The sequence below is a fragment of the Collinsella tanakaei genome (genome assembly GCF_016902615.1).
Taxonomy (GTDB): domain Bacteria; phylum Actinomycetota; class Coriobacteriia; order Coriobacteriales; family Coriobacteriaceae; genus Collinsella; species Collinsella tanakaei_A.
The window spans coordinates 1-82820 of sequence record NZ_JACJMB010000009.1 but is presented as its reverse complement, the minus strand read 5'-3'; the positions used below and the strand labels follow the sequence as shown (position 1 = coordinate 82820).

The following is an 82820-nucleotide window of genomic DNA, read 5'->3' as shown; positions in this document are numbered from 1 at the left end:
GCGATGACCTCGATCTCCACGAGACCGCCCGCAGGCAGCGCGCCCACCTGGAAGGCGGAGCGGGCCGGATAGGGCTCGGTGAACTTGGAGGCGTAGATCTCGTTGACCTTCGCGAAATCGGCGATATCGGCCAGCAGGACCGTGGTCTTCACGACGTTGTCGAACGTCGCGCCCTCGGAGGCGAGCAGGGCCTCGATGTTGGCGAGGGACTGGGCGGCCTGGGCCTCGATGCCCTCGGGCATCTTGCCGGTGGCGGGGTCGATGCCGAGCTGACCGGAGAGGAACAGCATGTTGCCCGTCTTGATGCCGGCGGAATACGGGCCGAGGGCCGCCGGGGCCTTCTCGGAGGAGATGACGTTCTTGTCCATGGGAGCTCCTTTGCTGTTGGGATGAATGAGTCGAACACAACGGATGCCGGTGTCCGGAGGCTATTGTGGACCTCGGCATCCGTTGCGTATCTGGGGCCATATAAGGCACGAGAGGCCCCGAGCGCGCAGAGGCCCTCGGGTCTCCACCTCGCTTCCTCGATGGTATCCCCCTGCGTGACCGCGTGCAAGTAATTTATCGAATCTGAGAATTTTTTATCTGCCACCGGCGTCATATGCGCGCCCGACGGCGCCATGGCTTTTCGCTGACCCTGCGGATTCTTTCGGCGGGTGCAGGCGGCCACGCTATACTCATGAGCGATATCACCCTCCATACCTGCAGAAAGGCGCACATGTCGCGGTCCTTTGATCATCTTGTCGCACCCACCTACCCCGAGCTCCTCTCCCCTGCCGGAGGTCCGGAGCCCTTCGCCGCCGCGCTTGCCGCCGGCGCCGACGCCATCTACTGCGGCATGGGCTCGTTCAACGCGCGCCGCAAGGCCACGAACTTCACCGACGAGGCGTTCGCCGACGCCTGCCGGGCAGCGCATCTCGCGGGCGCGCGCGTCTACGTGACCGTGAACATCGTCATCAAGGACACCGAGATGGCCGATGCCCTCGAGCTCATCCGCCGCTGCGCCGAACTCGGCGCCGATGCGTTCATCATCCAGGACTGGGGCCTGTTCTTCGAGGTCAAGCGCCTCATGCCCGCCCTCGAGCTCCATGTGTCCACGCAGGCGAACATCCACGATGTGCGCGGCACCATCTGGTGTCGCGAGGCGGGAGCCGACCGCGTCACGCTCTCGCGCGAGCTTTCGGTCTCAGAGATCGCGGATATCGCGCAGGCGGGCATCGACCTCGAGGTCTTCGCCCACGGCTCCATCTGCTTCTCGTATTCCGGCGTCTGCCTGCTGTCGAGCTTCGCCTGCTCGGGGCGCTCGGCCAACCGCGGCATGTGCGCGCAGCCCTGCCGACTGCCCTACGAGCTGCTCGACGAGCACGGTGAGGTCATCCCCACCCCGGGTCGCGAGCGCGCCCTGTGCCCGCGCGACAACTGCACGGTCGACATGCTCGGTGAGCTCATCGACGCGGGCGCAGGCGCCCTCAAGCTCGAGGGCCGCATGAAGGCGCCCGATTACGTCTACTCGGTGACCCGCGCTTACCGCGAGGCTGTCGATGACGTGCTCGCGCACCGCGAGATGGATCCCTCCCGCGCACGCGACCGCGCACGCCGCCTCAAGCGCTGCTTCAACCGCGACTTCACGAGCGCCTACCAGCACGGCACCTCGGGCGACGAGATGATGAGCTACGAGCGCTCCAACAACCGTGGCCAGATCGTCGGCGAGGTCCTGGGAAGCCGCCGCGCGAACAACCCCGCCGGCCTCCATCCGGACGACCGCCGCGTGCGCGCCGCCATCGTGCGCATCCGCCTCGACGAGCCGGTCGGCAAAGGGGACCTGCTCGAGCTGCGCCACGACGATGAGTTCGACCAGTTCCTGACCGTGACCGCCGCCGCGGACGCCGCCGCGGGCGAGACGATCGAGTGCCGTGCCGCGCGCGCCATGCCCGCCGGCGCTCTCGTGCGCCTCATCCGCAGCCAGGCCGCCCTCGACGAGGCGGCCGCGGCCCTCCATCGCGATGTCGCCCGCAAGCGCGCCGTCGACGTCCATGTGCGCGCGAGGCTCGGTGAGCCCTTCTGCGTCGAGCTTTCCTGCGTCGACGATCCCTCGTTTTGCGCGCAGGCGACCGGTTTTACCGTCGAGCCGGCACGCACGAAGGCTGTCACGGCCGACGACCTGATCGAGCATGTCGGCCGCATGGGATCCTCCCCCTTCGAGGCCGCCTCGTTCGACATCGATCTCGACGAGGGCTGCGGGATGGGATTCTCCGCCGTACACAAGGTGCGCGCGCAGGCATGCGCCGCGCTCGAGAGCGCCATCTGCGCCGGCTACGGCGCGCGCTCCGACGCGCTCGCAGAGCTCTCCCCCTTCGCACAGAGCGCGACGACCGCCGAGACCGCGACCGTCGGGCAGGTAGAGCCCTTCGAGCCGGAGATCTGCGCTATCGCCACCTCCTTCGAGGCGGCACTCGCCGCCCGCGAGGCGGGGGCGGACCACATCTATCTCACGGTCGACGACCTCGACGCCGCGGGCCTCGATCCCGCCCGTGCCCGCGAGATGGGCATCACGCCGATTCTCGATGAGGTATGCCGCGCCGCGGACCATGAGCGCCTGGAGCCGTGGATCGCCAGCGGGGCGCCCGCCGCCGTCGGCAACATCTCTGAGCTCGCGCTCGCCCGTGAGCGCGGTGCAGCGCCCGAGATCCGCACGTGCATCCCTGTCCACAACGTCGCCTGCCTGCAAGCGCTCGAGGCGCACGGCGCCGCGGGCTTCTGGCTCTCCCCTGAGCTCACGCTTGCAGAGATCGAGCGCATCGCGCCGCACGCCACGGTCCCCGTCGGCCTTATCGTCTCCGGCGCGCCCCGCGTCATGACGAGCGAGCACTGCATCCTGCAGGTCGCGAACGCCTGCATCCACGACTGTGCACGCTGCCGCCTGCGCACGCGCGCGTGCTCGCTGCGCAACATCGACGGCAAGGTCCTGCCCGTTCGCACCGATATCCACGGGCGCAGCCGCCTATACGACGGGTATCCGCTCGACCTTACGCCTCAGATGGGCAAGCTGCTTGCCGCCGGCGTCTCGCGCTTCGCCGTCGACGGCACGCTGCTTGCCCCCGATGCGCTCTCCGAGCTCGTTGCCCGCGCGCGCCGGGCGCTCGAGGCCGCGCGCGCCGGGCGCCAGCCCGCACGGCGCCTGCCCAAGACGTCTGCCGGCTGCCTGTTCGTGGGTGTCGACTGATGGATGGCATCCTGCCCGCCATCCTCTTCGAGAGCGACACCCTCCTCGCCGTGGACAAGCCCGCGGGCATCATCGTCCACGGCGACGGCACCGGTGCGACCACGCTCACCGATCAGGTCCGCGCGCTGTTGCGCTCGCGCGCCGACATGGGGACGAACCCGGATGAGCTACAGGCGCTCCAGCGACTGGACCGCGAGACCAGCGGCATCGTGCTGTTTTCCCTACGCAAGTCCTCGCAGGCCACCTACGATCGCCTCATCGCCGAGCACGGCATCGACAAGCGCTATCTCGCCATCGTCAACGGTGCCCCCACCTGGCGCACGCGCACCTTCACCGACCCAATCGGTCGCGACCGCCACGATGCGCGCCGCATGCGCGCAAGCCGAACCGGCAAGGCGGCCATGACGCACGCCCGCGTCCTCGATACCCGCCGCATCGGACGCAAGACGCTCACCCTGCTCGAGGTGCGCATCGAGACGGGCCGCAAGCATCAGATTCGCGTACACCTCTCACACGCGGGACTTCCCATCCACGGCGACGACCTCTACGGCACTCCGGCTTCCGACGGGCTCATGCTCCACGCGCATCGGCTCTCCTTCATCGACCCGATCGACAGCGCACGCGTCTCCATCATCGCACCGGCGCCCGCGCGCATGCGACGCCTCTTCCCGCGCGCCCTTGATGACTCGCGCTGATGGGCACAGGCAGTCCATCGCATACCCGCCGGTACGTCACACGCGATGCGGGGGCGCAGCACCGGCTGCACCCCCGCATCTCATAGGCGGATGATCTTCCTTCATGGGCCCGCAGACGTGAGCCGTGAGCGTCGATATGAGGGACGCTGGCCCAGGCCGCCCTCGAGCGCGAGCGTCTCGCCCGTCATGTATTTGAAGTCCGGCCCGCACAGCTGCACCACCACGCGGCCGATCTCCTGCTCCACGTCGCCGTAATGGCCCATAGGGGGCATGTGCACGTTCGCCTCGTAAGCCTCCGGATAGGCATCCTTGAAGCCCTCGAGCGCCGCTGTCCAGGCCAGCGGCGCCACGATATTGACGTTGATGCCGTCGGGGCCCCATACGGTGGCGGCGACACGCGTGAGGCCGCGGATGCCCTCCTTGGCGGCGGCGTAGGCGCACTGCCCGTAGTTGCCGAACAGGCCGGCGCCCGAGGCGAAGTTCACGACGGACCCCTTCGTCTCCTTGAGGTGCGGATAGCACTTCTGCATGTAGAGGAACGCAGCGTAGAGGCCGGAATAGATGGCGAGGTTGAACTGGTCCATCGTGTGGTCGGCAAGCGTCACGCCCGACGCCGAGGCCTGCGCGTTGTTGACCAACGCGTCGATGCGGCCGAACACACGGATCGCCTCGTCCACCACATGCTGCACGACGGCCTCGTTGTCCTGGCCGGCCGCAACATCCGCCACGACGGGCAGCACGCGGATGCCGTAGATGCGCTCAAGCTCCTCCTTGGCGGCATCGAGCTTCGCGGGGTTACGCCCCGTGATCACGAGGTTCGCCCCCTCCTTCGCAAACGCGACGTCGATGCCGTAGCCGATAGATCCGGCCGAGCCATCCTTCAGCGTCGCCTTGCCGCCACCGGTGACGATAACGGTCTTGCCCTCGAAGTATCCCATGAGCCACTCCTTTCTTGTCGCCGACTCGCATCACGAGCGCCGTGATGCACAACTCTACGCAAGCGAACAGCCGGCACTATCGGCAAACGATGGCGTTCGGCATACGGTAGGCCGCGTATCCGGAAGCGGCGGGAACCGGCCGCAAGCGGTCGCATACCGAACCTGAACGGCAGGCGGGCCCATCAAAGCAGCTACACCAGGCGATCCACCTATGAAAAAAGCGCCCCCGACAAGCTGTCGGGAGCGCTCAAGCGATCACCTAGGTGGGTGGCTTAGAACTCAGCGCCGCACTTCTTGCAGACGCGCAGCTTGTTCTTGCCGTCCTTCTTGTGGCCGACACGGGTGGCCTGACCGCACTTGGGGCAGATGAGCATCACGTTGGAGGCGTCGATAGCGGCCTCCTGGGACACGATGCCGCCCTGCTGGTTCTGGGGCGTGGGCTTCATGGCCTTCTTGACCATGGCGACGCCCTCGACAACGACCTTGCCCTCAGCGGGAAGCGCGCGCAGGACGGTACCCGTCTTACCGCGATCCTTGCCGGAGAGCACCTTGACGTTATCGCCCTTCTTGATGGACATAGACATAACGGTCTCCCCTAACTACAGGGTCTCGGGTGCAAGCGAGACGATCTTCATGTACTTCTTGTCACGAAGCTCACGAGCGACGGGCCCGAAGATACGGGTGCCGACGGGCGAGCCGTCCTTGTTGATGACGACGGCGGCGTTGTCATCGAAGCGAATGTAGGAGCCGTCCTTGCGGCGGATCTCCTTCACGGTGCGGACGACGACGCAACGGACGACGTCCTTCTTCTTGACGTTGGCGCCCGGGGTGGCCTCCTGGACGGCAGCGATGATCACGTCACCGACGCCGGCATAACGACGCTTGGAGCCACCGAGCACCTTGATGCAGCGAACCTTGCGCGCACCGGAGTTGTCAGCAACCGTGAGCATGGTTTGCATTTGAATCATGGTAGTTCCTCCGAATGAGAAAACGATGAGAGGTGCGCCGCCCGAAGGGGCGTGCGTACGCCGTGGCGGCGCACGTCATCGGATGAAGCGTACGGTCGTGATTACTTGGCGCGCTCTATGATCTCGACGAGACGCCAACGCTTCATCTTGGACAGAGGACGGGTCTCCATGAGGCGAACGGTGTCGCCCACGCCTGCCGTGCACTCCTCGTCGTGCGCGTGAAGCTTCTTGGTGCTGGTCATCATCTTGCCGTACTTGGGGTGACGCTTGCGCTCCGTGATCTGGACAACGATGGTCTTGTTGCCAGAGATGGAGACGACGACACCCGTGCGGACCTTGCGCGAATTACGCTCAGTCGTTTCAGACATGCTTTACTCCTGAATCTACTCGGCGGCAGCGGTCTTCTCCGCTGCGATCTGACGGGCGCGCTGCTCCGTGAGGACACGAGCGATGTCCTTCTTCACGGTCTTGACGCGAGCGGTGTTATCCAGCTGGCTCGTGGCCATCTGGAAGCGAAGGTTAAAGAGCTCGGCGCGCATCTCCTTCAGCTTGTCAGCAAGCTGAGCGTCCGAAAGCTCACGAATCTCTGCGGGCTTCATTTACTTATCCTCCCCGTCCTGAGTAGCGCGGGTAATGATCTTGGTCTTGATCGGCAGCTTGTGCTGAGCCAGACGGAGCGCCTCGCGGGCGATCTCATCGCTCACGCCCGAGATCTCGAACATGACGCGACCCGGCTTGACAACGGCCACCCACTCCTCGGGGTTACCCTTACCGGAACCCATGCGGGTCTCAGCGGGCTTCTTGGTGATGGGTTTATCGGGGAAGATCGTGATGAACACGCGTCCGCCACGCTTCATATAACGGGTCATGGCGACACGAGCAGCCTCGATCTGACGGTTGGTGATCCAGTGGGCCTCGAGAGCCTGCAGGCCGATGGTACCGAAATGGAGCTCGGTATGGCCCTTAGCATGACCCTTCATGGAGCCACGCTGCACCTTGCGGTGAAGAATACGCTTAGGGGCGAGCACTACTGACCCCTCCTCTCGGAATTACGACGGCGAGGACGCGAAGGACCCTCGAGGGCCGGGTTGGGAACCGGCTGACCCGGGAGCTTCTCGCCCAGGTAGATCCACACCTTGACGCCGCAGGCGCCCATGGTGGTGTGAGCGACGGCCGTGCCGTAGTCGATCTTGGCGCGGAGGGTGTGCAGGGGCACGCGACCCTCACGGTACCACTCGCGACGGCCCATCTCGGCGCCGCCGAGACGACCGGAGCACTGGATACGGATACCCTTGGCACCGGACTTGCGGGCGGTCTGGACGGCCTTGCGCATGGCGCGACGGAAGGCCACGCGGCCCTCGAGCTGCTCGGCCACGGACTGGGCGACCAGCGCGGCGTCGAGCTCGGGACGCTTGATCTCGATGACGTCGACGGACAGGTGGCCCTTCTCGACGCCGACGACCTTCTCGAGGTCGTGACGAAGGGTCTCGATCTCGGAGCCCTTCTTGCCGATGACGATGCCCGGACGGGCGGTGAAGATGATGATCTTCACCTTGTCGCCGGCGCGCTCGATCTCCACGCGGGAGACGGCGGCGCGGGACAGACGCTTCTTGAGGTACTTGCGGATCTCAAGGTCGTTGCCGAGGGTCTCGGCATAGTTCTTGTCGGCGTACCAACGGGAACGCCAATTCTCGGTGATGCCGAGACGGAAGCCGGTGGGGTAGACTTTCTGACCCATGCTAGCTTACGCCTCCTTTCGAGGAGCGACGACAACGGTGATGTGGCTGGTGCGCTTGAGGATGCGGGAGGCGGAACCCTTGGCGCGAGGACGGATGCGCTTGAGCGACGGGCCCTCGTCGACGTAGGTGGCCTTCACGACCAGGTCGGAAGCGCGCAGGCCGTTGTTGTTCTCGGCGTTGGCCACAGCGGACTTGAGAACCTTCTCGACGTCCACGGCGACGGCGCGGTTGCAGAAATGAAGGATGTCGAACGCCTGGGCAACGGACTTGTTGCGGATCAGGTCGACGACGAGGCGAGCCTTGCCGGGGGAAACGCGAACGTACTTGGCCGTCGCGCGGACCTCGACGGTCGCGGTGTCGGTAGACTTAGTTGCCATTTACGAAGAACCCCCCTATTTGGCCTTGTGGCCACGGAACGTACGGGTCGGCGCGAACTCGCCGAGCTTGTGACCAACCATGGACTCGGTGACGTACACGGGCACGTGCTTGCGACCGTCGTGGACGGCGATGGTGTGACCGACCATCTCGGGGAAGATGGTGGACGCGCGGGACCAGGTCTTCACGACGTCCTTCTTGCCGGCCTCGTTCATCGCGACGATACGCGAGAGAAGGCGAGCTTCCACGAACGGGCCCTTTTTGAGACTTCTGCTCATAAGTGCTAACTCCTAAAACTCGGTATCGACTACTTGCGACGACGACGGATGATGAGGGCGTTGGAGACCTTCTTCTTGTTGCGGGTGCGATAGCCCTTCGTCGGCTTGCCCCACGGAGTAACAGAAGGACGACCAGAGGTGTGGTTCTTGCCCTCGCCGCCGCCGTGCGGGTGGTCAACCGGGTTCATGACCGTACCGCGGACGGTAGGACGGACGTTCATCTTGCGCTTACGGCCAGCCTTGCCGATGACGATGTTGGAGTGCTCGGCGTTGCCGACCTCACCGACGGTCGCGCGGCAGGTGAGCAGGATGCGGCGCATCTCGGAGGACGGCATGCGCACGATGGCGTACTTGCCCTCCTTACCCATGAGCTGGCAGGCGGTGCCGGCAGAACGGGCGATCGCGGCGCCCTTGCCGGGCATGAACTCGATCGCGTGGATGAGCGTACCGACGGGGATCTCGGACAGCGGCATCGCGTTGCCCGGCTTGATGTCGGCGCCGGCGCCGGAGACGACCATATCGCCGACCTTGAGGCCCTTCGGGCACAGGATGTAGCGCTTCTCGCCGTCCACGTAGTGGAGCAGGGCGATGCGGGCGGAGCGGTTCGGATCATACTCGATGGTAGCGACCTTGGCGGGCACGCCGTCCTTGTTGCGCTTGAAGTCGATGATGCGGTAGCGACGCTTCACGCCGCCGCCCTGATGACGGACCGTGATGCGGCCCTGGTTATTACGACCGGCCTTCTTGGGAAGCGGCGCCAGGAGCGACTTCTCAGGCTTGTTGGTCGTGATCTCGGCGAAGTCCGAGATCGTCTGCCAACGCCTACCGGCGCTGGTCGGTTTAAGGTGCTTTACAGCCATTACCTATCCCTTTCGAATCTATCCGCTCGCCATCGCAAGCAGGGATGCGGGTGCGATGACACCGGATTTACCACGGTACCGGGCGGCTCCATCTTTTAAGCCCGGTACTCTTTGCGCGCTCGCCTCTCGGCGAGCGAAAGTGCACGCGGACCGAGAACTTAGGCCTGGTTGCCGAAGATCTCGATGGACTGGCCCTCGGCCACCGTCACGATGGCCTTCTTCCACGAGCGGGTCTTGCCGGCGATGTAGCGAACGCGCTTGGTCTTGGGCTTGACGCTCATGGTGTTGACGCGGACGACCTTCACATTGAAGATCTCCTCGACGGCGTCCTTGATCTGGTACTTGTTAGCGTCCTTGTGGACCTCGAACGTGTACTTGTTCTCCTCCATCATGGAGTAGGAACGCTCGGACACGATCGGGCGGATGATGATCTCGTGTGCGGTCATTTAGGCGAGCACCTCCCCGAAGTGGGTCGCGACGTCCGCGGGCATCAGCAGAGCGCCGTTGTTCAGGAGGTCGTAGGTGTTGGCCTCGGACGGCGTGATGATGAACGTCTTGGGGATGTTACGGAACGACAGGTAAGCGTTGATGTCGTCCTCGCGGACGATGATGGTCAGGCGCTTGCCCTCGATGCCCAGGGCCTTGATGAGGGCGACAGCGGCCTTGGTGGACGGCTTCTCGAAGCCATAGTCGTCAACGAGGAAGAGCTCGTTGTCGCGCACCTTCGCGGAGAGCGCGGAGCGCATGGCGAGCTTGACCTCCTTGCTGTTCATACGCTTGACGTACGTACGGGGCTTCGGCCCGAAGATGACGCCGCCGTGACGCCACTGACCGGCGCGGGTGGAACCCTGGCGAGCGTGACCGGTGCCCTTCTGACGCCACGGCTTCTTGCCGCCACCGGAGACCTCGGAACGGCCCTTGGTGGACTGGGTACCCTGACGCCAAGAGGCCATCTGGCACTTGACGATGTGATGCATGACGTGGATGTTCGGCTCGATGCCGTACACCTCGGGAGCGAGCTCGACCTCGGCGGTCGCCTTGCCCTCGCTGTTCTTTACTTCAAACTTAGACATTCTGTTCTCCTTGGTATGACGTTAGGACCTGAGTGGTTCTAAAGGCCCTTTAGGCCATACGGATGGCGACCAGAGCGTTCTTGCCACCAGGGACGGCACCCTTGATGAGCATGAGGTTCTGCTCGGCATCGATGCGGACAACGGTGAGGTTCTTCACGGTCACGCGCTCATCGCCCATGTGACCGGCCATCTTGACGCCCTTGAGAACGCGGGCCGGATAGGCGCACTGGCCGATGGAGCCCGGATGACGCTTGAAGTGCGAACCATGGGTCATAGGACCACGGCGCTGACCCCAGCGCTTGATGCGGCCCTGGAAGCCCTTACCCTTGGAGGTACCGATGACGTCGACCTTGGCGACATCAGCGAAGTCAGCGACGGTGACGACCTCGCCGACCTTGTGATCCTCGCCGTTCTCGACGCGGACCTCACGGAGGTAACGGACGGGCTCGACGCCGGCCTTGGCGAAGTGACCAGCCATGGGCTTGTTCACGTTCTTGGCCTTGATGTCGCCGAAACCGATCTGGACGGCATCGTAGCCGTCGGTGGTCTTGGTTTTAACCTGCGAGACCGCGCAGGGGCCAGCCTGGATGACCGTGACGGGGACGACGTTGTCGTTCTCGTCCCACACCTGGGTCATACCAATCTTGCGGCCGAGAATCATGCTGATCATTCAATGATCCTAACTCTCGGTGGTCTTGGGACACTGCGCCCGCCCCTTGCGGACGCCCCTAGAGGACCACTATCGGACGTGCGTGCTCCGAAGCTTTGCATTCCGCTCGCATATCCGATGCGGCAACCCATTCGCGCATCGGTTCTGCGGCAGGCAGAATCCTCCCCTATCGAGGCACAGCTCGATTAGTATACACGGCCACGGGCGTGTCCATATTTTCTTCGCATTGAAATCCCAGCTCACACCACACGGCCGCCGTTTTGTCCAATCGACGGCACCAGGGGTGCTCCAAACCGAGGCCTTCACACCCGCAAACACCCGACATTGGCGTCTCAGGAGCCGATACTTCGATCGGCGTCTCCCCTCAGACCTCCTGGTTCACGATCGCAGTGTTCGTGAATGTGCGCTCGACAGCATCGAACGTGTACACGAGGATGCAGCAGTTGCCGAGCGGCACATCCTGCGGGCACGCCACCAGATGCTCCCACGCCTTCTTGAACTGCAGGGTCGCCGACCCATGGCTCACTGCGAGCAGGTTCTCGACGTGCGTGTCGCTCATGAGATCAGTCAGCGTCGCGACGATGCGCTGACGCAGCGCGCGGCTTCCCTCTCCCCCATATGGCACGAGGGCCTCGCCGGGGTCCCAGAGCTCGGTCGGAACATCGGCAGCAGGCCCCGCCTCGAAGATGCCGTAGCTGCGCTCCATGAGGCCATCGATGTCCTCTATCGCCGGAAGGTCACCGACGCCGGCATCAAGAAGATCGGCACGCACCGTCTCGAGCGTTGCGCGCGCACGGCCGAGTGGAGAGGTGCAGAGGCGATCGAAGTGCGCGCCCTCGCGCACGAACCAGGACGCCGCAGCATGCGCCTGGGCCATGCCGAGCTCAGTCAGGGGCGAATCGCTGCGCCCCTGCACGCGCTTTTCAAGATTGAATGCCGTCTGACCGTGACGGAGAAGATACAAGGTGGACATTTCGCTCCCAACAGCTTCGTGATTCGGCCCGCGTGTCTAGCGAGCGAGCGTCATACCGGCCTCGAGGATGCGCATCTGCGCGAGCGTCTCCTCAGGCTTGACGAGCTGCGGGGCACCATGGGCAACCGTCTCGAAGAGCGCCTCGTAGAACTGCGCATAACTCGTTCGCTCGCTCGGCACGCGCTCCTCGCGCATGGCGCCCGTCTCGTCGACGTACCTGAGCAGGCCGTACTGCTCGAGGCTATCCTGTCCGAAGTCGGGATGGCCCGCCGGCAGATAGAAATGCTTGAGGTCGCGCTCCTGCTGGTCCTTCTCCATCTTGAGGTAGGCGCCGCGGTCGCCATACACCGCAAAACTCGGGCGCAGAAAGGCGGACGCGTAGTTCGCATGCGCCGTCGCCTTCAGGTTGAGCTCGTCATAATACAGGTCATAGTCGAAATAATCGACCGCAGCCCCCGCGCCCTTCGTCTGGCGGACCTCCGCATGGAAGCGGTCGGGTACTCCGAACCACGCGATAAGCTGGTCGAGGCAGTGCGTGGCGTGCCCATAGGCCGCGTTATCGATGGGGTCGAGCCCCACGCCATCCATCATGTGGGGACGGAAATAGTCGTAGCTCGTGACGACCTCGAAGACGTGTCCAAGCTTACCGGAGTCGTACACCGTGCGCGCCGTCACGTAATCGGAATCGAAGCGGCGATTCTGGAAGCACTGGACCGTCACGCCTTGGGCGCGCGCAAGCTCGAACAGCTCGGCCGCCTCAGCCTCGCTTCCCGCAAACGGCTTATCGACCACGACGTGCTTGCCGGCGCGCAGGGCAGCCTTCGCGTGCTCGAAGTGGCAACGCGAGGGCGTGCAGATCTCCACGATGTCGATAGCGGGATCGCCGAGGACCGCGTCGAGATCATCGACATACGTTGCCCCGGGGACCGCATCCCACGCATCATTCCGAATGTGGCGCGCATAGATCGTCTTCACGCGAAACTTCTCGGGCAGCGTGAGCATAAACGGGATATGATAGCGGTTCGTCGCCTTCCCGTTGCCGATATAGCCGACATTCAGCACGCGATCCATAAGGACTCACCCTCCAACCCGATGCAACACGACTCCACGCATGATAGCGCAACGCCCATGGGCAGCGCGCGTGCACCGCACTTCGGAATAGATGGCCCCACACGCGAAAAGGCCCCGGAGGGTCTCCGCACCAGCCCGAACGCTTGCACACAGGCTGGCGGGAACCCTTCGGGGCCCAACGAAAACAGCTACCGGTTCGAAAACCTAGAGCTTGATCTCGATATCAACACCCGCGGGGAGGTCGAGACGCATGAGCGAGTCGACGGTGCCGCTGGTCGGATCGAGGATGTCGATGAGGCGCTTGTGGGTGCGCATCTCGAACTGCTCACGGGAGTCCTTGTCCTTGTGCGGGGAGCGGATAACCGTATAGAGGTTGCGCTCGGTGGGCAGGGGGATGGGGCCGGACACGCGGGCACCGGTCTTCTGAGCGGTGTCGACGATAAGCTTAGCGGACTGGTCCACAACCTCGTGATCATAGCCCTTGAGGCGAATCCTGATCTTCTGGCTAGACAACTTCTACCTCCAATAGAGATGCGAGGGCTTCCTCGCGATAGATACTTAGCTACGTGCGAGGGGCCTTACGCGTTGCCGCCGGCCTTGGCCACGACCTCGTCCGTGATGGACTTGGGCGCGGGCTCGTAGGAATCGAACTGCATGGTGTAGGACGCACGGCCCTGGGTCTGGGAGCGAAGGTCGGTCGCGTAACCGAACATCTCGCCCAGCGGCACCTTGGCGCGGATGACCTTGTTGCCGGAGCGGTCGTCCATACCCTCGATCTTGCCGCGACGGCCGGACAGGTTGCCCATGACATCGCCCATGTACTGCTCGGGGGTCTCGACCTCGACGGCCATGACCGGCTCGAGCAGGATCGGGTCGGACTTCTTCAGGGCGTCCTTGATGGCCATGGAACCGGCGATCTTGAAGGCGGCCTCGGAGGAGTCGACCTCGTGGTAGGAACCGTCGAACAGGGTCACCTTGACATCGACGACCGGGTAACCGGCGATAACACCGGTCTCCAGGGCCTCCTGGATACCCTTATCGATGGACGGGATGTAGTCCTTCGGCACGACACCGCCGACGATGGCGTTGACGAACTCGTAGCCGAAGCCCTCCTCCATCTTCTCCAGCTTGATGACCGCGTGGCCGTACTGGCCGCGGCCGCCGGACTGACGGACGAACTTGCCCTCGGCGCGGTCGACGTCGTGACCCGGGGCCTCACGGTAGGCAACCTGGGGCTTACCGACGTTGGCCTCGACCTTGAACTCGCGGAGCAGACGGTCGACGATGATCTCGAGGTGCAGCTCGCCCATGCCGGCGATGATGGTCTGGCCGGTCTCGTGATCGGTGTGCACCTGGAAGGTCGGGTCCTCCTCGGCGAGCTTGGCAAGCGCCATGGACATCTTGTCCTGCTCGGCCTTGGTCTTGGGCTCGACGGCGACGTCGATAACGGGGTCGGGGAACTCCATGGACTCGAGGATGATCTCGTGACCCTCCTCGCACAGGGTGTCGCCCGTGGTGGTGTTCTTCAGGCCCACGGCAGCGAGGATGTCGCCGGCGAAGGCGCCGTCGACGTCAACGCGGTCGTTGGCGTTCATCTCGAGGATGCGGCCGAAGCGCTCGCGCTGGCCGTTGGTGGCGTTCACCACGTAGGAGCCGGCGTCCACGTGACCGGAGTACACGCGGAAGAAGGTCAGCTTACCGACGTAGGGGTCGGTCATGATCTTGAACGCCAGGGCGCTGAAGGGCTCGTTATAGTCGGCCTTGCGGCTGTCCTCGGCGCCGGTGTCGGGGTTGGTGCCCTCCACGGGCGGGATGTCGAGCGGGCTCGGCAGGTAGTCGACGACGGCGTCGAGCAGCTCCTGGACGCCCTTGTTCTTGTAGGCGGAGCCCACGAGAACCGGGTTGAGCTCGTTGGCGAGGACACCCTTGCGGATGGCGGCCTTGAGCATGTCCACGGGGATCTCCTCGTCCTCGAGGACCATCATCATGAGCTCGTCGTCGTAGTTGGCGGCGGCGTCGAGCAGCTCGACGCGCTTCTCCTCGGCGATCTCGACGAACTCGGCCGGGATCTCGTCCATGGGCTCGGGGTAGGTCATGCCCTTGTCGTCAGCCTTGAAGTCCCAGGCGACCATGGTCACGAGGTCGATGATGCCCCAGAAGTTGTCCTCGGCGCCCATCGGGACCTGGATGGCCACGGCGTTGGCGTTGAGGCGCTCCTTCATGGTGTCGATCGCGTGCCAGAAGTCGGCACCGACGCGGTCGAACTTGTTGATGAAGGCGATGCGGGGGACGTTGTAGTTGCGGGCCTGGCGCCACACGGTCTCGGACTGCGGCTGGACACCGGCGACGGCGTCGAAGACGGCCACAGCACCGTCGAGAACACGCAGGGAACGCTCGACCTCAGAGGTGAAGTCGACGTGGCCCGGGGTGTCGATGATCTGAATACGGTAGGCAGGACCGTTGTTCACGTCGCCGCCCTTGTGCCAGAAGCAGGTGGTGGCGGCGGAGGTGATGGTCACGCCGCGCTCTTGCTCCTGGACCATCCAGTCCATGGTAGCGGCGCCGTCGTGAACCTCGCCGATCTTGTGGGTCTTGCCCGTGTAGTACAGGATGCGCTCGGTCGTGGTGGTCTTACCGGCATCGATATGAGCCATGATGCCGATGTTGCGGGTATCGGACAGTTTGTACTTAGCCTTGGCCATGTGAATCTATCCTTCCTCGGTTTACCAGCGGTAATGAGAGAACGCGCGGTTAGCCTCGGCCATCTTGAAGACATCCTCACGCTTCTTGACGGAAGCGCCCACGCCGTTGGAGGCGTCGAGGATCTCGTTGGCCAGACGCTCGGCCATGGTCTTCTCCTTGCGGGCGCGCGAGAAGTTCACGATCCAGCGGATGGCGAGCTGCGTGGCGCGACGGGAGTTGACCTCCATGGGGACCTGATAGGTAGCGCCGCCGACGCGCTTGGGCTTGACCTCGAGGGTCGGGCGGACGTTGTCCATGGCCTTCTTGAAGACGGACAGGGCATCCTGCTCGGACTTCTCGGCGACCATGTCGAACGCACCGTAGACGATGCGCTCGGCGGTGGCCTTCTTGCCGTCAAGCAGGATCTTGTTGATGAGCTGAGTCACCAGACGGTTGTTGTACACGGAATCCGGCTGGATCTCGCGATGCAGATTCTTAGTCTTGCGACGAGGCATAGTTCGATTCTCCTCTGATATAGGTGTGCGGCGCGCGGTGCCTGCAAGCTAGGTGCGCAGCCGCAGAAACGGTTCGTTACAGATCTGACTACTTCTGCTTCGGACGCTTGGCGCCGTAGCGAGAACGAGCCTTCATGCGGTTGTTCACCGGAGCGCAGTCGTAGGCGCCACGGATGATCTTGTAGCGAACACCAGGGAGGTCGCGAACACGGCCGCCGCGGACGAGCACGATGGAGTGCTCCTGGAGGTTGTGGCCCTCACCGGGGATGTACGCGGTGACCTCGATGCCGTTGACCAGGCGCACACGGGCGACCTTACGCAGAGCGGAGTTCGGCTTCTTGGGGGACGTGGTGAACACGCGGGTGCACACGCCACGCTTCTGAGAGTTGTGCTGCAGAGCGGCGTTCTTGGACTTGGCCGGCTTGGACTGGCGGCCCTGGCGGACTAGCTGGTTGATAGTAGGCAAAGCGTACTCCTTTTCGAAATGATTCCAGCTTTATACTTGGTGCAACGGCTTGAATCGAGGCGTCAGCATCCACCTTCGAAACACGCAGTTCGCAATTGTACGCGCGCACGCTGCGCTGTCAACAGACCACTCCGCCGGGCGTATCCTGATTTTGCGCTCTTTCCGCCAAATCTTCACACTAACCCCCGCCTGAAGTAACCTGCCGCCGATTGACAGAGGTGCGCATCCGCACGGGACGCCTCTCCCCCACTCGATACGGCATCAACAGGTGCGCGAGGAGCATGCGCCCTGATGCTGTCGCATCTGCGTCCGCACCGAACGGCCCGCTCGCAACCAACTTGCCAAACGTCTCTCTAAGAGGGCTTCTTAGAGAGACGTTTGGCAAGTTGGTTGCGGCCCTGGACATGGCTTCGCCCCCGAGCCATCGCACGTGGCAGCTCGGGGGCGAACGTGCTGCCGGCGTCGCGTCGGTACGCAACGCCGGCAAGATGATGTGCTCGGGTGCAGCCTAGTGGCGACACGCGGAAGCGGGGTCCATGGGCTCGACCTCGCCGGCGATGAACTTCTTCAGCACGTCGCCCGCGATCGGCGTCTCGCGCTCGGCGTAGACGGCCACGCCACCTGCCGTGAAGCGCGAGAAGGGCGGCATGCCCATGCCCGTCGCGATGATGGCGTCGATGTTCTGATCGAGCGCGTGCTGGATCACGCCGCCGCAGCCGCACTCGTCGTGGTCGACGTTCTTCACGGACTCGACGGCGACGACTGCGCCGTCCTCGACCGTAGCGATGGTGAAGTAGGCGCAGTGGCCGAAGTGGCCGGAGCGCGGCGCCTCGAGGCCCTGATCGGTCTCGACGGGAATGGCGATCCTCATATGTGCCTCCATGCGTCATGGGATGCGATATCGGTCCGCTCCATTATAGCCATGTGCACTCTAGCGGTCGCACGCATCCAAAGCCCGATCCGGCCGCGGGCACTGGAAGCGTGCCCCCATACGCAACGCGCCCGCCTTCCCGACAGGTGCGGAAAGGCGGGCGCGCGAGGCTATCGCATCAACCGATGGCGGGCGGACCTTAGTCCTCCTGCTCCTCCGGATGCTGCTCGTCGGAGTCGACGAGCTGATTCAGCAGCTCATCGAGAGACGCCATGTCCTCGTTGATGACACCGTTGGATGCAGCGTCCTTCTTCGAGGTATCGGCCGGCGCGCCAATCATCTCCTCGTCGGAGTCGAAGTGATGGCGCGGGGCGCTCGTGCCGAGCAGGATGTCGTCCGGACCGTCCGGGCTGAACACCATCTGCAGCAGCTGGGAAAGGTCCTCCTCGTCAGCAACGTCGTCGTTGTTGTCGAGGATGTAGAGAAGGTTGTGGGCCTCCAGGCCGTCGCGGAGCTCCTCGATGGCCTTGGCGCCGATGCCGTCGATGCGCAGCAGGTCCTCCTCGGACTTGCCCACGAGGTCACCGACGGTCTCGATGCCGACCTCGCTGAACTTGTTCGTCCAGCGCTGCGACACGCCCAGGTCGTCGAACAGGTACAGACGGGCGTCCTCGGCGGAGATGGTGCGGCCGTTGCGGGTGAACGAGCCGTCGCCGGCGCCGTATTCGTCGTAGCCGGTCCAGTCGAGCTGCTGCGGGAGCTGCTCGTCGAGCTCCTTGAGCTCGGCGGGCGCCCAGTCGGGCAGGCTCTTGGCCGCAGCGGAGGTCGGGCCGTCGATGTCGACGTAACCGTCCGCGGTGCGGTAGGTCATGGTGGCGTTGGCGTACGGCTTCAGGCCGGTGCCCGCCGGGATCTTCTTGCCCACGATGACGTTGGACTTGAGGTCGAGCAGGTGGTCGACCTTGCCCTCGATGGCGGCCTCGGTCAGAACGCCCGCGGTGCGGATGAACGACGCGGAGGACAGCCAGGAGTCGATGGAGGACGCGACCTTGAGCGTACCGAGGATGACGGGCTCGGCAGTCGGCGCGGTGCCGCCCAGGCGGGCGACGCGCTCGACCTCGTCGGCGAACTCGTAGCGGTCGACATACTGACCAAGCAGGTACTTGGAGTCACCGGGGTTCGTGATCTGAACGCGGCGCAGCATCTGACGGGCGATGACCTCGATGTGCTTGTCGTTCAGGTCGACGCCCTGGCTCGTGTAGACGTCCTTCACGCTCTCGACGAACGTGTGCATGGTGGACTCGATGTCGGTGAGCTTGCGCAGGTTGCGGAAGTTCACGAAGCCCTTGGTGATCTGATCGCCGGCGCGGACCTCGCAGCCGTCCTCGATGCCGGGCATGAAGCGCACCGATGCGGGCACGCGGCGCTCGTCGAGAATGCGGGTCGGGTCGTCGAGGTCGGTGAGCGTCAGCACGTACTCGGACTTCTCCGGCTTGATGGCCAGGTGACCGGAGTACGGAGCCAGATCGGCCTCGCGGCCGAGGATCTTCTCGTTGACGTTGCCGACGACATCGAACATACGGCCAACCGTCGGCAGACCCTGCGTAATGTCGTCGACGCCCGCGACGCCGCCGGAGTGAATGGTGCGCATCGTCAGCTGCGTACCGGGCTCGCCGATGGACTGGGCGGCGATGATGCCGACCGCGGTGCCGATGGCGACCGGGCGACGGGTGGAGAGGTCCCAGCCGTAGCACTTCTGGCACACGCCGTACTTGGAGCGGCAGGTGAGCAGAGCGCGCAGCTTGACCTTCTTCAGGCCAGCGTCGAGCATCTTCTTGAGGTCGTCGACGCTCTCGATGTAGCCATCCTTCTCGAACAGCACGGTGCCGTCGGGCGCCACGATGTCCTCGATGAAGCAGCGGCCCACAAGGTCGGCGTTGATGTCGTCGGTGCCGGGGATGATCAGGTTGTAGGTCACGCCCTCGGTCGTGCCGCAGTCCTCCTCGCGGACGATGACGTCCTGCGCCACGTCGACGAGACGACGGGTGAGGTAACCGGAGTCGGAGGTGTGCGAGGCGGTATCGACCAGACCCTTACGGGCGCCGTAGGTCGAGATGAAGTACTCGAGCGGCAGCAGGCCCTCGCGGAAGTTCGCCTTAATGGGAAGGTCGATCGTCTCACCGGACATGTCGGCCATGAGGCCGCGCATGCCGCCGAGCTGACGCAGCTGGGTCTTGGAACCACGGGCGCCGGAGTCGGCCATCATGAAGATCGGGTTCTCCTCATCGAACATGTCGAGCATCTCGGCGGCAACGTCGTCGGTGGCCTTCGTCCACTCGTTGACGACCTCGATGTGACGCTCCTGCTCGTTGATGAAGCCCTCCTCGAAATACTCGTTGATCTGGTCGACGCGCTTCTGGGCGGCGTCCAGGATCTGCGGCTTGTCATCGGGGATGAGGGCGTCCCACAGCGAGATGGTGAGGCCGGCGCGGGTCGCGAAGTGGAAGCCGGCGTACTTGATGGCGTCCAGGATCGGACCGACCTCGGCCTGCGGATAGCGGTCGCAGCAGGCAGCCACGAGCTTGGACACGTCGCTTTTGACCATCTTATAGTTGACGAACTCGTAGTCGGCCGGCAGGCACTGGCGGTTGAAGATGATGCGGCCGATGGAGGTCTCGAAACGAGCGGTCTTCGCGCCGGTGACGTCGAAGTCCACGATCTCGTTGCGGTCGTTCTTCACGCGGAACAGGCGGGTGCCGTCCTCGTTGATGACGTTGGCCTCCGCAGCGCTCACGCGCACGGTGATCTTCGCCTGCAGGTCGACCTCGGTGCGCGCGTCATAGGCGTTGAGCGCGTCGTCGAAGCTCGCGAAGACGTGGCCCTCGCCCGGCAGGCCCTCGCGGACCTGGGTGAGGTAGTACACACCGATGATCATGTCCTGCGACGGGACGTTCACGGGCTTGCCGGACGCCGGGGAGCGCAGGTTGTTGGCCGACAGCATGAGGACGCGGGCCTCGGCCTGCGCCTGCTGCGACAGCGGGACGTGCACGGACATCTGGTCGCCGTCGAAGTCGGCGTTGAAGGGCGCGCAGACCAGCGGGTGCAGGTGGATGGCCTTGCCCTCCACGAGCACGGGCTCGAAGGCCTGGATGGACAGGCGGTGCAGCGTCGGGGCGCGGTTCAGCAGCACGAGGCGGCCGTCGATGACCTCCTCGAGGATGTCCCACACGAAGCTGGCAGAGCGGTCGATCGCGCGCTTGGCGCCTTTGATGTTCTCGACCTTGCCGAGTTCGACCAGGCGCTTCATGACGAAGGGCTTGAAGAGCTCGAGCGCCATGGTCTTGGGCAGGCCGCACTGGTGCAGCTTCAGCTTCGGATCGGTAACGATGACGGAACGGCCGGAGTAGTCGACGCGCTTGCCGAGCAGGTTCTGGCGGAAGCGGCCCTGCTTGCCCTTCAGGGCCTCGGCGAGCGACTTCAGCGGGCGGCCGCCACGGCCAGACACCGGGCGCCCACGGCGACCGTTGTCGAACAGGGCGTCCACGGCCTCCTGCAGCATGCGCTTCTCGTTGTTCACGATGATCGCGGGCGCGTCGAGGTCGAGCAGGCGCTTCAGGCGGTTGTTGCGGTTGATGACGCGACGGTACAGGTCGTTCAGGTCGGACGCGGCGAAGCGGCCGCCGTCGAGCTGGACCATCGGGCGCAGATCGGGCGGAATGACCGGGATAACGTCGAGGATCATGTTCGCCGGGTCGTTGCCGCCCTTCAGGAAGGCGTCGACGACCTCAAGGCGCTTCACGGCCTTCTCGCGCTTCTGCTTCTGACCGTCCTCGTCGGCGATGATCGCCTTCAGGCGCTCGGCCTCGCGCGGCAGGTCGATGGCGGCGAGCAGGTCGCGGATGGCCTCGGCGCCCATGCCGCCCTCGAAATACATGGAGTAGTAGCGCTTCATCTCGCGGAACAGCGGCTCATCGGAGATGAGGTCGCGCTCGGTGAGCGTCATGAAGGCCTGGAAGGCGTCGGAGCGCAGCTGCTTCTCGTCCTTCGTCTCCTCCTCGATGTCAACGATGCCGGCGGCGATCTCCTCGGGCGTCAGCGGCTCCTCGTCGGAGAACTCGTCGAAGTTCTCCGGGTCGCCCTGGGCCTTCAGGCTCTCGATCTGGCGGGCGCACTCGGCGTCGATCTCCTCGAGGTCGGCAGCGAGCTCCTCGCGCAGGTCCTCGGCGTCAGCCTCGCGCGCCTCGTAATCGACGTGCGTGATGATGTAGCTCGCGAAGTAGAGCACCTTCTCGAGGTCCTTGGACTTGATGTCCAGAAGACGGCTCATCGGGAAGCTCGTCGGGCTCTTGAAGTACCAGATGTGGCTGACGGGGGCCGCCAGCTCGATATGGCCCATGCGCTCGCGGCGGACCTTCGAGGTGGTCACCTCGACGCCGCAGCGCTCGCAGACGATGCCCTTGAAGCGGATGCCCTTGTACTTGCCGCAGGAGCACTCCCAATCCTTGGCGGGACCGAAGATCTTCTCGCAGAACAGGCCGTCCTTCTCGGGCTTGAGGGTACGGTAGTTGATGGTCTCGGGCTTCTTGACCTCGCCGTGCGACCACGAGCGGATCTGATCGGCGGAAGCGAGCGAGATCTTTACCGCATCAAAATCAGTGGTTTCGAAATCTGCCACAGTCAGCTACTCCTTATCAGTCGTGGAAGCGGCGAATGCATCGAGCAGGGCGTCGACGGCGTCGGCGGAGGTGTCGGCCTCGTCGATCGAGGTGAGGTCGGCCGGAGCCGTATCCTCCTCGGAGGTCGTCTCGGTCGCGGCCTCGGGCTCGTACACGTTGTTGTGCATCGGCTCGATGTCGAGTGCGAGCGAGCGGATCTCCTTCACGAGAACCTTGAAGGACTCCGGGATGCCCGGGGTCGGGACGTTCTCGCCCTTGACGATGGACTCGTAGGTCTTGACGCGGCCCACGGTGTCGTCGGACTTGACGGTCAGGATCTCCTGCAGGACGTTGGCGGCGCCGTACGCGTAGAGCGCCCAGACCTCCATCTCGCCGAAGCGCTGGCCGCCGAACTGGGCCTTGCCGCCCAGCGGCTGCTGGGTCACGAGGCTGTAGGGGCCCGTCGAGCGCGCGTGGATCTTGTCGTCGACCATGTGGCCGAGCTTCAGGATGTAGGAGATGCCCACGGTGATCGGCTCGCGGAACTCCTCGCCGGAGCGGCCGTCGTACAGCGTCGTCTTGCCGCGCTCGTCGAGCTGCGTCACGAACTCGGGGCGCATGTGCTCGCCGTAGCGCTCCTTCGCGAGGTTGAGCATGTTCTTGTTCGCACGGCGGATGACGTCGGCGATCTCGTCCTCGGTCGCGCCGTCGAAGACCGGCGTGGCCGTGAAGAACGGACCGGGCACGTAGGTGTCGGAGTCGGCGGACTCGGGATCCCAGCCGCAGGCGGCGGCCCAGCCGAGGTGGCACTCGAGCAGCTGGCCGACGTTCATACGGGACGGGACGCCCAGCGGGTTCAGGATGACGTCGACCGGGGTGCCGTCAGCCATGTAGGGCATGTCCTCGACGGGCAGGACCTCGCAGATGACGCCCTTGTTGCCGTGGCGGCCGGCGATCTTGTCGCCCTGCTGGATCTTGCGGCGCTGCGCGACGTAGACGCGCACCTGCTCGTTGACGCCCGGGGCCAGATCGTCGCCGGCCTCGCGGCTGAAGCGCACGACGTCGATGACGCGGCCGTAGGAGCCGTGCGGCATCTTCAGGGAGGTGTCGCGGACGTCGTGAGCCTTCGCACCGAAGATGGCGCGCAGCAGGCGCTCCTCGGCGGTCAGGGCGCTCTCGCCCTTCGGGGTCACCTTGCCGACCAGGATGTCGCCCGGGCCGACCTCGGCGCCGATGCGGATGATGCCGTCCTCGTCGAGGTTCGCGAGCATGTCCTCGGACAGGTTCGGGATCTCGCGGGTGATCTCCTCGGGGCCGAGCTTCGTGTCGCGCGCGTCGATCTCGTGGCGGGAGATGTTGATGGAGGTCAGCAGGTCCTCGGACACCAGGCGCTCGGAGACGACGATGCCGTCCTCGTAGTTGAAGCCCTCCCACGGCATGTAGGCTACGACCAGGTTCTGGCCGAGCGCGAGCTCGCCGTGATCGGTCGAGGGGCCGTCAGCCAGCGGCTGGCCTTCGACGACCTCGTCGCCCACGCGCACGAGCGGACGGTGATTGATGCAGGTCGACTGGTTGGAGCGCTGGTACTTGGGCAGATGGTACTCCTCGAGGCCCTCGGCGCTCTTGACCGTGATCTTGGCGGCGTCGGCGAAGATGACCTCGCCAGCGTGCTTGGCCAGGGTGACCTCGCCGGAGTCGATAGCGGCACGGCGCTCCATGCCCGTACCGACGTAGGGGGCGATGGGGTGCAGCAGCGGCACGGCCTGACGCTGCATGTTCGCGCCCATGAGGGTACGCTTGGCGTCGTCGTGCTCGAGGAACGGGATCAGCGTGGCCGCGACGGAGAGCATCTGGCGCGGGGAGACGTCCATGTAGTCGATGTCGTCCACCGGCACGTCAGCGGGCGCGCCGAAGGAGCCGTCGAAGTCGCGGGTACGGGCGACGACGCTGTGCGGGCGCACGAGGTTGCCCTCGGCGTCGGTGGTCACGAACTCGCGGGTGACGGGGTCGATCGGGGTGTTGGCCGGCGCGATGATGTGGTTCTCCTCCTCATCGGCGGTCATCCAGTCGATCTCGTCGGTCACTTTGCCGTCGACCACGCGACGGTACGGGGCCTCGATGAAGCCGTACTCGTTCACGCGGGCATAGAGCGCCAGCGAGCCGATCAGGCCGATGTTCGGGCCTTCGGGGGTCTCGATCGGGCACATACGGGAGTAGTGCGAGTTGTGGACGTCGCGGACGGCGGTCGGCACGTTCGTGCGGCGGCTGGAGCCGGACTTGTGGCCGGCAAGGCCGCCGGGGCCGAGCGCGGACAGGCGGCGCTTGTGGGTCAGGCCGGTCAGCGGGTTCGCCTGGTCCATGAACTGGGAAAGCTGCGAGGAGCCGAAGAACTCCTTGATGGCCGCCACGATCGGGCGGATGTTGATGAGCGACTGCGGGGTGATCTCGTCGATGTCCTGGGAGCTCATGCGCTCGCGGACGACGCGCTCCATACGGCTCATGCCGATGCGGAACTGGTTGGCGACGAGCTCGCCGACGGTGCGGATGCGGCGGTTGCCGAAGTGGTCGATGTCGTCGGTCTTGAAGCCGGGCTCACCGGCGGCCAGCGCCAGCAGATAGCGCAGCGTCGCCACGATGTCCTCGTCGGTGAGGATGTTGACCTCCTCGGCGGTGGTGAGGCCGAGCTTCTTGTTCACCTTGTAGCGGCCCACGCGCGCCAGGTCGTAGCGCTGCGGGTTGAACAGCAGGCCCTCGAGCAGGCTGCGGGAGGCGTCGACCGTGGGCGGCTCGCCCGGGCGCAGGCGACGGTAGATCTCGATGAGGGCGTCCTCGCGCGTGAGCGCGGTGTCGCGCTCGATGGTGCGCTTCACGACGTCGGAGTCACCGAGCAGGTTGAAGATGTCGTCGTTGGTGACGGCGATGCCGAGCGCGCGCAAAAACATCGTCGCGGACTGCTTGCGCTTGCGGTCGATGGACACGACGAGCTGGTCGCGCTTGTCGACCTCGAACTCGAGCCACGCGCCGCGGGCGGGGATGATCTGCGCCTTGTAGACCTGCTTGCCGCCGTCCATCTCGGAGGAGTAGTACACACCGGGCGAGCGGACGAGCTGGGAGACGACGATGCGCTCCGTGCCGTTGATGATGAAGGTGCCCTGCTCGGTCATCATGGGGAAGTCGCCCATGAACACGAGCTGCTCCTTGATCTCGCCGGTCTCCTTGTTGACCAGGCGGACGTCGGTCAGCAGCGGGGCCTGATACGTCATGTCCTTCTCGCGGCACTCCTCGACGCTGTGCGCCGGATCGCCGAACTGATGCTCGCCGAACGTCACCTCCAGAACATGGTTCTGGCTCTGGATGGGGCTGGACTCGCGGAAGGCCTCGCGCAGGCCCTCGTCCATGAAGCGCTCAAAGCTCTGCTTCTGCACGGAGATGAGGTTGGGCAGCTCCATCGCCTCGGGAATCTTCCCGAAGTTGACGCGGGTGCGCTCTGTTGCCGTGACGGCCTGTGTAGACTTCTGCACCAGGTGTTTCCTCCTTCGCGGGAAAAACGGTTGGTCGGCAAGCGCGCGGAGGCTCTTGCCAGTTATCGCAACCTATAAGTTTAACAGGTGCCTTCCGTTCGGCAAGAAAAGTCTTGACTCGTGGACTCTTTTGGGGTAGCAAAATTCTTTTTGGTAGTTTCTGCAGGTAGAACGCTATAGAGCGAACATACGTTCATGATTTTTCAATGAATCGGTGCGGGGGGCCTCCGGGGGGACGGGGCAGTTTGGGGACATCGGGGCGCGAGTGCGCCCCGATGTCCCCAAACTGCCCCGTCCCTGCGGAGGACACCTGTGGGTATACTGCGCACAAGGTTCGAGAAAGGCGGTGCGCATGTTCAGCCCGATACACGACGACCAGGGACACCCGAAGGGTCTCGCGGACATCGCCTTCGCAGACCTTTCCCAGCTGCGCGACCTCGACGAGGGCTACGCGCTCGAGTTCAAGCGCAACTTCTCCCCCACCGTGCAGAAGAAGCTCCCGAAGATCATCGCGTCGTTCGCCAACTCGGCAGGCGGCTGGCTTGTCATCGGCATCGCCGACGACGACCACACCCTCTGCCCCGTCCCGCGCCTGGCGGCCGACTACAGCCAGATCATCGGCGAGCTCTGCCGTCGTCACATCACGCCCGCCCCGCGCTTCGACGCGCGCTTCATCGCGGATCCGGACAACCCTGACCTGGGCGTCGTCGTCATCCAGGTTCTCGAAGGCGACTTCCCGCCCTATATCGCCGACGGCGTCGTCGACGTGCGCGAGGGCTCGACCTCGGGGCCCGCTGCGAGCGCGGCGCTCGTCGAGCTCTATGGGAAAGCGACCCGGCGCAAGCTCGAGGTCGCGGATTTCTGCAGGCGCACGGTCTTCTATGCCGCGCCTCAGACGCCGCTGTTCAACCTCTACATGTTCCGCATGGGCCGCCGCGTGACCGAGGCCCCCTCGCGCGACGAGGTCATGCAGCACGCGCAGGCCATGGGCGAGGCGTTTCGCCGCCAGGGCCTCGCCTGCCGCACGCACCATGCGCATGACTCCCTCATCTTCAGCGTGCCAACGCGCGACGACCCCCGCATCCCCCACTCCGCCATCGAGCTGTTCGGCGACGAGTCCATCAAGCTGTCCGTGCCAGCCGTGCTCGTAGGACCGGGCGACTACGAGCGCGCCGTCGATGGACTTGGCCTCACGGCCGCACGGCCAGATAGTACCGAAGACACCTCGCGCGGGGGCCTGCGCATCATGAGCGCCGCCGACACGCTTGCCCGCGTCACGCAGATGGCGGCCATACTCGACCGCTACGTGCGCGAGCGCGGCCTCACCTGGCGCCAATACGCCGTCGCCTACGAGCTCGAGAACCTCGCCGGCGTGATCCTGTGGAGCGATGAGCCGCTCTACCTCTCATACGTCCGCGAACGCGGGCCGCTGTTCTGCGCCACGACCGACTGCCTGTCGCGCGTGCGCTATCTCGACGACGGCGCGCACGACTCCTTCCGTGCCCGTCAGTTCGCCGGCAGCCACTTCTTCGAAGCCTGCGGTCTGCCCCTGGGCTCCCCCGACCCGCGCGACAACGACCTCGTCGACACCCTGCTGCGCGGCGCGCACGGCGCATCGAGGTAGCGCCCTGCTGTGGCATCCACCCCAGAACAAAAATGCCCGCACCCCAGAAGGGGCGACGGGCCGGCATACGCGACGATCGCGCATCCGCAGGCGTCGCTTACGCCTGAGCGCTGTAGAAGCTCTTGTACGCGCGGAAGATGACCGCAGCGAGCGCGGCGCCCACGAGCGGTGCGCAGATGAAGACCCAGACCTGGTCGAGCGCAAGCGTGTTGCCCTCGAAGGCCATCACGAGCGCGGGACCGAAGCTGCGCGCGGGGTTCACCGACGTGCCCGTCAGGGGGATGCCCATGATGTGGACGAACGTCAGGGTAAGCCCGATCACGATACCGGCGAAGTGACCGGTCTTGCCGTCAGCGGTCACACCCAAGACAGCCAGCACGAACACGCAGGTGAGGATCACCTCGACGAGTACGGCGCCGAACATGCTGATGCCCGAGCTGGAGGCCTCGCCGAACCCGTTGCAGCCCAGGCCGGTCGCAGCCACCCCGCCGAGGTCGGCGCAGTTCTCGATCACGAGCATGAGCGCGAGCGCGGCGATGATGGCTCCCGCAAACTGACCGATCCGGTAGCCGATCAGGCCCCCAACCGACAGGCGCCCGTCGATGAACTGGCCGAGCGTCACAGCCGGGTTGATATGGCAGCCGGAGACGTTGCCGATGGCGAACGCCATGGCGACGATCGACAGGCCGAACGCGAACGCGATGCCGAGGTTGCCGAGCGCGGCACCTGCGACCGCGGCGCTACCGCAGCCGAAAAACATGAGCGTGAACGTACCGAACGCCTCCGCGACGTATTTCTTGACAGACACAGAATCCAAGGTGTTCCTCCTATCCCGAGCCGCGCCCATCGCGACTCAAACGCGCAGTATTACATCAGGGCGCCCAAAGGGGAGCAACACGGTCAACGGCTGGTTCATGCACGGCCCCGCCGCGCATGGGCCCCGTATGCAAAGGGCGGGGCCGCCGAAGCGACCCCGCCCTCGAAAACGTATGGCTATCTGCTAGCGACGAAGGCCGCCGCGCTCGTCGATGGCCTCCCAGAAGGCATCGCGGAACCGCGGGTCCTCGGCGGCCATGAGCGCGTTCGTGGCCATCCAGCCGGACGGCGTGCCGGTGTCGTAGCCGGACAGCGGGTCGATCACGACGGCGTACATGGCTTCGCGCTCGAGACTGCGCGCCATGGCGTCGGTGAGCTGGATCTCGCCGCCCTTGCCCGGCTGCTGGTCGCCCAGAAGCTCCATCACGAGCGGGCTCAACAGGTAGCGGCCGACGATGTAGAGGTTCGAGGGGGCGTCCTCGGGCGCAGGCTTCTCCACGAGGCCGGAAACGCGCCATACGGCACCCGGCTCGTCATCTGCCGGCGTGCCCGACTCGGGCACGGTACCCACGCGCTCGCCGGCGATGACACCGTAGCGGCTCACCTCATCGGGCGAGCAGGGCGCGACGGCGATGACGGAAGCGCCGGCATGCGCGCGCGACACCGCCATCATCTTCGTGCAGATGTCGCGGGCGGGCACGACGTAGTCGCCCAGAAGGACCAGGAAGCTCTCGCCGGCGACGGCGTCTGCCGCCGAACGGATCGCATGGCCGAGGCCCTTCGGCTCGTACTGATAACGGAAATCGACCGGCAGCGAGCCGGCGTTGGCGACGGCATCGGCGTAGGCGGCCTTGCCGCGCTCGCGCAGCAACCCCTCAAGGGAGCGATCGGGCTGGAAATAGCTCAGCAGCTCGGGCTTGCCGGGCGAGGTCACGATGATAACGTCGTCGACCTCCTCGGGCTCGAGCGCCTCCTCCACCACGTACTGGATGACCGGCTTGTCGAGCACCGGCAGCATCTCTTTGGGAGTGCACTTGGTCGAGGGCAGAAAACGCGTGCCGAGACCGGCGGCAGGAATGATGGCCTTCATGATTGGGTTCTAATCCTTTCACGGGAGCGGGAGCATGCCCGCTTATCCGAGACGGCGCGGTCGCATCGCACCGAGGTTCACTATATGGCAGCAGGGTACCCCAAAGGGGTGGTTGGTATGAACCGCCCCGGTTAAATTGCTCTGGAAAAGCGCAGATATACCTAAAAAACCAAGCGATTGTCACGAAATGGTGCCGGTCAGGCTCTTCAATCGACCGCTCACGGATGCGTGAAGTGAGGCGCGCTGCGCACGGTATGTCGCATACGCCTCCAAAAGAACGGTGGGCAGCCCTGCAAGAGGACCGCCACCTTATCCTTGGGGCGGTACGAATTCCGGTACGAATAATCCCGCTTGAATCGCATCCAAACGCAAAAGGGGTTTCGCCCAGATGGACGAAACCCCTTGGTAGACGGCGTTATGCCGCCGTATCAAGCAGACGTGAAGCCTGCAAGAAGCTACTTGAGGGAGACGGCGGCGCCGGCAGCCTCGAGCTTCTCCTTGGCAGCCTCGGCGTCCTCCTTCTTGACACCCTCGAGAACGGCCTTGGGAGCGCCCTCGACGACCTCCTTGGCCTCCTTCAGGCCAAGGGAGGTGAGCTCACGGACGACCTTGATGACCTGGATCTTGTTGTCGCCGAAGCCCTCGAGCACGACGTCAAACTCGGTCTTCTCCTCCTCCTCGGCAGCGCCAGCAGCCGGAGCGGCCACGACGGCAGCCGGAGCAGCGGCGGACACGCCGAAGGTGTCCTCGATAGCCTTGACGAGCTCGGAAGCCTCGAGCAGGGTCATTTCCTTCAGAGCCTCGATGATCTCATCGGTGGTAAGCTTAGCCATTTTAAGCAATCCTTTCGGTTTCCCTGGCAACCAGGGAGATCTTGTTTGCATGGCGCGGTATGCGCCGGATAGATGCGGGCTTGCACCCGCGAGCAGGCGACCTTAGGCCGCCTTCTGCTCGAAGACCTGCTGGATCGAGCGAGCAAGACCGCTGGAAACGCCGTTGACGCAAACAGCGATGTCGCGCGCGAAACCAGAGATGAGGCCGGCAATCTGACCCAGGAGCTGGTCCTTCGTGGGGAGCTCGGCGATAGCGTTGACCTCCTCGGCCGTGACCGCCTTGCCCTCGGAAATACCGCCCTTGATCTCGAGCACGCCCTTGGACTTCGTAGCGAACTCCTTGAGCGCCTTTGCAGCCTCGACGGGCTCGTTCTCATAGAACACGTAGGCGACGGGGCCGACGAGGAGATCCTCGATGTTCGGCTGCTCCTGGTTCTCGAGGGCGATACGGACGAGGTTGTTCTTGTAGACCTTCATCTCGGCGCCGGTCTCGCGGAGCTGATGACGCAGCTCCTGGGCCTGCTTAACGGTCAGACCCTTGTAGTTGACGACGAACATACCGCCGTTGTTCTCGATACGAGACTCGATCTCGGCGACCATATCGATTTTGTACTGCTGTGGCATGTGGTTACACCTCCTTCTCTCTTTTCTTCGGGCACGGACCCGTGCAGGACGTGACGGGGGCGTATGCCTTGAAGAAAAGAAAAGCCCCCGCGCTGCAGAAGCGACGGGGGCGAGAAGACATATCATCTCGACCACCTCGGCTGGCGGGTTACCCCATTGAGCCTTCGGGGTTATCCCCTCGGCACCGGCTGTCTCTGGCAGCGGATTCGTGCGTGAACCTCATGTAGTATGGCCCGGCGTCAGGCAGGCGTCAAGCGCAGGCGGTCGAATCCCCCATCTGCACAAGCTCTCCATCCCGATGAGGCCCGCCCAGAACACGGCGCGACACGGCCCGCGCTTCTCGCGCCCGCCCAACCGCTCGTCCCAAAATCGCCGCCGTTTATACCTCCATGCCGCCCTCGGTCGGTTTGTGGGCCGCTGACGGCCTCTCCCGCCCCTACTTTGTATGCGCAGGGCCACGAACTCGCGCGCAAGCTCGTGGCCACACGGGAGCGCTTCTGCGTTCATCGGTATCGAGAGGCATCTTTAGGAAAGGAGGAACTTACATGGCAGAAGCACAAGCCGCCGCTCAGGGCGGCATGAAGAAGACCCTTTCGCTGTGGAACTTCTTCACCATCGGCTTCGGCGCCATCATCGGCACCGGCTGGGTCCTTCAGGTCGGCGACTGGATGGTCGTCGGCGGCGGTCCCGTCCCGGCGATGATCGCGTTTTTGCTCGGCGCCATCTTCCTCGTCCCCATCGGAGCGGTCTTCGGCGAGCTCACCGCGGCCATCCCCATCTCGGGCGGAATCGTGGAGTACGTCGACCGCAGCTTCGGACGCATCCCGTCCTATATCACGGGTTGGTTCTTGGCGCTTGGCAACGGCATCCTGTGCCCGTGGGAGGCGATCGCCATCTCCACGCTCGTCTCCGACATGTTCGGCAGCCTGCCCGGACTCGAGTGGCTGCGCGCCTTCAAGCTCTACACCATCATGGGCGCCGACGTCTACCTCATCCCGACGCTTATCGCCCTGGGTTTTGCGGCCTACGTCATCTACCTCAACTTCCGCGGCGCGAGCTCGGCGGCCAAGCTGCAGGCGTTCCTCACGAAGGCGCTTTTGTGCGGCATGCTGCTCGCCATGGGCATCTCCATCGTCACCGGTTCGCCGGACAACGCCATGCCCGTGTTCTCGCAGGTGACCGGTGCGGGCGGCTCCGAGTCCGCCACCTCGGCGAACAACCTGTTCGCCGGCGTCGTCAGCGTGCTCGTGCTCACCCCGTTCTTCTATGCGGGCTTCGACACCATCCCCCAGCAGGCAGAGGAGGCCGCCGAGGGCCTCAACTGGAACAAGTTCGGCAAGATCATCTCGCTCGCCCTGCTTGCCGCCGGCGGTTTCTACATCGTGTGCATCTACTCGTTCGGCACGATCCTGCCCTGGCATGACTTCGTCGAGCAGCCCGTCCCGGCCCTCGCGTGCCTGAAGAACATCAACATGATCCTCTACATCATCATGCTGTGCATCGCCACGCTTGGACCCATGGGCCCCATGAACTCCTTCTACGGCGCCACGAGCCGCATCATGCTCGCCATGGGCCGCAAGGGCCAGCTGCCCGAGCAGTTCGCCGAGGTCGACCCGAAGTCCGGCGCCCCGCGCCTGGCCTGCATCGTGCTCGCCATCATCACCGTCATCGGCCCCTTCCTGGGCAAGAACATGCTCATCCCGCTGACGAACGTGAGCGCCCTTGCCTTCATCTTCTCCTGCACGATGGTCGCCTTCGCGTGCCTGCGCATGCGCTACACCGAGCCCGACCTGCCGCGCCCCTACAAGGTGCCTGGCGGCAAGTTCGGCATCCTGCTCGCCTGCGCCGCCGGCTGCATCATCATCGGCCTGCTCGTGCTTCCCTTCAGCCCCGCGTCGCTGAACCTCGTCGAGTGGTCCATCGTCCTCGGCTGGCTCGTGGTCGGACTCATCCTGATGTTCGCCACCAAGGCCAAGCGCGCCTAGCGCACGCCGCCGGCCGCCCTCACGCGGCCACCCCACCTTCGGATATCGGCGCCGCCGCGCCCCCTCACGCGACGGCGCCCATCGAAACGGTCTTCTAACTATTAAGGAGGAACCATGTCCACCAACTACGCGATCGTCCACGGCAAGCTCGTCGACGGCCTGGGCGGCACCCCGGTCGAGAACTCGCTCGTGCTCGTCGAGGACGGCAAGATCACCTACGCCGGCACCTATCAGGATGCCCCCGAGGGCTTCGAGGTCATCGACGCCACCGGCAAGACCGTCATGCCCGGCCTTATCGACACCCACCTGCACTTCTCCGGCAACCTGACCGACGACGACACCGACTGGGTCATGCAGCCGCTGCTGGAGAAGCAGGCCGTCGCCGTCAAGCAGGCCTACGACTGCCTCACCCACGGCCTCACCACCGTGTGCGAGATCGGCCGCTTCGGCATCCACGTCCGCGACTGCATCAACAACGGCGTCTTCAAGGGCCCGCGCGTCTACGCCACCGGCCTGGGCTTCTGCCGCACCGCCGGCCACGGCGACTCGCATCACTGCAGCCAGCTCGAGAACAAGGAATCTCACCCCTGGGGCGACCAGGTCGACGGTCCGTGGGACCTGCGCCGCGCCGTGCGCCGTCGTCTGCGCGAGAACCCCGATGCCATCAAGATCTGGGCGACCGGCGGCGGCATCTGGCGCTGGGACTCCGGCCGCGACCAGCACTACTGCGCCGAGGAGATCAAGGCTGTGGTCGATGAGGCCAAGATGGTCGGCATCCCGGTGTGGAGCCACTGCTACAACTCCCACTCCGCCGCCTACGATTCGGTCCGCTTCGGCTGCGAGCAGCTGATCCACGGCTTCGACATCGACGAGCGCACCATGGACCTCATGGCCGAGCAGGGCACGTTCTTCACGCCCACCATCGGCTTCCTGCCCACCTGGTACTCCACCTATCCGCCGGTCTACGTGCCCGAGATCCACGACAAGTACGAGGGCACGCTCGTGGAGAAGGAGCTCCAGCGCAACTACGACTGCCTGCGCGAGGCCAAGAAGCGCGGCGTCATCTTCACGATCGGGTCCGACTCCTTCAGCTTCGTGACCCCCTACGGCTACGTCACCATCGACGAGATGTACGACTTCGTCGACAAGGTCGGCATCACCCCGCTCGAGACCATCACCTGCGCCACCATCAACGGCGCCAAGATGGCCCATTGCGACGACGAGACCGGCTCGCTCGAGGTCGGCAAGTGCGCAGACCTCCTCATCGTAAACGGCGACCCGGCCGTGAACATCCACGACCTCACCCCCGAGAACATGGACGTCATCATGAAAGACGGCTGGATCGTCGAGTCCGGCACCTTCGGCGAGCGCAACAAGTACTCCGCCTAGGGAAACACTGATTAAAGGCTTTTGCGGCCGGGGGCGCCGTGGCGAGGCGGATGCGGGCGAAGGCGAGGAAGGTACCGTGGAGCTGCGCCGACGCAGCCTGAGCCCGCAGGCGCCCGGCACGACGGCGCCGGGCGCGGAATGATTTGATCAGGGTTTCCCCAGCCTGACAGCTACTGAATAGGGGCCCCGGGCCTCGTCCGCGCGCATGCTCGCTTGCGAGTCGCGCCCGGACGATGTGCCCGGGGCCCCTTTTAGCTTGAAACCATGCAGGCGCACGCGCGATCCATTCAGCTGCGCTGCCGCCTGCGCGGCCGACCAGGCGCGGCGGCGCCGCACACGGTAGAATCTAGTGCGCATAGAGCCGATGGCGAAGCGCCTCGCGCTCAGGCCGCCGAGGTGTGACGGATGTAACCGGAAACGAGGAGGATGCCGCAGCGCGGCGCCAGCGCAGCCAAAGATCACGGGCGCCTGGGGCAGCGGGGCGGGCGCGAAGCGATGCACCCGTTGTTTCCCGAGGGCCGACCGGCCCTTTTATGGTATTAGGAGGTCTCGTGGGTATCGTGCCGCACCCCATACGATGGTCGCGTCAGCTCAACCCGACGAAGGTGATGCGCCAAAGCCAGCTCGCCATGACCGTGCTGTTGGGGCTCTGCGTCCCCATGCTCGCGGTGCTGCTCGTGCTCGACCTCGTGGGAAACCCGCACCCCGTGCCCGCCGTCGTCACCATCGCCGGTCTCGTCCTTCTCTGTTTCTTCTTCTCGTATGTCTTCGTGGCCCCCGATGACATCACCTCGAGCGCCACCGACCGCACGCTCGCCATCGCCTCGCAGATCTTCGTCCACACGCGCCACGGCATGACACCCGAGGCGGCACTCGGTGCCTGCAAGATCATCCTGCCCGAGACCCTCGCGTCGGCCATCTGCATCACCGATGGCAAGCAGGTCCTCGCCTGCTGGGGCGAGGGTGCCGACCGCTGCCCGGCCGGCACCCCGGTCACCCTCGAGACGACGAAGCGCGTCATCGAGGGCGGCACCATGAGCGTCTTCACGCGCGACGCGGCGGCCGCCGAGGAGCTGCGCTTCTTCCCGCGCCTGCGTGCCGGCGTCGTGGCGCCCCTCACCGTGCGCGGCCGCTGCGTAGGTACCTTCGAGCTGTTCTACCCGCGCTTCGGCAACATCGATATGCGCCAGACCGCACTTGCCGGCGGTTTCGCGGATCTTATTTCCACCCAGCTCGCGAGCTTCGAGCTCGAGCGGCAAGACGAGCTGACCGCCCGCGTCGAGCTGCGCGCCCTGCAGTCGCAAGTCGACCCGCACTTTCTGTTCAACACGATCGGCACCATCGTCTCACTCGTGCGCACCGACCCCGAGAAGGCGCGCTCGCTGCTGATCGACTTCTCGAACTACTACCGCACGACGCTTTCGGACTCCGATTCGCTCACCTCGCTTGAGCACGAGGTCGACCAGGGCGTCCGCTACATCAACCTCATGCAGGCGCGCTACGGGGCCGACCGCCTGCGCGCCCGCATGTGCATCGACCCCGCAACGCTCGACGCGCGCGTGCCCCCGTTCATCCTGCAACCGCTGCTCGAGAACTGCATCCGCCACGCCATGCGCGAGACCGAGCCGCTCTCGATCGTCATCTCGTCGCGCGTGACAGAAAGCGGCCTCGCCATCTCGGTCGATGACAACGGCATCGGCATGAGCGAAGAAGTGCGTGCGCACCTGTTCGACCCGCGCGAAACGGTGGCCGAGGAGCCGGAAACCCTTACCGCGGACGGCTCCATCAAGCGCGGCTGCGGCCTTGCGCTCTCCAACGTCCTCATGCGCATCCGCTTCTTCTACGGCGAGGCGTCGGGCATCCGCGTCGCCTCGCACGAGGGCGTCGGAACGCGCGTGACCATCGACCTCATCGGCGAGCCCCACGAACCGAGCCACACCTGAGCTCGCCGCTTTCCTTTGAACCCGTAACCGTCAGAAGGGGAACCCATGGATAACGGACTCTGGAACGTCCTGATCGTCGACGACGAGCCGCCCATCCGGTCCGAGCTGCGCTATCTGCTGTCGCGCGATGCCCGCATCGGCGCTATCGACGAGGCGGGCAACGGTACCGAGGCGGTCGAGAAGCTGCTGGCCGGCAGGCCCGACGTGCTGTTTCTCGACATCCAGATGCCCGGCACGAGCGGCATCAAGCTCGCTGAGACCCTTGCTGGCCTGAAGACGCCGCCCGCCGTCGTCTTCGTGACGGCGTTTGCCGAGTACGCCGCCGAGGCGTTCGAGCTCGACGCCGTCGACTACGTCTTGAAGCCCGTCGAGGAGGCGCGCCTCACCCGCGCCCTCGACAAGGTCGGCAGCCTGCTTGCGGCCAAGCGCGCCGCGGCACCGGCAGCGCGCGTGCGGCGCCTTGCCGTCGAGCGCGCCGGAAACCATGCGTTCATGCCCGTCGGCGACATCTGCTACATCGAAGCGAACGCCGACTACTCGAACGTCATCTGCCCGGGTGGCACCTACCTGGCGAACGAATCGATCTCGTCGCTCGAGCAGTGCCTGGAGGCCGAGGGCTTCCTGCGCGTGCACCGCAGCTTTCTGGTGAACCTCGACGAGGTCCATGACGTCGAGATCTCGCGGGGCGGCACGATGGAGCTGCGCTGCACCCGCATCGACGCGGTCGTCCCCGTATCGCGGCGCCGCGCCGCCCTGGTGAAAGAGCGCCTCGGGCTCGTATAGGCGCCGCTGCCGCGCCGCCGCGCGCTACCGCTGTCAGATAAGCGTGTCCACGAATCCCGCGAGACGCGAGAGCCCCTCATCGAGCGCGTCATCCGCCACGCAGTAGGACAAGCGCACATGGCCCGGCACCCCGAAGCACCCGCCCGGCACAAGCGCCACGCCCGCCTCGCGGATAGCGCGTTCGCAAAACGCCTCATCGTCCAGGCCGGTCTGCGCAATCGAGGGGAACGCGTAGAACGCGCCGGTCGGAACGTTGCAGCCGAGACCCATGTCCGCAAGCGCGTGCACGACGCGCTCCCGTCGCGCGCGGAAGGCCGCGACCATGGGTGCGGGGTCGACCTCGAGCGCACGGGCAGCCGCGGGCATGATGAACGCCGGCACCGACGACACCGCGAACTGATGCGCCTTCGCGATCTCGTCGACGACAGGAGGCGTCGCCGCAAGCCAGCCCACGCGCCATCCAGTCATCGCCCACGGCTTGGAGAAGCTGTCGATCACGACCGTGCGGTCGGCGAGTTCGGGATGGCGTGCCGCGAAGCGCTCATAGGCTCCCTCGTATACCAAGCGGTTGTAGACGTCGTCGCATACCACGTACACGCCGTGGGCGGCAGCGAGCTGCGCCACGGCATCGAGCGAGGGGGTGTCGAGCACGCAACCCGTGGGATTGTTCGGCGAGCAGATGACGATGGCCTTCGTGGCCGCGCTCACGCAGGCAGCGAGGTCATCGGGCGTGATCTGGAACGCGGAGCGCGTCGTGTCGAGCTCGACCACGGTGCCCCCGCATGCGCGCACGTCCGACGCGTACACGGTGAACGCGGGAACGGGCACGATGACCTCGTCGCCGGGATCGATCAGCGCCCGGAACGTCGAGGACAGCGCCTCGGTCGCGCCCACCGTCACGATGATGTCCTCCGCGGCGCGCTCGATCCCCTGCCCCGTCATGTACGCCGCGATTGCCCGACGAAGCTCGGCCGTACCGTTGTTCGGCGGGTAATGGGTCTCCCCACGCGCGAGCGCGCGGGTGACCTCGTCGCAAATGGCATCGGGCGTTGTGAAATCAGGTTCACCCAACGCAAGCGAGATGCAGCCTTGCCGTGCCGCGGCTAGCGCGCTGATACGCCGGATGCCCGAGGGCGCAAGCTGCGCCAGATTCCTATTGGTCGCCTTCAACATCACGGCTCCTCCCCGTCGATAGCGTTCGTCTCGAGCATACTCCCCTAACCTCGCGTACCGCATCACGTACAGACCGCGCCCGAATGATTTAATCGATGCGCGCCGTCGTGCGCACGGGCGCGTTACAATGCGGGCACGATCCCACGATGCAAAGGAGCCCCACCGTGCACACGCTCATCTGCGATCTGACTGCCCGCACGGTCGATGGGCTCCAGCTGTCGCACGTGCCCGACACAGTTATCGCACGCGAGGATCTCGAGACCGCCGGCGCCTGCTGCGGCTGCATGCGCTGCCGAACCGAATGCCCGGGACGCTGCGTTATGCCCGATAGCCTGCAAGGTCTCGCCGACGTGCTGCGCGCCACCGACCGCCTCGACATCATCGCGCGCTGGACGCCCGCCGGCGCAAGCCCGCTTGTCAAGCGCGTCGTCGACCGCTCGCTTCCGTTCTTTATGGCTCCACGCGCAACGGAGCGCACCCTGCATCTCTGTATATGGCTTTACGGAGCCCCCGATCCGGCGGAGCGCATGCAGGCTGCACGCGCCATCCAAGCCCTGGCACGCGACCTCGCCCTTGAGGTCGACGGCATCTGGTTTCCAGCCAGCATTGAAGACGCAGGCCGCACCGACCTGACATGCGCGGAGCATCAATCCGATCCCGCATCAGCCGGCAACGTCTGCGAAGTGGCACCCGCCCGTGGCAGCGCGCCGGAGCGCATCGCCCTCATCAACGCCAGCCCCAAGACGGGCCCGTCGGCTACCGCCCACCTGCTAGCCGATTTCGCCGACGCCCTCGGCGCCTACACCCGCCTGTCCGGAAGCCCGCAGCCTGCCATCAACGATATTGTCTGCGGGCGAGACGGATCGCTGCGCGCATCTGGATTCGGCCAACATGGCGATGCCGAGGGCGTCCTCGCGCAATGCGACACCATCGTCATCGGGTACCCCCTCTACTTCGGTTCGCTCCCCTCGCACCTCCTCGCGTGGCTCGAGGGCGCTGCCGACGCTAGGACCTTTGCACCCCAGGCGAACGTGTACGCCATCTGCAACCTCGCCTCTTATGACCCTGAGCGCGCCCTGCCCTCGTTCGCGGCGCTGGAATCCCTCTGCCGGCACGCAGGCCTCGCGTGGTGCGGCGGGCTCACCGCCGCCGGGGGCGCGATGATCCTCCCGGCTTCCCGCAGTCCCCGCATGGGCACATGGCGTCGCAAGCGCTCCGAGGCCATCGACGCCCTCATCGCCGCCGTTCGCCTAGGTGAGACCGTCAGCGAGGCGGCAGAGCGCATCGGGCGCACGGCGTGTGCCGCCGATCCCGACGCCATCCTCGCCCGCTGCCCTCTTCCGCGACCGGTCTTACGCATAGCAGCAAGGCGCCTCTGGCTGCGCAGCCCATCCTAACAAGGCGCCCTCTCGCCGCCCCGCCGATACGCCGTCGTGCCGAATCGCCCCGAGAGGCGAACCCCAGCCTCATCCGATACGCATTTTGCGCCCGCACGGGCGCAAATATCCATCCGCGGAAGATCCGTGCGAAGTCGCCTTCGCCTCTCGGGACAAAAATGCCTTGATTGGGACTTCCCATCATTTCAGTAGGATTTACGAGCTCCAACATCAGCGATAATTTCTCATTGATTCTAAAATATAACCTAGATATTGCTGATAATTATTCATTGCTCTTCCGGGGCACCAGAAAACGGCGCTGTATAGGTCCCACTCAACGCGTTTTTGTCCATGGGAGATCCGGAAACGGCACGACTTGGCCCAGAAGGCTCGATCGGCATCGTGCGGCCAGGCGTCCCGCGCCCGGCCGCAGCGCATACGAACAGATGTTTGTGTCTATGCTAAAATAAAAAGCTGCTGGAAATGATAGGAGGCACAGCGAGAGGGGGCGCAATGGCTGACGCGCAGGACATCATCGACCGCCTCATGAACGACGAGCGCTTCCAACGGGTCGCGCGCTTTTCGAATAAGGTCTACGCCGACGAGCCCATTCTCACGACCGGCCGCCAGATGAAAACCTACCTGCCTGACCGGTATCGGGAGATGCGCGCCATCTCGCGTTGGCAACCCGGACGCGAAGGCGGCCAGGGGCGCTGGTTATCCGAGGCGGAGCTTTTCTACCGCCAGGGCATGTTCATGGCCGACTTCGAGGATGACTGTCCCTACCACGGAACGTTCAAGTCCTATTACCCCACCTACAACGCCATGAGCGACCGACAGCTGCGCGGCTACTTCACCTGGCGCGCCGCCGTTCGGCGCGGCACGATCGAGGAGACGTCCCTGTCCTTTGCCTACGTGTATCTCTACGAGCTCATCTGCGGCATCGGCGTCGAGGGCGCCGCAGACGGATTCGGGCGCCTGTCGTCGTTTTGGCGCGCCTACCGCGAGTTCTCCCCCGAGATCGACCGCTTCGCGCGCGTCTGGCTGCAAGACTATGTGGTCTACCATGGGCTCGACCCCAAGCTTGTTGCGGACCAGAAGGGCATGCGATTCGACCGGGCCGTCGCCGCGCTCATCGAGGTTCAAACGGAGGCGCTCGGCCGCGCCGGCTCCGATGCGGCCCGCGCACCGCGCCGGAGCGCCAAGCAGGGCACGCTGCTGCCGCCCGACCCCAAGCTGGAAGGGCGCCTCGCGCATGCCGTCGATACACTGTCGACCTATCGCATCCTCGACGGGAAATTCGGCCGCGAGCACCCCGAAGCCGCATGTCACGTGGTGACCGCCGTGTGGGTCCAGCTGCATCGCTACTACGACAAGCATCGCAAGGCGGGAATCATAGAAAGCATGTTCGGCGAGAGCGCAGAGCTGCCCTACACCATGTTCGCCTCCGCGGTGTTCTTCGACCCCGTGCGACACCCCGATACCGAGGTCGCCCTGAACCCCCTTTGCCACTTCCGGTGCAAAGACGGGCTGTGGACCTGCGATCGCCTGCACGGTAGCCGGTCGCGCAGCGCCAAGCTCGGCGAGGTCCTGCGCACTATCGACCGCAGCCTGCGCAACGCCAGCGCCTATCCCCATCCCCTGAAGGACGAGAAGATTCCGCGGTATCTCGAGCAGATCGTCGAGCGCGAGGTTGCCGCCTGGCTCGCATGGAGCGAGGCGCACGCGCCGCGGCACATCGACATCGACCTCTCCAAGCTCTCGGGCATCCGCGCCGTCGCCGCCGAGACGCGCGAGGCTCTCCTAATCGACGAGGAGCGCGAAGATACCCCCATCAATCATGATGATGCCCTCGTGCCGAATTACGCACCGGCGGGGTCGACGCGCGCGGACCAACCAGCGAAGGAAACGGCACCGGGCTCCTCGAACGCGCGCCCGGTACCGCCCGCGCCCGCGAGCAACGCCGCGGCGCGACCGGATCCCGCCGCGGCCTTCGAGGCGCAGGTCGTCGGGGGCCTGTACGCAGATGCGCCGCAACCTGCATCGGAGCCAACCGAGCCCCAGCTCGCTCCCGATGGTGCCCACCCGCTCACGCCGGCGCAACAAGCCTACCTCGCGGCCCTCTGCGCGGGCGACACCGCGGCCGCCGCGCGCGCACTCGATGCGGCCAACACGACCGAGGACCTGTTCGTCGACGCCATCAATGAGGCGCTGTTCGACCTGATCGGCGACACCGCCATCGAGTTCGGTACCGCCGGACCCGAACCCGTTGAAGATTACCTGCCCGATATTGAGGAGCTGTTGCATCATGCCTGACACCGCCGCACCCGTCCGCGTGCCCAAGCGCGTTGCCGCCGTCATCCTGAATTCGCTCAAAGGCGGCGTCGTACCGCGCATCGGACTGCCCTATATCACCGTCGGCCGCGAGGTCGAAATCCGAGCGCTGCTCACCGACCTCGACCTCATCGCCGACGGCGGCGCGAGCTTCCGTTTCCTGGTGGGCAGCTACGGCGCGGGCAAGAGCTTTCTGCTCCAGACGATCCGCACCCACGCGATGGGCGAGAACTTCGTCGTGGCAGACGCCGACCTTTCGCCCGAGCGGCGCCTGCAGGGCGGCCAAGGCCAGGGACTTGCCACCTACCGCGAGCTCATCCGCAACCTCTCCACCAAGACCAGGCCCGAAGGCGGCGCGCTCGGCCTTGTGCTCGATCGATGGGTTGCCCGCATCCGCGAGGAAGCGGCCGACGGCAGTGTGGAGGAGCAGGCACGGCGCAGCATCGCGAACCTCGAGGAGCTTGTCCACGGATTCGACTTCACCCGCATGCTCATGGCGTACGTGTGCGCCGACGCTGAAGGCGACGACGAGACGAAATCATGCGTCATGCGCTGGCTGCGTGGCGAGTACCGTACGAAGACCGAGGCGAGAAGCGACCTCGGCTGCTCGACCATCATCACCGACGATGACTGGTACGACTACGTGAAGCTCTTCGCCGCGTTCCTCACGAACGCCGGGTACCGGGGCCTCATCGTGCTTATCGACGAGCTCGTGAATCTCTACAAGATTCCGAACGCCATCACGCGCCAGTACAACTACGAGAAGATCCTCACGATGTACAACGACACGCTGCAGGGCAAGGCGCACCACCTGGGCATCATCATGGGCGGCACGCCGACCTCCATCGAAGACCGCCGCCGCGGCGTGTTCTCCTACGAGGCGCTTCGCAGCCGCCTCACGCAGGGGCGCTTCGCCCGCGAGGACATGCGCGACATGCTCGCCCCCATCATCCGCCTGCACCCGCTCTCCCACGAGGAGCTGCTCGTCCTGATCGAGAAGCTCGCCCAGATCCACGCCGGCTACTTCGGCTACGAGGACACCGTGCGCGACGAGGACCTGGTGGCCTTCCTGCAGATCGAATTCGGCCGCGTGGGCGCCGAGACGCACCTCACTCCGCGCGAGGTCATCCGCGACTTCATCGAGCTGCTCGACATCGCCTACCAGAACCCCGACCGGTCCCTCTCGGACCTGCTGCGAGACGAAGGGGCCATTGCGGACGTGAGCGCCACGGCGCCCGCTGGCGCGGACACAGGCGACGCGGCGCCCTTCGCGGAGTTCACGATCTAGGGAACATACGGCGGCAGCCACCATATCCGCCACGTTCCATCGGAAGACAAAAGCGGCCGGCCCTTCTGGGACCGGCCGCTCTCATACGCAGCTCGAAAATCGGTACGCACCGTTTCGGTTACGCCTCCGGCGTCAGCGCCTCGTGGGCCTCGGCGACGGCGTCGGACTTGCCGTCCTCGGGGCGCTCGAGCTCAGGAATCCAATCGATGTAGGCATCGTCCGGGGCGTTCTTGTGCGGCGAGCGCTTCGCATAGGCCTTCACCATGGCAGAGGTCTTGGTGATGGACTGCAGGGTGCCGGCACCCGCGACGCAGCCGCCCGGGCAGGCCATGCCCTCGAGCAGGTAACCGTCGTACTTGCCCTTGATGGCGTCCTTGAGCATCTTGCGGCAGTTGTCGAGGCCCTCAGCGTTCGCAATCTTGACGATGCGCGACGGGTCGTCGCGGTGGATCGCGTTCACCACGGCATTCGCCACGCCGCCCGCGACCGCGAAGTTACGGCCGTCGGTCGAGGCGACCTCGAAGTCGCTCGCACCCTCGCCGGCCAGCTTGGTGTAGTCGATCTCCTTGGCCTCCATCATGCCCGCCATCTCCTCGAAGGTGAGCACGAAATCGACCTCGGACTTCACGGACTTGCGCTGCGCCTCGAGCTTCTTGGCCGAGCAGGGGCCCACGAACACGATCTTGGCGTTGGGGTGCTGCTTGCGGATCAGGCGCGCGGTCAGCGTCATGGGGGTGAGCGCCATGGAGATGCACTCGGAGTGCTCCGGGAACTCCATCTTGGCCATCACCGACCAAGCCGGGCAGCAGGAGGTGCCCATGAACGGGATCTTGTCGGGAACCTCCTCGAGGAAGTCGCCCGCCTCCTGCACGGCGCACAGGTCGGCGCCGAGCGCGACCTCCTCCATGCCGGAGAAGCCGAGCTCCTTGAAGGCCTGGCGCAGCTTGTCGACGTTGCCCTTGCCGCCGAACTGGCCGACGAAGGCGGGCGCGACCTCGGCGATAACCTCCTCGCCCGCGCGGATGGCCTGGATGACCTGGAAGATCTGGCTCTTGTCCGCGATGGCGCCGAACGGGCAGTTCACGAGGCACTGGCCGCAGGAGACGCACTTGTCGTAATCGATCTTGGCGCGGCCCTGCTCATCGGAGCCGATCGCGTTCATGCCGCAGGCGGCGGCGCAGGGGCGCTCGTAGTGGTGGATGGCGGAGTAGGGGCACACGCTGGCGCAGCGGCCGCACTTGATGCACTTGGACTGGTCGATATGCGCCTTGCCGTCGACGAACGAGATGGCGCCCTTGGGGCAGATCTCGCGGCAGGGATGCGCCATGCAGCCCTGGCAGGCATCGCTCACGCGGTAGACGTTGTCCTCGCAGGCGTTGCAGGCGAAGCTGATGACGTTGATCAGCGGCGGCTCGTAATAGGTCTCGGGCTTCGCGGCCTCGGCAACGCCCTCGGAGAGCATCGCGGGCTTATCGACACCCTGCAGCGGCAGGCCCATCGCCAGGCGGATGCGCTCGCCCACGACGGCGCGCTCGATAAAGACGCTCTCGCGGTAGGTCGCGACGTCTCCGGGAATGATCTCGTAGGGCAGGTTGTCGACCCAGCCGTAGTCGTCGCTGTCGACGATGCCGTCACCATCGACGTCGACGCCGCCCTGGTAGGCGATGCGGGCGACTTCCTTGAAGACGGTACGGCGAATCTTGGTGAGATTCGTATAGACCCCACGCATGGAGTTGCTCATATCGGTGTCCCCTCTCGGACGTTTGTCAGGCACTCAATATTTTATAATCAGATGGGCAGATTTGTCCGCATATTGACGCCCCCTTGAGCAAATTAGTGCACGAAATGAGCACGCGGGAGGTTCATATTCGGGTATGAGAACCTAAAACCGTCACAGCAAGAAAGGAACGGTTATGCTTCATCTCTCATCCATCGCGATCCAGCCTCTCGGTCGCCGCTCGTTCGTCGCCGCAGCGGGCCTCGGTATCGTCACCGTGGCCGGCGCACTCGCCGGTTGCGGGCAGGAGTCCAAAGACGACGGGGCCACCGGATCCGCCGCCTCGGCGGGTTCTGCCGACGCCTCTTCCAAAAAGGGCGTCCAGGTTCGCGTCGCCTCCCTCAAGGGCCCGACTTCCATCGGCCTCGTCGACTTCATCAACCTGGTTCAGACGGGCGATGGCGGTTTCGCCAACAGCTACGACTTCCAGATCATGACCGCTGCCGACGAGATCCTGCCCCAGGTCATCAAGGGCGATATCGACATCGCGCTCATTCCCGCCAACGCCGCCTCGGTGCTCTACAACAAGACTGAGGGCGGCATCGTCTGCTTCGACATCAACACGCTGGGCGTGCTCTCCGTCGTGACCGGCGACGCCTCCGTCACGAGCTTCTCCGACCTGGCTGGCCGCACCGTCTACCTCACCGGCAAGGGCACCACACCCGAATACACCATGAACTACCTGCTCGACGCCGCCGGCATCGCCGGCAGCGTCACCCTTGAGTTCAAAAGCGAGGCCGCCGAGGTCGTGAGCGTGCTCGCCGCCGACGCGTCCGCCGTGGGCGTCCTGCCGCAGCCCTTCGTGACTGCCGCGCTCGAAAAGAACGAGGCCCTGAGCGCCCCCGTCGACCTGAACGACGTGTGGGACGAGTACGCCGAAGAGGGCAGCCAGATGGTGACGGGCGTCACCATCGCGCGCCGTGAGTTCGCCGAGGAGCACCCCGACGTGATCACCGAGTTCGCGAACGCCCAGGCCGATTCGGTCGGCGTCGTCAACGACAACCCCGATATGGCCGCGCCGCTCGTGGTCGATCTGGGCATCATCGACAACGACGCGGTTGCCGCCAAGGCGATTCCCAGCTGCCATTTGGTGTGCATCACCGGCGATGAGATGACCGATGCGCTCTCCGGCTACCTTGACGTGCTGTACAACGCCGACCCCTCCTCCGTGGGCGGCGCCCTTCCTGAGGCGGACTTCTACGATTCCGTCGACGCGTAACGCGAAGCGAATACGCGATAATCCGCAAGCGATCTGATGAGACGGGGCGGAAACGACGTCAAGCGGTGTCGTTTTCGCCCCTATTGATGAGGAGTGTGCATGACGCGCCCGAACACGCAGGACGATACCCGCTCGACCCGCCGGCTTTCCGGCGCGCTCGCCGTTCTGTTCTGGGTGGTCATCTGGCAGGTCGCGAGCATGGTGGTCGATAGCGAGTTCATCCTCGCCGGCCCCCTCGACGCGCTGGGTGCCCTTATCGACCTCCTCCCTACGGCGGATTTTTGGCACGAGGTGCTCTTCTCCGCCGTGCGCATCATAGGCGGTACCGCCGCCGGCTATCTCGTCGCCATCGCGCTTGCCGCCCTCTCGTGGCGCTCGCGCCTCGCCCGCACGCTCGCGGCGCCAGCGCTTTCCGCCATCAAGAGCACGCCGGTCGCCTGCGTGGTCGTGGTGCTGCTCATTTGGTTCGGCTCGCGCAACGTCAGCGCCATCGCCGTCTTCCTCATGGCCCTTCCCGGCATCTACTTCCCGGTCCTCAAGGGCCTCGAGACGCTCGATGCGAAGCAAGGCGAGCTCTTCCGGCTCTATCGCGCGGGCACCCGTCGCACGCTGCTCGCCCACATCGTCCCCGGCGTCCTGCCCTACCTCGTGTCAGCGAGCGCCACCGTGCTCTCCATGAGCTGGAAGGCAGGTGTTGCCGCCGAGCTCATCGGCGTGCCCGACGGGTCGATCGGCGAGCGCATTTACCAGGCAAAGCTTCTGCTCGAGACAGCAGATCTGTTCGCGTGGACCATCGTTGTCGTCATCATCGCATGGGCCTTCGAGCACGCGGCGCTCGCGGGGCTGCGCGCGCTGTGGCCGGCCTGCGGACGGACCGCCGCGAACATGCCCCCGGCACCATCCGAGCCTGCGGCGAACACCTGCACGCTCGAGGCGCGCGAGCTTGTCGTGGGGCATGACGGACGCGCCGCATGCGCCCCTATCGACTGCCGCCTGCAGGCGGGAGACGCGCTTTGTCTGCTCGGCCCCTCGGGCGCGGGCAAGACCACCGTCCTGTATTCGATCGCCGGGTTCATCCCTCCGGTCGCGGGCTCGCTCGAGGTCGTCCCGAGCCCCCGCTTCTCCGCTGTCTTCCAGGAGTCCCACCTCATCGAGGACCTGACCGCCATCGAGAACATCATGCTGTTCGCCCGAGCGGGCGTCGATGCGCGCGCACTCGCTGAAGAGGTTCTTCCGCCCTCCGCACTCGATGTGCCGGTCCGCTCGCTTTCGGGCGGGCAGCGCCGGCGCGCCGAGCTCGTCCGCGCGTTCGCCGCCCCGGCGGACATCACCCTGCTTGACGAGCCCTTTTCCGGTCTCGATGCGGAAGCGCACCGGCGGGCGCTCGCTTTTATCGAGCGTCATCGCGAGCGTCGCCTGCTCATCGTGAGCACGCACGACGAGCACGACCCCCAAACACTCGGCGCTCAGACCCTGCGCATCCACAGCTGAACACGCGCCGGCTCGCAACCTTTACGCCTACGGCACCACCCGAAGCGGTGATGCGCATGCAGACGGCAAGGGATCGCACCCCCGCCGCGCCGACGCGGACATGCTCACGAGCATATCGCCCGGCCTGACCGGAGCGATTATGCCGCACACCGCATCCCTTCCGAGCTCCCCTGGTCAAATTTCCCTTAAGTGGGACCTATACATGCGCCCCGCGCTCGTGCCCGATATTCCAATGCATAATAAATCAATACGACCTGCTGGTTTATTTCCCTTACTGCATGAAAATGTGCCCTTCGGCCAAGGCCATCAACCCATTGGCTCACTCGGGAGTCCCACTCAAGGCGTTTTTGTCCCGGCCACCTGGCGCCGGGCGCGCGTCCCGTCCGAGCCATGTATAGAACCGTTGCTGCGCACCGCGCCCGCGCATACTCCGCCCCGTGGCGCATGCTGGACCCGCCATCGAGACGCAGGCTCTGGCAATCAGAGGCCGTGCGGGGTGTACTCCCAGACCGTATAGGTCTGCGGGCAGCCGTAGATGCGCACCGCCGGCGCCCCCGACTGCCGATAATCCTGATAGCTGCCCTGCGCCAGGATGCGCCATCCGGCTCGCCCGAGGTAGGCGTATTGCTCGCCGTTATCGGACATATGGATGACCGTGACCGGGGCGGTGGCCTCGCGCTCAAGCTTGTCGATCAGACGCACGAGGACCGCCGTGTCGAACGGGTTGAACAGATACAGATGCGTATAGGGGGCAAGCGGCTCGTCGAGCACGTTGCCGCAACGGACCTCGAGCCGGTCGAATCGCGCCGCCCACGCCGCGGCGTATGAGGCCAACGAAGGATCGAGTTCGATGCCCGTGACCTTGAGATCGGGCAAGGCGCTCACCGCATACGCGAGGACGCGGCCGCAGCTGCACCCCACATCGAGCAGATGCGCATCGGGACCGAAAAAGACGTGCGAGAACAGCTCGTCGAGCACAACATAGGGCGTTGCCGTCGGATCATGTGCCCCCTTATCGCCGCATCTCGTCGCGCGATCGCAGCGAAGCGAGACGCCGCACGTCGCGATATCGCGACGCTCGTCGGCGCAGAACAGCTCCGCCGCATGTGCGACACGCCCTGTATGGAGCTCCATCGCGCACCTCTCCATCCCACTGCCCATATAGAACACATGTTCTCATCTATGGTACCATAGCCCAATGAACCGACGGCATCGCGACGACCGGCAGAAAGGAGCGCGCGTGAACGTCTTCGATCGCTATGCACCGTTCATCCAGGACTTCATCTACAGCCACGGCTGGGAGAACCTGCGCTCCATCCAGGTCGCCGCCGCTGACGCCATCTTCAACACCGACGAGAACGTCCTGCTCACAGGCCAGACCGCATCGGGCAAGACCGAGGCGGCGTTCTTCCCCATCCTGACCGAGTTCTGGGAAGACCCGCCCGCCACCGTGGGCGCCCTCTACATCGGCCCGCTGAAGGCGCTCATCAACGACCAGTTCTATCGCCTGAACGACCTGTGCGAGGAGGCGGACATTCCCGTCTGGCACTGGCACGGCGATGTCGCCTCGTCCCACAAGCGCAAGCTCATGAAGCAGCCCTCGGGCATCCTTCAGATCACGCCCGAGTCGCTCGAGGCGCTGCTGCTGCATAAGCACGCGGCGGTCGGGCGCCTCTTCGGGGACCTGCGCTACGTCGTCATCGACGAGGTCCATTCGCTGCTGCGCGGCGACCGCGGCGGGCAGACCCTCTGCCTGATCGAGCGCCTCTCGCGCATGGCGAACGTGAACCCGCGCCGCATCGGCCTCTCCGCGACGATCGGCGAACCCGAGCGCACCGGTGCCTTCTTGTCTGCCGGCACGGGGCGTGGCTGCATCATCCCGCGCTTCGAGGAGCCCCGCCGCGTCTGGCGCCTATCCATGGAGCATTTCTACATCACGGGGCCGCAGGCCACCGAGCGCGCCCGGCAAAACGCCGGCCCGCTGGAAGCGGAGGTCGTCAGCTGCGAGCGGCTGGGCACGGGCGCACCCGACGTCGACGAAGCGCTCAGGCGCGCCATGGCGGAAGACGGGCACGCGCATGCCCTCGCGCCCGCGCGCCCGGGAACGAGACCCACCCCGGAACCAGAGGGCGGCCCCGGAGCTCAGGCACGCGCTGCCGAAGACGAGGTGTCCGTCCCGCCGGTCTCCGAGACCGAGCTCATGGCGACCACCGATACCGCTCCGCGCGATGCCGACCCGGGCCTCGCCTACATCTTCGAGCACACGCGCGGCCGCAAGTGCCTCGTGTTCGTCAACTCACGCGAGGAGGCCGAGGCCGTCTGCACGGTACTGCGCCAATATTGCGAGGCCAACCGCGAACCCGACCGATTCCTCATCCACCACGGCAACCTGTCGGCGTCCTTCCGCCAGACGGCAGAGGAACTCATGCGCGACGAGGAGCTCGCCCTCACCACCGTGACGACCGCCACGCTTGAGCTCGGCATCGACATCGGCCGCCTCGAGCGCGCCTTCCAGATCGACGCGCCGTTCACGGTCTCGTCGTTCCTACAGCGCATGGGTCGCACCGGCCGACGCGACCTGCCGCCCGAGATGCACTTCGTCATGCGCGAGGAGCAGCCCGAACCGCGCGCCATGCTGCCCGAGACCATCCCCTGGAAGCTCCTGCAGGGCATCGCGTTGGTCCAGCTCTATCGCGAAGAGAAATGGGTGGAGCCGCCCCGGCTCGACCGACTGCCTTATAGCCTGCTCTACCACCAGGTGATGGCGACCCTCGCGGGCTGCGGCGAGCTCACGCCGGCAGAGCTTGCGAACCGCGTGCTCACCCTCGCCTACTTCCACCGCGTCTCCACCGACGATCTGCGTGTCCTTTTGCGCCATCTCCTCGAGACCGACCATATCGAGCGGACCGAATCCGGCGGCCTCATCGTCGGTATTACAGGCGAGCGGATCGTGAACTCCTTCAAGTTCTACGCCGTGTTCCAAGAGAACGAAGAGTTCACGGTCCGATCCGAATCCGCCGAACTCGGCACCATCGTCAACCCGCCGCCCGCCGGCGAGCGCATCGCCATCGCCGGACACTGCTGGATCGTGGAGGAGGTCGACTGGAAGCGCCACCTTGTCTACTGCACGCAGGTGAAGGGGCGCGTACCGGCCTATTTCGGCGACTGCCCGGGCGACATCGACACCCATGTGCTCGAGCGCATGCGCCGCGTGCTCACCGAGCGCTGCGGCTACCCCTACCTCATGACGAACGCCCGCGCGCGCCTGGCGCAAGCCCGGCACGTGGCGGAAAACTCGCACTTGGTGGAGCGGCCCCTCATCAACCTAGGCGGCGACACCTGGGCTTTGCTCCCCTGGCTCGGCAGCTACGCGTTTTTGGCGCTCGAGCGCCTTCTCAAGATCAAATGCGCCGCCGAGCTCGGCCTGAAGGGGCTCGACCCCTCGCGTCCCTACTTCATGCAGTTCCGCATGAATGCCGACGAGAAGACGTTCTACCAGGTGGTCGCCGACGAGGCGGAGCGGGATTTCGACCCCATCGAGCTTGTGTACCCCGGCGAGGCGCCCTACTTCGACAAGTATGACGAGCTGCTCCCCGCCGAGCTCGTGCGCAAGGGCTTCGCCGAGGGCGTGCTCGATATCGAGGGCATGCGAAAGCGCGTCGCCAGCTGGCGCGATCGCTGGTGCTGATGGCCTGCCGCAAAGATGAGGTGCCCGGCACGCCCGCACGGGGTGCTTCGGGCGACGCACGATAGGGCCGCGTCGGCTGGAATGCCTTCCCATCAGGCGGCAAGGCCTGTTCCGCATGAGGACAACGTGGCACCAAACTACCCCGTCCCCAATGAGGACATCACAGCGTGCCGCGCAGGATGCACGCGGTCGGGTCGTAGGCAGGGCCGAGGATCTGCGCTGCGAGGTCGCGGCAGAATGAGGCCGTGAAGTCCCCGCATCCCTCCGCCCAGCGGATGGCGTTTGCCGTCGCCAGCTCCTCGGTATACTCCGCAAGCCGGTACACGCTCATGCTCGGGTCGGTCGCCTTATGGGTCACGACCGGCTCGAGCGACCATTCCACGATCCGGTGCTCGTCCGAGCGTTTCGCGAACACGAGCTTCGCCATGCCACCGAGCATGCGCGGCTTCTCGATCTGCCAAGACACGAAGTTGCCGAGCGACCAGAACACCGGCACGCCCCGCCCATCCGGCGCGGTATAGACATCCACCGGCTGCAGAACGTGGGGATGCGTCCCGAGCACGGCATCGACCCCCGCCGAAACGAGCTCGTCTGCCCAGCGCAGCTGCCCGTCATCGGGCTCGTAGACATACTCGGTCCCCCAGTGCACGCACGCCACCACGAAATCGGCCCCGAGCTCGCGCGCCCGCGCGACATCGCCGGCAAGGTCCGCATGGCGCAGCATCCGCAGGCACCACGACTCAGCAGGCAGCTCGTAGTTGGAGAACTCGGTGTAGTTGAGGATGGCGAACGTCATCCCCTGGCGCTCGATGAGACAGATGCGCTCGGCATCCTCGGGCGAGGTCGCGATACCCGGCGTGAGCATCGCGGGATGGTTCGCGCGCCAGTAGTCGAGCGTCCAGCGGATACCGTCGAAACCGTGGTCGAGCGCATGGTTCGTCGCGCTCAGGGCAACATCGACGCCCGCCGCCGCCTCGGCATCGCCCAGCTCCTGCGGGCTGTTGAAGTCGGGAAAGCTCGCCAGGCCGCGCTCGACACCGCCGAGTACCGTCTCCTGGTTCACGATCGCGATGTCCGCATCGGCGAAATCTGAGCTTACGTGCGTGAAGAAATGATCGTAGTTGTATGTGCCGTCCGCGCGCTCGCCTGAAAGCCATACGCCCTGGTGAATGAGCATGTCGCCCACCATCATGAGCGTGGCGCGCGACACGGGCACGTCGCTGTCGAACACCGTCGCGAGCGCGGGCTCGATGATGCCCGCCGTATCCGCCCCCGTCCGGTGGGCACCGGGCGCCGCGCAGCCCCCGAGCGCACCGAGCGCGAGCAGCGCCCCGGCAGCGACGCCGCGCCGCGAGACGGCTGGCGCGCTGTGACCCGCAGCGATCCGTCGTTTCATCAACAAGCACCCCAAGCAGTATTCGGGACCATCACACTCCGATGATACCAGCGACGCCGCAAAGGAGCGGCACCGGACCCGCACCTGGCCATTATGCGCGGTCGCGCATCACATTGCCCAGAAACGAGTCATCGAAGGGAATGGCCTCCTCGAAACGGTACGCGTCGTCGCTTGCGATGACGATGTAGTTGTCCTCGCCGCCCAGCTCCTCGTCGGTCGCCGGCACCACCCACACGTGCGCGAACACCTCAGCGCACGTCGCCACCACGTCGCGGAGAAACGACAGATCCTCGCCCTCGTCGCGCGAGACGACGTTGGCGAGATAGAGCCCACCGGCGCGAAGGCACGCATGGGCGGCTTGCATGGCCTCGCGCGTGGCCAAGGCGACCACGGGCTCGCTGCCGGCAAACGTATCGTTCACGATCGCATCGTAGGAACCGGGCGCCGCGCCCTCCAGATAGGTGCGCCCGTCGGCCTCGATGAGCCGCAAACGACCGCACGCGAGCCGCTCGAGCTCGTCGACGAAAAACCAGCGACGGGCGATGCGCGTCACCGCGGCATCGATCTCCACCACGTCCATCCGCAGGTCGCGTTGCGCGCACAGCGTATGCTTCGGCCACGCGTACCCGCCGCCCCCGATCGCCAGCACGTTCCCGAGACCGTGGACACGCGCGCGCCTCATATCGCCTTCCGCCTCGAACATGACATCAAAGGCGCGTTGATAGGCAAACGGCGGCTCGAAGCGCCGCTCATCGAGATAGGTCGCCGACTGGTAGACCCCGCCCTGGCGCAGCACGCGTACGCGCGTGCCGTCCGGCAGGCGCCGCGTGCGGATGAGCGCCCAGCCGGACCGTGTGCGCGCGAGGTGCGCATCGGCCTTCACCCACGCGACCGCGCCCGCAAGCCCCGCAGCCGCGAGCGCAAGCGCAGCCGCACCCCGCCTGACGGCGCGCGTGCCCGTTCGCCTCATGACAACTCCTTTTGCTGATAGAGCCCGCGATCGGAAAAACCGAGGGCCCGATAGTACTCCCGCGTGCCCACAGCGCTGATGACGTTGATGCGCTCATAGCCCGCCGCGCGCGCGAGCTCGCAGGCGCGCTCGACCAGGCGGCGCCCCAAACCCTGGTGCTGTGCCGCCCGACCCTCCTCGCCCACGTTCGTCGCCATGCCGTAGACGTGGACCTCGCGGATCATCGCCTCGCCTGCACCTATGGGCAACGCATCCGCATGCGCTGCGATAAACGTGGCATCTGGTAGCGACAGGCGCAAAAAGCCCGCGATGCGGCCGTCGGGCAGCACCCACTGCAAGAAGCGCTCGCGCGTGTTCGCCGTCGTGTACGCGCAGGTCTCGAGCTTGAGCTCATCGAGCGGCACCTCCGCGGTCCCGACCTCGCGGAACCTGATCTCGCGCACCGCGCGGGACGCATCCCCGTCCGCCTCGATGCCCGCCTCGACCAGCTGCCGCAGGTTCGGGTGCTTGTTGCCCGCTTTGATGTCGCGCGTCGAGAAGTCCCTGATCATGCGGGAGATGCGGCAGAACGCCGGCGTCGCCAGCACGTCATCGCGCAGCACGGCGACGAGCTCCTCGTTCCGGTAGGGCGCCCACGTCCCGCGCGCGAAGTCGTCACCGAGGCGCGTCCCCTCGATGAGGGCGCACGGATAGAGCTTCACCTCGTCGGGCATGAACGCGGGGTCCTCCACGAGCCGCCGGTAGTCGGCGCGATCGGATGCCGGCGTGGCGCCCAACAGGTTCACCATGGCATGCGCATGGATCTTGAAGCCGAACGCGCGCAGCCACGAGAACGCTTCGGCGATGCGCGCGACCGGGATCGAGCGCCGGTTGGCGTCCAGGATCGCCTGATCGGTGCTCTGGATGCCCATCTGCACCTTCGTGGCTCCCAGGCGCCGGATCAGCGTGAGCGCCTCCGGCGTGATGGCGTCCGGCCGCGTCTCGACGACGAGCCCCACCACGCGATGGCGCGCATGCTCGTTCTCGCGCTGCACGCGCTCGAGCTCCTCGAGCGTGCCAGTCTGTTCGAGGGCAAGCCGCGCATATGCCGAATGCGGACCGTAGAGTTCGCGAACCGCCTCGTTGTAGCTGCGCACATGTCTGCTGACCTGCGCCTGCATGTCCGCGGTCAGCGCGTGCAGCTCGTCTTCGTCGCGCGGGATGCCGAGCGCGCGATAGCGCTCGCGCCGCCGCGCCACGCCCGCGGGGACATCGGTCGCGCTCGCCAGAACCGCTCCGGGGTCCTCACCCGGTGCGGCAAGCATGGGATTCGCCGCCACGCCCGAGATCGCATCGTCGTTCAGCGCGCGAAACAGCTCGGTCACGAACCAGATCTGGTAGGCGCGCGGGTAGTCGCTCCACGTGCCCCCGAGGATGATGAGCTCGATCTTGTCGGTGGCGTGCCCCATCTGCGCGAGCGCCGTGAGACGCGTCGCCACCTGCAGGTACGGGTCGAACCAGTTCTGCTCCGCCCGCGCGCATGCGGGCTCGCCGTGCAGGTAGCTTTTGGGCATGCGCACGTCACAGGGACAGTAGCGGCAATCGCTTGCACACGGCCACGGCTTGGTGATGACCGTGATGGTCGCCACGCCCGATGCCGAGCGGCGCGGTTTCATCCGCAGGACCCGCAACAGGCCACGCTCGAGCTCCGGCGTGACACCCCAGCTGCGCCAGCGCTCGGGATCCTCGCGCTTCACACGCTGGTAGTACGGCAGCAGGCGCCGCTTCGCGAACGCCCGCTTATCGCCGCCCGCACGCTTCGCCTGTGCGTGGACGAGACGCACGAGCGCGGTGTCGTCAACCGTCTCGCCGCGCTTGAGCGCGTCGAGTATGTTCAAGATAATCTGCTCCATAGCCCGCTATTCTAGCGTAGGGGGTGCCGGCAGGCCGGGCCGTTCGGCCCCTGCAGGGCGCTATGATGGGGATGTTCCACACGTTTGCCGGGAGACCCATGGATACCAAGACCGCGCGCTTCCTCATCGAGCTCAACAACCGGTTCTACCGCGACCACGCCGCCTCGTTTTCAGCGACGCGGCAGGCGCCCTGGCCGGGATGGGAACGTGTGCTCGACGAGGCGGCGCCGCATCTGGCAGCATGCGATGCGCCGCGCGTGCTCGACCTCGCCTGCGGAAATCTGCGCTTCGAGCGCTTCCTCTCCAGTCGCCTCGCCACCACGCCTGCCTGCTGGGCGGTCGACGCGGCAGACGAGCTTAGCGCCGATGCCCCGCGCGGCGACGCGCTGAGGTATCGCCATGCGGACATCCTGGGCGCGCTGCTGGAGGGGCACGACCCCCTGGCGGGCATTCCCGCCTGCGACCTTTCCGTCTGCTTCGGCTTCATGCACCACGTGCCGGGCGCACGGCTGCGTGCCGCCGTGGGCGACCTGCTCGCCGCACACACCCGCCCGCATGGGCTCATCGCGCTGTCGTTCTGGCGTTTTTTGGATGACGAGCGCCTCGCCGCGAAGGCTGACGCCGCCGATGCGCGCGCGGCCGCCTTCGGCCTGCCGACGACCGATCTTGATGAGGGCGACCGTTATCTCGGCTGGCAGGATGATCGCGACGCGTGGCGCTACTGCCACCATTTCAGCGAGGCCGACGTCGACGCCTGCGCCGAGCATCTTGCGGACGCGGGCGCGCATGAGGTCTGCCGCTTCTCGGCAGACGGGCGCAGCGGCGCGCTCAACCGCTACCTCATCTGCCGTATGGGCGATGGCGCATGATGCGCGTCGCCCGCAACCCCGCCATCGCGGCGCCCTTGTTCGCGACACCGCGGCCGGTCATCGTCCAGAGCTGCATTGAGGGCGCACAGGGCCGCGTCCTTATCGATCGCGAACCCGACCCACGCACCGCCGCGGCCGTGCTCGGCGATTTCGCCTACCTCGCGGGAGCGCGAAGCGCCGCCTTCCTCGAGGGCCTCATGGCCGCAGGCCCCTTCCCCGTGTCGCCGCAGATCCTCATCCCCTGCAACCCAGGCTGGACCCGCCTTCTCGAGGAGCAGGCGGGGCACGGCCTCGTTCGGCACACGCGCTACGCCACGATGGCACCCGCTGCGTTTGACTGTGATCGCCTGCGCTGGCTCGCGAACCCGCCTGAAGGCACCGTGCTGCAGCCCCTGGATGCCTCCACGTATGCGCTGTGCCGCACGGAGACTTGGAGCTGCGACCTGGTCTCGCAGTTCCCTTCTGCCGAGCGCTTCGACACCTCTGCCCTGGGCGTCGTCGCTTTGGCGAGCGGGCGCGTCGTCTCCGGGGCCTCGACGTACGCCCGCAGCCGCTCTGCCATCGAGATCGAGGTCGACACGCACCCCGCCTGGCGCCGGCGCGGCCTGGCGCGCGCCTGCTCCGCCGCGCTCATCCTCTCCTGCGCGGCCCGTGGCATCCGAGCGAGCTGGGACGCCCACACGGAGGCATCGCTTACGCTGGCCCGACAGCTCGGATACGCCCTCGACCATGCGTATACCGCGTATCTCATCGAGCGCGCGTGATCTTCGTATACAATCCTCACGCATCGCCATACTCGCCGAAGGGGAGCCCATGGGCCTCACGCATATCCGCACGCCGAAGAACTTCGATCTCGACGAGCGCCTCGAGCGCTACGCCGACGCCATCGAGACGAACGCACCGGGTCTCGTAGGCCGATGGGCGCAGGCCTGCTGGCCCATCGACCCGCAGCGTTCTGACGGGCGCGACCGCTTTCGAGAGGTCAGGCTCGATCTTGGCTGCGGCAAGGGCGCCTTTATCGCCCAGTGCGCACAGCTGTACCCCGATATCCTGTTCATCGGCATGGACGTCGAGCCCATCTGCATCGCCTATGCCGCCCAGCGCGCGTGCGACGAGGGGCTGCGCAACATGGTCATCGTTCCGCGCGGTGCGAACGCGCTCCCCGAGATATTCTGCGAAGGCGAGCTTTCCGCCATCACGCTGAACTTCCCCACCCCCTATCCGAAGCGCCACCATGCGCGGCGTCGCCTGGTCAATGTCGACCATCTCCTCGGATTCCGCCGCCTGCTTGCGCCGGGCGCAACCATCACGCTGCGCACCGACAGCCAGCCGCTGTGGGAATACGCCAAAGGCCAGTTCAAAGCCGCAGGGTACACAATCAGATGGGCCTCTTCTGACACGCGCGCCGACCATCCGGAAACCCCTGTCACCGAGTACGAGCGCCGTCTCACCGAGCGTGGCGCCACGGTCTTCGGCATCTGCGCCGAGCCGGGCAGCGAACCCGACGCCGCCGGCATCCAGCGCGGACGCGACGCGGAGCAAAGCCTCATGTGCTACCTGCCCGCCGACCTCTTCTCGCTCGACTACGTGCCCCTCGGCATGGAGGCCGCCGTCGAGAACTTCCGCAACCGCGAGCGCAAGGGCAAGGCGCGCATCCCCGGAAACACCCGCTCCTAAGCTGATTTTGTCGGTTTAGTTTTATATATTTTAGTTTGTATCATACTCATGTTGATATGTAATACTATCACCATGGAACCGACGATCTTCTGCCACACCACCGCCCTGCACGCCCTGCGCTCCTCACGCACCTGGCGCGGCTGCATCCCCTGGCCAGCTCTTTTTTCCGAGCGGCAGCGGGATGTCCTTCGCGCTGCCAACGGTCATCGCGACCGCATCGATGTCCCTTGGCTCGAGGGGCTTGGCATCATCCCCAAACGCGAGGGCGACGCGCCAGGGCCCATGCACCTTCTTGTCGCCAACCGTTCCGTCCATGCGAAGCGCCCGGGTATCAGAACGCATCAGTGCTCGATCGATCTGCCTGAAGGTTCACTGCTCGAAGTCGCCACGGACTGTTACGTCTGCAGCCCCGCGCTCACGCTCGTCCAGCTTGCCGCCACCGCCGAGCGCGCAGACATCCTGAAGATCGCCTACGAGTTCATGGGGCTCTACACGCTGCCCGCCGAGCAGGACGGCGAGGCCAGCCGGGCCGCACAGGCCCTGACCATCCCGTCGCTCAAACAATATCTACGCCGGCTGCCAAAAACCAAGGGCTCCGGGATCGTGCGCGACCTTCTCCCCCACCTTGCCGAGCGCTCGCGCTCTCCCCTCGAGACCGCCACCACGCTGCTGCTGACCACACCGGGAGCACACGGTGGGTTTGGTCTCAAGATGCCGAGCCTGAACTACAAGGTTGAGCTCGATTCCGAGGTTGCCGAAGCCTTCGGAAGGCAGGCCATCGAGTGCGACCTGTACTTCGAGGACGCCCGGGTCGATGTCGAGTGCAACAGCCGCTACCACAACAATGAGCACCAGCGCCAACTTGACGACGAGCGCGCCTCGGCGTTGGCCTCCATGGACATCCTCGTTCTTCCCGTCTCGATATCCCAGCTCACCGATCTGAACAAACTCGAACGCATCGCCAAGACCATCGCGGCGCGCTCGGGGGCACGCTATCGCCCGCGCGCGAAAAAGCGCTTGCTGCGCCAGGCAACGCTCCAGGCCGCGCTTCTCGAGGATTTCCGCGGTGAGGAGCCCGGAACCGCAGCCGAGCAGGCCGAAGAATCAGGCGACGTCGATCCCGAGAGCGCCTGCTGAGCATCCCGCTGGACAAAAACGCCTTGAGTGGGACTCCTCACTCGTTCTGTGGGATTATATACGGCGCTTCCAGGGGCAATTTTATGCGTCCGCAGCATCGTTTGCCGACGATTCGCATAGCAAACGATACACAGACACACGTCGGAGCAGATCGGCGCACCACCAACCGTCCCACTCAACGCGTTTTTGTCCAGCGCGCTCGGCAGCACGACCCGGCGGCGGCCGCATGAAGACGGAACGCATCTCGACCGCGCGCCGACAGCGCATAAAGCTGGCACCGAAATGCATAGCATGCTCCGGCCGCCCCTGCCCTGCCCTCAGGTTGCCGCCAAGGGCAACGAGTGGCGGACAGGGGCCATCCTGTGGGGATGCGCGCACCAGCCCGGCACGCACACCCCCGATGCGACATAATGAGTGCCGATCGATTGTTTGTTGTAAAGGATGAACCTGTGGCAGGCACCATGAACACGACGGCATCCGCGAGCTCGTTCTCGGGCGGCACCGGGGAGCTCACGGCAGGAGCGCTCGGCAAGCTCTCCCCCAGCTGGTGGGAGCCGGAGGACGGCAGCGCACCAGAGCCGTGGCTCACCCCCGACGAGGCGTTCGAGCGCTTCTTGAGCTGGACGGAAGCCCAGGGCATCGAGCTGTGGCCGCACCAGGAGGAGGCCCTCATGGACCTCGCCGCCGGCGACCACGTCATCTTGGGCACGCCGACTGGATCGGGCAAGTCGCTCGTCGCGCTCGGCATGCTGTTCATGGGCATGTGCCAGGGCAAGCGCGCCTACTACACCGCCCCCATCAAGGCGCTCGTCAGCGAGAAGTTCTTCGACCTCGTGGAGGTGCTCGGCCGCGACAACGTCGGCATGATCACCGGCGACACGCACATCAACACCGCGGCTCCGGTCATCTGCTGCACCGCGGAGATCCTCGCCAATCAGGCGCTGCGCGAGGGGGCCGACTCCGACGTCAGCTGCGTCGCCATGGACGAGTTCCACTACTTCGCCGACCCGGACCGCGGTTGGGCCTGGCAGGTCCCCCTGCTCACGCTGCCGCAGGCGCAGTTCATGCTCATGAGCGCCACGCTCGGTGACGTCACGGCCATCGCGCGCGCCCTCGAGGACCAGACGGGCGTTCCGGTCGACCGCGTCACCGACGCACCGCGCCCCGTCCCGCTCAGCTACGAATACGTCGACACGCCGCTCGAGGCGACCGTGGAACTCGCCATGCGCCGTGGCGAGGCGCCGCTCTATATCGTTCACTTCTCGCAGGACGCCGCGCTCAGCACCGCCAGCTCGCTGGCGAACTTCGGCATCGCCACGAAGGAGCAGCGCGAGGCCATCAAGGAGGCGTCGAAGGGGACGCGCTTCACCACGGCGTTCGGCAAGATCTTGAAGCGCCTGCTCTCCTGCGGCGTCGGCGTGCACCACGCGGGCATGCTGCCGCGCTATCGCCTGCTCGTAGAGAAGCTCGCCCAGCAGGGCCTGCTGCCGGTCATCTGCGGCACCGACACGCTGGGCGTCGGCATCAACGTGCCCATCCACACCGTCGTGCTGACCGCGCTCACGAAGTTCGACGGGCACCGCATGCGCCGCCTGCGCGCCCGCGAGTTCCACCAGATCGCCGGCCGCGCCGGACGCGCCGGCTTCGACACCGAGGGCAACGTCATCGCCGAGGCCCCCGAACACGAGATCGAGAACGCCAAGCTCGTCGCCAAGGCGGGCGGCGACCCCAAGAAGCTCCGCAAGCTCAAGAAGAAAAAACCGCCCGAGGGCTTCGTCACATGGAACGAGCAGACGTTCACGAAGCTCATCGAGTCGGAGCCTGAGACCCTGAAGCCGCGGCTGCGCATCACCCACTCCATGGTCCTGTCGATGGTCGAGCAGGGCGGCGACGCCCGCGCGCACGTGGATGAGCTCATCGAGCGCTCGCTGCAGACGCCCGAGGAGAAGCTCGCCCTCTCCGCGCGTGCCGACGAGATCTTCGCCACGCTCATCGACACGGGCGTGGTCGTGCGCGATGTGGCCGATGACGGCGCGGTGTCCTACGCCCTGACGGTCGACCTGCCCGACGACTTCGCCCTCGACCAGCCGCTCTCGCCGTTTTTGCTCGCCGCGCTGGAGCTGCTCGACCCCGACAGCGAGACCTACACCTTCGACCTCATCTCCATGGTCGAGGCGACGCTTGAGGATCCCAAGCAGGTGCTGCGCGCACAGGAGCGCATCGAGCGCGACCGAGCCCTCGCCGAAATGAAGGCCGACGGCGTCGACTACGAGGAGCGCCTGGAGAAACTCGCCGACATCACCTACCCCAAGCCGCTCGAGGACATGCTCGACGCCGCGTTTGCGCAGTACTGCGAGAAGGTGCCGTGGGCGAACGACTACGCGCTGTCGCCGAAATCGGTGCTGCGCGACATGCTCGAGAGCGCCTCTGACTTCAAGGGCTACATCCAGAAGCTCAAGATTGCCCGCTCCGAGGGCATCCTTTTGCGCTACCTCGCCGAGGCGTTCCGCTCGCTCGACCGCACCGTGCCGCTCGAGAAGCGCAACGACCAGCTCTGCGACATCATCTCGTGGCTCGGCTTCGTCGTCCGCTCCGTCGACTCGAGCCTCGTGGACGAGTGGCAGGCGGCGGGCGACCCCGCCGCGCTCGACGCCGCGCCGCCCCAAGCCGCCGACGCCGTGGTGGTCGACCGCCGCGGCATGACGCTGCTCGTGCGCAACGCGCTCATCCACCGCGTCACCCTCGCCGCACACGAGCGCACCGACGAGCTCGGCGAGCTCGATGCGGACTGGGGCATGACGGCGGCGCGCTGGGCCCGTGCACTCGACACCTACTTCGAGGCGCACGACGAGATCATCCTCGACGCGGACGCGCGCTCCGCCGCCTTCTTCTCCATCGACGAGGCCGACGAGCAGGCCGCGCACGTCTGGCATGTCCACCAGATCTTCTCCGACGAGGCCGGCGACCACGATTTCGGCATCATGGCCGACCTCGACCTCGACGCGACCGCCGAGACGGGCGAGGCCGTCTTCAAGAACTACCGCGTGGGCTTCATCGAGGACCTGCTCGCCTAAGGGGAACACAGCCGACGCCGAAAAGCCGCCCCGAGCCCGCGCGCTCGGGGCGGCTCGTTTCACGCGAATGCAGGGGCGCCAAAGAAAGCCGCCCTCACAGCGTGCGACGGCCAAGCGACTATACTGTGCTGCAGCAACGAGAAGACAGGGGGCACGATGGATCCAAGCGCATCTCACAGCAAGTCGACCGTAGGCGTCGTGCTCGAGGGCGGCGGGTTTCGCGGCATGTATACCTCAGGCGTCATCGACGTCTGGATGGAGCACGGCATCACGGCCACCGCGACGGTCGGCGTCTCGGCGGGCGCCACGTTCGGCTGCAACTTCAAATCGGAGCAAATCGGGCGCGCGCTGCGCTACAACAAGAAGTACTGCGCCGACCCCCGCTATTGCAGCATTCGCAACTGGCTGTTCAAAGGCGACTTGTTCAGCCGCGATTTCGCCTACGACGAGCTGCCCTGGAGGCTCGACGTCTTCGATCAGGAGGCGTTCGCGCGCAACCCCATGCGCTTCACCGTGGTCGCCACCGACATCAACGAGGGCGTCCCTGTCTACCACGATCTCGGTCCGGGCGACAAGGGCGATATCGAGTGGATCCGCGCCTCGGCATCCATCCCCATGGTGTCGCACCCGGTAAAGCTCGAGGGGCGCGAGCTGCTCGACGGCGGCGTCGCCGATTCGATACCCTTCGCCTGGATGCTCGAGCAGGGGCTCGACCGGACGGTCGTCGTCCTGACGCAGCCTGCAGGCTACCGCAAGGAGCCGAACAGCCTCATGCCCGTGCTGCGCCTCTGGCTCAAGCGCTATCCGCGCCTGGTGGAGCTGCTGGCAAACCGCCACGAGCGCTACAACGCGCAGCTTGACGAGCTTGCGCGCCTTGAGCGCGCCGGCAAGGTCTTCATCATCCGTCCGAGCGAGTCGGTGCGCATGCCCATGATGGTGCGCGACCCCGAGATCCTCGAGCGCGCCTACCAGGTCGGCCGCGCCGACGCCGAAGCGACCCTCGGCACCCTTGAGGCCTATATCTCCGGCGACTGATCGGCGGTCGCGGCGCCCCTTCTCCCGCAGGAGTCGCCAACAGCCGCTCTCATCCTCCCTCCCGCCCCGCACCTTGCGCGCAACCCATCGTAAAGAAGACTTTGCGCCGGTCGGGAGCACGCGTTTTACGCTTGCATTACCAACCACCCCCGCTGGCAGATGTTGCGCAATTGTGAACAGATTGTGGGCATACAATGCAAGGGAGTGTGCTAGGAGCGAGGAGGAGCTATGCCCGAGCATATGGGACCCGCCCTGATCGATACCAACGGAGGCAGACACGACCTGACGCAGCGTCAATATGAAGTCATCATCGCCATGGCAGCGCGCCTGGGACTCGACGTCGTCCCGGATGTCGGCGCATCGGGCGATACGCTCATCTCAACAGGCAAGGCGGCCGAGATCCTCGGCGTCTCGCGCCGCACGGTCACGCGCATGCTCGACCGCGGCGAGATTCAGGGCATCCGGCTCGGCCCCAACCACCATCGCAGCGTGCGCCTCGCCGACGTGCTCGATTTCCAGCAGCGCACCGAACACGACCGGCAGGCCGGCGTATAGGCCGCCTCGCCCCGAGGAGGCCACCGGTTGCCATGAGGACGTTTATCGCACTTGAGCCGCCCCCTGATTTCGTCGATGAGCTGGCGGCGTGCTCCCGTCAGCTTGCCGGCGCCGTGCCGGGGCGCTTCATGAAGCGCGCGACCTACCACGTCACGCTCGCCTTTCTCGGCGAGATCGACGAGGGCGAGGCACGGCGCGCCATGGACGCCCTCGATGCCGCCTGCGCCGACCGCCCGCCTGCGCCCTTAGTCCCCGACGGCCTGGGCACGTTCGGCAAGTCGCGCGACGCCACCCTCTGGCTCGGACTCGCCCGCGCGACGTCCCTCATGGACCTTGCCGAGCGCGTGCGCGAAGAACTCGACGCGCGGCAGATCCCCTATCACCGCAAGGCCTTCCGCCCGCACATCACCTTGGCGCGCCGGGCGCGCATCGGTCGCGACGCCTTGCCCGACCTCGCCTTCCCCACGCCGGCGAAGGCGAGCGCGGTCACGCTGTTCCGCAGCTTCCTCGACGAGACGGGTGCCACCTACAAACCGCTCTACACCGTCGCGCTCGACGGCCGCGCATAGAGCGCAAAGCCGCTCGCATCAAAAAACGACCCCTGTGTCCTTCGGGCAAGATGGACGCAGGGGTCGTTTTCACATGGAGTCGGGCACGGGCGCCTACGCGATCTCTGCGAGCAGCGTCGGCAGCTCAGAGAGATTGCGGATGACCGCATCGGCGCCCGCCGCGCGAAACGTCGCGGCGACGCGCTCGCAGACGGCATCGCGCTCGGCGGGAGCGAGCCCCTCGTACTCGTCCTGCGTAAGGCCCATCTCGGAGCTGCCCTCCACCACGCCGATGGAGATGACGCCGGCGGCCGTGCCCTCCTTGATGTCGGACACGGTATCGCCCACCTTGGCGGCCTTGCGCACGCAGCTCACGCCGAGCGCCTCGAGGTTGCGGAACACCATGTAGGGGAAGGGACGCCCGTGCCCGCCCGTGCTGTCCGGCGTGATGGAGAAGTCCGGTTTGTACCCGGCGCGGGCGGCCTCGGGCTTAACGATCGCCATCATCTCGAAAACCTGCAGGATGGTGGGCCAGGCGTTCGGCGTCACGACGCGCACGATCGTCTTGATCCACGAGTCGCCCATAAGCTTGGCCGTGGTCTCCCAGCTGGCGTTCATCTTGGTGAGGGAGTCCTTCATCATCTGGTAGGGCGTGGCGAAGTAATGCACGACGTTGCAGATGATAAGGATCGCGAACGTGCCCTGGATGGGCGTGCCGGAAAACGCGAACAGAAAGGCGATGCCGAGCACCATGCCGGGCACGGTGCTGATGACGCCCGAGACGGAGTCGACGATGCGCTTGGATGCCACGGACAGGTTGGAGCGCGCCGTGACGAGCGCCGCCGCGTAAGCGAGCGCGCAGCCGACGAGCGCCGTGGGCACAGCCACGACCAGCGAGTTCGCAAGCACGCCCGCAAGGTCGGGGTCGGTGATGACCGAGGCCACGTGATCGAGCGTGAACGTCATGCGGTAAGGCCACATCTCCACGAACGGCACGATGAGAATGACGGCGAACACCGACAGCAGGGACACGAGCACCGCCACCGAAAGACCGCCCGCAACGCCGTCGCGCACGCGGCTGGCCGACAGCTCGACGGGCGTGATCTTGTTGTAGCGGATGGCGAAGCGCTCGAGCGCGGCCATGAGGATGATGCTCGCGATGGACGGGATAAGCATGACCACGGCGATGACGGCGCCCTCGTTGAAATCGGGCAGCGCGCCGAGCATCTGGTTGAACAGCTCGAGGGCGACGACGTTGTACTGGCCGCCGACCGACGTCGGGATGCCATAGTCGGTGAACGCCAGGAAAAACGACTGGACGAACGCCACGCTCAAGGCGCCTGCCAGCGGGCGCACCACCGTTGTCAGTAACGTGGCGAGCGGCCTGTCGCCCATCAGGCGGCTCACGAACATGAAGCGCTTGTCGATAAAGCGGAAGCTGTTGTCCACGAGCAGAAACGCCGTGGGCAGCGTGTAGATCACGTAGCCGAGCATCAGGCCACCGAAGCCGTAGATGTCGAACAGCTGGAAGCCCAGAAGACGCGTGAGCAGGCCCTGGCGGCCGAAGGTGTAGATGATCGCGAACCCGTAGGTGATCGTGGGCACGAGCATCGGCAGCTGCGCGAAAAGACCGATGGCGCGCTTGAGCGGTGCCGGCACGTTCGTGCAGTTGACGGTATAGGACAAAAGGAACGCGAGCAGGACGGCCACGAACGCCGAGGCCGCCGAGACCGCGAAGCTGTTCGCGATGCTCTGGACGAAGTCGGGACGGCTGAACACCTCGAGGTAGTTGGCGAGCGTCAGCGCGCCCGCGCCCGTGGTGAGGGAGCGCACGAGCACGAGGGCGAGAGGCGCTGCCAGAAAGACGACGAACAGCAGCACGATCAGGAGGAACAGGACGCGCAGCTCCTTTTCCTGCAGGACCTGGCGCGGCATAGCAGCCGCGGCGCCGGAAGCGGAAGACATCTGATGCCCCCTTCTACGCCATCGTCGGCGCGACGGCGGATGCGGCGCCCCCGAACAGCGCGTAGATGTTGTCGCGCGCGTTCAGGTTCGGGAACAGCGCGTAGTCCTGAAACACGATGTTGAACCCGCGCTTCTCCATGGGCAGGTGGGTAAAGTCCCGTCCATCCCACACGATCTGACCGCTCGTCGCCTCGGTGATGCCGAGCAGCACGTTCAGAAGCGTCGTCTTGCCACCGCCCGACGGGCCGAGAATGGACACGATCTGCCCGTCGTCGATCGCAAGGTTGATGTCATCGAGCACGACGTGGTCGCCGTACGCCTTGCCGAGATGCCTGAGCTCCAGCATAGGCCTCCCCTTTCATCCGAACATGAGCCATAACGAATCGTCGTCGGCGCACCTGGGCGTCAACGCGATCAAGCGCGTTTGGTTGTGCCGGGGGAAGACGCGTTGCATACGGGTGCACGGGCACCGCGATGAGTGGCGGGAAACACGGCAGCTTCACACGGCGGCGGGCAGTATGGATATATGGGTCCTGCACACCGGCTAGTGAACGGCCAATATGCTAGATATCGTTTTTCATCTCATCGGAAATGCTCTGTAAGGAGAGAATACAGAAAGCGCGCGCCGTGCAAAGATTCGGACACGTATGCGGATCGCCGTGCATGTTTTCGGCGGCCTGCAGGCCACGGTGTCGAGTGAAGGGCACATCGGCGCCGCAGTCATGCCGAAGCTCGCCCGGAGGTCATATATGCCCTTGGAATACCTATCGATCGCCCTCGGGGTCATCGCCGTCGCCCTCGGTTTCGCGCCCGTGGTCCCGCTGCAGCTCGTCGGCGTCGCACTCGGCATCTGCGGCATCGTCGCCTCGCGCCGCGCCCGCCACGCCGACTACCGCAAGGACCTTCCGGCGACCATCGGCTTCGTCTGCTCCATCGCGGGCGTCGTGGTGAGCGCCGTCACGCCGCTGTTCGCCCTCATCATCGCGATCGTGGGCGCAGCCGTCTAGGGAAACGCTGGATACGCGCACTCACGGCCGGGACGCCGCACCGGGCGCACGATGACCTGATCGGCGTTTTCCCGGCGTATGACCCCGCCTGCCGGCGTGCTCCCGCATCAGGCGCGCGGCACGACGATGCAGTCGTAGCGCACGGCCTTTCCCGCAACCGAATGACTCGGCTTGACGCCGGCCAGATACGGCCCTTTCACCGGCCGCTTGACGACGATTTTGCGCGGGCGCGCGGCGAGCGCTGCCGTCATGAGCGCCTCCTCGTCATCGCAGGGGTGCTCGAGATGATGGAGCAGCTGGAACTTCTTTTTCACCGCCGCGCTCTTGGTACGCCCCGGGAACATCGGGTCGAGATAGACCACGTCGGGACCGTCGTCGCACTCGCCCATCCGCGCGAGCGCCTCGGCGCTGTCGCCCGCGTGCACATGCATCCTCAAGGCGATGGACGCCAAGCCGGCATCCTCGCGTGCCCGGGCGACGGCATCCTCGAGCAGCACCGCGATCACCGGGTCGCGCTCGAACAGCTCGACTTCGAACCCTGCCGCGGCGAGCAGCAAAGAATCCTCACCGAGCCCCGCCGTGGCGTCGACGGCGCGCGGACGGTCCACCCCGCGCACGCGGACGGCGCGCACCAGAAGCTCGCGTGAGAGCGCCCCGGGGCGCACGCGCGGCATCATGCGGGTCAGATCCGGGCGCAGCTCCATCCCGTCGCCCGCCAACGTGAGGCCGTCTCTGTCGACGCGCAGCACAAGCGCATCCGCCCCGACGTCCCCAGGAGCCACGAGCACGCCCCCGACGCGGCCTGCGATCGTCCGGGCGCGCTCATCGCACGCAGCCGACATCGCGCACACCAGCACCCGCTCACTCATGCAGTGCCCCTTTCGCCCTCACGTCCAGTCCGGTCTCCACAGTACCAAAACCAGACGGGGACGGCGCCGCGCTTGCGCAAGCAGGCACTCAAGCGGCATCGGCGCTCCCACCGCAGCCCCGACGCGGCCGCGGCAACCTCGGCGGCCACGGCGCAGTCGCACCGCAACCAACTTGCCAATAATCTCGCTAGCAGACCTTCTCAGTGAAACTGTTGGCAAGTTGGTTGCACGGCGTCGCACCGTCGCGGCCGGCGCCAACCCCAAACGCAGTGACAGGTTTCACGCAGCCTCAGCGCAAAACGACCGCCCGGAAAAACCGGACGGCCTCGACACAAACCACGGGGCGGAGCCCCGTTGCTCCGCCCCACCAACATGTACTTTGGAATCGCCTCTAACCTCATATCCGAAGGAACTGGCAATTCTGTTGTCCACCTTCGGGCTCGCTGGCGTACCTCATAGGCTCCTACCGGGATGGCCCCGCTTCGCGTTGGGCGAGTCCGCTCGCCCCAAATGCCTAAAGGGCCTCGGTAACGTGGAGAACGAGCCCGAAGGCTGCTATATCTTCACTGCCCGTTGGACCCACCTCCTTAACTCGTCGCTTCGAATCTGGAGCGAATTGGTTTTTTGCTCACCCTGTTTATTTCCCCCTATGGACTTGATAAACAGCATGCCGAGAACCTCCCGTGAACGGTCGATTCGCTCGGTGAACGGTACAGCGTGATCGGATGCCGTCCATGCCGATTGTGGGCGCGCGACCTCCCGCGCGTCGAGCGTCCCGCATTGCGCCACAATGAGGGTATGACTGCATCGGCAGCAAGGTGATAGGAGACGCCATGACAAGCAGAAAGCCGTCTGCGCGGGCACGGCAGATCGCCGCATTCAAGGCGGAAACCGAAGACTTCGGCAATGCGTTCGACCGAGAGCGGGAACGTACGCGCGAACTCGAGCAGCACCGCGAGGAGGCGCTCTACGAGAAGGCCTGCGCCTCGAAAATGCGCTACGCGACCAAAGGCGAGGCCCTTGCGGCCATCGCCCGCTGCGAGGCGCGCGGCACGCGCGGCCTCACGTGCTACCGCTGCTCGTATTGCGGCGGCTGGCATCTCACCTCCCATCACTACCCCAAGAGAGATGCTGATTGACCGTTCGCAGCCGGGGATGCGCGGGCGAGACGGATGCGGACGGGAGGGGCGCAGCGGAGCCGCGTCGCCTCGGTCAGTCTCCGAAAGGCCCCCGGCGCGGCACCCCGGATGCGAAATGATGCAATCGGCATTTCCCCAAGGAAGCGTCGATGAACGCCTGCCACCCACGACCAGCATCGAATGCCCGGTGATCTTATGCTCGATATCAAACGTGTACTCAAAAGCGCCAAGGCGCCGAAGCTCGACCACCTCATCCGCCTGATCACGCCATGGGGAGAGTGCCTCGACCCCGACCGCATCCTGCCTGAGCACCCGCGCCCCACCATGGTCCGCACCTCCTACACCAGCCTCAACGGCAGATGGGATTATGCGATCGTCGCCCGCGAGGTGGCAGCATCCGCCGGCACGGAGGCGCTTTCTGAGGACGGTCTGCGCAAGGAGACGGGCGCGGCGACCCCGCCCGACGTCTTCGACGGCACCATCCTCGTCCCCTTCTCACCCGAGGCGCCGCTCTCCGGCGTCGAGCGCACGCTTCGTCCCGATGAGTTTCTGTGGTACCGCCGGCGCGTCCCGATGCCCCCGCTGGAAGACAGCCAGCGCCTCATCCTCCACTTCGAGGCAGTCGACTGGGTATGCGCCCTGCGCATCGACGGCATGCTGGTCGCCACACATGCCGACGGATACCTGCCCTTCGATATCGACGTCACGCCCTACCTGCACCGGACAGCGGAGGAATTCGAGATCGCCCTGTGCGTCGCGGACCCCAGTGACGCCGGCGTGCAGCCGCGCGGCAAGCAGCAGCTCGAGCCGGGCGGCATCTGGTATACCGCCCAAAGCGGCATCTGGCAGAGCGTCTGGTATGAGGTGGTGCCCGCCGCCCACCTCTACACGCTCACGCTCAAAGGCGAGGCGGACGGCACGCTCGACATCGAGGCGCGCGTCGCCGATCCCGCCCGCATGCTCCCCCAGGGCGCCGTACTCGTATGCACTCTTCTCGATAACGTGGGAGGCATCGTGGCGACAACACGGCTGCCCTTCGCTCCCGCGCGCGCCGACACCCCCGATGGGCTGCACGTACATGAACGCGTGCACATAGCCGGCACGAGGTCCTGGTCGCCCGAAGACCCCTATCTCTACGACGTCGAGGTCACCTTGGTGCCCGCAGGAGCACACGAGGCGGTCGATGCGGTGCGCTCCTACTGCGCGTTTCGCTCCGTGGCCATCCAGCGCGATGCACAGGGCTTCCCGCGGCTTTTCCTGAACGGATCGCCGCGCTTCGTCGCCGGCGTCCTCGACCAGGGCTACTGGCCCGATGGCCTCATGACCGCACCGGCGGATGCCGCGCTCGTGCACGATATCGAGGCGATGCGCGCTGCCGGGTACAACATGCTCCGCAAGCACATCAAGGTCGAATGCGCGCGCTGGTACTACCACTGCGACCGGCTCGGCATGCTCGTCTGGCAAGACGCGGTCTCGGGCGGCGGCACCTACAGCCCCTGGCACACGAGCCGAAAGCCGACGCTCTTCCAGACGACCTGGGGGCGCTTCGCCGACGACACGCCCGCCCACCGCGCCGCGCTCTCGAGCGACAGCGCGGCGTACCGGAGCGCGTGGATGCGCGGCTGCACCGGCATGGTCCGCATGCTCGCAGGCCATCCGTCGATCGTGACCTGGGTGCTCTTCAACGAGGGCTGGGGGCAGTTCGACGCCCGAACGGTCACCGAGATCGTCCACGCCGTCGACGCCACGCGCCCGATCGACGCCACGAGCGGCTGGTACGACCAGGGATGCGGCGACTTCCTCTCGCACCATAACTACTTCCGCCCGCTCGGCGTGGCGCGCGATTGCGCAAAGCTCTCCGGATACGCCGCGCGGCGGGGCTTCCGGGCCTTTGCGCTTTCGGAGTTCGGCGGGCTGACGCTGCATGTCGCGGGCCATACGGCGACGCCCTCGACCTATGGCTATGGAGATTTCCCGGATGCGGACGCATGGCGCGCCGCCGTGCTGGATCTCATCAATCGGGCCCGCGCACTCGAGCGCTGCGGCCTCGCGGGATTCGTCTATACGCAGGTATCGGATGTCGAGGGGGAGCTCAACGGGCTGCTCACGGCTGATCGCCGTGTCAACAAGCTCAACGGATAGCGCGCCGGGCGAACGAGGGCGCCCCGCCCAGACCGGGTCAGCACAAATGCGCGCGAACGGAAATGCAAGACACCTCCGCCCGCGCGCCGCAAGCTGTCGAGCGTGCCGAGTCGCCGGCTCCGCCCTGATTACAACCTATCGCACGTGCGCCCTCCGTCGTTGCGCAACAATCCGGGAATAACGACTCCCCATCGTTGACACCATGTCATCACAATTGCGCTACTGTTATGGGTATACAGATAAGAAAGTCTCATCGACATGGCAGAGCGGCGAACCGCAGCATGTCATGTTTGCACGCAGCCATTCATCGAGTAGAAAGAAACCGCATCATGAGCACCACCCTGGTCGCCTTCTTCTCCCCAACGGGCACCACCGCCCGTGCAGCCCTCGCCTTGGCCGACACCCTGGGCGCCGATACCTTCGAGATCAAGCCCCAACAGCCCTACACCGCCGCCGACCTCGATTGGCGAGACGAAGCGAGCCGCACCTCCGTCGAGAAGCGCGACGAGACGGCGCGCCCGACGATCGTCGGCACGATGACCCATATGGATCGCTACGACACGGTATTCGTCGGCTTCCCCATCTGGTGGTACGTCGAGCCGCGCATCATCGACACGTTCCTCGAGACCTATAACTTCACCGGCAAGACCGTCATCCCCTTCGCCACGAGCGGCGGCAGCGGCCTTGGACAGGCCCCCGCGCGCATGCAGAGCATCATCCCGGGCGCCCGGGTGCTGCCGGGCAAGATGCTGAATGGCGCCTTCGACGCCGACAGCCTGCGCGCCTGGGCAGACGATCTGGGCTGCTGCGGCAGCGCAGAGTAGATTATCCACGCATCCGCTCGGCCGCACGCCGCCTGCAGCGGTCTGCGCGCGAGCCGGGCGCGAAACCAAGACGTCACGCGAGACCAGCAGAGAGGCACCCTCGCTGCATGACCGCCCGAACAGTTCGGACACCGCCATATCCAACATCCAGTAAAGCGGGCGCACAGACACCCGGGCAAGCAGGCACGATCGGGGATCGACCCCACAGCGGAGGTGCACCATGCCACGCATCACCGAAGAAGCATCACGGGCACGCTGCGTCGAGATCGTCAACGCCGCGGAAACCCTCTACCAGACCCAGAACTACCGTGACATCACGATGGCGCAGATAGCCGGCAAGCTCACGTTCGGCCGCGCCAACATCTACAACTATTTCCAGTGCAAGGATGAGATCTTTCTGGCCCTGCTCCAACGCGAGTACACGCTATGGGAGCAGGATCTCGCAGCCCTGCGCGACAGCATCGGGGCGCTCGATGGCGAAGCGCTCGCCGCGGGACTCGCCGCAAGCCTCCAGAAGCGCGAGCAGATGCTTCGCCTTCTGGTCATGGACCTCTATGAGATAGAGGAGGGCTGCCGTCCGAACAACCTCACCGCGCTCAAACGCGTCTACCTGCATGCCGTCGACACGCTCGAATCGCTGCTCAGGGCATGCAAGCCGCAGTGGGATGAGACGCAGGTCGATCGGTTCATCTACGCGTTTCTCCCCTTCGTCTACGGCGTCTACCCCTATGTGCACGCGACCGACAAGCAGCGCGCCGCCATCGAGGCGGCCGGCGGCACGTTCCCCGACAAGAGCATCTACGAGCTTGTGGAGCAATTCGTCCGCAAGATGACGGCAGATACCTGAGACGGGACCCCTACCGCACCATGAAGCGGGCCAGGCATGCTGGGAAGCATGCCTGGCCCGCTTCGCTTGCCGCAGATCCTACTTGCCCTTCACCATCGTAAGGGAGATCTTGCCGCGGTCCCGGTCAATGCGGTCGACCCAGACCGTCACCGTGTCGCCCACGGTCACCACGTCGCTCGGGTGCTTCACGAAACGGCGCGACAGCTTCGAGATGTGCACGAGACCGTCCTGATGCACACCGATATCAACGAACGCGCCGAAGTCGACGACGTTGCGCACCGTGCCGGTGAGTTCCATGCCCACCTCGAGGTCGTCGATGCTGCGGGCGGCGCTGCTGAACACGACCTCCGGCGCGTCGTCACGCGGGTCGCGGCCGGGCTTCTCGAGCTCGGCGATGATGTCGAACAGCGTCAGCACGCCGCAGTCGAGGTCGGCGGCAAGCGAGGACACGCTGCCCAGGCGCTGCTCGATATCGGAGATGCCCCCGTGCGCCAGGTCGGCCGCGCTCACGCCCGCGCGGCGGAGCAGCTCGCGCGCCACGGCGTAGCTCTCGGGGTGCACGCTCGTGGCGTCGAGCGGGTTGTCGCCGCCGATGATGCGCATGAAGCCCGCGCAGTTGAGAAACGCCTTCGGTCCGAGCTTGGGAACGTCCTTCAGCTGCTTGCGGTCGGTGAAGGCGCCGTGCTCCTCGCGATAGGCCACGATATTCTTCGCAACCGTCGGGGTGATGCCCGACACGTAGGCGAGCAGGCTCGCGCTCGCCGTGTTCACGTCCACGCCCACGCGGTTCACCACGTCCTCGACCACGTTGCCGAGCGTGCGGGCGAGCTCATGCTGGTCGAGGTCGTGCTGATACTGGCCGACGCCGATGGACTGCGGCGGGATCTTCACGAGCTCGGCCAGCGGATCCTGCAGGCGACGGCCGAGGCTCATGGCGCCACGCGTCGTCACGTCGAGGTCCGGATACTCCTCGCTCGCGAGCTCGCTTGCCGAGTACACCGAGGCCCCCGCCTCGTTCACGATGGTGTAGCGCAGGTCCGGGGCCTGCTCGGCGATGAAGTCGGACACGACCTCCTCGGTCTCGCGGCTCGCCGTTCCGTTGCCGATGACCACGGTGTTGATGGCGTAGCGCTCGACGAGGCGCGCGAGCGTGCGCTTCGTGCCCGCGATGTCGCGGCGCGGCGGCGTGGGATACACCACGCCGTGATCGAGCAGCTTGCCCGTCTCGTCGAGCACCGCCACCTTGCAGCCCGTGCGGTATCCCGGGTCGAGGGCGATCACGCGGGCGCCGCGTACGGGTCGCGCCGAAAGCAGGCCCTCGAGGTTCTTGGCAAAGACCTTGATGGCGTCCATCTGGGCGCGCACCGTGAGCTTGGCGCGCAGCTCGCGCTCGAGCGAAGGCGCCATGAGGCGCTTGTAGCCGTCGGCGATGGCGGCGTCGAGCACCGGCGCGAACACGCCCGCGCGGCGCGGCCAGCGGGACCCCAAGCGCGCCACCGCGGCATCCGTGTCGACGCTCACGCGCACGCGCAGCTTGCCCTCGCGCTCGCCGCGGTCGATCGCCAGAATACGGTGGTTGGGGATCTTGCGTGCAGGCTCGGAGAAGTCGTAGTACGGCTCGTAGGGCGTCTTCTCGTCCGCATCGACCGCCACGGCAGCGATCTCGCCCGTGCCCTCGGTGAAGGAGCGCAGGTCGGCCACGTTCTCGGCGTCCTCCGCCACCGTCTCGGCCACGATGTCGGCCGCACCGGCGAGCGCCTTCTCGGGCGTATCGAAACCGGCCTCGACGGCCTCGGGCGTCACGTAGGCGCCGGCAGCATCGAGCGCCGAGCCCTTCGTCGAGACCTGCATGATGATCATGTTGGCGAGCGGCTCGAGCCCGGCGGCGCGCGCCTTGCCCGCGCGCGTCATGCGCTTCTTGCGGTAGGGCTTGTAGAGGTCCTCGACGCGCTGCAGCTGCGTTGCCGCACGGATCTCCGCCTCGAGCTCGGGCGTGAGCTTGCCGGCAGCGCCGATGAGCGCGATGACATCGGCCTTGCGCTGCTCGAGATTGCGCAGGTAGCTCAAACGGTCCTCGAGCGCGCGCAGGGCGACGTCGTCCATGCCGCCCGTCGCCTCCTTGCGGTAGCGAGCGATAAAGGGAATGGTGTTTCCCTCGTCGATAAGGTCAACCGCAGCTTGGACGGCCGCCTTCTTCAGGCCGAGCTCCTCGGCAAGTGTTGCGATGATATCCATAGGGCTCCCCTGCTGTCGGGTACGAAGCTGAACAAGGATACCCGCCCGCGTGGACTGTCGCAAGCCGGGTCGCGCGCAGCCCGAGCCGCCGCCTCACGCGCCCTTTCGCGCCACCGCGACGCACGCCGTCGTGCCGACGCGTCGCCAAAAGACGTCTGGGAACCATCTGCCGAGCAGGCCCTTGAGCTCCGACTCGGAATACATCCGAACATCGCCTTCCCGCGAATGGGGCATCCAGGCGTTCATGATCGCGCGGGCGGGCGCAGGCTGCCACGCATCGCCGATGACGAAGGCCCCTCCCGACGCGAGGACGCGCCACACCTGGAAGACCGCGCGCCCGGGATCCGGATAGTGGTGGAACGAATCGTTGCACCACACGGCATCGAACGCGGCGTCGTGAAACGGTAGGTGCTCCGCGTCCGCGTTCAGGACCTCGACGGCATCCCCCAGGCGCACCCGCGCGGTGGCGCACATCTCGGGCGACAGGTCCACGCATGTCAGGCGCGCACGCGGGACCCCGTCGAGGATGAGCGCCGCGAGCGCCCCCGTCCCGCATCCCAGGTCGAGCAGGCGCGGCTCGGGGATGTCCGCGACGGCGCGCAGCACCTCCGCCATGACGTGCGGGTAGAGCCCGCGCGCGTGCTCCCCCTGCACCCCCTCGTCATAGGTCGCAGCCTGCGCATCGAAAGCCGCGCGCGAACGGCCCTTGAGCAACCCCTCATCTCTTGTGTGCATGTTCGCTCCCTTCTGTTGAGCATTGTTCAATATTAGAGGTGAAAACAACCCCGGCTCGCGCCGGGGCGGGATTCCTAGTTACCAGTCCTCTCGGTACGGAACTCGGCGATCAGGGCATGCAGGTAGCGGCGGGCGACACGGGCGGCAGCGCCATCGGGCATGCCGGCGCCGGACGCAAGCCCGATACACCCGTATACCATCATGGAGGCAAGAGCGTCGGCATCGGCCGTCCGCACGCCGCGAGCCGCCGCATCGGCCTCGAGGGCACGTCTCAGATGGGGGCGCACCGCCTCGCACATGGCGAGCGACAGGCGGTCGTGGAGCGCCCCGTGCCCCTCGGCGTGGAAATAGCCCTCGTAGGGAAACGCGTCCCGGTCGGTCGCTACCGCCACGGCGCGGTCGATCTTCTCGTCCAGTGGGGATGATCCCTCGTCGAGCACGGCGTTGATCTTGCCGGCGCATCGCATGGCATAGTCCTCGATGGCGGAGGCGAACATCGTCTCCTTGGAGTCGAAGTAATGGTAGGCGAGCCCCGGCGCCACGCCGGCGGCCCGAGCCACCGCGCGAACCGACACGTTATCGTACCCCTCCTCGGAAAAGAGCCTCATGGCGCACGCAAGCAGCTCCCGCTTGCGCTCCTCGGGATCCTTCACGGTTCTCGGCATGGGCGCACCCCCTTCTACCGCGATGCTACCCCTTAATTGAACATTAGTCAATATATACGCGAACCGGGTGGAGCACGGACGCGTCGCGACCGTTACCGCTTCGTTAGATTCGGAATCCATCATGGCAAGCGAGCCTGAAGGGAAGGCGCACCCATGTGCGCCGCGACAGAAGGGAGATCCCCATGGACTATGTGCTCGAGACGCGGGAGCTGACCAAGCGCTTCGGCCGCGGACGCGACGCGCAGACCGCCGTCGCGAACGTGAACCTCCATATCCGCGAGGGAGAGGTGTACGGCCTGCTCGGCCCCAACGGCGCCGGCAAATCGACCACGCTCAAGATGATATGCGGCATGCTCCGCCCGAGCGCAGGGCAGATCGTCTTCGCCGGGCACCCCTGGAGCCGCTCGGACCTTTACGCCATCGGGTCGCTGGTCGAGGAGGCGCCGCTGTACCCCAACCTTACCGCCCGCGAGAACCTGCGCGTGCGAACGACCCTGCTCGGCCTGCCCGCATCGCGCATCGACGAGGTGCTCGAGCTCGTGGACCTCTCCGACACCGGGCGGAAGCGCGCGGGGCGCTTCTCGATGGGCATGAAGCAGCGGCTCGGCCTCGGCCTCGCGCTGCTTTCGCGCCCGCGCCTGCTCGTGCTCGACGAGCCCACCAACGGCCTCGACCCCATCGGCATCGAGGAGCTTCGCGATCAGATCCGCGGTTTCGCGGCGGCGGGCACGACCGTGCTCGTCTCGAGCCATATCTTGTCGGAGGTGCAGCAGATGGCCGACTCCGTCGGTATCATCTACCGGGGACGCCTCGCCTACGAGGACCGGCTCCATGCGGGCGAGGACCTCGAGGATCTCTTCATGGACGTCTGCCGCGCGGGCCGCACCGCGAACGGGGAGGCGCATGCGGCATGATGGCAGCCCTCACCCGCCCCCTGCGCGCCGAGGCGCAGAAATCCCGCCACGCGGCACCCGTGCGCATCGCCGTCCTCATGGCGCTCCCGATGCCGCTGCTGGGCGCCATGCCCTACCGGGGCTACCAGGCCTTCAGCGCGTGGAACTACTGGTACACGTTGTTTTTGCCGGTCGCGCTCTCGCTTACGGTCGCCTGCGTCGCCCAGGCGGACGCGCGCACGCGCATGCGAGGCGTCTTGGGACAGGGCGTGCCGCTCGTGCATGCATGGTGGGCGAAGGCCCTCTGGTGCCTAGCCCTTCTCGCGCTCTCCAACCTCATCGTCTTCACCATCTACCTTGCAGGGTCGGCCTTCACCGAGCAGGGCATGACGGCAGCGGGGACCCTGACGATGCTCTGCTGCGCCGGCGTGAACACGCTGACCGTGGCGTGGATGATCCCGGTCGGGCTTCTCCTCACGGTGCTCGCAGGCATGTTGGCAGGCATCTTCATCCCGCTCGCTATCCAGCTCGCGGGCGCCTTCGCATGGTCTGTCATCCCGTTTCCCCAGCTCTTCCCGCCGTCTGCCGCGACCGTCATCCCCACGAGCTTCATCCCCGTGCTCCCGAGCGGCGAGCCGCTCGGGACGGATGTCGCACTCGGCGGGGCGCTTGCCGCCGACGGCGTGCTCACACTCACGGGACTCGCCGTCTGCGCGCTCTCCTTCGCGGCGCTCACGGCGGCGTCGGCCGCTTGGTTCGCGCGCTTCGAGGAGAGGTGATGGCGATGCCGGACACCGCATCCTTGCGCATGACGCCGTCGCGCGCGCTTCGCTCCGAGCTCATGCGCCTGGCCCGCTCCCCGCTCGTCGGCCTGCACCTGGCGTGCGGGATCGCCGGGGGCCTCGCCTGCGGGGAGTACTTCTCCGTCGCCGCCTGGGACCCCGCCATGGGGGCGGACGCCTTCGCGCAGCTCCTCGGGGCCCTCATGCCGCTCATGGCGGGCATCGTCTGCGGCATCGCCGTGGATGCGGAACGGGCTTGCGGGCGGCTCGCGAACCTGACGGCCGTGCCCTCGCGCGCCCTGGCGGTCGCCGCGAAGCTGATCGCCCTGGCGCTTGCCGGCGGTATCGCCTTGGCGCTGGCGCTCGGCGTCTTCGGCACCGTGCTCGCCGCGGCCGGGCGCCTGGCGCTTTCCCCGCTGCATCTCGCCTCTGCCTGTGCGGGAATCCTTCTGGGGAGCCTGCCCGTCTACGCGCTCGGGCTCGCACTGGCGCTGAGGTTCGGCCGAAACGTCGCGATCGGCGCGGGTGCCGCCGGCACGCTGCTCGCCTTCTTCAGCGTGGGCGGGCTCGCGCACGGCCTCATGACCGGCGAGCTCACCGGGGCGAACGCGGGTCCGCTCGGCCTGCTGCCCTGCTCGTGGCCGGCACGGCTGGGATCGGTCGCCATCGAGGCCGCCATCGCCGCCGAGCGCGGCTTCGCCGAGGCGTCGGCCGTGAGCGCGCAGGCGGCATGGCTGGGTGCCGCCTGCGCCATCCTCTCAGTCGTCGCAGCCGCGGCGCTCATCGCCTGGTTCACCCGTTTCGAGGATCGGAGGCACGATGGCTAGGATGCCCCGCATCGCCCGCGCGGCGCTCGTCTGCGCGCTCGTCTGCGCGCTCGTCTGCGCGCTCGCGCCGATCGCACAGAACCTGCTCGCGCAGACCGGCTGGGGCGCCGCCCTGCGCTCGGTATCCGACCGTCTGCTGCCCAACCCGCAGGTCACCATGTGGGCGCCCAGACCCGATCCGGACAGCTTCACGGCCGCGTACGCCGACGCCACGGGAGCGGGAGAGAACTATGTGTACCTCGTCGATGCCGCCGACGGGCGCGGTGGGGTGCGCGAGCTCCAGCTCATCTTCTTCGGCGGCAAGCCCGACGGAGAGGGCTGGCTCGAGATCGAGGCGAGGGGCGGCAGCGGCGTGCGCTACCGCCCGTGCGCGGACTCCGACGTGCCCCCCCCGCCGCGCTAGGGGCCCTCGCCTCCGGACGGGACCTGCCGTGAGGGGCGGGACGGGTATAATCACGCGCGGGCAAGGAGGTCGCGATGGCGCGGATACTGGCGATAGATGACGAGCGGGCGATTCTCGACGCACTCAGGCGCGTGCTCGGACGCGCTGGCCACGAGGTCTGCGCGCAGAACGATCCGCAGCAGGTCCCCGCCATGGACCTCGCCCGCTTCGACCTCATCCTCTGCGACGTCATGATGCCCGCGCTCGACGGCTTCGAGCTCGTGCGGCGCATCCGGCCCGTCTTCGACGGGCCGATCGTCTTCCTCACCGCGAAGGTCGCCGAGGAGGACGCCATCTGCGGTTACGGGCTCGGGGCCGACGACTACGTGCGCAAGCCCTTCGGGGCGGCGGAGCTGCGCGCCAAGGTGGATGCCCATCTGCGCCGCGAGCGCCGCCCCCGCGCCCATGCGCTGGCCTTCGGCGACGTGCGGCTCGACCTCGGGGCACGGACGCTGTCGGTGGCCGATACGGTCGTTTCCCTCACCCCGACCGAATACGCCATCTGCGAGCTGCTCGCCCGGCGCCCCGGGCAGGTGATGAGCCGCTCGCAGATTCGCGAGACGGTGCTCGGTTGGGACAGCGACGCAGATGACACGGCGATATCCATGCAGGTCAGCCGTGCGCGCAAGAAGCTCGCCGCCGCCGGGACGGACCCGATCGCAACCGTCTGGGGGATGGGATACAAATGGCAGCTCTAGACCACCGGGAGACGGGCGGGCGCGGCATGCCCCTCGCCTTCGTGATCGCGCGCTACTTCGCCTACTCGTTCGCGGCGGTCGCCCTCGCCTGGCTCGTCGCGTTCCTCGCCCTGTCGTCCGCCATAGGCGCCGGGCTCGTCTACGAGGCAAGCTGGGGCCCGGCTAACGCACGGGAGGTCGCCTTGGAGCTGGCAGGCACCCCGGAACTCGGCGCCGAGGACATCCCGACCGCCTATCGGTACCTGATCGTGGACGGGCGGGGCGCCGAACGCGACACCGACCTCACCGCAGACCTGCTCGGCCGCGCGCGCAAGGCCGCCTTCGCGGCGCGCTCCGCGAAGGAGGGCGACGTCGCGATCGAGGGCGGCGGCAGCGGGCTCACGTTCGCGTCGTTTCCGCTGGATGGCGGCGGCGCCTGCGTGCTCGTCTCGGAATACCTGCCTCAGTGGCGGGACCGCGCATGGGCCGAACGCCTCCCCAACCCGCAGAACCTCATGCTCGTCGCCGGCATCGCGGGCAGCGCGCTCGCGCTCGCCCTCGTGGCCCGGCGCGCGAGCCGCGTGATCTCCCGAAAGATGGCACCGCTCGCCGAGGCGGCGGAGCGCATCGGCCGCGAGGAGCTCGACTTCACCGTCGGGCGCACCAACGTGCGCGAGATGAACGACGTCCTGTCGGCGATGGACGCCATGAGGGCCCAGCTCGCCTCGTCGCTCGAGGCGCGCTGGCGCTCCGAGCAGGCGCAGCGCGACCAGGTCGCCGCGCTCGCGCACGACCTCAAGACCCCCCTCACGGTGCTGCGCGCCAACGCCGACTTCGTGGCAGAGGAGCTCTCCTGCGCAGACGGGAAGACGGATCCCGACCGAGACGAGCTCGCCTGCGCGGCGCGCGACATAGCCTGCGGCGCGGACCGGCTCGACGGCTACGTGCGACTCCTCATCGACGCATCGCGCGGGGCCGCGAGCGCCCGCCCGTCTGCCGTCGAGCCAGGCGAGCTGTGCCGGCAGGTCGCCGTAGAGGCGGAAGCGACCGCCCGCGCACAGGGCATCGAGCTCGCCGTCGACATCGACCCCGCCGTCGACGCGGCGTCCGCGATGACCGTCGACCGGAGCGCCCTGGCGCGCGCCGTGGCGAACCTCGTCGCCAACGCCGCCGAGCATGCGCGGACGGGCATCGGGCTTCGCTGCTCCCTCGACGACGGTGCCCTCATCGTCCGGGTGTCCGACGACGGGGCGGGATTCTCGCCGGCCGCCCTCGAGCACGGCTGTGAGCGGTTCTTCACCGAAGACGGGGCGCGCACGTCGAAAGGCGGCTCCCGGCATTACGGGCTCGGCCTGTGCGCCGCCGCCGAGGCAGTGCGCGCCCACGGAGGATCTATAGAGCTCGCCAACCGGACCGACGACGACGGCGACATCATCGGCGCCGCCGTCGTCACGCGCTGGAGGGAAGCCCTGGCAGAGGGTGCGAAACCCCGCTGAGCGCCGAGCCGCCGCCCGCCTGTGGCACAATGGGGCGGAAGCGACGGGGAGCGGGGAGCATATGTATGACAGGCAAGGGGTAATCAAGCTACTCGGCAACGAGGGCGTCACCTTCCGCATCGCCGAGCACGAGGCGGTCCGCACGGTCGAGGAGGCGAGGCGGGCGCAGATCCCCTTCGCCGCGTTCGGCGTGAAGAACCTCTTTCTGCGCGACGACAAGAAGCGCGCGTACTACCTCGTGTGCCTTCCCGACGACGCCGACGTCCCCCTCAAGGAGATCCAATCCCGCATCGGCTCGCGCCGCCTCTCGTTCGCCTCCCCCGCGGACCTGGGGCGCATGCTCGGGCTTGCCCCCGGCTCGGTCACCCCGCTCGGCGCACTCAACGACACCGAGCGCGCCGTCGAGGTCGTCCTCGACCAGAGGCTCGTCGAGCGCGGCTCCGTCGCGGTCCATCCCTGCGACAACACCGCGACCCTCCTGCTCGGCACCGCCGACCTCATCGACCTGCTGCGCCGCCACGGCTGCCGCGTGCGCTGCGCGGAGCTCGCCTGAGGGCGGCAGCCGCGGCGGAAGCGGCAGGCGCCCCGTCTCGCCGCGGCCCCATCGCCCCCTACTCCTCCAGATACGCGAGGAACGCATCCGCCTGGGCTGCCAGCTCGGCGCGCTGGCCGTCCGTGAGCGCAAGGGAGTCGGTCTCGAACGCCGTGCGGTCGAGCTTCACGCCCACCTGCGGCGACGCCATGAGGTCCATCCCCATGGCGGCGGCGAGCTCCGCGAGCCTGGCGCGGGCCCCCGAGCCGGCCGACGAGCCGGCGGCGGAGCTCAGGGCGAGCTTCTTGCCGCTCGTCACCGCGCTCGAGCGCACGCCCGCGACGACCGGGCGGCTCATCCAGTCGAGCATGTTCTTGAGGACCCCGGGGTAGCTGTAGTTGTACTCAGGGGTGAATATCCAGATGCCGTCCGCGCGGTCGATGGCGGAGCGGACGCGCCCGACCGGCGCGGGCGCCGTGAATCTGAATCTGCCCCATTCCCGTTGACACACGGAGTTCCGTTTCGGCATGATGTCGTAAACGGGGAAAGGGGGCATAGGATGGGACATCCGTCGCCCAAATATT

73 protein-coding genes are annotated in these 82820 nt (G+C 66.2%); 33 read left to right on the top strand and 40 right to left on the bottom strand.

Annotated elements, in window-relative coordinates; translation table 11 throughout:
• Positions 1–368 (bottom strand): RidA family protein (locus H6A21_RS04860; protein WP_204560836.1); only part of this gene is annotated, 368 nt, incomplete at its 3' end.
• Between the two features lie 350 nt (positions 369–718).
• Between H6A21_RS04860 and H6A21_RS04855 the strand changes: the two genes are divergently transcribed.
• Positions 719–3223, top strand: coding sequence for a U32 family peptidase (locus H6A21_RS04855; protein ID WP_239462667.1), 2505 nt, complete (start codon positions 719–721; stop codon positions 3221–3223).
• Entirely contained in the window at positions 3223–3918 is a 696-nt protein-coding gene (locus H6A21_RS04850) for an RluA family pseudouridine synthase (RefSeq protein WP_204560834.1), read from the top strand. Before H6A21_RS04855 ends, H6A21_RS04850 begins: the two co-directional genes overlap by 1 nt.
• A gap of 101 nt (positions 3919–4019) precedes the next feature.
• Here H6A21_RS04850 and H6A21_RS04845 read toward each other — a convergent pair whose 3' ends face one another.
• From H6A21_RS04845 to H6A21_RS04740, 22 genes are all read right to left on the bottom strand, one after another.
• The gene (locus tag H6A21_RS04845; RefSeq protein ID WP_204560832.1) at positions 4020–4856 is read right to left on the bottom strand and encodes an SDR family NAD(P)-dependent oxidoreductase; all 837 of its coding nucleotides are present in this window, start codon (positions 4854–4856) and stop codon (positions 4020–4022) included.
• Positions 4857–5128: 272 nt separating this feature from the next.
• Positions 5129–5440 (bottom strand): 50S ribosomal protein L24, encoded by a 312-nt coding sequence (gene rplX / locus H6A21_RS04840; protein ID WP_239462666.1) that lies wholly within the window; start codon positions 5438–5440, stop codon positions 5129–5131.
• Positions 5441–5455: 15 nt separating this feature from the next.
• On the bottom strand, positions 5456–5824 hold the full coding sequence (gene rplN / locus H6A21_RS04835) for a 50S ribosomal protein L14 (protein WP_204560830.1): 369 nt from the start codon (positions 5822–5824) through the stop codon (positions 5456–5458).
• Between the two features lie 101 nt (positions 5825–5925).
• Positions 5926–6192 carry a 30S ribosomal protein S17 gene (gene rpsQ / locus H6A21_RS04830; RefSeq protein ID WP_204560828.1) on the bottom strand — a complete coding sequence of 89 codons (267 nt, stop codon included), beginning with the start codon at positions 6190–6192 and terminating at the stop codon, positions 5926–5928.
• 15 nt (positions 6193–6207) lie between these two features.
• Complete coding sequence (gene rpmC / locus H6A21_RS04825) at positions 6208–6423, bottom strand: 50S ribosomal protein L29 (RefSeq protein WP_204560820.1); 216 nt, start codon at positions 6421–6423, stop codon at positions 6208–6210.
• Positions 6424–6852, bottom strand: coding sequence for a 50S ribosomal protein L16 (rplP, locus tag H6A21_RS04820; RefSeq protein WP_204560818.1), 429 nt, complete (start codon positions 6850–6852; stop codon positions 6424–6426).
• Complete coding sequence (gene rpsC / locus H6A21_RS04815) at positions 6852–7562, bottom strand: 30S ribosomal protein S3 (RefSeq protein ID WP_204560816.1); 711 nt, start codon at positions 7560–7562, stop codon at positions 6852–6854. Before rpsC ends, rplP begins: the two co-directional genes overlap by 1 nt.
• A gap of 6 nt (positions 7563–7568) precedes the next feature.
• The gene (gene rplV, locus H6A21_RS04810) at positions 7569–7940 is read right to left on the bottom strand and encodes a 50S ribosomal protein L22 (protein WP_204560814.1); all 372 of its coding nucleotides are present in this window, start codon (positions 7938–7940) and stop codon (positions 7569–7571) included.
• A gap of 15 nt (positions 7941–7955) precedes the next feature.
• Entirely contained in the window at positions 7956–8216 is a 261-nt protein-coding gene (gene rpsS / locus H6A21_RS04805) for a 30S ribosomal protein S19 (RefSeq protein WP_022349932.1), read from the bottom strand.
• Between the two features lie 29 nt (positions 8217–8245).
• Positions 8246–9076: a 50S ribosomal protein L2 gene (rplB, locus tag H6A21_RS04800; protein WP_204560807.1), complete on the bottom strand. Its 831-nt coding sequence runs from the start codon at positions 9074–9076 to the stop codon at positions 8246–8248.
• 158 nt (positions 9077–9234) lie between these two features.
• Positions 9235–9522 carry a 50S ribosomal protein L23 gene (gene rplW, locus H6A21_RS04795; RefSeq protein WP_204560804.1) on the bottom strand — a complete coding sequence of 96 codons (288 nt, stop codon included), beginning with the start codon at positions 9520–9522 and terminating at the stop codon, positions 9235–9237.
• Entirely contained in the window at positions 9523–10149 is a 627-nt protein-coding gene (rplD, locus tag H6A21_RS04790) for a 50S ribosomal protein L4 (RefSeq protein ID WP_204560802.1), read from the bottom strand.
• 49 nt (positions 10150–10198) lie between these two features.
• On the bottom strand, positions 10199–10819 hold the full coding sequence (rplC, locus tag H6A21_RS04785; protein ID WP_204560800.1) for a 50S ribosomal protein L3: 621 nt from the start codon (positions 10817–10819) through the stop codon (positions 10199–10201).
• A 364-nt stretch (positions 10820–11183) separates the two neighbouring features.
• Positions 11184–11792 (bottom strand): histidine phosphatase family protein, encoded by a 609-nt coding sequence (locus H6A21_RS04780; RefSeq protein ID WP_204560798.1) that lies wholly within the window; start codon positions 11790–11792, stop codon positions 11184–11186.
• A gap of 36 nt (positions 11793–11828) precedes the next feature.
• Positions 11829–12863 (bottom strand): Gfo/Idh/MocA family oxidoreductase, encoded by a 1035-nt coding sequence (locus H6A21_RS04775; RefSeq protein WP_204560796.1) that lies wholly within the window; start codon positions 12861–12863, stop codon positions 11829–11831.
• Positions 12864–13067: 204 nt separating this feature from the next.
• Positions 13068–13376: a 30S ribosomal protein S10 gene (gene rpsJ / locus H6A21_RS04770; protein ID WP_066829356.1), complete on the bottom strand. Its 309-nt coding sequence runs from the start codon at positions 13374–13376 to the stop codon at positions 13068–13070.
• A gap of 65 nt (positions 13377–13441) precedes the next feature.
• On the bottom strand, positions 13442–15565 hold the full coding sequence (gene fusA, locus H6A21_RS04765; RefSeq protein ID WP_204560794.1) for an elongation factor G: 2124 nt from the start codon (positions 15563–15565) through the stop codon (positions 13442–13444).
• A gap of 21 nt (positions 15566–15586) precedes the next feature.
• Positions 15587–16060 carry a 30S ribosomal protein S7 gene (rpsG, locus tag H6A21_RS04760; protein WP_204560787.1) on the bottom strand — a complete coding sequence of 158 codons (474 nt, stop codon included), beginning with the start codon at positions 16058–16060 and terminating at the stop codon, positions 15587–15589.
• A gap of 88 nt (positions 16061–16148) precedes the next feature.
• A complete protein-coding gene (gene rpsL, locus H6A21_RS04755) occupies positions 16149–16526 on the bottom strand; it encodes a 30S ribosomal protein S12 (protein ID WP_066829371.1) in 378 nt (125 codons plus the stop codon).
• Between the two features lie 508 nt (positions 16527–17034).
• Positions 17035–17397 (bottom strand): NifB/NifX family molybdenum-iron cluster-binding protein, encoded by a 363-nt coding sequence (locus H6A21_RS04750; protein WP_204560779.1) that lies wholly within the window; start codon positions 17395–17397, stop codon positions 17035–17037.
• A gap of 199 nt (positions 17398–17596) precedes the next feature.
• Entirely contained in the window at positions 17597–22072 is a 4476-nt protein-coding gene (locus H6A21_RS04745) for a DNA-directed RNA polymerase subunit beta' (protein ID WP_204560777.1), read from the bottom strand.
• Between the two features lie 6 nt (positions 22073–22078).
• Positions 22079–25501 carry a DNA-directed RNA polymerase subunit beta gene (locus tag H6A21_RS04740; protein ID WP_239462671.1) on the bottom strand — a complete coding sequence of 1141 codons (3423 nt, stop codon included), beginning with the start codon at positions 25499–25501 and terminating at the stop codon, positions 22079–22081.
• A 424-nt stretch (positions 25502–25925) separates the two neighbouring features.
• Between H6A21_RS04740 and H6A21_RS04735 the strand changes: the two genes are divergently transcribed.
• Entirely contained in the window at positions 25926–27197 is a 1272-nt protein-coding gene (locus H6A21_RS04735) for an AlbA family DNA-binding domain-containing protein (protein WP_204560773.1), read from the top strand.
• A 97-nt stretch (positions 27198–27294) separates the two neighbouring features.
• On the opposite strand, the gene H6A21_RS04730 is transcribed toward H6A21_RS04735, so the two are convergent.
• From H6A21_RS04730 to rplJ, 4 genes are all read right to left on the bottom strand, one after another.
• Positions 27295–28005 carry an aquaporin gene (locus H6A21_RS04730; protein ID WP_342636063.1) on the bottom strand — a complete coding sequence of 237 codons (711 nt, stop codon included), beginning with the start codon at positions 28003–28005 and terminating at the stop codon, positions 27295–27297.
• 192 nt (positions 28006–28197) lie between these two features.
• Positions 28198–29103, bottom strand: a complete 906-nt coding sequence (locus H6A21_RS04725; RefSeq protein WP_204560769.1) for a UTP--glucose-1-phosphate uridylyltransferase — start codon at positions 29101–29103, stop codon at positions 28198–28200.
• A gap of 455 nt (positions 29104–29558) precedes the next feature.
• Positions 29559–29936 carry a 50S ribosomal protein L7/L12 gene (rplL, locus tag H6A21_RS04720; RefSeq protein ID WP_204560767.1) on the bottom strand — a complete coding sequence of 126 codons (378 nt, stop codon included), beginning with the start codon at positions 29934–29936 and terminating at the stop codon, positions 29559–29561.
• Between the two features lie 102 nt (positions 29937–30038).
• Positions 30039–30560 (bottom strand): 50S ribosomal protein L10, encoded by a 522-nt coding sequence (gene rplJ, locus H6A21_RS04715; protein WP_204560765.1) that lies wholly within the window; start codon positions 30558–30560, stop codon positions 30039–30041.
• 545 nt (positions 30561–31105) lie between these two features.
• Here rplJ and H6A21_RS04710 point away from each other — a divergent pair.
• The 4 genes from H6A21_RS04710 (at position 31106) to H6A21_RS04695 (ending at position 36660) form a co-directional block, all read left to right on the top strand.
• On the top strand, positions 31106–32545 hold the full coding sequence (locus H6A21_RS04710) for an APC family permease (RefSeq protein WP_204560763.1): 1440 nt from the start codon (positions 31106–31108) through the stop codon (positions 32543–32545).
• Positions 32546–32659: 114 nt separating this feature from the next.
• Entirely contained in the window at positions 32660–33934 is a 1275-nt protein-coding gene (locus H6A21_RS04705; protein WP_204560761.1) for a metal-dependent hydrolase family protein, read from the top strand.
• Between the two features lie 608 nt (positions 33935–34542).
• Positions 34543–35877, top strand: coding sequence for a sensor histidine kinase (locus H6A21_RS04700; protein WP_239462670.1), 1335 nt, complete (start codon positions 34543–34545; stop codon positions 35875–35877).
• Between the two features lie 45 nt (positions 35878–35922).
• Positions 35923–36660, top strand: coding sequence for a LytR/AlgR family response regulator transcription factor (locus tag H6A21_RS04695; protein ID WP_204560757.1), 738 nt, complete (start codon positions 35923–35925; stop codon positions 36658–36660).
• A 33-nt stretch (positions 36661–36693) separates the two neighbouring features.
• Here H6A21_RS04695 and H6A21_RS04690 read toward each other — a convergent pair whose 3' ends face one another.
• Positions 36694–37833: a pyridoxal phosphate-dependent aminotransferase gene (locus H6A21_RS04690; protein WP_204560755.1), complete on the bottom strand. Its 1140-nt coding sequence runs from the start codon at positions 37831–37833 to the stop codon at positions 36694–36696.
• Between the two features lie 164 nt (positions 37834–37997).
• On the opposite strand from H6A21_RS04690, the gene H6A21_RS04685 reads away from it, so the two are divergent.
• The 3 genes from H6A21_RS04685 to H6A21_RS04675 all read left to right on the top strand — a co-directional run bounded on the left by H6A21_RS04685 (position 37998) and on the right by H6A21_RS04675 (position 42831).
• Entirely contained in the window at positions 37998–39230 is a 1233-nt protein-coding gene (locus tag H6A21_RS04685; RefSeq protein ID WP_204560753.1) for an NAD(P)H-dependent oxidoreductase, read from the top strand.
• 492 nt (positions 39231–39722) lie between these two features.
• The gene (locus H6A21_RS04680) at positions 39723–41525 is read left to right on the top strand and encodes a TerB N-terminal domain-containing protein (protein WP_204560751.1); all 1803 of its coding nucleotides are present in this window, start codon (positions 39723–39725) and stop codon (positions 41523–41525) included.
• Positions 41518–42831, top strand: a complete 1314-nt coding sequence (locus H6A21_RS04675; protein WP_204560749.1) for an ATP-binding protein — start codon at positions 41518–41520, stop codon at positions 42829–42831. The genes H6A21_RS04680 and H6A21_RS04675 overlap by 8 nt, the downstream gene beginning before the upstream one ends.
• 118 nt (positions 42832–42949) lie before the next feature.
• Here the strand turns inward: H6A21_RS04675 and H6A21_RS04670 are convergent, their stop codons facing one another.
• A complete protein-coding gene (locus H6A21_RS04670) occupies positions 42950–44572 on the bottom strand; it encodes a 4Fe-4S dicluster domain-containing protein (protein WP_204560747.1) in 1623 nt (540 codons plus the stop codon).
• A 172-nt stretch (positions 44573–44744) separates the two neighbouring features.
• Here H6A21_RS04670 and H6A21_RS04665 point away from each other — a divergent pair, with 172 nt between their 5' ends.
• The gene (locus tag H6A21_RS04665; protein WP_204560745.1) at positions 44745–45827 is read left to right on the top strand and encodes an ABC transporter substrate-binding protein; all 1083 of its coding nucleotides are present in this window, start codon (positions 44745–44747) and stop codon (positions 45825–45827) included.
• A 99-nt stretch (positions 45828–45926) separates the two neighbouring features.
• Entirely contained in the window at positions 45927–47318 is a 1392-nt protein-coding gene (locus tag H6A21_RS04660) for an ATP-binding cassette domain-containing protein (RefSeq protein ID WP_204560743.1), read from the top strand.
• Between the two features lie 480 nt (positions 47319–47798).
• On the opposite strand, the gene H6A21_RS04655 is transcribed toward H6A21_RS04660, so the two are convergent.
• The gene (locus tag H6A21_RS04655) at positions 47799–48452 is read right to left on the bottom strand and encodes a class I SAM-dependent methyltransferase (protein ID WP_204560741.1); all 654 of its coding nucleotides are present in this window, start codon (positions 48450–48452) and stop codon (positions 47799–47801) included.
• A 106-nt stretch (positions 48453–48558) separates the two neighbouring features.
• Between H6A21_RS04655 and H6A21_RS04650 the strand changes: the two genes are divergently transcribed.
• On the top strand, positions 48559–51006 hold the full coding sequence (locus H6A21_RS04650) for a DEAD/DEAH box helicase (RefSeq protein ID WP_204560739.1): 2448 nt from the start codon (positions 48559–48561) through the stop codon (positions 51004–51006).
• A 160-nt stretch (positions 51007–51166) separates the two neighbouring features.
• Here the strand turns inward: H6A21_RS04650 and H6A21_RS04645 are convergent, their stop codons facing one another.
• From H6A21_RS04645 to H6A21_RS04635, 3 genes are all read right to left on the bottom strand, one after another.
• Complete coding sequence (locus tag H6A21_RS04645; RefSeq protein WP_204560737.1) at positions 51167–52402, bottom strand: CapA family protein; 1236 nt, start codon at positions 52400–52402, stop codon at positions 51167–51169.
• A gap of 91 nt (positions 52403–52493) precedes the next feature.
• Positions 52494–53372, bottom strand: a complete 879-nt coding sequence (locus H6A21_RS04640; protein ID WP_204560735.1) for a spermidine synthase — start codon at positions 53370–53372, stop codon at positions 52494–52496.
• Complete coding sequence (locus H6A21_RS04635) at positions 53369–55264, bottom strand: elongator complex protein 3 (protein ID WP_204560733.1); 1896 nt, start codon at positions 55262–55264, stop codon at positions 53369–53371. The genes H6A21_RS04640 and H6A21_RS04635 overlap by 4 nt, the downstream gene beginning before the upstream one ends.
• 98 nt (positions 55265–55362) lie before the next feature.
• Here H6A21_RS04635 and H6A21_RS04630 point away from each other — a divergent pair, with 98 nt between their 5' ends.
• From H6A21_RS04630 to thpR, 8 genes are all read left to right on the top strand, one after another.
• A complete protein-coding gene (locus H6A21_RS04630; RefSeq protein ID WP_204560731.1) occupies positions 55363–56133 on the top strand; it encodes a hypothetical protein in 771 nt (256 codons plus the stop codon).
• The gene (locus H6A21_RS04625; RefSeq protein ID WP_204560729.1) at positions 56130–56897 is read left to right on the top strand and encodes a GNAT family N-acetyltransferase; all 768 of its coding nucleotides are present in this window, start codon (positions 56130–56132) and stop codon (positions 56895–56897) included. The genes H6A21_RS04630 and H6A21_RS04625 overlap by 4 nt, the downstream gene beginning before the upstream one ends.
• Before the next feature lie 49 nt (positions 56898–56946).
• On the top strand, positions 56947–57810 hold the full coding sequence (trmB, locus tag H6A21_RS04620) for a tRNA (guanine(46)-N(7))-methyltransferase TrmB (RefSeq protein WP_204560727.1): 864 nt from the start codon (positions 56947–56949) through the stop codon (positions 57808–57810).
• 72 nt (positions 57811–57882) lie between these two features.
• Positions 57883–58947: a hypothetical protein gene (locus H6A21_RS04615; protein ID WP_204560725.1), complete on the top strand. Its 1065-nt coding sequence runs from the start codon at positions 57883–57885 to the stop codon at positions 58945–58947.
• Between the two features lie 461 nt (positions 58948–59408).
• Positions 59409–62021, top strand: a complete 2613-nt coding sequence (locus tag H6A21_RS04610) for a DEAD/DEAH box helicase (protein ID WP_204560838.1) — start codon at positions 59409–59411, stop codon at positions 62019–62021.
• Between the two features lie 156 nt (positions 62022–62177).
• Positions 62178–63056: a patatin-like phospholipase family protein gene (locus tag H6A21_RS04605; protein WP_204560723.1), complete on the top strand. Its 879-nt coding sequence runs from the start codon at positions 62178–62180 to the stop codon at positions 63054–63056.
• Positions 63057–63284: 228 nt separating this feature from the next.
• A complete protein-coding gene (locus H6A21_RS04600; RefSeq protein ID WP_204560721.1) occupies positions 63285–63611 on the top strand; it encodes a helix-turn-helix domain-containing protein in 327 nt (108 codons plus the stop codon).
• A 32-nt stretch (positions 63612–63643) separates the two neighbouring features.
• Complete coding sequence (thpR, locus tag H6A21_RS04595) at positions 63644–64180, top strand: RNA 2',3'-cyclic phosphodiesterase (RefSeq protein WP_204560719.1); 537 nt, start codon at positions 63644–63646, stop codon at positions 64178–64180.
• Between the two features lie 93 nt (positions 64181–64273).
• Here the strand turns inward: thpR and H6A21_RS04590 are convergent, their stop codons facing one another.
• Complete coding sequence (locus H6A21_RS04590; RefSeq protein ID WP_204560717.1) at positions 64274–66124, bottom strand: ABC transporter permease subunit; 1851 nt, start codon at positions 66122–66124, stop codon at positions 64274–64276.
• A gap of 13 nt (positions 66125–66137) precedes the next feature.
• Positions 66138–66470 (bottom strand): ATP-binding cassette domain-containing protein, encoded by a 333-nt coding sequence (locus H6A21_RS04585; protein ID WP_204560715.1) that lies wholly within the window; start codon positions 66468–66470, stop codon positions 66138–66140.
• A 301-nt stretch (positions 66471–66771) separates the two neighbouring features.
• Here H6A21_RS04585 and H6A21_RS04580 point away from each other — a divergent pair, with 301 nt between their 5' ends.
• Positions 66772–67131 (top strand): hypothetical protein, encoded by a 360-nt coding sequence (locus tag H6A21_RS04580; RefSeq protein ID WP_204560713.1) that lies wholly within the window; start codon positions 66772–66774, stop codon positions 67129–67131.
• Positions 67132–67238: 107 nt separating this feature from the next.
• Here the strand turns inward: H6A21_RS04580 and H6A21_RS04575 are convergent, their stop codons facing one another.
• A complete protein-coding gene (locus tag H6A21_RS04575) occupies positions 67239–68000 on the bottom strand; it encodes a class I SAM-dependent methyltransferase (protein ID WP_204560711.1) in 762 nt (253 codons plus the stop codon).
• 833 nt (positions 68001–68833) lie between these two features.
• Between H6A21_RS04575 and H6A21_RS04570 the strand changes: the two genes are divergently transcribed.
• The 4 genes from H6A21_RS04570 (at position 68834) to H6A21_RS04555 (ending at position 72952) form a co-directional block, all read left to right on the top strand.
• On the top strand, positions 68834–69139 hold the full coding sequence (locus tag H6A21_RS04570; protein ID WP_204560709.1) for a hypothetical protein: 306 nt from the start codon (positions 68834–68836) through the stop codon (positions 69137–69139).
• Positions 69140–69334: 195 nt separating this feature from the next.
• Positions 69335–71281 carry a glycoside hydrolase family 2 protein gene (locus H6A21_RS04565; protein WP_204560707.1) on the top strand — a complete coding sequence of 649 codons (1947 nt, stop codon included), beginning with the start codon at positions 69335–69337 and terminating at the stop codon, positions 71279–71281.
• Between the two features lie 329 nt (positions 71282–71610).
• Positions 71611–72105, top strand: a complete 495-nt coding sequence (locus tag H6A21_RS04560; protein WP_204560705.1) for a flavodoxin — start codon at positions 71611–71613, stop codon at positions 72103–72105.
• Between the two features lie 220 nt (positions 72106–72325).
• Positions 72326–72952 carry a TetR/AcrR family transcriptional regulator gene (locus H6A21_RS04555; protein ID WP_204560703.1) on the top strand — a complete coding sequence of 209 codons (627 nt, stop codon included), beginning with the start codon at positions 72326–72328 and terminating at the stop codon, positions 72950–72952.
• Positions 72953–73030: 78 nt separating this feature from the next.
• Here the strand turns inward: H6A21_RS04555 and H6A21_RS04550 are convergent, their stop codons facing one another.
• The 3 genes from H6A21_RS04550 to H6A21_RS04540 form a co-directional block, all read right to left on the bottom strand.
• Positions 73031–75187 carry a Tex family protein gene (locus H6A21_RS04550; RefSeq protein ID WP_204560701.1) on the bottom strand — a complete coding sequence of 719 codons (2157 nt, stop codon included), beginning with the start codon at positions 75185–75187 and terminating at the stop codon, positions 73031–73033.
• Between the two features lie 93 nt (positions 75188–75280).
• Positions 75281–75922, bottom strand: coding sequence for a class I SAM-dependent methyltransferase (locus H6A21_RS04545; RefSeq protein WP_204560699.1), 642 nt, complete (start codon positions 75920–75922; stop codon positions 75281–75283).
• A 74-nt stretch (positions 75923–75996) separates the two neighbouring features.
• Entirely contained in the window at positions 75997–76587 is a 591-nt protein-coding gene (locus H6A21_RS04540; RefSeq protein WP_204560697.1) for a TetR/AcrR family transcriptional regulator, read from the bottom strand.
• A 182-nt stretch (positions 76588–76769) separates the two neighbouring features.
• On the opposite strand from H6A21_RS04540, the gene H6A21_RS04535 reads away from it, so the two are divergent.
• The 7 genes from H6A21_RS04535 to H6A21_RS04505 all read left to right on the top strand — a co-directional run bounded on the left by H6A21_RS04535 (position 76770) and on the right by H6A21_RS04505 (position 82257).
• Positions 76770–77501 (top strand): lantibiotic protection ABC transporter ATP-binding protein, encoded by a 732-nt coding sequence (locus tag H6A21_RS04535; protein WP_204560696.1) that lies wholly within the window; start codon positions 76770–76772, stop codon positions 77499–77501.
• Entirely contained in the window at positions 77498–78259 is a 762-nt protein-coding gene (locus tag H6A21_RS04530; RefSeq protein ID WP_204560694.1) for a hypothetical protein, read from the top strand. The genes H6A21_RS04535 and H6A21_RS04530 overlap by 4 nt, the downstream gene beginning before the upstream one ends.
• Positions 78259–79089, top strand: a complete 831-nt coding sequence (locus H6A21_RS04525; protein WP_204560692.1) for a lantibiotic ABC transporter permease — start codon at positions 78259–78261, stop codon at positions 79087–79089. Before H6A21_RS04530 ends, H6A21_RS04525 begins: the two co-directional genes overlap by 1 nt.
• Entirely contained in the window at positions 79082–79492 is a 411-nt protein-coding gene (locus tag H6A21_RS04520; protein WP_204560690.1) for a hypothetical protein, read from the top strand. The genes H6A21_RS04525 and H6A21_RS04520 overlap by 8 nt, the downstream gene beginning before the upstream one ends.
• 74 nt (positions 79493–79566) lie before the next feature.
• Positions 79567–80229 (top strand): response regulator transcription factor, encoded by a 663-nt coding sequence (locus tag H6A21_RS04515; protein ID WP_204560688.1) that lies wholly within the window; start codon positions 79567–79569, stop codon positions 80227–80229.
• Positions 80217–81704 carry a sensor histidine kinase gene (locus H6A21_RS04510; RefSeq protein WP_204560686.1) on the top strand — a complete coding sequence of 496 codons (1488 nt, stop codon included), beginning with the start codon at positions 80217–80219 and terminating at the stop codon, positions 81702–81704. Before H6A21_RS04515 ends, H6A21_RS04510 begins: the two co-directional genes overlap by 13 nt.
• A gap of 61 nt (positions 81705–81765) precedes the next feature.
• Complete coding sequence (locus H6A21_RS04505) at positions 81766–82257, top strand: prolyl-tRNA synthetase associated domain-containing protein (protein WP_204560684.1); 492 nt, start codon at positions 81766–81768, stop codon at positions 82255–82257.
• A 58-nt stretch (positions 82258–82315) separates the two neighbouring features.
• On the opposite strand, the gene H6A21_RS04500 is transcribed toward H6A21_RS04505, so the two are convergent.
• Positions 82316–82747 carry an NAD(P)H-dependent oxidoreductase gene (locus H6A21_RS04500; RefSeq protein ID WP_204560682.1) on the bottom strand — a complete coding sequence of 144 codons (432 nt, stop codon included), beginning with the start codon at positions 82745–82747 and terminating at the stop codon, positions 82316–82318.
• Between the last annotated feature and the right edge of the window lie 73 nt (positions 82748–82820).

What these genes read in the sequence shown, in the direction of transcription:
- H6A21_RS04855 (WP_239462667.1), top strand. Translation starts at nt 719, where the DNA reads ATGTCGCGGTCCTTTGATCATCTTGTCGCACCCACCTACCCCGAGCTC.
- H6A21_RS04850 (WP_204560834.1), top strand. Translation starts at nt 3,223, where the DNA reads ATGGATGGCATCCTGCCCGCCATCCTCTTCGAGAGCGACACCCTCCTC.
- H6A21_RS04845 (WP_204560832.1), bottom strand. Translation starts at nt 4,856, where the DNA reads ATGGGATACTTCGAGGGCAAGACCGTTATCGTCACCGGTGGCGGCAAG.
- rplX (WP_239462666.1), bottom strand. Translation starts at nt 5,440, where the DNA reads ATGTCTATGTCCATCAAGAAGGGCGATAACGTCAAGGTGCTCTCCGGC.
- rplN (WP_204560830.1), bottom strand. Translation starts at nt 5,824, where the DNA reads ATGATTCAAATGCAAACCATGCTCACGGTTGCTGACAACTCCGGTGCG.
- rpsQ (WP_204560828.1), bottom strand. Translation starts at nt 6,192, where the DNA reads ATGTCTGAAACGACTGAGCGTAATTCGCGCAAGGTCCGCACGGGTGTC.
- rpmC (WP_204560820.1), bottom strand. Translation starts at nt 6,423, where the DNA reads ATGAAGCCCGCAGAGATTCGTGAGCTTTCGGACGCTCAGCTTGCTGAC.
- rpsC (WP_204560816.1), bottom strand. Translation starts at nt 7,562, where the DNA reads ATGGGTCAGAAAGTCTACCCCACCGGCTTCCGTCTCGGCATCACCGAG.
- rplV (WP_204560814.1), bottom strand. Translation starts at nt 7,940, where the DNA reads ATGGCAACTAAGTCTACCGACACCGCGACCGTCGAGGTCCGCGCGACG.
- rpsS (WP_022349932.1), bottom strand. Translation starts at nt 8,216, where the DNA reads ATGAGCAGAAGTCTCAAAAAGGGCCCGTTCGTGGAAGCTCGCCTTCTC.
- rplB (WP_204560807.1), bottom strand. Translation starts at nt 9,076, where the DNA reads ATGGCTGTAAAGCACCTTAAACCGACCAGCGCCGGTAGGCGTTGGCAG.
- rplW (WP_204560804.1), bottom strand. Translation starts at nt 9,522, where the DNA reads ATGACCGCACACGAGATCATCATCCGCCCGATCGTGTCCGAGCGTTCC.
- rplD (WP_204560802.1), bottom strand. Translation starts at nt 10,149, where the DNA reads ATGTCTAAGTTTGAAGTAAAGAACAGCGAGGGCAAGGCGACCGCCGAG.
- rplC (WP_204560800.1), bottom strand. Translation starts at nt 10,819, where the DNA reads ATGATCAGCATGATTCTCGGCCGCAAGATTGGTATGACCCAGGTGTGG.
- H6A21_RS04780 (WP_204560798.1), bottom strand. Translation starts at nt 11,792, where the DNA reads ATGTCCACCTTGTATCTTCTCCGTCACGGTCAGACGGCATTCAATCTT.
- H6A21_RS04775 (WP_204560796.1), bottom strand. Translation starts at nt 12,863, where the DNA reads ATGGATCGCGTGCTGAATGTCGGCTATATCGGCAACGGGAAGGCGACG.
- fusA (WP_204560794.1), bottom strand. Translation starts at nt 15,565, where the DNA reads ATGGCCAAGGCTAAGTACAAACTGTCCGATACCCGCAACATCGGCATC.
- rpsG (WP_204560787.1), bottom strand. Translation starts at nt 16,060, where the DNA reads ATGCCTCGTCGCAAGACTAAGAATCTGCATCGCGAGATCCAGCCGGAT.
- H6A21_RS04750 (WP_204560779.1), bottom strand. Translation starts at nt 17,397, where the DNA reads ATGAGGATCGCCATTCCCGTCGAGACCGATCAGGGCCTCGAGGCGCCG.
- H6A21_RS04740 (WP_239462671.1), bottom strand. Translation starts at nt 25,501, where the DNA reads ATGGAGCTGCCCAACCTCATCTCCGTGCAGAAGCAGAGCTTTGAGCGC.
- H6A21_RS04735 (WP_204560773.1), top strand. Translation starts at nt 25,926, where the DNA reads ATGTTCAGCCCGATACACGACGACCAGGGACACCCGAAGGGTCTCGCG.
- H6A21_RS04725 (WP_204560769.1), bottom strand. Translation starts at nt 29,103, where the DNA reads ATGAAGGCCATCATTCCTGCCGCCGGTCTCGGCACGCGTTTTCTGCCC.
- rplL (WP_204560767.1), bottom strand. Translation starts at nt 29,936, where the DNA reads ATGGCTAAGCTTACCACCGATGAGATCATCGAGGCTCTGAAGGAAATG.
- rplJ (WP_204560765.1), bottom strand. Translation starts at nt 30,560, where the DNA reads ATGCCACAGCAGTACAAAATCGATATGGTCGCCGAGATCGAGTCTCGT.
- H6A21_RS04710 (WP_204560763.1), top strand. Translation starts at nt 31,106, where the DNA reads ATGGCAGAAGCACAAGCCGCCGCTCAGGGCGGCATGAAGAAGACCCTT.
- H6A21_RS04705 (WP_204560761.1), top strand. Translation starts at nt 32,660, where the DNA reads ATGTCCACCAACTACGCGATCGTCCACGGCAAGCTCGTCGACGGCCTG.
- H6A21_RS04700 (WP_239462670.1), top strand. Translation starts at nt 34,543, where the DNA reads ATGCGCCAAAGCCAGCTCGCCATGACCGTGCTGTTGGGGCTCTGCGTC.
- H6A21_RS04695 (WP_204560757.1), top strand. Translation starts at nt 35,923, where the DNA reads ATGGATAACGGACTCTGGAACGTCCTGATCGTCGACGACGAGCCGCCC.
- H6A21_RS04690 (WP_204560755.1), bottom strand. Translation starts at nt 37,833, where the DNA reads ATGTTGAAGGCGACCAATAGGAATCTGGCGCAGCTTGCGCCCTCGGGC.
- H6A21_RS04680 (WP_204560751.1), top strand. Translation starts at nt 39,723, where the DNA reads ATGGCTGACGCGCAGGACATCATCGACCGCCTCATGAACGACGAGCGC.
- H6A21_RS04675 (WP_204560749.1), top strand. Translation starts at nt 41,518, where the DNA reads ATGCCTGACACCGCCGCACCCGTCCGCGTGCCCAAGCGCGTTGCCGCC.
- H6A21_RS04670 (WP_204560747.1), bottom strand. Translation starts at nt 44,572, where the DNA reads ATGAGCAACTCCATGCGTGGGGTCTATACGAATCTCACCAAGATTCGC.
- H6A21_RS04665 (WP_204560745.1), top strand. Translation starts at nt 44,745, where the DNA reads ATGCTTCATCTCTCATCCATCGCGATCCAGCCTCTCGGTCGCCGCTCG.
- H6A21_RS04660 (WP_204560743.1), top strand. Translation starts at nt 45,927, where the DNA reads ATGACGCGCCCGAACACGCAGGACGATACCCGCTCGACCCGCCGGCTT.
- H6A21_RS04655 (WP_204560741.1), bottom strand. Translation starts at nt 48,452, where the DNA reads ATGGAGCTCCATACAGGGCGTGTCGCACATGCGGCGGAGCTGTTCTGC.
- H6A21_RS04645 (WP_204560737.1), bottom strand. Translation starts at nt 52,402, where the DNA reads ATGAAACGACGGATCGCTGCGGGTCACAGCGCGCCAGCCGTCTCGCGG.
- H6A21_RS04640 (WP_204560735.1), bottom strand. Translation starts at nt 53,372, where the DNA reads ATGAGGCGAACGGGCACGCGCGCCGTCAGGCGGGGTGCGGCTGCGCTT.
- H6A21_RS04635 (WP_204560733.1), bottom strand. Translation starts at nt 55,264, where the DNA reads ATGGAGCAGATTATCTTGAACATACTCGACGCGCTCAAGCGCGGCGAG.
- H6A21_RS04630 (WP_204560731.1), top strand. Translation starts at nt 55,363, where the DNA reads ATGGATACCAAGACCGCGCGCTTCCTCATCGAGCTCAACAACCGGTTC.
- H6A21_RS04625 (WP_204560729.1), top strand. Translation starts at nt 56,130, where the DNA reads ATGATGCGCGTCGCCCGCAACCCCGCCATCGCGGCGCCCTTGTTCGCG.
- trmB (WP_204560727.1), top strand. Translation starts at nt 56,947, where the DNA reads ATGGGCCTCACGCATATCCGCACGCCGAAGAACTTCGATCTCGACGAG.
- H6A21_RS04615 (WP_204560725.1), top strand. Translation starts at nt 57,883, where the DNA reads ATGGAACCGACGATCTTCTGCCACACCACCGCCCTGCACGCCCTGCGC.
- H6A21_RS04610 (WP_204560838.1), top strand. Translation starts at nt 59,409, where the DNA reads ATGAACACGACGGCATCCGCGAGCTCGTTCTCGGGCGGCACCGGGGAG.
- H6A21_RS04605 (WP_204560723.1), top strand. Translation starts at nt 62,178, where the DNA reads ATGGATCCAAGCGCATCTCACAGCAAGTCGACCGTAGGCGTCGTGCTC.
- H6A21_RS04600 (WP_204560721.1), top strand. Translation starts at nt 63,285, where the DNA reads ATGCCCGAGCATATGGGACCCGCCCTGATCGATACCAACGGAGGCAGA.
- thpR (WP_204560719.1), top strand. Translation starts at nt 63,644, where the DNA reads ATGAGGACGTTTATCGCACTTGAGCCGCCCCCTGATTTCGTCGATGAG.
- H6A21_RS04590 (WP_204560717.1), bottom strand. Translation starts at nt 66,124, where the DNA reads ATGTCTTCCGCTTCCGGCGCCGCGGCTGCTATGCCGCGCCAGGTCCTG.
- H6A21_RS04585 (WP_204560715.1), bottom strand. Translation starts at nt 66,470, where the DNA reads ATGCTGGAGCTCAGGCATCTCGGCAAGGCGTACGGCGACCACGTCGTG.
- H6A21_RS04580 (WP_204560713.1), top strand. Translation starts at nt 66,772, where the DNA reads ATGCGGATCGCCGTGCATGTTTTCGGCGGCCTGCAGGCCACGGTGTCG.
- H6A21_RS04575 (WP_204560711.1), bottom strand. Translation starts at nt 68,000, where the DNA reads ATGAGTGAGCGGGTGCTGGTGTGCGCGATGTCGGCTGCGTGCGATGAG.
- H6A21_RS04570 (WP_204560709.1), top strand. Translation starts at nt 68,834, where the DNA reads ATGACAAGCAGAAAGCCGTCTGCGCGGGCACGGCAGATCGCCGCATTC.
- H6A21_RS04565 (WP_204560707.1), top strand. Translation starts at nt 69,335, where the DNA reads ATGCTCGATATCAAACGTGTACTCAAAAGCGCCAAGGCGCCGAAGCTC.
- H6A21_RS04560 (WP_204560705.1), top strand. Translation starts at nt 71,611, where the DNA reads ATGAGCACCACCCTGGTCGCCTTCTTCTCCCCAACGGGCACCACCGCC.
- H6A21_RS04555 (WP_204560703.1), top strand. Translation starts at nt 72,326, where the DNA reads ATGCCACGCATCACCGAAGAAGCATCACGGGCACGCTGCGTCGAGATC.
- H6A21_RS04550 (WP_204560701.1), bottom strand. Translation starts at nt 75,187, where the DNA reads ATGGATATCATCGCAACACTTGCCGAGGAGCTCGGCCTGAAGAAGGCG.
- H6A21_RS04545 (WP_204560699.1), bottom strand. Translation starts at nt 75,922, where the DNA reads ATGCACACAAGAGATGAGGGGTTGCTCAAGGGCCGTTCGCGCGCGGCT.
- H6A21_RS04540 (WP_204560697.1), bottom strand. Translation starts at nt 76,587, where the DNA reads ATGCCGAGAACCGTGAAGGATCCCGAGGAGCGCAAGCGGGAGCTGCTT.
- H6A21_RS04535 (WP_204560696.1), top strand. Translation starts at nt 76,770, where the DNA reads ATGGACTATGTGCTCGAGACGCGGGAGCTGACCAAGCGCTTCGGCCGC.
- H6A21_RS04530 (WP_204560694.1), top strand. Translation starts at nt 77,498, where the DNA reads ATGATGGCAGCCCTCACCCGCCCCCTGCGCGCCGAGGCGCAGAAATCC.
- H6A21_RS04525 (WP_204560692.1), top strand. Translation starts at nt 78,259, where the DNA reads ATGGCGATGCCGGACACCGCATCCTTGCGCATGACGCCGTCGCGCGCG.
- H6A21_RS04520 (WP_204560690.1), top strand. Translation starts at nt 79,082, where the DNA reads ATGGCTAGGATGCCCCGCATCGCCCGCGCGGCGCTCGTCTGCGCGCTC.
- H6A21_RS04515 (WP_204560688.1), top strand. Translation starts at nt 79,567, where the DNA reads ATGGCGCGGATACTGGCGATAGATGACGAGCGGGCGATTCTCGACGCA.
- H6A21_RS04510 (WP_204560686.1), top strand. Translation starts at nt 80,217, where the DNA reads ATGGCAGCTCTAGACCACCGGGAGACGGGCGGGCGCGGCATGCCCCTC.
- H6A21_RS04505 (WP_204560684.1), top strand. Translation starts at nt 81,766, where the DNA reads ATGTATGACAGGCAAGGGGTAATCAAGCTACTCGGCAACGAGGGCGTC.